Annotated in this window: 111 protein-coding genes, 1 tRNA gene and 1 pseudogene (2 of these 113 cut by a window edge); 12 read left to right on the top strand and 101 right to left on the bottom strand. The window is 51.2% G+C overall.

The window, feature by feature from the left end:
- The 6 genes from GJ688_RS00855 to GJ688_RS00830 form a co-directional block, all read right to left on the bottom strand.
- Positions 1-27: the start of an ATP-binding protein gene (locus tag GJ688_RS00855; protein ID WP_155474642.1), read on the bottom strand. The gene continues 1,596 nt to the left of window position 1, outside the view; only the first 27 of its 1,623 coding nucleotides appear in the window; the start codon lies at positions 25-27; its stop codon lies beyond the left edge, outside the window.
- Positions 20-658 (bottom strand): chemotaxis protein CheC, encoded by a 639-nt coding sequence (locus GJ688_RS00850; protein ID WP_170291526.1) that lies wholly within the window; start codon positions 656-658, stop codon positions 20-22. The genes GJ688_RS00855 and GJ688_RS00850 overlap by 8 nt, the downstream gene beginning before the upstream one ends.
- A gap of 2 nt (positions 659-660) precedes the next feature.
- Positions 661-1,026: a response regulator transcription factor gene (locus tag GJ688_RS00845; protein ID WP_155474640.1), complete on the bottom strand. Its 366-nt coding sequence runs from the start codon at positions 1,024-1,026 to the stop codon at positions 661-663.
- A gap of 136 nt (positions 1,027-1,162) precedes the next feature.
- On the bottom strand, positions 1,163-1,567 hold the full coding sequence (locus tag GJ688_RS00840) for a secondary thiamine-phosphate synthase enzyme YjbQ (RefSeq protein ID WP_155474639.1): 405 nt from the start codon (positions 1,565-1,567) through the stop codon (positions 1,163-1,165).
- Between the two features lie 13 nt (positions 1,568-1,580).
- On the bottom strand, positions 1,581-2,507 hold the full coding sequence (locus GJ688_RS00835; protein WP_155474638.1) for an MBL fold metallo-hydrolase: 927 nt from the start codon (positions 2,505-2,507) through the stop codon (positions 1,581-1,583).
- Between the two features lie 12 nt (positions 2,508-2,519).
- On the bottom strand, positions 2,520-3,146 hold the full coding sequence (locus GJ688_RS00830; protein WP_170291525.1) for a nitroreductase family protein: 627 nt from the start codon (positions 3,144-3,146) through the stop codon (positions 2,520-2,522).
- Positions 3,147-3,697: 551 nt separating this feature from the next.
- Between GJ688_RS00830 and GJ688_RS00820 the strand changes: the two genes are divergently transcribed.
- Positions 3,698-5,101 (top strand): DUF2225 domain-containing protein, encoded by a 1,404-nt coding sequence (locus tag GJ688_RS00820; protein WP_155474635.1) that lies wholly within the window; start codon positions 3,698-3,700, stop codon positions 5,099-5,101.
- Between the two features lie 101 nt (positions 5,102-5,202).
- Here the strand turns inward: GJ688_RS00820 and GJ688_RS00815 are convergent, their stop codons facing one another.
- From GJ688_RS00815 to mobA, 12 genes are all read right to left on the bottom strand, one after another.
- Positions 5,203-6,075, bottom strand: a complete 873-nt coding sequence (locus GJ688_RS00815) for an FAD/NAD(P)-binding protein (RefSeq protein WP_155474634.1) — start codon at positions 6,073-6,075, stop codon at positions 5,203-5,205.
- Positions 6,068-7,078, bottom strand: a complete 1,011-nt coding sequence (locus tag GJ688_RS00810; RefSeq protein ID WP_170291524.1) for a 4Fe-4S dicluster domain-containing protein — start codon at positions 7,076-7,078, stop codon at positions 6,068-6,070. The genes GJ688_RS00815 and GJ688_RS00810 overlap by 8 nt, the downstream gene beginning before the upstream one ends.
- Positions 7,079-7,111: 33 nt before the next feature.
- Positions 7,112-8,056 carry a 4Fe-4S dicluster domain-containing protein gene (locus GJ688_RS00805; RefSeq protein ID WP_155474632.1) on the bottom strand — a complete coding sequence of 315 codons (945 nt, stop codon included), beginning with the start codon at positions 8,054-8,056 and terminating at the stop codon, positions 7,112-7,114.
- Positions 8,053-8,502 carry a hydrogenase iron-sulfur subunit gene (locus GJ688_RS00800; protein WP_170291587.1) on the bottom strand — a complete coding sequence of 150 codons (450 nt, stop codon included), beginning with the start codon at positions 8,500-8,502 and terminating at the stop codon, positions 8,053-8,055. The genes GJ688_RS00805 and GJ688_RS00800 overlap by 4 nt, the downstream gene beginning before the upstream one ends.
- Positions 8,490-10,472 (bottom strand): CoB--CoM heterodisulfide reductase iron-sulfur subunit A family protein, encoded by a 1,983-nt coding sequence (locus GJ688_RS00795; RefSeq protein WP_155474631.1) that lies wholly within the window; start codon positions 10,470-10,472, stop codon positions 8,490-8,492. Before GJ688_RS00795 ends, GJ688_RS00800 begins: the two co-directional genes overlap by 13 nt.
- Before the next feature lie 13 nt (positions 10,473-10,485).
- Positions 10,486-11,355 carry a CoB--CoM heterodisulfide reductase iron-sulfur subunit B family protein gene (locus GJ688_RS00790; RefSeq protein WP_155474630.1) on the bottom strand — a complete coding sequence of 290 codons (870 nt, stop codon included), beginning with the start codon at positions 11,353-11,355 and terminating at the stop codon, positions 10,486-10,488.
- Positions 11,352-11,924, bottom strand: a complete 573-nt coding sequence (locus GJ688_RS00785; protein WP_155474629.1) for a 4Fe-4S dicluster domain-containing protein — start codon at positions 11,922-11,924, stop codon at positions 11,352-11,354. Before GJ688_RS00785 ends, GJ688_RS00790 begins: the two co-directional genes overlap by 4 nt.
- Positions 11,925-12,350: 426 nt before the next feature.
- Positions 12,351-13,919: an L-lactate permease gene (locus GJ688_RS00780; protein ID WP_155474628.1), complete on the bottom strand. Its 1,569-nt coding sequence runs from the start codon at positions 13,917-13,919 to the stop codon at positions 12,351-12,353.
- Between the two features lie 120 nt (positions 13,920-14,039).
- Complete coding sequence (locus GJ688_RS00775; protein ID WP_207708721.1) at positions 14,040-14,861, bottom strand: polysaccharide deacetylase family protein; 822 nt, start codon at positions 14,859-14,861, stop codon at positions 14,040-14,042.
- Between the two features lie 58 nt (positions 14,862-14,919).
- Entirely contained in the window at positions 14,920-15,435 is a 516-nt protein-coding gene (gene mobB / locus GJ688_RS00770; protein ID WP_155474627.1) for a molybdopterin-guanine dinucleotide biosynthesis protein B, read from the bottom strand.
- 17 nt (positions 15,436-15,452) lie between these two features.
- Positions 15,453-16,253, bottom strand: coding sequence for a formate dehydrogenase accessory sulfurtransferase FdhD (gene fdhD, locus GJ688_RS00765; protein WP_170291523.1), 801 nt, complete (start codon positions 16,251-16,253; stop codon positions 15,453-15,455).
- A complete protein-coding gene (gene mobA / locus GJ688_RS00760; RefSeq protein WP_170291522.1) occupies positions 16,254-16,862 on the bottom strand; it encodes a molybdenum cofactor guanylyltransferase in 609 nt (202 codons plus the stop codon). It lies immediately after the preceding gene.
- Positions 16,863-16,980: 118 nt separating this feature from the next.
- On the opposite strand from mobA, the gene GJ688_RS00755 reads away from it, so the two are divergent.
- Positions 16,981-17,154 (top strand): small, acid-soluble spore protein, alpha/beta type, encoded by a 174-nt coding sequence (locus GJ688_RS00755; protein WP_155474625.1) that lies wholly within the window; start codon positions 16,981-16,983, stop codon positions 17,152-17,154.
- A 163-nt stretch (positions 17,155-17,317) separates the two neighbouring features.
- A pseudogene (locus tag GJ688_RS20475) lies at positions 17,318-17,812 on the top strand (TVP38/TMEM64 family protein); the annotation flags it as partial.
- Positions 17,813-17,853: 41 nt separating this feature from the next.
- Here GJ688_RS20475 and GJ688_RS20470 read toward each other — a convergent pair.
- The 20 genes from GJ688_RS20470 to ilvB form a co-directional block, all read right to left on the bottom strand.
- Positions 17,854-18,534 (bottom strand): DUF1405 domain-containing protein, encoded by a 681-nt coding sequence (locus GJ688_RS20470; protein ID WP_235910641.1) that lies wholly within the window; start codon positions 18,532-18,534, stop codon positions 17,854-17,856.
- A 76-nt stretch (positions 18,535-18,610) separates the two neighbouring features.
- Complete coding sequence (locus GJ688_RS00740) at positions 18,611-19,222, bottom strand: metallophosphoesterase family protein (RefSeq protein WP_155474622.1); 612 nt, start codon at positions 19,220-19,222, stop codon at positions 18,611-18,613.
- 47 nt (positions 19,223-19,269) lie between these two features.
- Positions 19,270-20,391 carry a Nif3-like dinuclear metal center hexameric protein gene (locus GJ688_RS00735; protein WP_155474621.1) on the bottom strand — a complete coding sequence of 374 codons (1,122 nt, stop codon included), beginning with the start codon at positions 20,389-20,391 and terminating at the stop codon, positions 19,270-19,272.
- Positions 20,364-21,143, bottom strand: coding sequence for a tRNA (adenine(22)-N(1))-methyltransferase (locus tag GJ688_RS00730; RefSeq protein WP_155474620.1), 780 nt, complete (start codon positions 21,141-21,143; stop codon positions 20,364-20,366). Before GJ688_RS00730 ends, GJ688_RS00735 begins: the two co-directional genes overlap by 28 nt.
- Positions 21,144-21,248: 105 nt before the next feature.
- Positions 21,249-21,323 (bottom strand) — tRNA-Ile (locus GJ688_RS00725).
- Between the two features lie 77 nt (positions 21,324-21,400).
- A complete protein-coding gene (gene rpoD, locus GJ688_RS00720; RefSeq protein WP_155474619.1) occupies positions 21,401-22,528 on the bottom strand; it encodes an RNA polymerase sigma factor RpoD in 1,128 nt (375 codons plus the stop codon).
- Positions 22,525-24,456 carry a DNA primase gene (gene dnaG / locus GJ688_RS00715; protein ID WP_155474618.1) on the bottom strand — a complete coding sequence of 644 codons (1,932 nt, stop codon included), beginning with the start codon at positions 24,454-24,456 and terminating at the stop codon, positions 22,525-22,527. The genes rpoD and dnaG overlap by 4 nt, the downstream gene beginning before the upstream one ends.
- A gap of 165 nt (positions 24,457-24,621) precedes the next feature.
- Positions 24,622-25,629 carry a deoxyguanosinetriphosphate triphosphohydrolase gene (locus tag GJ688_RS00710; protein ID WP_155474617.1) on the bottom strand — a complete coding sequence of 336 codons (1,008 nt, stop codon included), beginning with the start codon at positions 25,627-25,629 and terminating at the stop codon, positions 24,622-24,624.
- A gap of 117 nt (positions 25,630-25,746) precedes the next feature.
- Positions 25,747-26,349: a flavodoxin family protein gene (locus GJ688_RS00705; RefSeq protein WP_170291586.1), complete on the bottom strand. Its 603-nt coding sequence runs from the start codon at positions 26,347-26,349 to the stop codon at positions 25,747-25,749.
- A 115-nt stretch (positions 26,350-26,464) separates the two neighbouring features.
- Positions 26,465-27,943 carry a stage IV sporulation protein A gene (gene spoIVA, locus GJ688_RS00700; protein ID WP_155474615.1) on the bottom strand — a complete coding sequence of 493 codons (1,479 nt, stop codon included), beginning with the start codon at positions 27,941-27,943 and terminating at the stop codon, positions 26,465-26,467.
- A gap of 291 nt (positions 27,944-28,234) precedes the next feature.
- Positions 28,235-29,248, bottom strand: coding sequence for a 3-deoxy-7-phosphoheptulonate synthase (aroF, locus tag GJ688_RS00695; protein ID WP_155474614.1), 1,014 nt, complete (start codon positions 29,246-29,248; stop codon positions 28,235-28,237).
- 575 nt (positions 29,249-29,823) lie between these two features.
- Positions 29,824-30,855, bottom strand: coding sequence for an NAD(P)H-dependent glycerol-3-phosphate dehydrogenase (locus GJ688_RS00690; RefSeq protein WP_155474613.1), 1,032 nt, complete (start codon positions 30,853-30,855; stop codon positions 29,824-29,826).
- 124 nt (positions 30,856-30,979) lie between these two features.
- Complete coding sequence (gene plsY / locus GJ688_RS00685; protein ID WP_235910684.1) at positions 30,980-31,594, bottom strand: glycerol-3-phosphate 1-O-acyltransferase PlsY; 615 nt, start codon at positions 31,592-31,594, stop codon at positions 30,980-30,982.
- Positions 31,595-31,612: 18 nt separating this feature from the next.
- On the bottom strand, positions 31,613-32,941 hold the full coding sequence (der, locus tag GJ688_RS00680; RefSeq protein ID WP_155474612.1) for a ribosome biogenesis GTPase Der: 1,329 nt from the start codon (positions 32,939-32,941) through the stop codon (positions 31,613-31,615).
- A 17-nt stretch (positions 32,942-32,958) separates the two neighbouring features.
- Positions 32,959-34,344 (bottom strand): DUF512 domain-containing protein, encoded by a 1,386-nt coding sequence (locus tag GJ688_RS21240; RefSeq protein WP_155474611.1) that lies wholly within the window; start codon positions 34,342-34,344, stop codon positions 32,959-32,961.
- On the bottom strand, positions 34,341-35,255 hold the full coding sequence (locus GJ688_RS00670; RefSeq protein ID WP_155474610.1) for a hypothetical protein: 915 nt from the start codon (positions 35,253-35,255) through the stop codon (positions 34,341-34,343). Before GJ688_RS00670 ends, GJ688_RS21240 begins: the two co-directional genes overlap by 4 nt.
- The gene (locus GJ688_RS00665; protein ID WP_155474609.1) at positions 35,230-35,943 is read right to left on the bottom strand and encodes a hypothetical protein; all 714 of its coding nucleotides are present in this window, start codon (positions 35,941-35,943) and stop codon (positions 35,230-35,232) included. The genes GJ688_RS00670 and GJ688_RS00665 overlap by 26 nt, the downstream gene beginning before the upstream one ends.
- Before the next feature lie 106 nt (positions 35,944-36,049).
- Positions 36,050-37,153, bottom strand: coding sequence for a type 2 isopentenyl-diphosphate Delta-isomerase (gene fni / locus GJ688_RS00660; RefSeq protein ID WP_155474608.1), 1,104 nt, complete (start codon positions 37,151-37,153; stop codon positions 36,050-36,052).
- 34 nt (positions 37,154-37,187) lie between these two features.
- Positions 37,188-37,685 carry an acetolactate synthase small subunit gene (ilvN, locus tag GJ688_RS00655; protein ID WP_155474607.1) on the bottom strand — a complete coding sequence of 166 codons (498 nt, stop codon included), beginning with the start codon at positions 37,683-37,685 and terminating at the stop codon, positions 37,188-37,190.
- 1 nt (position 37,686) lies between these two features.
- A complete protein-coding gene (ilvB, locus tag GJ688_RS00650; protein ID WP_155474606.1) occupies positions 37,687-39,378 on the bottom strand; it encodes a biosynthetic-type acetolactate synthase large subunit in 1,692 nt (563 codons plus the stop codon).
- 143 nt (positions 39,379-39,521) lie between these two features.
- Here ilvB and GJ688_RS00645 point away from each other — a divergent pair, with 143 nt between their 5' ends.
- Complete coding sequence (locus GJ688_RS00645) at positions 39,522-39,716, top strand: hypothetical protein (RefSeq protein WP_170291521.1); 195 nt, start codon at positions 39,522-39,524, stop codon at positions 39,714-39,716.
- Positions 39,717-39,890: 174 nt separating this feature from the next.
- Positions 39,891-40,547, top strand: a complete 657-nt coding sequence (locus GJ688_RS00640) for a DedA family protein (protein WP_155474604.1) — start codon at positions 39,891-39,893, stop codon at positions 40,545-40,547.
- Position 40,548: 1 nt separating this feature from the next.
- On the opposite strand, the gene GJ688_RS00635 is transcribed toward GJ688_RS00640, so the two are convergent.
- The 17 genes from GJ688_RS00635 to GJ688_RS00555 all read right to left on the bottom strand — a co-directional run bounded on the left by GJ688_RS00635 (position 40,549) and on the right by GJ688_RS00555 (position 56,994).
- Positions 40,549-41,397 (bottom strand): DMT family transporter, encoded by an 849-nt coding sequence (locus GJ688_RS00635; RefSeq protein ID WP_155474603.1) that lies wholly within the window; start codon positions 41,395-41,397, stop codon positions 40,549-40,551.
- Positions 41,398-41,591: 194 nt separating this feature from the next.
- Positions 41,592-42,899 carry a glutamate-1-semialdehyde 2,1-aminomutase gene (gene hemL, locus GJ688_RS00630; protein WP_155474602.1) on the bottom strand — a complete coding sequence of 436 codons (1,308 nt, stop codon included), beginning with the start codon at positions 42,897-42,899 and terminating at the stop codon, positions 41,592-41,594.
- A gap of 11 nt (positions 42,900-42,910) precedes the next feature.
- Positions 42,911-43,384, bottom strand: a complete 474-nt coding sequence (ahbB, locus tag GJ688_RS00625; RefSeq protein ID WP_155474601.1) for a siroheme decarboxylase subunit beta — start codon at positions 43,382-43,384, stop codon at positions 42,911-42,913.
- A gap of 25 nt (positions 43,385-43,409) precedes the next feature.
- Positions 43,410-43,895, bottom strand: a complete 486-nt coding sequence (gene ahbA / locus GJ688_RS00620; protein ID WP_155474600.1) for a siroheme decarboxylase subunit alpha — start codon at positions 43,893-43,895, stop codon at positions 43,410-43,412.
- 3 nt (positions 43,896-43,898) lie between these two features.
- Positions 43,899-44,894 carry a putative heme d1 biosynthesis radical SAM protein NirJ2 gene (gene nirJ2, locus GJ688_RS00615; protein ID WP_155474599.1) on the bottom strand — a complete coding sequence of 332 codons (996 nt, stop codon included), beginning with the start codon at positions 44,892-44,894 and terminating at the stop codon, positions 43,899-43,901.
- Between the two features lie 319 nt (positions 44,895-45,213).
- On the bottom strand, positions 45,214-46,203 hold the full coding sequence (gene hemB, locus GJ688_RS00610) for a porphobilinogen synthase (protein ID WP_155474598.1): 990 nt from the start codon (positions 46,201-46,203) through the stop codon (positions 45,214-45,216).
- A 54-nt stretch (positions 46,204-46,257) separates the two neighbouring features.
- Positions 46,258-47,433, bottom strand: coding sequence for a putative heme d1 biosynthesis radical SAM protein NirJ1 (nirJ1, locus tag GJ688_RS00605; protein ID WP_155474597.1), 1,176 nt, complete (start codon positions 47,431-47,433; stop codon positions 46,258-46,260).
- Positions 47,434-47,577: 144 nt separating this feature from the next.
- Positions 47,578-49,125 (bottom strand): uroporphyrinogen-III C-methyltransferase, encoded by a 1,548-nt coding sequence (cobA, locus tag GJ688_RS00600; protein WP_155474596.1) that lies wholly within the window; start codon positions 49,123-49,125, stop codon positions 47,578-47,580.
- Positions 49,122-50,066, bottom strand: a complete 945-nt coding sequence (gene hemC, locus GJ688_RS00595; RefSeq protein ID WP_155474595.1) for a hydroxymethylbilane synthase — start codon at positions 50,064-50,066, stop codon at positions 49,122-49,124. The genes cobA and hemC overlap by 4 nt, the downstream gene beginning before the upstream one ends.
- Positions 50,067-50,078: 12 nt before the next feature.
- Positions 50,079-51,386, bottom strand: coding sequence for a glutamyl-tRNA reductase (hemA, locus tag GJ688_RS00590; RefSeq protein WP_170291520.1), 1,308 nt, complete (start codon positions 51,384-51,386; stop codon positions 50,079-50,081).
- The gene (locus tag GJ688_RS00585) at positions 51,368-52,000 is read right to left on the bottom strand and encodes a precorrin-2 dehydrogenase/sirohydrochlorin ferrochelatase family protein (RefSeq protein WP_170291519.1); all 633 of its coding nucleotides are present in this window, start codon (positions 51,998-52,000) and stop codon (positions 51,368-51,370) included. The genes hemA and GJ688_RS00585 overlap by 19 nt, the downstream gene beginning before the upstream one ends.
- Before the next feature lie 38 nt (positions 52,001-52,038).
- A complete protein-coding gene (gene ccsB, locus GJ688_RS00580) occupies positions 52,039-52,878 on the bottom strand; it encodes a c-type cytochrome biogenesis protein CcsB (protein WP_155474916.1) in 840 nt (279 codons plus the stop codon).
- A gap of 31 nt (positions 52,879-52,909) precedes the next feature.
- Entirely contained in the window at positions 52,910-54,301 is a 1,392-nt protein-coding gene (gene resB, locus GJ688_RS00575; protein ID WP_155474593.1) for a cytochrome c biogenesis protein ResB, read from the bottom strand.
- A 78-nt stretch (positions 54,302-54,379) separates the two neighbouring features.
- Complete coding sequence (locus GJ688_RS00570; RefSeq protein WP_155474592.1) at positions 54,380-55,342, bottom strand: polyprenyl synthetase family protein; 963 nt, start codon at positions 55,340-55,342, stop codon at positions 54,380-54,382.
- A gap of 97 nt (positions 55,343-55,439) precedes the next feature.
- Positions 55,440-55,673 (bottom strand): twin-arginine translocase TatA/TatE family subunit, encoded by a 234-nt coding sequence (tatA, locus tag GJ688_RS00565; RefSeq protein ID WP_155474591.1) that lies wholly within the window; start codon positions 55,671-55,673, stop codon positions 55,440-55,442.
- A 20-nt stretch (positions 55,674-55,693) separates the two neighbouring features.
- Positions 55,694-56,521, bottom strand: coding sequence for a formate dehydrogenase accessory protein FdhE (locus GJ688_RS00560; RefSeq protein ID WP_155474590.1), 828 nt, complete (start codon positions 56,519-56,521; stop codon positions 55,694-55,696).
- Between the two features lie 245 nt (positions 56,522-56,766).
- A complete protein-coding gene (locus GJ688_RS00555; RefSeq protein ID WP_155474589.1) occupies positions 56,767-56,994 on the bottom strand; it encodes a transcription initiation factor TFIIIB in 228 nt (75 codons plus the stop codon).
- A 177-nt stretch (positions 56,995-57,171) separates the two neighbouring features.
- Here GJ688_RS00555 and GJ688_RS00550 point away from each other — a divergent pair, with 177 nt between their 5' ends.
- Positions 57,172-57,825 (top strand): superoxide dismutase, encoded by a 654-nt coding sequence (locus tag GJ688_RS00550; RefSeq protein ID WP_155474588.1) that lies wholly within the window; start codon positions 57,172-57,174, stop codon positions 57,823-57,825.
- 55 nt (positions 57,826-57,880) lie between these two features.
- On the opposite strand, the gene GJ688_RS00545 is transcribed toward GJ688_RS00550, so the two are convergent.
- The 12 genes from GJ688_RS00545 to GJ688_RS00490 form a co-directional block, all read right to left on the bottom strand.
- On the bottom strand, positions 57,881-58,273 hold the full coding sequence (locus tag GJ688_RS00545; protein WP_155474587.1) for a hypothetical protein: 393 nt from the start codon (positions 58,271-58,273) through the stop codon (positions 57,881-57,883).
- 334 nt (positions 58,274-58,607) lie between these two features.
- Positions 58,608-61,220, bottom strand: coding sequence for a PAS domain S-box protein (locus GJ688_RS00540; protein ID WP_155474586.1), 2,613 nt, complete (start codon positions 61,218-61,220; stop codon positions 58,608-58,610).
- Between the two features lie 164 nt (positions 61,221-61,384).
- On the bottom strand, positions 61,385-62,008 hold the full coding sequence (locus GJ688_RS00535) for an acetate uptake transporter (RefSeq protein ID WP_155474585.1): 624 nt from the start codon (positions 62,006-62,008) through the stop codon (positions 61,385-61,387).
- A gap of 194 nt (positions 62,009-62,202) precedes the next feature.
- A complete protein-coding gene (locus GJ688_RS00530) occupies positions 62,203-62,688 on the bottom strand; it encodes a chemotaxis protein CheD (protein ID WP_155474584.1) in 486 nt (161 codons plus the stop codon).
- Positions 62,675-63,367 (bottom strand): chemotaxis protein CheC, encoded by a 693-nt coding sequence (locus GJ688_RS00525; RefSeq protein ID WP_155474583.1) that lies wholly within the window; start codon positions 63,365-63,367, stop codon positions 62,675-62,677. The genes GJ688_RS00530 and GJ688_RS00525 overlap by 14 nt, the downstream gene beginning before the upstream one ends.
- 12 nt (positions 63,368-63,379) lie before the next feature.
- Complete coding sequence (locus tag GJ688_RS00520; protein ID WP_170291518.1) at positions 63,380-63,772, bottom strand: bacteriohemerythrin; 393 nt, start codon at positions 63,770-63,772, stop codon at positions 63,380-63,382.
- A gap of 246 nt (positions 63,773-64,018) precedes the next feature.
- Positions 64,019-64,768, bottom strand: coding sequence for a twin-arginine translocase subunit TatC (tatC, locus tag GJ688_RS00515; protein ID WP_155474581.1), 750 nt, complete (start codon positions 64,766-64,768; stop codon positions 64,019-64,021).
- A 15-nt stretch (positions 64,769-64,783) separates the two neighbouring features.
- The gene (mqnC, locus tag GJ688_RS00510) at positions 64,784-65,857 is read right to left on the bottom strand and encodes a cyclic dehypoxanthinyl futalosine synthase (RefSeq protein ID WP_235910677.1); all 1,074 of its coding nucleotides are present in this window, start codon (positions 65,855-65,857) and stop codon (positions 64,784-64,786) included.
- 7 nt (positions 65,858-65,864) lie between these two features.
- Positions 65,865-66,713: a menaquinone biosynthetic enzyme MqnA/MqnD family protein gene (locus GJ688_RS00505; protein WP_155474579.1), complete on the bottom strand. Its 849-nt coding sequence runs from the start codon at positions 66,711-66,713 to the stop codon at positions 65,865-65,867.
- A 1-nt stretch (position 66,714) separates the two neighbouring features.
- Positions 66,715-67,818: an aminofutalosine synthase MqnE gene (mqnE, locus tag GJ688_RS00500; RefSeq protein ID WP_155474578.1), complete on the bottom strand. Its 1,104-nt coding sequence runs from the start codon at positions 67,816-67,818 to the stop codon at positions 66,715-66,717.
- Between the two features lie 72 nt (positions 67,819-67,890).
- Positions 67,891-68,763, bottom strand: coding sequence for a UbiA-like polyprenyltransferase (locus GJ688_RS00495; RefSeq protein ID WP_328597280.1), 873 nt, complete (start codon positions 68,761-68,763; stop codon positions 67,891-67,893).
- A 200-nt stretch (positions 68,764-68,963) separates the two neighbouring features.
- Positions 68,964-69,728: a demethylmenaquinone methyltransferase gene (locus tag GJ688_RS00490; protein ID WP_155474577.1), complete on the bottom strand. Its 765-nt coding sequence runs from the start codon at positions 69,726-69,728 to the stop codon at positions 68,964-68,966.
- A gap of 143 nt (positions 69,729-69,871) precedes the next feature.
- Here GJ688_RS00490 and GJ688_RS00485 point away from each other — a divergent pair, with 143 nt between their 5' ends.
- A complete protein-coding gene (locus GJ688_RS00485) occupies positions 69,872-70,027 on the top strand; it encodes a hypothetical protein (protein ID WP_155474576.1) in 156 nt (51 codons plus the stop codon).
- Between the two features lie 287 nt (positions 70,028-70,314).
- Here the strand turns inward: GJ688_RS00485 and GJ688_RS00480 are convergent, their stop codons facing one another.
- From GJ688_RS00480 to GJ688_RS00420, 13 genes are all read right to left on the bottom strand, one after another.
- On the bottom strand, positions 70,315-71,004 hold the full coding sequence (locus GJ688_RS00480; RefSeq protein ID WP_235910675.1) for a polyprenyl synthetase family protein: 690 nt from the start codon (positions 71,002-71,004) through the stop codon (positions 70,315-70,317).
- 332 nt (positions 71,005-71,336) lie between these two features.
- The gene (locus GJ688_RS00475) at positions 71,337-71,795 is read right to left on the bottom strand and encodes a type II toxin-antitoxin system RatA family toxin (RefSeq protein WP_155474574.1); all 459 of its coding nucleotides are present in this window, start codon (positions 71,793-71,795) and stop codon (positions 71,337-71,339) included.
- Positions 71,796-71,902: 107 nt separating this feature from the next.
- Positions 71,903-73,144, bottom strand: coding sequence for an aminotransferase class III-fold pyridoxal phosphate-dependent enzyme (locus GJ688_RS00470; protein WP_155474573.1), 1,242 nt, complete (start codon positions 73,142-73,144; stop codon positions 71,903-71,905).
- Between the two features lie 127 nt (positions 73,145-73,271).
- Entirely contained in the window at positions 73,272-73,985 is a 714-nt protein-coding gene (locus GJ688_RS00465) for a spore coat protein (RefSeq protein WP_235910637.1), read from the bottom strand.
- A 139-nt stretch (positions 73,986-74,124) separates the two neighbouring features.
- A complete protein-coding gene (locus tag GJ688_RS00460; RefSeq protein WP_155474572.1) occupies positions 74,125-75,558 on the bottom strand; it encodes a polymer-forming cytoskeletal protein in 1,434 nt (477 codons plus the stop codon).
- Positions 75,559-75,616: 58 nt separating this feature from the next.
- Complete coding sequence (locus tag GJ688_RS00455) at positions 75,617-76,270, bottom strand: zf-HC2 domain-containing protein (RefSeq protein ID WP_155474571.1); 654 nt, start codon at positions 76,268-76,270, stop codon at positions 75,617-75,619.
- Positions 76,267-76,848, bottom strand: a complete 582-nt coding sequence (locus GJ688_RS00450; protein ID WP_170291516.1) for an RNA polymerase sigma factor — start codon at positions 76,846-76,848, stop codon at positions 76,267-76,269. Before GJ688_RS00450 ends, GJ688_RS00455 begins: the two co-directional genes overlap by 4 nt.
- 225 nt (positions 76,849-77,073) lie before the next feature.
- Positions 77,074-78,324 carry an aspartate kinase gene (locus GJ688_RS00445; protein WP_155474569.1) on the bottom strand — a complete coding sequence of 417 codons (1,251 nt, stop codon included), beginning with the start codon at positions 78,322-78,324 and terminating at the stop codon, positions 77,074-77,076.
- 41 nt (positions 78,325-78,365) lie between these two features.
- A complete protein-coding gene (gene thrB / locus GJ688_RS00440; RefSeq protein ID WP_155474568.1) occupies positions 78,366-79,292 on the bottom strand; it encodes a homoserine kinase in 927 nt (308 codons plus the stop codon).
- 1 nt (position 79,293) lies between these two features.
- Positions 79,294-80,343: a threonine synthase gene (gene thrC, locus GJ688_RS00435; protein ID WP_170291515.1), complete on the bottom strand. Its 1,050-nt coding sequence runs from the start codon at positions 80,341-80,343 to the stop codon at positions 79,294-79,296.
- Positions 80,344-80,398: 55 nt separating this feature from the next.
- A complete protein-coding gene (locus GJ688_RS00430; protein ID WP_155474566.1) occupies positions 80,399-81,688 on the bottom strand; it encodes a homoserine dehydrogenase in 1,290 nt (429 codons plus the stop codon).
- A 10-nt stretch (positions 81,689-81,698) separates the two neighbouring features.
- A complete protein-coding gene (locus tag GJ688_RS00425) occupies positions 81,699-82,154 on the bottom strand; it encodes an ACT domain-containing protein (RefSeq protein ID WP_155474913.1) in 456 nt (151 codons plus the stop codon).
- Between the two features lie 95 nt (positions 82,155-82,249).
- The gene (locus tag GJ688_RS00420) at positions 82,250-82,951 is read right to left on the bottom strand and encodes a hypothetical protein (RefSeq protein ID WP_155474565.1); all 702 of its coding nucleotides are present in this window, start codon (positions 82,949-82,951) and stop codon (positions 82,250-82,252) included.
- An 89-nt stretch (positions 82,952-83,040) separates the two neighbouring features.
- On the opposite strand from GJ688_RS00420, the gene GJ688_RS00415 reads away from it, so the two are divergent.
- A complete protein-coding gene (locus tag GJ688_RS00415; RefSeq protein WP_155474564.1) occupies positions 83,041-84,204 on the top strand; it encodes a hypothetical protein in 1,164 nt (387 codons plus the stop codon).
- A 24-nt stretch (positions 84,205-84,228) separates the two neighbouring features.
- Here the strand turns inward: GJ688_RS00415 and GJ688_RS00410 are convergent, their stop codons facing one another.
- The 15 genes from GJ688_RS00410 to trpE all read right to left on the bottom strand — a co-directional run bounded on the left by GJ688_RS00410 (position 84,229) and on the right by trpE (position 102,263).
- Positions 84,229-86,394: a type IA DNA topoisomerase gene (locus tag GJ688_RS00410; protein WP_170291514.1), complete on the bottom strand. Its 2,166-nt coding sequence runs from the start codon at positions 86,392-86,394 to the stop codon at positions 84,229-84,231.
- Positions 86,395-86,474: 80 nt separating this feature from the next.
- Positions 86,475-88,472 (bottom strand): bifunctional 4-hydroxy-3-methylbut-2-enyl diphosphate reductase/30S ribosomal protein S1, encoded by a 1,998-nt coding sequence (locus GJ688_RS00405; RefSeq protein ID WP_155474562.1) that lies wholly within the window; start codon positions 88,470-88,472, stop codon positions 86,475-86,477.
- A 292-nt stretch (positions 88,473-88,764) separates the two neighbouring features.
- Entirely contained in the window at positions 88,765-89,415 is a 651-nt protein-coding gene (locus GJ688_RS00400; protein ID WP_155474561.1) for a lysophospholipid acyltransferase family protein, read from the bottom strand.
- Positions 89,416-89,422: 7 nt separating this feature from the next.
- Entirely contained in the window at positions 89,423-90,100 is a 678-nt protein-coding gene (cmk, locus tag GJ688_RS00395; RefSeq protein ID WP_170291513.1) for a (d)CMP kinase, read from the bottom strand.
- 126 nt (positions 90,101-90,226) lie between these two features.
- Positions 90,227-91,540: a 3-phosphoshikimate 1-carboxyvinyltransferase gene (aroA, locus tag GJ688_RS00390; RefSeq protein WP_155474560.1), complete on the bottom strand. Its 1,314-nt coding sequence runs from the start codon at positions 91,538-91,540 to the stop codon at positions 90,227-90,229.
- Between the two features lie 37 nt (positions 91,541-91,577).
- Positions 91,578-92,717 carry a prephenate dehydrogenase gene (locus GJ688_RS00385; RefSeq protein ID WP_155474559.1) on the bottom strand — a complete coding sequence of 380 codons (1,140 nt, stop codon included), beginning with the start codon at positions 92,715-92,717 and terminating at the stop codon, positions 91,578-91,580.
- A 10-nt stretch (positions 92,718-92,727) separates the two neighbouring features.
- Positions 92,728-93,594 carry a prephenate dehydratase gene (gene pheA, locus GJ688_RS00380; protein ID WP_155474558.1) on the bottom strand — a complete coding sequence of 289 codons (867 nt, stop codon included), beginning with the start codon at positions 93,592-93,594 and terminating at the stop codon, positions 92,728-92,730.
- Between the two features lie 187 nt (positions 93,595-93,781).
- Entirely contained in the window at positions 93,782-94,795 is a 1,014-nt protein-coding gene (gene aroF, locus GJ688_RS00375; protein WP_155474557.1) for a 3-deoxy-7-phosphoheptulonate synthase, read from the bottom strand.
- 306 nt (positions 94,796-95,101) lie between these two features.
- Positions 95,102-95,917 (bottom strand): tryptophan synthase subunit alpha, encoded by an 816-nt coding sequence (gene trpA / locus GJ688_RS00370; RefSeq protein WP_155474556.1) that lies wholly within the window; start codon positions 95,915-95,917, stop codon positions 95,102-95,104.
- A gap of 1 nt (position 95,918) precedes the next feature.
- The gene (gene trpB, locus GJ688_RS00365) at positions 95,919-97,103 is read right to left on the bottom strand and encodes a tryptophan synthase subunit beta (protein ID WP_407928925.1); all 1,185 of its coding nucleotides are present in this window, start codon (positions 97,101-97,103) and stop codon (positions 95,919-95,921) included.
- A gap of 33 nt (positions 97,104-97,136) precedes the next feature.
- Positions 97,137-97,880: a phosphoribosylanthranilate isomerase gene (locus GJ688_RS00360; protein ID WP_155474555.1), complete on the bottom strand. Its 744-nt coding sequence runs from the start codon at positions 97,878-97,880 to the stop codon at positions 97,137-97,139.
- Between the two features lie 361 nt (positions 97,881-98,241).
- Entirely contained in the window at positions 98,242-99,096 is an 855-nt protein-coding gene (locus tag GJ688_RS00355) for an indole-3-glycerol phosphate synthase TrpC (RefSeq protein ID WP_155474554.1), read from the bottom strand.
- On the bottom strand, positions 99,093-100,181 hold the full coding sequence (trpD, locus tag GJ688_RS00350; protein ID WP_155474553.1) for an anthranilate phosphoribosyltransferase: 1,089 nt from the start codon (positions 100,179-100,181) through the stop codon (positions 99,093-99,095). The genes GJ688_RS00355 and trpD overlap by 4 nt, the downstream gene beginning before the upstream one ends.
- A 34-nt stretch (positions 100,182-100,215) precedes the next feature.
- Complete coding sequence (gene pabA / locus GJ688_RS00345; RefSeq protein WP_155474552.1) at positions 100,216-100,785, bottom strand: aminodeoxychorismate/anthranilate synthase component II; 570 nt, start codon at positions 100,783-100,785, stop codon at positions 100,216-100,218.
- The gene (gene trpE / locus GJ688_RS00340) at positions 100,782-102,263 is read right to left on the bottom strand and encodes an anthranilate synthase component I (protein ID WP_155474551.1); all 1,482 of its coding nucleotides are present in this window, start codon (positions 102,261-102,263) and stop codon (positions 100,782-100,784) included. The genes pabA and trpE overlap by 4 nt, the downstream gene beginning before the upstream one ends.
- Positions 102,264-102,673: 410 nt before the next feature.
- On the opposite strand from trpE, the gene GJ688_RS00335 reads away from it, so the two are divergent.
- Complete coding sequence (locus GJ688_RS00335) at positions 102,674-104,050, top strand: S41 family peptidase (protein ID WP_155474550.1); 1,377 nt, start codon at positions 102,674-102,676, stop codon at positions 104,048-104,050.
- Between the two features lie 112 nt (positions 104,051-104,162).
- Here GJ688_RS00335 and GJ688_RS00330 read toward each other — a convergent pair whose 3' ends face one another.
- Positions 104,163-105,269 carry a Gfo/Idh/MocA family protein gene (locus GJ688_RS00330; protein ID WP_155474549.1) on the bottom strand — a complete coding sequence of 369 codons (1,107 nt, stop codon included), beginning with the start codon at positions 105,267-105,269 and terminating at the stop codon, positions 104,163-104,165.
- Positions 105,270-105,605: 336 nt separating this feature from the next.
- Between GJ688_RS00330 and GJ688_RS00325 the strand changes: the two genes are divergently transcribed.
- The 3 genes from GJ688_RS00325 (at position 105,606) to GJ688_RS00315 (ending at position 108,999) form a co-directional block, all read left to right on the top strand.
- Complete coding sequence (locus tag GJ688_RS00325) at positions 105,606-106,412, top strand: DUF2935 domain-containing protein (RefSeq protein WP_170291512.1); 807 nt, start codon at positions 105,606-105,608, stop codon at positions 106,410-106,412.
- 159 nt (positions 106,413-106,571) lie between these two features.
- Positions 106,572-107,672, top strand: a complete 1,101-nt coding sequence (locus tag GJ688_RS00320; protein WP_170291511.1) for a glycosyl hydrolase family 18 protein — start codon at positions 106,572-106,574, stop codon at positions 107,670-107,672.
- A gap of 211 nt (positions 107,673-107,883) precedes the next feature.
- Positions 107,884-108,999, top strand: a complete 1,116-nt coding sequence (locus GJ688_RS00315) for a glycosyl hydrolase family 18 protein (protein ID WP_155474546.1) — start codon at positions 107,884-107,886, stop codon at positions 108,997-108,999.
- A gap of 46 nt (positions 109,000-109,045) precedes the next feature.
- Here the strand turns inward: GJ688_RS00315 and GJ688_RS00310 are convergent, their stop codons facing one another.
- The 5 genes from GJ688_RS00310 to GJ688_RS00290 all read right to left on the bottom strand — a co-directional run.
- Complete coding sequence (locus GJ688_RS00310; RefSeq protein ID WP_155474545.1) at positions 109,046-111,088, bottom strand: PAS domain-containing hybrid sensor histidine kinase/response regulator; 2,043 nt, start codon at positions 111,086-111,088, stop codon at positions 109,046-109,048.
- Between the two features lie 38 nt (positions 111,089-111,126).
- Positions 111,127-112,188, bottom strand: a complete 1,062-nt coding sequence (locus GJ688_RS00305) for a cobalamin B12-binding domain-containing protein (protein WP_155474544.1) — start codon at positions 112,186-112,188, stop codon at positions 111,127-111,129.
- Positions 112,189-112,366: 178 nt separating this feature from the next.
- Positions 112,367-114,376: an ATP-binding protein gene (locus GJ688_RS00300; protein WP_155474543.1), complete on the bottom strand. Its 2,010-nt coding sequence runs from the start codon at positions 114,374-114,376 to the stop codon at positions 112,367-112,369.
- A 220-nt stretch (positions 114,377-114,596) separates the two neighbouring features.
- Positions 114,597-114,977: a chorismate mutase gene (gene aroH / locus GJ688_RS00295; RefSeq protein ID WP_155474542.1), complete on the bottom strand. Its 381-nt coding sequence runs from the start codon at positions 114,975-114,977 to the stop codon at positions 114,597-114,599.
- A gap of 28 nt (positions 114,978-115,005) precedes the next feature.
- On the bottom strand, positions 115,006-115,343 hold the 3' portion of the coding sequence (locus tag GJ688_RS00290; protein ID WP_155474541.1) for a HutP family protein. The gene runs 82 nt beyond the window's last position; 338 of the gene's 420 nt are visible here — the last part of the coding sequence; the start codon falls outside the window, past its right edge; its stop codon occupies positions 115,006-115,008.

Here is a 115,343-nt window from a genome sequence, read left to right as displayed (position 1 = left end):
TTGTAATTCGCCAAGATGATTAACCATACAAGTCCACCAGCATTTCGTCAATTTTATGCAGCAGTTGAACAGCTGAATCCATACACAACATGACAAAAATGGCACCTTCGATGCGGTTTTCCCCTACGAGAAAGGTGTTGTGGATGACCAAGGTGTAATAGCCACCACAGAACATGCTTCGGTGCTGATTCTCAGTGAGGTATAAGAACTCCACTTCCGGCAGGGAGTATTCAATCGGCGTCTCCAGAAGATTGCCGAGGCAACCGATGATTACATTTAACAGTACGTTGCCGATCTCTTTCATAGCGTCTGTGTCTGTTTCAGAAAAACCGTCGTCTATTTTTTCAACTTCGAGAAACAGATCATCGCCTAAGAGGAGATCGACAAGCTGCTTTCCTTTGGTAACGGGGAAAAGAAGCCGAGCTTGTCCGGAACAGACTACGCCAAAACGCAGAGAAGAGGAAACGACGTGACCCGTCAAAAACTGAATCTTTTTTAAATATCTTTGATCTGCCTCGGTTTGGTTCTGCAGGAGATACACTTCAGGAACTTCCAAATGGACCTTTTGATTCACCATCTCTGAAAGAACATGGCCTGCTTGCCCAATGGATACGTTCATGAACTCCTTGAGCGCATCTTGCTGTAAGGGCGTTAACATGGTCACGACGCTCCTTTGATGATTTCTGCCAGTGCGATCACCTTTTCTCGAGTGATCGGTTTATGTACAAAAAACCACGCCCCCAGGTCACGAACTTCTTTCTCCGTGAATTTTTGGATGTCAGCGGTTAAAATGATGACCTTGGCTGCGGGGTCCGTTTCTTTGATCTTTTTTAATACCTCTTGCCCGGTCATCCCCGGCATGAGCAGATCGAGCAGCGTGTAATTCGGTCGTTCCCGCAAGTAGGTTGCTAAACCTTCGATGCCGTCACCGGCAGTAAAACAGTCGGCCTCAGGAAGGTTATCCTTTAGCAACCGTACGATCGCGGTCCGGTAAACTAATGAGTCATCTACGACTAGAATTTTCATTTTTAACCTCCGGGCTATTGTTGGAAATTATATTCTGCCTAAAGCAACAAGTTCCTGCCCTTGTCCCCTTATGTTGTGAAAGAATTCTACATTCCCAATTTTAACATAAAAGACCCGGCTTTTCGCCGGGTTTCGTTCAATCTTCTTGTATGCGAAGGATCACTTTTCGAGAGCGCGGCCCGTCGAATTCGGTTAGGTATAGGCCTTGCCATGTTCCGAGAAGCAGACGCCCCTTGTGAATGATGACTGTCTCGGAGGAGCCTACAAGGCTTGCCATCATATGGGCCGCCGAATTCCCTTCGCCGTGCTTATACGGTCCCACCCAGGGGACAAGTTGTTGCAGGATTCCTTTTAGGTCATGGATCACGTCGGGATCGGCGTTTTCATTGATCGTTACAGCAGCTGTCGTATGGGGGACGAAAACGATAATGGACCCCTCTTGCACCCCAGACTCCCGAACCGCCGCTTCTACCTGCGACGTGATTTCGATAAAGGACAACCTTCCTGGCGTCTGCAGAGAAATTTCCTTAAGACGAGTCATCCCCTATCCCTCCTTAGCGATGACCGACCTGGCTCCAATATAGCCGGCAATTTACCATTTTCGTCTCTACTCTTCCCTGTCCATGAAGATAGGACAAATAGGCCAAGATCGCTGTGCGATATAAAAAGAAACTACCTATCGAAGCGATGGTCTTGCCTTCCTGCTCACATAGATGGGCTACGACCGTTTCCAGTTCCAATGGCTCTTCTAGGAGTTCATAGACGTTCTCGATGAGTTCTCTGATTTTGGTCGCGTTGACCTGTAAGACCGACGGTAGTTCGGAACGCTCTAAGGGTTCTCCATGGCTCGGCAGAACGGTCGAATATGTAGTCAAAAGAATTTGATCCAATGTGTTTAGAAATCGTTCCACATCGATGTTGAAGGGAATTCCATGGGCAGCCAATAGGTCCGGTCCTAAAAAGGCGTCACCACAAAACAGAACATCGCCGCAGCCGACGCCGATTTGATCAGGACTGTGTCCAGGCAGGGAGAGAATCTGCAGATTCGGTCCTTTTTCCCTGCCTGGCCATGATAAGCTTCCTGCCTTCAATCCGGCAGTTACGGGAGTGGGCGGCGCCACGAGAAACTTGTTGGTCACATCCTGCCAAGGGGCAGCCCCGCCGATCAGAAAAGCCGGTTCATAGAGTGTATGACGGGCAAAGTCCTGTTCGAGATCGGGTGTAAAGACTTTGGCCGCAAATTGGTCAACAATGGCTTGATTCCCGCCGATATGGTCGGCATGAGTATGGGTATTGATCAGGGCCACTATCTGCCAACCGGCCTCGCGGGCCAACCGGCAGACCCGTTTTCCGGCCTGGGCTTCCAGGCCGGAATCGATGATCACCGCTTCCTTTTGAAAGACTACGGCACCGATGTTCACTCGGGCCGGCAAGTAAAAAGTTTCCGCGGCGAAAGTGTTTCTCAAGGGTCGAAAATTCATCGTTGCACTTCCTTATCGAAGGGGCGTACCGTAAGACTCGCCATAAACGATATCATCAAAGGGGAGTCTGTCGTGTTCTTCAACAGCCACTTCTGCGGCGTAACCCAAAGTAAGCAAGGATACTACGTGAACGCCGCTAGGTATATTCAGCAGTTTCTTCACTTCAGCCTCATCGTAGCCCGTCATCCAACAGGTATCCAAGCCGAGTTCTTTCGCAGCCAGCGTGAGATAGGCGATGGCGATATAGCTGTTCGAACCGGCTAACACCTTTCGGATGTCAGCGTTATTTTTGATGGGCTCACTCCGTTTCCGGAAACTCTCGCGCATCGGTGTCGGTATATTGGGGTTCTCAGCATATACTTCCATCTTCGCGGCCATACGATCACATCCAGCTTCATCAGCGAGGCAGACGAGGACGACAGGCGCTTGGCTCACTTGACTCTGTCCACCGGCGGCCGCTTTCAACTTTTCTCGCATAACCTGGTCGGTGACGGCAATAAACTTCCATGGTTGCATATTTACAGCGCTCGGCGCGCGGCGGGCGCATTCGAGCAGTTGCTTCATTAGATCAGTAGAGATCGGATCGGGTTTGTAGGCCCTTACGGCGTGGCGTTGCTGGATCGCTTCCATAACGTTCATGAGAGATTCTCCTTTCATGACCTTGTGAACCCATTATACGATAATTAGAGCAAAAACCAAAATTCCAGAGAGATAACTCCACCCGGTACCGTTCGATGGAGCAAGCCCAAAGCCTTTCGATCTTGCTCGGCGAACTGTCTTTACGACATGGAAAATTCAAAGACCCACGGAAATTCTATTGTGGCGGTGTAGCCAACCGTAGCGGCAGCCTCTCATTAAGCCGCCAGGCTACAACTGCATACAGGATGTAAATGAAATTATAAAAAAGACTGGGAAGCTATTCCGATATATCCTTCGGAACCGATGACAGCGATGTTAAAAGGTGAAACGAAAGCCTTCTGGCATTCTTTCTTACATCGTAACTAAAAAATATTTTTTTGCTATATGGTATATAAAGATTAATGAAATAACAGAACAATGAAACTGCGTTGGATTCTCATCCCGAAAGCGAAAACGAGCGCAGGAACTTTCCATCTTTTGTAGAATTTCTTTCCCCATGGACACAAGTACTTACCGTCTCCGGGACTATCCCCATTTGAGGAGGGAGCCCTATGATCGCCATCGGCCAGTTGGCTCAGTCAGGTACACTGAAGAATTATGAAGCGGATGATATCATCGTTCACGAAGGTGAGCCGGGAAACGAGATGTATATCATCCTCTCCGGTAAAGTGGAAGTATATATTCAATCTATCGACGGTTTCCCCATCATCATCACGGAACTGCAAGCGGGAGATTTTTTTGGGGAAATGTCTCTGCTCGAAGGACTGCCCCGGAGCGCCTCTGTTCGTGCGATCGAGAATACCATATTGCTCAGTATCAGCGAAAGCAATTTTGAATCCATCATGTCTCGCCAACCGCGGCTAGCTTTTAAGGTCATGAAGGGGCTGAGTGCGCGGCTGCGCCAATTAAATGAGGAGCTTCGGAGTCTTAAAGAGGGACGGCGCCCGCAGGTGAAGGAAATTTCAAAATTGTTGGCTTCCCGCATGGCGGCGGCTGGTTTTTCCGTTCCCGCGATTAAAAGTGCCGACCCATCCTTAGAGAATACGTCTCCGCCCTCAAGTCGTCCCGCCGTTGCGCCTGTTTCATCTTTTTCGTCAGCAAAATCAACCGGCTCCCCGTCTCTTACTTCAGACCCAAGGACACAAGCAACGGCGACGGAAGCTTCATTTTTGGCTTACGCACCCGGTCATAAATCATATGGCAAGACAGCCCCAGCCGGCGACGATGACTATCTATATGATAAAAAGGTAACCTGCCCTGTTTGCGACGGGAATTTTGAGACAAAGGCGGTTCGTTCGTCCAAACCAAAGCTGCATCGAGTCGACCCCGATTTTCGCCAGCACTTTCACGATTTTGAGCCTCTTTGGTATACGATCTGGGTATGCCCCCATTGCTTTTTTGCGACCTTCAATTTCGAATTTACTACCAATTTACCCGGGGTGATCATTAAGCAGCTCAAAACTGAACTCGCAAAGTTGCCCAAGCCCTTTTCTTTTCAATACGATCATCCCCGGAAAATCGATCAAGTCTTCATGGCCTATTATCTGGCCTTGTATACAGCCAAGGCGGGAAAACCGGATCCATCGAAAACGGCAAAACTATGGATGCGTCTCTGCTGGCTCTACGATGATATGGGCGATAAAGAGATCGCCAACTACGCCTCATACCAGGCCTTAGAGCAGTTCAAAGATACTTATTTCAACAGCAGCCGGAATACATCCATCGACCAGGAACAACGGCTGTCTATCCTGCTCGGCGAACTGTCCCTCCGCCACCATGAATATAAGGAAGCGATGAAATTCTTCCGAGGCGGTATCGCCCGTCGTGGAGGGAGTCCTTCTTTAAACAGGCAGGCGTCAAATCGATTTCAGGATATGAAGGAGATTATAGAGAAGGAAAAGGAAAGCGAATCAACAGAAGCCGTTGAGACTGAAAAAAGTCCTGTTACCTCGTAGGCCATAAAAGGCATTTTGAGATATCCAATGTTAAGTGAAAATCTAAAAAAGCACGACATAAAAGTAGGAGGCCACTGAAAAAATTCAGTGGCCTCCTACTTTTAATACTCGTTAGGCAGCGTTTTCAACTGGGCTAAGCTGAATACCGGCCCGTCTAGGCAGACGAAACAGCTGCCGATGTTGCAACGGCCGCATTTTCCGATGCCGCATTTCATGCGCATCTCCAAGGTAGTGATCACGTTCTCGGGAGTAAAACCCAATTTATCGAGAATACATAAGGTGAATTTGATCATGATAGGCGGACCACAGAGGATACAGACCGTGTTTTCCGGATCCGGGCGCAGTTGCTCGATGAAGGCGGGGACAAATCCTACATTCCCCTTCCACTCATCATCTCCCCGGTCAACGGTGACGGAAACTTTAAAGTCCCGAACGGCAGGCCAGGTATCGAAGAGGTCATACTTGAAGACCAAGTCGGCTGGAGAGCGGGAACCGTAGATCAAGTGTAATTGCCCAAAGTCGTCTCGGTGATCGACACAGTAGCGCACTACCGACCGAACCGGTGCGAGGCCGATGCCGCCGCCGATGAAGAGGATGTTTTTCCCCTTGTATTCATCCATAGGGAAGCCGTTGCCGTAAGGCCCGCGGATGCCGACCGTCTGGCCGGGGCAGATTTCATGGAGCGCATCGGTGAGGAGGCCGACTTTTTTGATCGATAGCTGCAGGTGATCAGGGGCATCGGTAGCGGAGAACATCGCTTCTCCTACGCCGGGCAGGGACAGCATGGCCAATTGGCCGGGAGCCGTCCGAAAGGGCGCCGTAAGGCGGCCTGCTTCTTCTTTGGCAATACAGAAGGTCTTCACATCGGCCGTTTCATCGATGATACGCGTCACTTTCGCTTTCATCGGTATCAAGGGATTGATCCGTTTCACATCAGCCAGGGTGGCAACTGGATTGATCTTTTGTTCAACCATCCTTCTTTGCCTCCCCTGCTAGTTTGATCACATCGGTGATCTCCAGGTTGACAGGACACTTAGCGATGCAGCGCCCACAACCGGTACATTGCAGTTTGCCGTATCGTTCTGGGAAATAGCGCAGTTTGTGCATGAAGCGCTGGCGAACCCGTTCTTTTTTGGAGGGACGAGGGTTATGACCTCCAGCCATCAGGGCATATTCGGAGAACATACATGTATCCCAGCATTTGATCTTCACGCCGCAGTGCTGGTTGCGTTTCTTCTCAGAGATATCGAAGCAATGGCAGGTCGGGCATAGATAGGCGCAGGTTCCGCAGTTTAAGCACTTACGGGACAGCTCATCCCAAAGGGGATGGTCGAACATCTGCTGCAGTTTCTCTGTGATGCCTTCGCTGTCGACCTTCAGGACGAAGTCGGACGTCGGCCCTTGGCTCTTGTCTGTGTCGCTCAGCAATCCCGTTGCCATCAGGTCCTTGACCAGGGTCTCTCCTTTGTCCGTGCGGGCGATGATTCCATAGGCGTCTCCCAGATCGTACATCTGGGCGTCGGAGCCATCATGCTCGACTGGATTTACGCCCATAGAGGCACAAAAACAATCGGCACCGGGAGTGACACAGCCCAGGGTGATCAGGGTCGTCGCTTCCCGTTTGCTCCCGTAAAAGTCATCGACATAACCTCGGGTGAGGAAGACATCGTCGAGACAAAGGATCCCCTGCATGTCGCAGGAGCGCAGGCCGAAAAGGATCTGCAGTCCTACAGAGGGATCGACGGGTTCAAATTCTCCATCGATGCCGTAGGCGCTGAACGTATATATCTTTTCTGTAGACGGAAAGAGGGCTTCTTTTGGGCTAATGGCCGTGTTCGTTCCCATCTGTATATCGATTTCAGGTCTATAAGGAGCAAAGCGGGAGACACCAGCGATCATCGACGGTACCCAGACCGTCGCTTTTTGGCTCATCGTCTCCAGCACTGCCGTCAGTTTAGCTTTTGGAAAGGCTTTCAACCTCTGCACCTGCCTTCCGTATTCAAAGAGTGATTACATGAACTCTTCTGGATCATCGTTTTTGAACAGGCCTAGCGGCATTTTGCCATCCAGATCGGTACCGGCATCGCTTTCTCCGAAGAGTTCGTTGATGTCCTGGATGACTTTCCGGTTTAGCGCCATGATGGGGATGTCCATCGGGCAAACCCGCTCACACTCACCGCATTCAACACAGCGGCCAGCGACATGCATCGCCCGGGTGACGGCGAAAAAGGCGTTGTCCGTCGGCGTGGCCGACTTGTTGACCCATCCTTTTTTGTCCGATTCAAAGATGCATTCCCGACAGTTGCAGGCCGGGCAAATGTTGCGGCAGGCGTAACAGCGGAAGCATTTCTCATGCTGGGCCTGCCAGAAGGCGTATTTCTCATCGGCACTCATCGCCTCGATGGCCTTCACTTGGGCAAAACGATCCGCTTGCTTGCTGCCGACGCCGCGCTTGGCCGCTTCCGACGCCGTCAGGCCCTTCGGTTCAGAGGGTTCTCCAGAGACAAGGGCCCCGCTGATAAGGCGATCAGCGATGACTGGATTGGGATAGCGGCATTCGAGACACTTGTCCAAAAGAGGCAGCTCCGCAGGCTGCCGGGGATCGGTGACAGCTTTTTTGTCGCTCATCCCCATGCAGGGGACTCCGATGACAAGTACGTTGTCTCGCTTGATCTGGTGATCTTGCAGCAGCCGTACAATGCCTCGACTGTCACAACCTTTGACAAAGAGGGCGATTTTATCGTCACCGTACCGGTAATCTAAGAGTAATCCCGTCAAGTTGTTGACGGCGAATTGATCAAAATAGAGTTGCTCCGCCTCTTCGGGCTGGGTGATGACGACGGGTGGCGTCAGGTACCATCGGCTGCCCTTTGTCCAGCCGATAAGGCCCTTCACTTCTCCCGAGGCGAGCAGTTCCCGGGCCAGGTCGCGCATTTCCTTCGTGATTTGATTCATATCTCTTCCCTCAGCTTCCGGTTTGGCCCCAGGGCCTTGATCTCTTCGGTCATCTGGGTCACCACGTCGCGGAACTTAGGCGCTTCGGAACCGGAGATCCAGCGGGCTTGGAAGCGGCGCGGATCGATGCCCATGAATTCGAGCATGCGTTGCATGAGCAGGTAGCGCCGGCGGGTGAAGTAGTTGCCCGTTGCGTAGTGGCAGTCTCCCGGATGACAGCCCGCGACCAGGACCGCATCGGCGCCTTTTTGGAAGGCCCGCAGCACGAATTGAGGGTTCGTCCGGCCGGAGCAAGGCACCCGGACGAGCTTCACATTGGGGGGATATTGCATCCGCGAAAGGCCGGCCAGGTCAGCACCGGCATAGGTGCACCAGTTGCAGGCAAAGCCGACGATGTTCGGCTCCCACTCTTTCGCCGGTTGCTTTGGGTTGTCTACCGCTGACACAGGGCATCCACCTCCGCCAGAATTTGATCGTTCGTAAAGCCTTTTAAGTTCATCGCACCGGATGGGCAAGCGACGGTACAAGCGCCGCAACCTTGGCAGAGGCCTTGGTTGACGTTGGATACGCGGCGCTGGCGCATCTGGCCGTGATAACGCTCATTGACGGATTTGATCTCGATCGACTTGTAGGGGCAGATCGATTGACACAAGCCGCAACCGGAACAGATCGCTTCGTCACAGAGGGCCGTCATCGCTTCCGACGTCAATTCCGGTTTGGAGAGGAGGCCGGCCGCTTTGACGGCGGCAGCCGATGCTTGGGCCACTGAATCGGGAATGTCTTTCGGCCCTTGACAGGCACCGGCCAGGTAGATGCCGGCGGTGTGGGTTTCGACGGGCTGCAGTTTGGGGTGGGCTTCCGTGAACCAGCCATGCTGGTCGTAGGAAATGCCTAAGGTCCGGGCTAGATCCTTGGCGTCACTGCGGGGATCCATGCCGGCCGCTAAGACGACCAGATCGGCTTCGATCTCCACGGGACGGCCCAGGAGCGAATCTTCACCGCGAACAATGAGCTTGTCCCCCACTTGGAAGATCTTAGACACGCGGCCACGGATATACTGGGCGTCGTATTCGTTCTGGGTGCGAGCGTAAAACTCTTCGTAGTTCTTACCAGGCGTCCGTACGTCCATATAGAAAATATAAGACTTGGAGTTGGGCATCTTTTCCTTCAGTAGCGTGGCGTGTTTAGCCACGTACATGCAACAAGCTTTTGAGCAATAGGGGCGGCCTTTCGCTTCGTCACGGGATCCGACGCACTTGACGAAGACGATTTTCTCGGGCACTTTGCCATCAGAAGGCCGCTTGATCTTCCCTGCCGTCGGTCCGGAGGCGTTCATGAGGCGTTCTAAGTGCAAGCCGGTGATCACGTCGGGTATTTTCCCGGCGCCGTATTCTTCGTAGGCAGAGATGTCGAATTGTTCAAAACCGGTGGCGACGACGATAGCGCCAAAGCGCTCCATGATCAGTTCGTCTTTCTGTTCGTAATCGACCGCTCCGGTGGGGCAAACTTTTTTACAGATTCCGCATTTGCCGTCGAGCAAGTAACGGCAATGGTTCGCATCGATGATCGGCTTGTTGGGCACCGCTTGTGGAAAAGGAGTGTAGATGGCTTTACGCACGCCTAGTTCCATCTCGAATTCGGAAGGAACTTTTTTGGGACACTTTTCCGTACAAGCGCCACAACCGGTGCATTTGTCAAAGTCCACATAGCGGGCTTTTTTGCGGATCGTCACATCAAAATTGCCGACAAATCCGTCGACAGCTTCCACTTCGGCATAGGTCATCAACTCGATGTTGGGATGCTGAGCCGCTTCGACCATCTTCGGTGTCAGGATACAAGCGGAGCAGTCCAAGGTGGGGAATGTCTTGTCGACCTGAGCCATGCGGCCACCGATGGTGTGCTCCCGATCGAGCAGGGTCACCGGGTAGCCGGCGTTGGCGATGTCGAGGGCCGCTTGAATTCCGGCGATGCCGCCGCCGATGACCAGAGAACGCTTCGTGACCGGAATCGTCGTCGAATAGAGCGGTTCATTTTTGACGACCTTGGCTACACCCATGCGCAGCAGGTCGATCGATTTTTCCGTTCCCTTTTCTTTGTCCGCATGGACCCAGGAACACTGCTCCCGGATGTTGACTTGTTCCACCATGTAAGGGTTCATGCCCGCCCGGGCGGCGCATTTGCGGAAGGTCGGTTCGTGCATCCGCGGGGAGCAGGCGGCAACGACGTAACCGTCCAGATTGTGTTCCCGGATGGCCTCTTGGATCATCACTTGGCCTGGTTCGGAACACATATATTTGTAATCGGTCGATAAGACGACGCCAGGGAAGTCTTTAGCGACTTGAGCCACCTTTTCACAGTGGACCGTATTGGCGATGTTGCTGCCACAATGACAGACGAAGACCCCGATTCGTTTCAATCCGTTTCCCTCCTCACTGGGCTGCCGGGGAGTTCTTTAGCAGTGACGTAGCTTCGACAAAGTGTTTCGTTAGGCCCAATTGAGACATCTCTAAGCCCAGCGCTACACCCATGAGTTCGGTAAAGTAATAGATCGGCAAGCCGAGTTCCATGCCGAGCAGCCCTTCCGCTGCTTTCTGGCGCATGTCCAAGTTGGAGGTACACAAGGGACAAGGGGTGACGATACAGTCGGCGCCTGCCAGTTTGGCGTATTTTAAGACGTTCGCCGTCATCCCCAGAGATGCTTCCGGGCGGGTGATGGCCAAGCTGCCGCCGCAGCATTCTGTCTTGTATGACCATTCGACGGGAGTGGCGCCGAGGGCAGCCATAAGCTTGTCCATGATCATGGGATTTTCGGGGCTATCGATGGCCACCTGGGCCGGTTTGACGAGGAGACAACCGTAATAGCTGGCAACTTTCAGACCACTTAGAGGTCTGACCACCACAGACGAAAGGAAATCGGCGTCCAGATCATTGGCGAAGACCTCGACCAATGCTCGAGTTCGGCTTTTCCCTTCCACGTTCATTTCGATCACTTCGCCCACTTCTTGGCGAGTCGCTTCATCGCGAAGGGCCACTTCGGCGGCTTTCATCCGCTGATAGCAGGCGGCGCAAGGAACGGCGATCTGGTCGATGCCATGCTGCTCCGCCAAGGCTAGGTTTCGGGCAGGCAAGGCGACGCTGAGTAAATGATTCCGGTTATGGGCTGATGAGGCCCCACAGCAGTTCCAGTCGGGGATTTCGACAAAGTCGATCCCCAGCTTTTGAGCGACAGCCTTCGTGGATAAGCCATATTCGATGCCGGTACCGTTGAGGGAGCAACCCGGATAGAGGCCGTATTTCAAGATTTGCCACCTCGTTTCTTCTGAACGTTGGCAAAGATTTTAGCCATGGCTTCTGTGTTTTTGATCTTATGGGGCAAGATGCTCAATTTACCCTGTGTGAAAAGACCGGGAGCATGTTCGGCATCTTTGAACAGTTGACCGGAGAGGATGTTGAACCGGGCTATCATACCCACTTCGTGCAGGCGCCCTGTGTCTTTTACAGAGTTCAGGAACAGGTCGTTAAAGAGGTCTGCATTTTTATCGGCTACCAGGCCGGCTTTTTTCGCCTCGATACGGAGCGCTTCCATAAATTTAGCCGGGTCTACCTGGCGGGGGCAGCGGGTAGAGCAGGTTTCACAACCGGCACAGGACCAGATGCTGTAGGAGCTGAGCGATTCCTGCACAAGGCCAGACTGGACCATCCGCAGCATCTGGCGGACGGTATGCTCCATCGCAAAAGCAGCGGGACATCCGGCAGAACACTTGCCGCATTGGTAGCACAGGGAAACATCGACGCCATACTCTTTTTTTAGGCGGTCACGGAAGTCCTGACTCGAAGCCACCGTCATGGACAGTTGGATCGGTCCCATGAAGTTACGACCTCCTCATTAAGTGAGAATAAGCGGAAACTCGTTCTGGATATTGTGTTTGGTATACAAAATACATCGATAAAGTGAATCTAAGGTCGTGATGAGGGTTTTCTCAACCATGCAGTGCCGCTGTGTCGAATTTTGTTATAATTATTCGATTAGCAAAACTGATTTCCCTGTGTCTTGAAAATAATCATTTTCACAATGTTTCAGTCTATTTTGCAGTGATTCCCTTTGGAATGATCTCTGTTTGTCATTCTAATGGGTTACGTTGATGATCACAAGAGAAAATGTATAAAACTAGCTGTAATTTTGTGTAATTATCATATTTAGAATCGGCCGCAAGACCATTGTAGAAAAGTTAAAAAGGCTGAGTGATTCTACTCAGCCTTCCGGTTGCCTTTTGAAATTTCTATTTTTGTTACGTCATATGTACGCAAACAACAGCGATAACATCGCAGTCACCAGTGTCAACAAAAAGGATAAGACAAAAGCTGTTTTAATCACTTCGCTCTCGATGCCCAAAGCGTCGATCGTGGCGGCCGCGTTTTGCAATTTCGCTGGCGAGATGACACTAGCGAGACCACCGCCGATAGCTGTAGCCGCGATGACGATCAGGGGATCGACATGGAGCAATTTTGATGTGAGCATGTGGTATTTCGTAAACATGGCGATCGTCGAGGCTTCACTGCCACTGACAAATCCCCCGAAAAGACCTAAATAACCGCTGATAAAGGGATAGAGATTGCCAAAGGCACTTGCCGAAGCTTGAGCCAGGATGGATATCATGTTCGATGCCGGGTCAACGATTTTCCAGGTGCCGTCGACTGGCTGCATGCCCGAGTTGTTCATGACAAAGGCGATGGCGAAAAAGATCGCTGCAGAAAAGGTAGGACGAGGCGCCCGCTTCAACCATTTCGAGAAGGTATCCCCTACTGCTTTGGCAGACGGTTTCAACCAGATGGAGGCTAGAAGGGTGCTGACGAGTACCCAAGTATAGGCGTTCCATACCATGCGGGTTTTAATCACTTGGCCTGGAATGATGGACAGCGGCATATCGAGCTTTTTGAAGAGATAGTCGAAGATCGGAGGGTAAAAATTGGTCACAATCAAGATGGTACAAAGGATCAACCAGGGTGATAGGGCTTTCGTCAAGGACATTTCTTTTTCAATGGCTTGGTCTTCTCGGCTGAGGACAGAGGGATCGATGATCGGCTTACCCGTCAATTTGAGGTAGAGCAACATCATTAAAATCGTACAGAATCCAGCGATGACACCAGTCAACACAACACCCGTAGAAAAAGCGGGGATATAACTGATAGCTAAGGCCACACCACCGTTGGTCAAGCCGGCGATGATGCAAGGGATGAATCCCTCTTTAATCAAGGCCATACGGCCTACAATCCATAACATAGCGAAGCCGATCATGGTCGAGATAATCGGCAGAAACTTGGAGAAGACCTGGGCCGACTGAACGAGCGGCGTACCTGTCAGATCAGCGAAAACCACCAGTGGAGCGCCGAGTAAAGCGTATGTACACAAGGCATCGAAACCGATGGCTGGCAGTGCCACAGCCACAAAGGTGGAATAGCCAAGAGAGATCAAAATCGGCGGAAGAATGGATACCGGTGTCGCCCCGATCGATACGAGCAGCGTACCGGCACCCACATTCAATAACATGATCTGCACAGCTTTGTCTTGTGGGGCTAGGGTTTTTACGAACACCGCAATCCGGCGTAAGGCCCCTGTTGTTTCCATAAAAGTGATCTGTAGAATCGATGCGAGTACCATGAGCGATACTGGGAAAGAGGATACCACCCCGGCCAAACTGGCTCGAAGGCTGGCTTCTACATTGGTGTTGAAATACAATACGGCAACAAGGACCACCAACACCCAACCTACCATACCACTGAGGTCTGCCGCTATCCGCTTCCAAGTCATCAACAACACAATGACTAGAATCGGTAGCAGCGTCAAAGAGATCGCTACTGCCAAAACTCCTACCGTCCTTTCGTACTACAACTATGCAATTTTGGGTCATATGTGACGAATTATACCATATATCGTTTACCTGTCTACAGTACTCACCGGAATATTACTTGTTCAATAAGTTGATTATTCCAATAGTGCCGAAACGGTCACAAACTGGTAGCCTTTCGCTCGGAGACGGTCGATGATCTGCGGTAATGCTTTCACGGTTCCCTCTAACTCGCCGGGACGTCCTGCCATGCAATGCTGAAGGATAATTCCTCCCGGCGATATCTCTTTATTGACCAGCGCGAGGATCTTTTTATCGGACTCGCCTTTCCAGTCGGTCGTATCGACAGACCAGTCGATCACCCGGTAACCTAGGCTCTTCAATTCATCCAATTCCCGGGCTGTCATCAGACCGTAAGGGGGCCGGAATAAGTCGGACCGCTTACCGGTGATCCTTTCGATTTCTGCTTCCGTCGATTGAACCTCTTCGATCACCTGGGCCGAACTGAGCGACGGCAGCCGGGGATGATCCCATGAATGATTGCCGATGGCGTGACCTTCATCGACGATGCGTTTAAGCACATTGGGATGGGCTCGGGCTTGTACACCTACGATAAAAAAAGTGGCTTTTATACCCTTTGCCCGTAAAATGTCAAGAATTCTAGGCGTATAGACGTTGTCTGGGCCATCATCGAAGGTCAAGGCCGTTTGCTTTTTGGTCTCATTACCTTTGTAAAAAAGCACCCCTTTATACTGTTGAGCCAACGATTGCACCTGATTATGGTGCTCTGGCGGCTGTTCTCGATTAGCCTCTTCGTTCCACTCTTTTAAACTTTCTTCTTTTGATGGATCACGACCATCAGGTGGTTGAGCTGTTTGTCGGGTGATGACCAGGCCGATGCCGATGATCATCACCACGGCTGTCACAAGAAGCAAAGGCCGCCACCAAAGTCTTTTCAATCTTCCTGCCCTCTTCTTTTGTAAATTCTCCAAAAAAATTCCCCCTGAAGGATGCTCTTCAGGAGGTAGTATCTCTTTCTCGGGTCGTTAAATATTTGTCCTCGATAAGATCAACCAAGCTGACGGCGTCATTGATATCCACGCAAGGTACGCCGATATCGAAAGGGGTATCTGAGGCCACAGCGATAAGCTCTTCTGGAGAACAGAGCAGTTCAGGGCGGTGACCAGCCCGGTAAACTTCGATCTTGGGCTTATCTCCCCGCTTAAACCCTTCCGTCAAGATCAGATCGACCCCTTGGATTTTGGCAACGATCTCATCTAGGCTAAGCTCCTTTTGAAGTTTTTCAATCATCGCCACTTTCGTCGGCGATGAGATGACGACGATATCCGAGCCGGCTTGGGCATGTCGCCAGGTATCTTTTCCCGGCTGATCGATGTCAAAACCGTGGACATCATGCTTGATCGTCGCTACCCGGTAACCCCGTTTTTTTAGTTCCGGCAAGAGCTTTTCCAGCAGGGTTGTTTTTCCCGAATCAGACGTACCGACGACGGAAATTACAGGTATGGCTCCCATAGGTGTACCTCTCCTTTTCAACCGGCGACGCGCCAGGGATGGCTATAAAGGTTCATGCGCTGCCCTCGAACAAAGCCGACGATGGTCATGCCCAGTTCTTGTCCCAACCGAACAGCCAGATCTGTAGGAGCTGAACGGGAGACGATGATAGCGATACCCATTTTAGCCACTTTCAGTAGGATTTCTGACGAGATTCGTCCGGATGTCAACAGCAATTTGTCCTTTAAAGAGATCCCTTCCCGAAAGCACTTTCCCATGATCTTATCGGTAGCATTGTGACGACCGATATCTTCCCGGTAGATCACTACTTTTTCGCCATCACACAAGGCTGCTGAATGAACGCCGCCAGTCTGTTGGTACAGTTGGGACATTCCCTGCATGTCTCTCATCAGACGCAGTATCTGAGATGGCGATACCTTCAGCTTATTTTCCTCTAGGTTACGGCTCATCCGGGCGTCGGTCACATCGTAAAAGGTGGTACCTTTGCCACAACCGGTAGTGATATAGCGCTTCATAAATGTCTTTTCGGCGATGGACGACAAGGTCGACTCGACGAAGACCTGTCCCTTGCTATAGTCTCCCCTCAGATCAGTGATCTGTCCGGGGTCTTGGATAAATCCTTCCGCCGAAAGGAAACCGACGGCTAAGTCTTCAATGTGTTCCGGACTGGTCAACAGTGTCACGATCTCCTGACCGTTTACGTAAATGGTCAAGGGCCATTCTTTGACCAGAACATCATCTCGCTCTTCCCATCCTGCATCCGTCACTCGGATGATGGCTAACGGCTTGACGCGACTGTCGATTGACGAATTGTCCACTTAGGAGCCTCCCTTTCGGTCTCTCTTTTGGCAGAACTTCATCGCTTTCGAAAGCTCGTCAGGTGTGTTTATATTGTAAAAAATCTTTTCCAAGTCGCCCCACTGCCCCAAGATCTTTTCGCTGGCATAACGGAGGCGAACCTTATGATAAAAGGCGATCACTTTCCGAATGTCCTCGCGCAGGCACTGCTCGATCGGCAAAAGACAGTTTTTACTGTATATCGCGTAGAGAGGTTGCAAGTAATCGCCAACCTGTGGAACGACGACATCATAGCCGGGAGCCATCTCCAACATCGCCTGTACTAAGTGCCTGTCCACGAAAGGCATGTCACAGGCTACGATGAAATTATGATGGTGGCGGGACGCCCTTAAGCCTGCATGGATACCGCTCAAGGGGCCTTGACCGGGAAAGATGTCACCTACCAGCGGAACCCCAAGGTAACGATACTTTTCCGGTTCGTTGCTAACAACCAAGATATCGGTCATCAAAGGCTCAAGCTCTGCGATGGTCTGCTCGATGATCGCTTTTCCGCCCACAGGCAAAAAGGCTTTGTTTTTTCCCATCCGTGAATTACGGCCACCGGAGAGAATGATCGCAGTCGCTTCCACGGCAAAACTCCCTCCCATCCGCCTTAACCCAACATACCCACTTGACCTTGGCATATATCCTTGAAAAATCACTTAAACTAGAAGTAGGTGCGACAGCATTGGCAAAGGAGGCTGAAATATGACTCGTCGCAAGCCCGTCATGTCTGACCGGCTCAAGTATGAACTGGCTCAGGAACTGGGGTTTGCTGATGTGGTGGAACGTGATGGCTGGGGTGGGATTACCACTCGTGATGCGGGCCGATTGGTTCGTGCCGCCATTGAACGTGCCGAGCGGAACTTGGCGAGTCAATAGTCTTCCATACCAACGCACCCGCCAGAGCAGTGATCCTGCTCTGGCTTTCGATTGCCTATGATTCACCGTAAAAACATTCCGTCGCAGAGGGGGTTTTGCATTGCGTTGGTCCAGGAGAAACCTACATTGGTTCATCTTAGGAACGGTTGTCCTTGCCTTCGCCATGGTGCCCACTTTGCGCGGATACTTGTTCACCGCCATCCGGTTGATGACCGATGGCGATTTGGCAGGTCTACGGGCCTTTATTCTCTCTTTTGGGTTTGCCGCGCCCCTGGTTTCCTTTTCACTGATGATCGTGCAAGCTTTTTTATCGCCAATTCCGTCAGTCGTCCTCTTTTTGCTGAACGCAGCCGTGTTCGGCTCTTGGGGTGGGTTGCTTCTATCTTGGACTAGTTCCCTGGTGTCCTCTCTGATCTGTTTCGGCCTAGCCCGTCGGCTGGGGCAAACCTTCGTATCCAAAGTGGTGAAGGAGGGACTGCTCGCCCGCATCGATGATTATCTCTATGATTACGGATCATCGGCAGTCCTCTTTTCCCGCTTATTGCCCTTTATGCCCTTCGATGTTACCTCCTACGCCTTCGGTATCACCCGGGTCACCTGGTGGGATTTCACCTGGGGGACTGCCGTCGGTCAAACACCGGCGATCATCTTCTATACGTTCTTAGGCCACCGTATGTTAGACCTTTGGCAGTATATTCTTTACTTCGGGCTTTGGATTTTCGGGCTCGTTATATTGATGCCATTTTTCGGCAATTGGTTGATCCGTTGCCGCTCACCGCTGAACGATGATGAACTGGCAAAATACCCTCCCAGCCCGATGACGACGACCGATAAAACGAGTGCGCTGATCCAGGCCAAATCATATTGGCGGGGATCAAAGAGATAAGGATAGATGTCCCACTGGTAATCGGCAAAATCGTTAAAGAGAATCCATAGGCTGACAGCGATCCATGTCTTCCGGGAATAATGCATTCGGGGCCAGAAGAGGAGCGCCTGCAGAGCCATACCCAGATGGGATAGGGCTAGCATCCAGTTTTCAATAGAAGCGCCTCCAGACAAATAGGCAGCGTGAATATTGATGATGACGGCCCAAATGCCGTATTTGAACAAAACGGCCGGCGCCAAGCATTCGAACCAGGAAAAGGAAAGGCCCAGCCAAAGCAAGACGAGCAGGAGCGTAAAATCACCGGAAGCCAGTGGACTGTCTGGGATCAATGGCCAAAAGATCGGCTCTGAAGCGGCCAGTTGATGGCGGTACCACCAAAAACCGTAGAGCGTTCCCGGCAAGTTAATGACAAAGAGCAAAGCCATACCAAATGGAGTGTAAACCCAAGATATCCAGGGGTGATCGCTCCAAGATTTCAGACGATAGTTCTTCATTTCGTCATCCCCAATCGACATTCCAAAAGTTGTACAAAGCCCCGTAAAGGCGGGGCTTCATCCTTTTTAAAACTAATTAATCTCGCGTAAACCGCCTGACAAGGACTTCCCCTTTCAGGGAATCGTATAGGACCATACTGCCTTTTGGATCATCCTTCGGCATGCCGACAGAACCGACGCCGATGATGTATCGAGTAGAGGGGTCCAGGACGAAGGGCACGTTATCTTGTAATTCAATCATAGTGACATCATCATCGCGATAAGCAAAACAGGACACCCGGTGTTGATGTCCGTGAAAACAAACCTTAAAGTCATGGGCTCTGAAATTTTTCCAAGCCCTTTCTTCGTCACCGATCCGTTCGTTCAGGGGATCCCGAGGACCTCCGTGTACGAAGAGCAATTCCCCATCGCGGTATTCTTTCGGCCACGCCACATAATCATTCCATATTTGGGCAGTGAGTTCTGATGGACGTGTATATTGCATGACTACATATTCATCACAGTTCCCCTGTACTCCCTGGGCGTCTTCTGCATGAAGCGCCTCGAGGCATTCCACAAATCCATCACCGTTTCGGTAATTAGGGACGTCTCCCAGAAAGATCATCCGATCCACGTCATTTAGTAAATGGAGTGCCTTTTCTAGAGCCTTATGGTGACCGTGAGCATCCGCCAGAATTCCGTATCGCAACGTCTAAGACCCTCCTTCAACTTTCCATACAAGAGCTCTTTGAGTCTCTACAGATAGGCTATTGGGTCTTGGTTTTCCCTATGAAATAAAAAGGTGACATCGGCCTTTTCCCCTTTTGCCGTTTCCTGGAGTCGCAGAGCTAACTCTGCCACGACCGGTTGTTCCGTCGCAAAATGACCTGCATCGAAGATGTCCAAGCCAAGGGATAGAGCGCTCTGGGCCTCATGATATTTAATATCGCCTGTTAAGTATGCCTGGGCACCTTTAAAATGGGCTTTGGATATAGCTGAAGCACCAGAACCGCCGCAAAGAGCGATCTTTTGTACCCGTTTATGTTTGTCTCGGCCCACCCAACGCAGATGATCTATCCCTAATGATTTCTTGATCCGTTTCGCTAATTCCTCTATCGTAACCGCTTCCGGCAGGCGTCCAATCCGACCTAATCCGTTCACAGGGCCTTGGTTTAACAGTGGATAAAGGTCATAGGCCACCTCTTCATAGGGATGGGCTTTGAGCATCGCTTTGAGGACGCGATTCAACCTCTTCTTCGGGACGATCGTTTCTACGCGGACTTCCGCCACTTCTTCCAGTTTGCCAACTTTGCCGATATAGGGATTTGTCCCTTCTAAGGGGAGAAAAGTCCCCTGCCCTAGGGTGCGGAAGGTACAGTGAGAGTAATTTCCGATATGCCCTGCACCGGCATTACCCATCGCTTGACGGACCGCTCCCTCCTGATCGGCAGGAACAAAGACGGCAAGCTTCACCAATTCTTCTCGTTTATCCTCGTAGAGAGGTTGCACATCTTCCAAACCCAATTTGGCTGCTAAAACGTCATTGACCCCGCCGGGCGCTGTATCTAGATTGGTATGAGCAGCGTAGATATTCAGCCTCTGGTCGATAATAGACCTAAGCAACCTTCCTTGTGGCAAATCCCAGCGAAGGGAACTGATCGGTTTGAAGATGAGCGGGTGGTGGCTGACGATCATCTGACAGTTCTGCGCCACTGCCGCTTGAACGACATCTTCATCGACATCGAGAGCGACATAGACTTTTTCCACAGTCGCTGACGGATCACCCACTTGTAGTCCAACCGAATCCCAATCTTCGGCTAAGCTTTTGGGGGCAAACCGTTCGATCCACTCTATGATCCTAGCACAGGCGACAGCCATACTCTCACCCTTTCCAGCTCTTCTACTCGCATTCTTTTCTTCTCTACCATAGATTCGTCGCGATTTCTGGCCCGTTGCAAGCCCTCCAGTGCTCTTCGCTCACGCTCTAAGAGTCGCACGACGACCTGAATGAGCAAAGGATGCCGGTTCAGTAACAACAGCGGTCCCAGTTCCCAGATGACGTCTTCGGAAAAGGAGATTCCCAATGACGATGTTTCCGGTGACGCTGTTCCTGATAGGATTGTCATCGTCATTGGTTCGCTCTTTATGTTCTTATCTACGACAATCACTTCATAGATTCGGTGACCTTCCGCTACCAGATCCTCCTCAACGAAAGACCATCCATGGCCAGACAGCCATTGACGTAACTCTTTGGCCCCTTCCAATGGCTGCAGGACGAGCCGGCTTACACCAGTCAACTTACCGGTCTTCTCGCCTGCTTCTAAGATGGACTGGATCGTCCCTCCGCCCATACCAGCGATAGTGATCGCCTGTACTTCTTCTGGCTGCAGCGGCGCTAAGCCGTCACCGGGCCGGATGTCTATTTGCTCACTCACCCGAAAAGCTATCACATGCTGCTTCGCAGCCTCTAATGGCCCCGGATGAACCTCGACGCCGATGGCTCGAGGGATGATTCCTTTCTTGACCAGGTAGACAGGCAAATAGGCATGATCCGTTCCGATGTCGGCAAGAACACTTCCTTGAGGCACTGCTTCAGCGAGGCGTTGTAATCGAGGACTAAGTTCTGGCATTAGAACCTCCACAATAACATTCTTTGATTCTTGGTACTTTATGATTATGAGGTAAAACAATAGCCCGCTTGCCAGATAAGGCAAACGGGCTGAATGTACATAAGGTGGTGGGCCCACCTGGGATCGAACCAGGGACCAACCGGTTATGAGCCGGCCGCTCTACCGCTGAGCTATAGGCCCGCTGTGACATCCCCGAAGGAATGTCGCAAGAACGTTTTATATTATACGCTGTATACACTCTTAGGTCAAGAGCGACTTTAATCCAAATAATCCTTTAACTTCTTGCTTCGGCTAGGATGGCGAAGCTTCCGCAGCGCCTTGGCCTCAATCTGACGAATCCGCTCCCGGGTTACGCCAAACTCTTGACCGACCTCTTCTAAGGTTCGAGAACGTCCATCGTCTAAACCAAAGCGAAGCCGCAGGACTTTCATCTCCCGGGCCGTCAACGTTTCCAGCACCTCTTCCAATTGCTCCTTTAAGAGAATGAAGGAAGCTGCTTCTGCTGGCGCCGGCGCGTCTTGGTCTTCGATGAAGTCTCCCAGATGAGAATCTTCCTCTTCACCGATCGGGGTCTCAAGAGACACAGGCTCTTGAGCGATCTTCATGATTTCCCGGACCCGCTCCACGGGAATGTCCATTTCTTTGGCGATCTCCTCGGGGTTCGGTTCCCGTCCGAACTCCTGCAGCAGTTGCCGAGACACACGGATCAATTTATTGATCGTCTCCACCATGTGTACGGGAATACGGATAGTCCGAGCCTGATCGGCGATGGCTCGGGTGATCGCCTGCCGGATCCACCAAGTCGCATAAGTAGAGAACTTGTATCCTTTGGTATAATCGAATTTCTCAACTGCTTTGATCAAACCCAGGTTGCCTTCCTGGATGAGATCTAAAAAGAGCATCCCCCGGCCTACATACCGCTTGGCGATAGACACAACAAGACGGAGGTTCGCTTCTGCCAGGCGGCGTTTGGCTTCCTCATCGCCGTCTTCCATACGCTTGGCCAGTTCGATTTCCTCTTCAGCAGACAACAAAGGAACCCGTCCGATTTCCTTTAGGTACATCCGAACCGGGTCGTCAATCCCTACACCTTCCGGTACAGAGAGGTCGACTTCGATTTCTTCTTCTTCCTCTTCTGATTCCCGGATTATGGGCTCTTCGGCTTTTTCCATGGATTCTGCTTCTGCAGGCTCCGAAACCACGTCAATACCCATGTTCCCAAGTTGCTCATAGACATCATCGACCTGGTCTGCCGTCATTTCTACACCTTGCAGAGAGTCCATGATCTCCTGGTAGGTGAGGACCCCTTTTTTCTTGCCTTTTGCAATCAGGTCTTTAACTTTTTGCAGTTGTTGTACCTGCTCGACTTTTAGTTCTTCTTTCATTCTGTGGTTCCCCCCTTATACCAGGGCCGTTGTTCCCACCGACCACCTAAAGGCATGGCTCCAAATCTGCGAGCCGCGCGGCTCCTAGCCTGTTGTAAATTGGACAGTTGTGGCAGAAGCCGCTGCAGCGCTTCCATGTCCCCACTCCGGCTTAGCGCTTCCACCTGGATTTCCAGGCGAGCGATTTCTTCCACCAGCCAACCGTATCGAAGTGTGTTTACACAGTCCTCGAGAACCGATTCCTGCAGGGCACCTTCCAGGTCCTCAACCAAAAGAGCGCTGAAATAGGCTTTCGTCTCTTCCGCTACCAAACCTTCCGCAACTCGCCCGACGAGGACTCCTTGTCCTTCCCGGCTGACTGCGACCAGCGCCTCCAAAATCTCCTGCAGTGGTCCCTGGACTTGGGGAATCTCATTCCCCAACCGTTCAAAAACCCATCGAACCCTTTCCGGTGTGCCAACCATCCAGTAGATCAGATAGCGCCAGGCTTGCTCCTGTCTGTCCCCATTCGTCCTGTCAGGCAGGCCCTTCACCACAGTAGAGGCAGATGACTCCGTTTCGTTTTTCTGGGCAGAGGTATAGTTAGTATTCCTGGGATTTTCCTTTCTATCCCCTCGAAGGTATGACTTGGTATTACGAGAAAGACCTCGTAACTCTTCCATGATGGCCGCTTCGGAGAGGCGTATTTCCCGGGCGAGCCATTGTATGTTCGCTTCTTGCTCTATCGCGCTGGGGATGATCAGCAGTTGAGGAGCCAACTCCCGGACAGCCGCTACCTTGCCGGCGACAGTTGTCAAATCATATTGCGACGCGACTCGGGAATAACAAAAGGAAAAAAAAGCGGGCGCATTATCGGCCATTTGCCAAAAGCTGCTGGCACCATGCTTTTGCAAAAACTCGTCGGGGTCTTTGCCGTCGGGAAGTGTCAACACTTGAATCTGAGCACCGAGCCGGGTCAAGATCTCTCCGGCTTTGACTGTCGCTTCAATACCCGCCCTGTCAGCGTCATAGCAGATGAGGACTCGTGGAGCGTACCGCAGGAGCAACCGGCCTTGTTCCGGCGTCATAGCTGTACCCAGACTGGCCACAGCTTGAGGAATGTCATGCTGGTGACAGGCGATGACATCCATATATCCCTCGACGAGAATGGCAATCCCTTTCTCTCGAATCGCCGGTCCGGCTTTATGCAAACCGTAGAGGTGCTGACCCTTTTTATAGAGAGGAGTTTCCGGGGAATTCAGGTATTTCGGAATCTCGTCGTCAAGTACCCGGCCGCCAAAAGCGACCGGACGCCCTTGGGCATCAAAGATGGGGAACATAATGCGGTTGCGAAAGCGATCATAGTACCCATCTGCTCCTTGACGAGGGACGATGAGACCGAACTGTTCCAGTTCTTCCGGTGCATAGCCTTCCCGTACCAGTCGTTCCGTCAGGAAATCCCAACCTGGAGGACTATAACCTAAACCGAAAGCCACGGTGACCGTATCACTCAAGCCGCGCCGGGAAAGATATTCCCGGGCTTGCCGAGCTCGTGTGTCTTCCCTCAGACATCGAAAAAACAGTTCAGCCGCCCGGCGATGAAGCGCCCGCCCCTGCTCTACCGCCGTCCGCAGCGCTTGCTGCGTCGGCGTCAACTTTTGTTCGGGAAGGGTGACGCCAGCCCGTTCGGCAAGTTTTTTTAACGCTTCTGGGAAGGTCAAGTTTTCTCGGAGCATGACAAAGGTGAAAACGTCGCCGCCTGTCCCGCAACCAAAGCAATGAAAATACTGCTTCTCTCGGGAAACGGTGAAGGACGGTGTCTTCTCCGAGTGGAAAGGACAAAGTCCCGTGTACCGTCCGCCCTGACGCTTGAGGGATACATAGTCGGCTACGATTTCGACGATATCAATTCGATAGCGAATCTCTTCGACAATTTGGGGATCCTTCAATTAAAATCACCCCATCATGCATTCGCCATCATGCGCCTAATTTCCTTCTTCCCTACTGCCCGAAACACTCTCTTGTTATTCGCGCTTTAATTGACATTTCCTCCACATTATCGACACTTTTTTCCCTCCTGCAATCTTCTATATTATGTCTGCCCTGCAAGTTCTCTAATCCCGAAAACTCATCCATGGCGATGGTAAAAAGAGATTTTCGTAAACTTTTACGGCAAAACGGTCCGTCATGCCCGAAATATAGTCTACAACGGTCCTTTCGAGGCTGTAACGAGGTATCATCGCTTGGAACTCTGCAGGCATGCGATACGGGTGATGGATAAAGACGCGATAGAGGGAGAAAATCAATTCCTTGGCTTTGCTCTCTTCCGCCTTGGCCTGGGAACCGATATAGACGTGCCGGAACATGAACTGGCGCAGTTTTAATGTGGCTTCCTCCACTTCCGGACTCATCCGGATCTCCGGCTGTTGCCATGACGCCTGTACCATGTCCATGACCATACTGTTGATCCGGGACCGGTGACCGTTCCCTAAGAGGCGAATACAGTCTTGAGGAAGATCCTCTTCGGCAATGATGCCTCCTCGAAGGGCGTCATCGATGTCATGGTTGATATAGGCGAACCGGTCGGCCCAGCGGACGATCTGCCCTTCCAGAGTAGAAGGTTTGCCGCTGCTGGAATGGTTGACGATGCCGTCACGGACCTCCCATGTCAAATTCAGCCCTTCCCCTTGTTCCAGCACCTCGACAACCCGTAAGCTCTGCCGGGCATGGGAAAAACCCTCCTTAAAAACCCGGTCGAGAGCCTCTTCCCCGGCATGACCGAAGGGCGTATGACCCAAGTCATGACCTAGGGCGATCGCTTCGGCTAGATCTTCGTTCAACGCCAAGGCTCTGGCGATCGTCCGGGCAATCTGGGAGACTTCTAATGTATGGGTTAGGCGGGTGCGAAAATGGTCCCCTTCTGGCGAGATGAAGACCTGTGTTTTATGTTTTAGACGACGAAAGGCTTTCGAATGAATAATTCGATCCCGGTCCCGTTGGAAGGCGGTCCGCATAGAACACTCCTGCTCTGACCGCTCTCGACCACGGTTCCGTCCGCTCTTGGCTGCGTATGGAGATAGCAAGGTCTCTTCTCGCCGTTCCAACTCTTCTCGCAGGATCATTCGGTTCTCCCTCCGTCAAGATTCCTTCTTCTAAAGGTCTTTCAGGAATACGACTTTTAACAATCGAGCTTATGCGTCGCCAGTAACCTTTGCATTGTAACGACGGTGTGCTGCAGCTTATTTACTCTTCTTGCCTGCTTGAAGCAATCGAGCTGCTTCCACGAGCCGTTTGCCGAGAATCCGCGCCCGCTTCAGTCCATCCTGATCCTGCTGAGCTGGTTTCTGTGCCGATGCGCCGAAATGGCCGCAGTCATGATCAACGTGTCCGTCGCCGACTAAGGTCATTCCTTGAACGAGCATCATGTCATGGATGGCCCTCGTCGTCGTTTCTTGGCCGCCGTATTTCGAAGCTCCCGTCGTGACGGTGCCTCCGGGAATTCCGTACCAGGCTTTATCTCCGCGCACTTTGCGTGTTTTATCAAAAAAAGCTTTCAATTGGGCGCTTACGGTGCCGAAATAAACAGGGCTGCCGATGATGACCCCGTCAGCGTCAGCGATATCGGCAAAAGCTTGTTCCAGCTCGGTTCCCTTATAGCAAAGGGTCGAACAAGGGTTGGAACAGGCGGTGCAGAAAGGGTGTTTGGCCTTGGCAAGCACTGATGGCACCTGTACCCATTGGACTTGCAAACCCGCTTGAACGATTTCATCGGCTGCTGCTTGAAGCAGTTGGGCGGTGTTGCCTTCTGGATTTGGGCTTCCGTTAATCAGGACGATTTTCACGTCGTTGAAATCTCCCTTCCTTTGATAAGCTTTATTATTAATACCACCTTCGGTCATAAAAACCCTTCCTGCCGGGATAAGGAAAAAAGCCGGGTTCTCGTTCCCGGCTTCGTGCTTAAATAATGATGCAGATGAGTCCGCCATTTCCTTCATTGACGATGCGCTGCAATGTTTCCTGGAGTTTACCTTGAACGTTTTCTGGCATGCGCTGGAGTTTGTTTTGCACCCCTTCACGAACTAAATCATGAAGGGATTTACCAAAGATATTGGACTCCCAGATTTTTTGCGGATTTTCTTCAAACTCTTCGAGGATGTAACGGACCAGTTCTTCGCACTGTTTCTCCGTGCCGATGATCGGAGTAATTTCTGTGGTGATATCGGCACGGATGATGTGCAAGGAAGGTGCGCTCGCTTTTAATTTCACACCGAAACGGTTCCCCTGCTTGATCAGTTCCGGTTCTTCCAGGAACATCTCATCGAGGCTGGGGTTGACGACACCATAGCCCACTTCCCTCACATCATCCAAGGCAGTGGCCACTTTGTCATACTCCCGTTTCGCCTTAGCCAATTCTTTCATCAGGCGAAGCAGGTCATGTTCGCCGGTGATGGTAAAGCCGCTCTCTTCCTGCAGGACTTGATAGAACATGCCTTCCGGCGCGGTCATCTCAATAGCGGCCACACCAGTACCTAGATTCATTTCCTGCAGGTACACATCTTCGATGAAGTCGTATTCGGCCAGCGTCTCCACAGCCAGATCGATATCGCGCAAGCGCTTCACCTGGGAAATGGTGTCACGCACAGCCCCTTCGAACTTCTGGCGCAGAGGATGTTTGTTTTCAAGCTCTTCAATCCAAAGAGGAAGATTGATGTTGACTTCGGTGACAGGGAATTCATAGAGGGCCTCTTCGAGAATCTTCAAGATGTCCTCTTGACTCAGTTCGGTTACGTTTAATGGAAGCACAGGAACCTGGTACAATCCTTCCAGGTTATAAGCCAATTCGGCCGTTTCCCTCGAATGGGGACGAAGTGAGTTAAGCACGACGACAAAGGGTTTTCGCAGTTCTTTTAACTCGTCGACGACCCGTTCTTCTGCTTCTACATATCCGTCACGGGGCAAATCAGTGATGCTGCCGTCGGTGGTAATGACGAGACCGATGGTCGAGTGATCAGCGATAACCTTTCGTGTCCCCATCTCAGCTGCATCTTGAAAGGGCATCTCTGTCTCTGACCAGGGAGTCATCACCATCCGAGCCCCGTCTTCTTCTTCATAACCCAAAGCTCCTTCGACAGAATAGCCGACGCAGTCGACCATGCGCACCCGCATCTTGACGCCGTTTTTGACGCCAATCTCTACGGCTTCGTTCGGAATAAATTTGGGTTCTGTCGTCATGATCGTCCGGCCGGCGCCGGATTGAGGCAGTTCATCCCGGGCCCGCTCTTTATCATGGATATTCTTGATATTCGGCAATACTAACAGTTCCATGAACCGTTTAATGAAGGTGGACTTACCCGTGCGGACCGGGCCTACCACCCCGATATAGATGTCTCCTCCTGTGCGGTCACTGATATCACGGAAAATATCCATTTTCTCCATCGCGGTTTTCCCTCCTTATCGGTTGTCTGCCCTGGCCGCTCGGTTGGGTTCCCACCCCAAATATTTCCGCTGACAGGCCTAACGCTAGAATGTATATGAGCGCAGCCTGTTCTCTATGACAGGCTAGGGCCGATAAAGACGGTTAAAATCGCAACAAGTCGCTCTATCAGTGGTACCTGGGCCCCGTTGCAATGGATATGCCCTGGCTAGCTCTTTTATAACTTCACCTTACCAGAGTAACATCACAGTAAATCGGGGGTGTAATGATTTAGTTTCAAAGGTGTTCTGACTTTATATCTCTCGTCCCACCGCTGCGGCAATCGGGCGAAGGGACTCGACCATGCGGGTGAAATCCTCCGGCTCTAGGGACTGCGGTCCGTCACAAAGGGCTTTGCACGGTTCTGGATGAACTTCCACCAGCAAACCGTCTGCGCCAGCGGCAACAGCGGCACGAGACATGGAAGCTACTAGCCGAGAAGCGCCGGTCGAGTGGCTGGGGTCCACCAGAATCGGTAAATGGGACAGTTCTTTGACGAGGGGTACGGCACTCAAGTCGAGAGTGTTGCGAGTGGCTGTTTCAAAAGTCCGAATTCCCCGCTCACAGAGAATGATCTGGCTGTTGCCTTGAGCCATGATATACTCCGCTGCCATCAACCATTCTTCGATCGTTGCCGATAAGCCCCGTTTCAAAATTACGGGCAGGCGTGTTTGGCCGACAGCCTGGAGCAGACGGAAATTCTGCATGTTGCGAGCACCGATCTGAAGTATGTCTACATATCGGGAGGCTATCTCCAAACTGGGAAGGTCAATCACTTCCGTTACGGTGGGCAATCCGGCGAAACGACCGGCAGTGTTCAAAATCTTTAACCCTTCTTCCTCAAGCCCTTGGAAGGCGTAGGGAGAGGTTCGAGGTTTATAAGTGCCGCCTCGCAGGATTTTGGCTCCAGCTAAGCGCACTTTCTCAGCAGCCAGCATCATCTGATCGATGCTCTCCACCGCACAGGGACCTGCGATCAAAGTCACCGACTCTCCACCGATTGCCACATCCTTGACGGTGATGACCGTATCCTCTCTTTTCGCTTCCCGACTGACCAGTTTGTAAGGACGGCGAATAGGAACCACTTTTTCTACTCCCGCCATGGCTTCTAGACCTAAAGAGGCGATCGCTTGGCGGTCGCCGACAGCACCGATGACGATGCGGTTCACACCGTGAATCGAGTGTCCAGTGAAACCGTATTCGGTCAAGGTTTTGTTGATGTTGTCGATTTGGCTTGCCGTAGCGTTAGGATTCATAACGATAATCATCGGGGATCCCTCCAAATTTTTATTGATTAAAATTAAAAACCCCGCAGCTGTCCCTGGATTAGGGACGAACGCTGCGAGGCATCCGTGGTACCACCCTGATTGATCGACTTCTGAAAGCGATACTTTCGCATCAGGAGCGATCCGCTCATTGATAGAGTGCGGGAAGCGAGATTTAACCATTCCTGCGCAAAGTGGAAGAAAATAAAAAAAGCTTTTCATCCTCTCAGGGACGAAAAGCTTTTACTTATCGCGGTACCACCCTGGTTAAATCCATAACGACACAGCGTAATAGATCCACCTCATGCGCAGAGTACGGGAATTCAGTTCCGATACTCCCTTCCTGGTAACGTCGGAAGTCTACGGCCTCACCTACACACCGGATGAAATTCCGGCTTCAGCGGGCAGCTCCAGAGGGAACTTCGGACAGTCATACACTTGGAAACGCTCTCAATCGACGACGTTTCCTCCCTGTAAGGCTGGGTCTGACCTACTTTTCTCTGTCATCGCTGTTTATCATGTGGAGTTGTTATTTAAAATAACATGGGCTCATCGAAAAAACAAGAGCTTTTTATCGGTTACTTCCAGTCGTCGACGCCTTCTTCCACTTCATGGGTCTTGATCCGGCTCATGAGGTCGCCCACGGCTTCGTCGGGAGGATGATTTTCGAAGAGCACTTTGTAACATTCAGCGGTAATGGGCATTTCAACGCTCATTTCCTTGGCCAATTTGAAAGCAGCCTGGGTAGTTCGAACTCCTTCGACGGTCTGTCCGACCAGGTTTAAGGACTCTTCCACCGATTTCCCCTTGCCCAGAAAAGCACCAAAACGCATATTCCGAGAATGTTTGCTCGTACAGGTGACGACGAGGTCACCGAGTCCGGCCAGTCCAGAGAAAGTAGCCACGTTTGCACCCATGGCGCCACCGAGGCGGATGATTTCAGCCAGACCGCGTGTGACGAGGGCCGCTTTCGTATTGTCGCCGAAACCTAATCCTTCTGCGACGCCGCAAGCAAGAGCGATGATATTTTTCAAAGCGCCGCCCAATTCCACGCCGAGCAGATCAGGGTTGGTATATACCCGAAAATAGGAGTTCATGAACAAGTCCTGAGCTTGTTCCGCCATGGCCCGGGAGACGGAAGAGACAACGACGGTCGTCGGAATATCGCGAGCCACCTCTTCGGCATGGCTGGGGCCTGACAAGATGACCACCCGTTCTGCCAGATGCTTCGGAAGTACCTCCTGTAAAATCTGGGAGGGACGCTTTCCCGTCTCCGGATCTATGCCTTTCGCCGTGCTGACGATGAGCACATCGTCAGACAGTTTTTCCTGTATGGAGGCGACCGTTTCTCGCAGCGCAGAGGAGGGTACCGTCAGGACGACGACTTTGGCCCCTTCAATGACTTCATCGAGTTTCGAATAGGCACGAAGACGAGCTGGCAACAAGACTCCAGGGAGATAGCGGCGGTTTTCTCGATAACTGTTTATGTCCTTAGCCAGGTCGACGCGACGTGCCCAAAGGAATACTTGCTTGCCCTGTTGGGCCAACAGACGGCCGAGAGCAGTTCCCCAGCTCCCCGCACCAAGGACGGCTACTTTTTCTAACTGCATGGATCCACAACCTCCCACTTTTAAATAGGCCAACTTTAACTAGTCAACGAAGCATTCGGACGCATGTACTCGGTTCACAACGAAAAATCCTTATGACGGTACATGATGGAAACATTAATGTCAATTATGTTGTTTTCCGCCGGATGGGATTCTCTGTGCCTTCCATCAACCGTTTGATGTTAGAGCGATGGCGGTAGATGACAAAAAGAGAAACAGCCAAAGCAAAGACCTGATAGGCTACAGGTTTGCCTAGAAAATACATGAGCACCGGCAAAAGCACCGCCGCCAAAATGGAACCGACCGAAACGTAACTGGTCAAATAAACAGCCAGTGCGAATGCAGCGAGACAGATCAAGGCGATCAACGGTGCGATCGTAAGTACCACACCGGCAGCGCTGGCGACGCCTTTTCCCCCTTTGAACTTCATAAAAGGCGAAAAGGTATGTCCGAGGATGGCCGCCAAGCCAGCTAAGACCGCCATCGTCCCCCCGTAAGGTTGTCCCAGCCAGGTGGCTAAGGCCGCTTTTCCAGCATCAAGAAGCAGCACTGCAGCGCCCATGGTGGCACCGAGCACTCGGAAGGCATTGGTCGCACCGATATTGCCGCTCCCGTGTTTGCGAATGTCTATGCCCTTAGCCTTGCCGGCTAGATAGGCGAAGGGAATCGATCCGAGAAAGAATGACAGCAGGATTAACCCCAGCGATGACCAATCCATTGTCAAGCTCATTGCTGTTGTCATAAGCAATCGGCTACCCTTCTATTCTTTTTCTTTTTCACGCTGCCGGATGATAAAGCGGACCGGTGTTCCTTCGAAGCCGAAGGTTTCCCGAAACCGGTTCATGATATGTCGCTGATAGGAGAAGTGAAAGAGTTCCTCATCGTTGACAAAAAAGACAAAGGTAGGCGGTTTCACAGAAGTCTGCGTGACATATAGGATCTTCAAACGACGGCCTCGATCAGAGGGCGCTGGTGTGACACGGATAATATCGGTCATCAACTCGTTGATCACCGATGTGGGGATACGGCGGTTGGCCTGTTCTGTTACAAAGTCAACCAGTTCTAAGATTTTAGGCAGTCGCTGACCCGTCAGTGCGGATACGTAAATCGTCGGGGCGTAATTCAAAAAGCCCAATTCCGAACGAACCACTTTATCAAAGCGATTCATCGTCTTATCGTCCTTGGGAACCAGATCCCACTTATTCAACACGAGCACGCAGGCCTTACCGGCTTCGTGGGCATAACCGGCAATCTTCTTATCTTGCTCGGTGACGCCTTGGGAAGCGTCGATGACCATGAGCACCACATCGCTGCGGTCCACAGCCCGCAACGAGCGCATTACGCTGTACCGTTCGACAGATTCATCAATCTTTCCTTTGCGGCGCATACCGGCTGTATCGATGAGCACATAGTGCTTGCCTTCTCGTTCGAAGGGCGTATCGATGGCGTCGCGGGTCGTGCCGGGGATATTCGAGACGATGACCCGCTCTTCTCCCAAAATGGCATTGACCATGGACGATTTACCCACATTAGGCTTTCCGATGACAGCGATTTTGATTGTGTCGGGATCATCTTCTTCGTCGCCTTCCGGCGGCAGAGCTTCGATCACTGCATCCAAAAGATCGCCTGTATTCATGCCATGGGTAGCCGAAATGGGAATCGGATCGCCAAGGCCTAAGGCAAAAAACTCATAATACTTATCCCGTTGGGAAAAATCCTCAATTTTATTGACTACGAGAAAGACTGGTTTCTTCGTTCTACGCAGCACAGCTGCGACTGTTTCGTCATCAGCAGTGATCCCTGCTTTTCCGTCCACCATAAAGAGGATCACATCTGCTTCGGCAATCGCTGCTTCTGCCTGTTTATAGATTACTTCTGAAAAAGGGTTTCCGTCGGCACCAAATTCCAGTCCGCCTGTATCGACAAGAGTAAATTCCCGGTTGAGCCATTTGGCGTTCCGGTATAAGCGGTCCCGGGTGACGCCGGGCCGGTCTTCTACAATCGCGACTCTTCCGCCAGTGAGCCGATTAAAAAGTGTTGATTTGCCCACGTTTGGGCGCCCTACGACGGCTACGATCGGTTTGGCCATAGGCTTCACCTTCCTTTCTAAGGTTCCTCGTTCTTGATCAAGCTTATAAACAATGCATCGCCGCTCGTTTTGACAAGCTCTACCGTCGCCCCACCGAGGGCTGCAGAAATGTTTTCTGGCGTCAGATCGTCCAAGGTAACATCGCCTTCACTCCGGAACATCACCGTGGGCAGCAGGATCCGGTCTGATTTCTTAGGGGGATTGTCCAATCCCCGCAGAGTGTGAATCACATCTTTGCCTGTCACCAGCCCCGCCACGGTCACCGTAGAGCCAAAACATCGGTTCTCGACTGCAACGATCTGGACAGCCTGTTCTGACCATGATATACCGTAATCCCGTGCTGTCTGGTCCAACAGTCGTGATAGAAATCGCCCACCAGACAGGCCTGTGATCAGATATGTTTGTCCATTGCTCAAAGCGCCGACGCTCAAGCTGTTCTTGTTTTTCGCTTCTGTTAAAAACTCCTCGACGGCTCCATTCCAGTCTTCCATAAACAGCCGACAGAGGCCGACTCCGTTTTCCAGTTGAGAGTAGTCCTCATACCGTTCTGATTCAGGAAAATCGTCGCCGGAAAGCAAGTAAAACTCGTCGGCCGCAAAGAAGACCGTCTCGCCACGCTCCTTTAGGGCCTCTTGCTGCCACCTTTCCATGAGTTCAATCACTTTCTTCGCCTCATCGGGCTGAAAGGTGCGCAAGGGGAAAAGTCCTTGACGATGGCTCGTCAATCCGACAGGCACGACGGACACGCTTGCCAGGGAATAGCCAAGGGACCAGAGATCCGCCAAAGACTTCTCCAGCACGACACCATCATTGAGTCCCGGACAACAGACGATTTGGGTATGCAGTTGGATCCGGGAGTCGGCCAATTGACGCAATCGATCCATGATCTCGCCAGCGCGGCGGTGGCGGAGCAGTTTTTGGCGAACCTCTGGGTCTGTCGCCTGTACCGAAATATAGAGCGGGCTCAGACGTAGAGACAAGAGACGTTGAAAAGCCCCTTCATCGAGGTTTGTCAAGGTGATAAAATTCCCATGCCAGAAGGAATGGCGGTAATCGTCATCTTTGGCATATAAGGAGGGACGCATGCCCGAAGGCATTTGATCGACAAAACAAAAAAGGCAACGGTTTTGGCAACGGCGCAATCCATCGAAGGTTGCGTCGGCAAAGTGAATGCCTAAGTCGTCATCCTCTTCTTTTTCAATCTCAAACCACCGGGTCTCCCCGGTGGTACTTTCCAATACTTCTAGTTTTACCTTACTTTCACGGATATAAAATCCGTAATCAAGCACATCGCGAACCTGCTGGCCATTAATCGACACTAGGCGGTCTCCGCTCTGAAGACCGATTCGGGCGGCCAAACTGGCTGGTTCTACGTCACTGATGGTGCCGCCTGCGGGCTTCACGGCCCAGGCCTCCTTATGTCCCCAATTCTTCTACTCATTATGAAGGAGCGATTCCATTTCGTCAAGGAATCGGGATCCAGCGCTTCCATTAGCCCATCTGCCAGCTTTTCCAATTCTTTGGGTTGCAATCCCTTCGGGATTGTCACATCAACCATCCGGGGATGAAGATGCTGTCTTAGACAGGGTTTGCTCACGGTGATAATTGGCCTGACCTCGACGGGCAAGTGATTCGCCCAACGCAGGGCAAAAGCAAAGTTAGAGGGATGACGAGGCTGCCCACGTTCCACACTAAACTCTATTCGGCTCTCTGCGTTGCCGTCAAGCCAATGATCCGTCCCTTCTCGAAGGATGATCATGGCAGTGGTCCCGTCGACACTGTGACGGTATAGGGCTCGTTTTGTCAGGTTCTGCTTCCCCGAGCGAAGCGTGACGTTCATGCCTCTTTCTCGAATGGCATCGACAAAATGCTGAGCCGTCCTTTCTGCTTGTGCTTCGGCCATAACAACAACGTTTCCATCGGCACCATCGGCCGAGGGAGCCAAGCGAGTTGGGAGAAAGCTTCTTGAAACCACCGGATCGGATTCACTGCAAAGGACTGCATCGTCTTGCCCCACATAGACAGTCTCATCGTCAATCTCTTCAACCTTCCAAGGTTGTCCCCTCTCGTCGATGAGCCCTTCGCCGATTCTCCAATCTCGATCCGTTTTGGCAACCATCCTACCTTGGTGGCCAATGACGCTTCGAAGGGATCCTTTCACAGACCTGTCGTCGAACTGGTCCCAATCAGATAGACGATACACAACAGCAAATAGGCAGGCGATCGCTAAAAAGAACAGCAGACCTGTCGCCAGCGAACTGATCGTATAGACCAGCGAAAAAGTATGCTTATTCCGATGATTTCTTTTCTGCATCGATGACAATTTCTTGTTCCTCTAGGGTTTCCTTCGTCAACTTCCGGTCGATCTGCTTGGGGATCAGATTCACCCGGACAGCCTTGGCGACACTAAGATGCTCAATGATAAAGCTTAAGGGGAAAACTAGCAGCGATGATACAACGATCCGGTCAAAAACAATACCGGCTCCTAAGTCAGTGATTCGCCCCGGCGCCAGATGCCAGTAAAAATTCACAAAGGGGCCTATCGTCTCAGCTAACGCTCCCCCCAAAAGAACAGCCGCCAATGCACCGCGCATCTCTACTGCGACGGTTGCTGCCGCCAATGCACCGAGAAATGTAAAGATCCAGTGGCCGTCCCAGAGGAAATGATCCTGTTCAAATCCAAGAACTTCCTGTCCAAGCAGGCCCGAAACCATGACAGACAGAACAGCCATCCAAAGTCTGACGTCGGCCAGTTTCGTTTTACCCGTCAAAAGCAGACCCAAACAAAGCGGTGCCACGATGCCGCCAAGGTTCACAAACATAGCCGGTTTTATCGCTAGGATTGGCACATCGATAAAAGAAGCTGCCCACCATGCCAAGAGAAAGAACAGCAATCTCCTCGACGGTGTTCGTAACCGCTGAGCTAGCCCCCGACCCATACCAAAAAGAATGAAGATCATGCTGACCAACAGAATGATGGCTCCAATCGGATATCTCGGCACCTTCCCCACCTCCATTGCTAGGTTACCCTAGGAAAGCAGGGAAAAACCAAAAAGAGTAGCCTTTCCGTCTGCAAAGTGAATGGCAGCGAAAATAGGAAAAACCCGGTTAGCGACTAACCGGGTTTTTCCTATTTCGTTGAGACCAAAATGCTATAGGGATACCTCGCTGTTCAAGCCACTCTTTCACTTCCCCGAGGATCAGACAGGGCTGCTGGGCAAAGGTGTCCAAGTTAGAGCTATTGGTCAAGGTAAAGCTCACGATAAGTTCCTGCCGGAATTCTTCAATATATTTCACGACAGACTGTTCCCCATCGCTGGAACTAAGCAGATGTTTGAGCACCGAACCGGCAACAGCTGCCACTTTTGCACCTAAAGCAAAAGATTTCGCTGCTTCCCATCCGTTGCGTATGCCGCCGCTAGCGATGATCGTTAACTTTTCATCGCTCCTCAAACAATCGGAGGCTGACCAGGCTACCTCGGCCAGAGTGACCGCGGAAGAGATACCCCAGGCCTCAAATTCTTGCAACTCAAGGCCACGCCGACGCATTTCAATGGCGATGAAATTGGTGCCTCCGGCACCTCCTACATCGATATAGCGGACTCCCAGCTCCATAAGCCGTTCAGCTGTTTCGAAAGAAACACCATTTCCGACTTCTTTCGCGATCACTGGTACGGGACAGTGCCGGATGAGTTCAGCGAGGTTTTCCGGCCAATGGCGAAAATCCCGGTCACCTTCTGCCATCGCCATTTCTTGAGCCACATTGAGGTGCACCTGCAAAGCGTCAGCTTGGATCATCTCGATCGCTTTAATCGCCTGATCTACAGGTGTGTTTGGGTTGACGTTGGCAATGACGATGCCGTCGGGATTCTCCTCCCGGACCACCTGATAGGATTCCCTCATCGCCGGATCCCGTAAAGCGGCCGCCTGCGATCCGACGGCGATCCCGATACCGGCTTTGGCGGCAATGCGAGCCAAGCGACGGTTGATATCGGTCACCTGGGGAGTACCTCCGGTGATGGCGTTGATCAGCAACGGCATCGTCAATGTTTTCCCGAGAAAAGAAACAGAAATGTCGATATCTCGGCTGTCAAGGTTGGGCAAGGCCTCGTGGATGAGCCGAACGTCTTTAAAGCCGTTGGGGATCGGACCGTCTTCCAGCGAGAGTGCCTGACGGATGTGATCGAGTTTTCGTTGTTGGCGAATGTCCACGCGTGTCCTCCTCGGACCTGTTCTTATAAGGGAATTACTCCGTCTCTTTCGCCGCGCCCGGTCTCCGTGAAAGAGCTACTTTGCCGGTGCGAACCATTTCCACGATACCGTGGTCTTTAAGGACCTCACAGAGGGCGTCGATCTTCGTCTCTTCTCCGGTCAATTCGATGACCATCGTTTCACGATTGACATCGACGATCTTCGCGCGAAAGATTTCGACGATGTCCACGATATCTGAGCGGGTCTCCGGGTTGGCTTTTACTTTGATCAGGGCCAGTTCCCGTTCGATAGAAGGTTCCGAAGTAAGTTCAACGATCTTGATGACATCAACCAGCTTGGAAAGCTGATTGACGACCTGTTCCAAGCTGCGGTTATCTCCTTCAACCACAATGGTGATGCGGGTGATATCGGCTTCTTCCGTGTACCCGGCGGTGATGCTTTCAATATTAAAAGCTCGCCGTGCGATAAGACCGGAGATGTGCACGAGTACGCCGGGGCGATTTTCCACCAGTACAGCCAAGGTATGACGCATCTCAGTCCACCTCCTCAATGATCTGATCGAGAGGCGCGCCTGCCGGAACCATCGGCAGGACGTTTTCGTCGTCACTGACGCGGAAGTCCATAAACACAGGGCCTTCTGTTTCCAGGGCTTTAGCAATGATGGCGGGTACATCGGCAGGTGTTTCCGCTCGAAGTCCTGTAGCTCCGAACGCTTCAGCCAGTTTTACATAGTCTGTACCGCCGTTGGCAAAGCGGGTATGGGAATAACGCTGGTTAAAGAACATCTTCTGCCATTGCCGGACCATACCCAGAACATTGTTGTTCATGATGGCCACCTTGATCGGTAAACGATGTTCTACCGCTGTGGCAATTTCTTGGCAGTTCATCAGGATGGATCCGTCTCCGGTGACCAAAAGAACCAGTTCATCGGGCTGTCCCAGTTGGGCACCGATAGCCGCCGGTAATCCATAGCCCATCGTTCCCAGCCCTCCGGAGGTGATCAGTGTCCGGGGCTGGTGAAAGGGGAAAAATTGAGCCGTCCACATCTGGTGCTGTCCTACGTCGGTAGCAACGACCGCTTTGCCCCCTGTCAACCGAGCCAGCTCTTCAATGACAAACTGAGGTTTGATGATGTCATCGCTCTTTTGATAGGCTACGGGCGATTCCTCTTTCCAGCGGGTAACCTCTTGGATCCATGCGTCGGAGCGTTGATCTTCCGCACAAACTTCTTTCAAGGATGCTTCTAAAGCGGGCAAGCTCCATTGGAGATCACCGATGACTCGCAGATGGGTAAAGACGTTTTTGTTGACTTCGGCGGGGTCGATGTCCAGATGAGCCACTTTCGCTTTCGGTGCAAACCTGGCGATGAGCCCGGTCACACGGTCATCAAAACGGACGCCGATGCCGACGAGGAGGTCGCATTCCATAACGGCCTTGTTGGCTGCTACAGTTCCATGCATTCCGACCATCCCCAGGTGCATCGGATGGGTGGTCGCAATCGCCCCCAATCCCATGAGCGAACTGATCACTGGAATTTGATATTTTTCTACCAACCGAAGGAAATCCTGTGACACGCCTGCCGCTCCGACTCCGCCGCCAATAAAGAATAAAGGTTTTTTCGCTTCAGCGATCGCCCGGGCCACCGCGTCCACTTCTGAACTCTTTCCTTCAAAAACAGGCGCATAACCGCGCAGCCGAACTTCCTTAGGATAAGCAAAATCGATGGTCGTCGTAAAGATATCTTTGGGCACATCGACAACGACCGGTCCTGGACGGCCACTTCGAGCGATGTGAAACGCTTCTTTTATGATTCTCGGAAGATCACTTGCTTTTTTTACCAGATAGTTATGCTTGGTAATCGGCGCGGTGATACCTGTGATGTCAGCTTCCTGGAAGGAATCTTTTCCAATTACCGCTAGAGGAACCTGCCCAGTGATACACACCATCGGCACTGAGTCCATATAGGCATTCGCAATCCCTGTAATCAGGTTGGTCGCCCCTGGACCGGACGTAGCGATGCAGACGCCCACCTTCCCGGTGGCCCGCGCATAACCATCGGCGGCATGGGCCGCCCCCTGCTCGTGCCGGGTAAGAATATGCCGGAGGGAACTGTCATAAAGGGCATCGTAAAGCGGGATCACCTGACCGCCGGGATACCCAAAAATCAAGTCCACCCCTTCTTCCTGCAGACTGGCGACGACGGCTTGAGCTCCGGTCATCTTCATACCTGACACACCTCATCTTTCAGAACTTTTCTCATAGATAAATGAAAACCCTCGCCTCTATAAATCAAGAGGCGAGGGGAATTCGCGGTACCACCCTTGTTCGGCTGTCACGAATGGCAGCCCTCAACAGGACAAGTCGATGCTTGCCCGGTCTGCTAACGGTGACCGGCCGGCACGGCTTAATGGGGAATAATTTCCCTTTCAGCCTGCACCTTGGAGAGGATTTTCCTGTCGATGGTAGCAGTGCCGCCTTTCAGCCACGAGCGGCTCTCTGTCAACTGCCCTTCTCACAGTACTCTTTCTCCGCATTGGATTTGTACGCTTATGTCAACATGTGAACCTGAGATTATACACCTATGGATCTATACATACTATTCTATACATAGTGATAAATTCCTTGCAAGAGAAATTCTCAGATTTGCAGAAAATTTGTCTATTCGGAGTCGATTGTACCCTATCCATCAGTTTGTTAAAATAAAATAGGCTACTTTTGTTCCTTAGGGGGACACTGCATGCATGCATTGAAAGATACGGCTCATTGGATTGTCAGCACTTACGGCGACGTAGGCCTTTTTCTGGGCCTTTTTTTCGAGTTTTTGGGAGCTCCCTTTCCCGGAGAGATTTCTCAAGCTTTTGCCGGTTTTCTTATTTCTCAAGATCGCCTACAGCTTCACGTCACTTTACTTAGCTGTGTTGCCGGCAGCCATTTAGGTTCGATGGTCGCCCATGTGATCGGAACCCGTTATGGACAGCTTGTTCTATACAAATGGGCTCCCCGAATGGGATTGAAGCGGGAGTATATTGAAAGGACAGAGTCCTGGTTCCGCCGCAATCGTATTACGATGATCCTCTTTAGTCGCTGGATCATCGGCGTGCGTCATGTGACCCCCTATTTTACCGGTCTCGTTCGCATGGGTTTTTGGGAGGCCTTTTTCTGGAACTTGTTAGGTTCGATTCTTTGGTGTACGCCGATCATCTTTATTGGCATAGCCGCCGGCGAAGCTTATGAAGCGATGATGGGAGAGTTCCATCATTATGTGAACGTCTTAGTTTTCGCCGGCTTTTTAGTTATGGGCACCGCTTATCTGCTATATAGATACCGGAACTCTGCTACGAAAAAGTCTCCTGTGAAAGCGGCTTCAGAAAGAATCAGAGAGAACGAAGAATAGCTCAAGACTTGACCAGGATGAGACCCACAAAGGTAAGAGCTACCGCCAAAGTCTGCAAGGCGGTGAGGCGTTCTTTATAGACGCCAACCGATAATAGAACAATCACCAGTCCGTATAGAGAAAAAACAGGCGATATAATCGAAGCCGGTCCTTGAGATAAGGCATAGGCATAAAGTTGCATTCCTCCGAAAGAACCTAGCCCGCTCACTAAGCCCCAACCCAACTGAGGAAGGATTTCACCCGCTTTCAGTTCCATCAGTTCCGCCCGATACCGTACTAAAAAAAAGATCGTCGGTATGAGGTAGCTAAAAAAGAGTACGGCGCTGTTATCCATAGCCAGTTCTTGAGTGACTTTGAGTCCACCGTTGCGAACAGCGAAAAGCAAGGTACTCAGCATCACCATACTTAACCAGAAAGCCGAAGTGTTCATCCCTTTGCTCTTATCCGGTTTAATCGCGATTAAGATGATGGCGATTAGAAATAAGGTGACACCGATTGTCTTCGTCAGGTTCATGGTCTCACCATAGATCAAGACTGACAAGCCGATCACGAGCACTACGTTCATGTTGATGATCGGTGAAGTCAAACTAGCCGGCCCGCTTTCGATAGCCTTCATAAAGACATAATTTCCTCCGGCAGAGCCAATACCGATGATCAAGCCTGCTAAAATGACAGGCCATGAGGTGACAGCTCCGGCCATCGACCACGTTATTAGGAATCCCAGTGTACCCGATAAATATAGACCGATGAGCACCAAAGACGATGGGACCCCTCGCATTTGCCCCACTTTCATGCCAAAACCAGCTAAACCAAAAACGACAGCGCTCGATAGAGCTAAGACCAACCACATCGGCTTTGTTCACCTTTCTTCTGTCGAAATCGTTGCGAAAGGCCCTATAATATTCGGTATTATAGTATAACCCTAAAAGACGATTGCTTGGACGGTCAAGTGAGTCGTAATTGATACTCAAAACAAAAACCCCGCCTATGGCGGAGTTTTTATTTTGAACAAATGTTGCTTGTTTGTTCTGTTTTTCTTTTGTTCTATTTTTGTTTTGAATCGGCCACCATTTGGAACGCTTCTTCGGCGGCTGCGATGGTGAAATCCAGGTCTTCTTTCGTATGGGCCAAGGATACAAAAGCGGCTTCAAACTGGGAACAGGCCAGATAGACACCGCGGTCGAGCATAGCCCGAAAATAGGTCGCAAATGCCTCAGTATCTGATGTGCAGGCGGAGGCAAAATCGTCGACCAATTTGTCTGTGAAGAAGCCTGTCAACATGGAACCGACGCGGTTCGTTGAAAGAGGTACGCCGGCTTTTTGGGCCGCTTTCGCCAAGCCGTCAGCCAAATATGAGGCTTTTTCTTCCAGAGACTCATAGGTTCCCGGACGCTTCAGAATCTCCAAGGTGGCGATACCTGCGGTCATGGCTAAGGGGTTGCCTGAGAGGGTACCCGCTTGATAGATGGGACCTGCCGGGGCGACTTTTTCCATGATTTCGGCTTTACCGGCGTAAGCGCCGACAGGCAGGCCGCCGCCGATGATCTTACCGAGACAAGTGATGTCCGGTTCGATACCATAGAGACCTTGAGCGCCGCCAAAGGCGACACGGAAGCCGCTCATGACTTCATCTATGATCATCAAAGCGCCGTATTCGCGAGTCAACTCACGAACACCTTCCAGGTAGCCGGGCTTGGGCGGCACGACACCCATGTTGCCGGGCACCCCTTCAATGATGATGGCAGCGATGTCGTCTCCAGCCTGCTTGAAGACTTCCCGGAGTGTCTCCAGATCGTTGTAAGGTGCTGTAATTGTGTTCGAAGCGATATTACCGGGAACACCAGGGCTCGTAGGCACGCCCAAGGTCAGTGCGCCTGAACCGGCTTTGATCAGCAGGCTGTCGGCATGACCGTGATAGCAGCCTTCGAATTTGACAATTTTGCTTCGGCCCGTGTAACCACGAGCCAAGCGCAGGGCGCTCATGGTCGCTTCAGTACCGGAGTTGACCATGCGAACCATGTCAAAGTGAGGGAATGCTTCTAAGACCAGTCTTGCGAGACGCGTCTCCAGTTCTGTCGGCGCTCCGTAAGAAGTACCCTTATCAATCGAAGTTTTAATCGCTTTAGAAACTTCGGGATGCACATGTCCTAGAATCAGAGGGCCCCAGGAACCGACGTAATCCACATAACGATTGCCGTCCACATCGTAGAGATAGGCCCCTTCTCCACTCTCGATGAAGACGGGGTTGCGGCCCACCGATTTGAAGGCCCGTACTGGGCTGTTTACACCGCCGGGAATCACCTTCACGGCTTCTGCAAACAGTTCTTCCGACCGTTGGTAACCCTTCGTCAAGTTCTTTCCCCCTACTCTTCCATAAAGTAACGCATGCTGGTTTTCTTCAATTCCTCGGTAGAGAAAAGCAGCCGGTAATTGGTGATTCCCGTTGCTTCCGAAATCCGCTTAGCGATGGCTTCACATTCTTCCCGGGTTTCTCCGTGAATCATGGTGAAGTGGCTATAGGGCCAGCCTTCGAAGCGAGGGCGCTGGTAACAGTGGGAAGCTTCTCGGAAGGTGGCCATGGTTTTGCCCACCTCTTCGGCCCGTTCTTCCGGCACATCCCAACAACCCATGCCGTTGGCGGTGAACCCGACTTCCCGATGCCGCAGGGCTACGCCGAAGCGGCGCATATAGCCTTTTTCTTGATATTCCTTGGTGCGGGCGATGACTTCCTCTTCCGTCAAGCCAACTTGTTCAGCCAGTGCGGCAAAGGGCCGGGAAGTGACCGGCAGATCATCTTGCAGCAGGCGAATTAATTTTTTATCGACTTCTGTAAGCATACCGTCTCATTCCTTCACCAGCAAGTTATTGCGCCGCTTCGGCGGCCCCTTGCCGTTCCTTGTCCAATCTGAAATCGACTTTAATCTTGAAGAAACGAACTGCCGGCAGGTTATGTACTTCACAGCCAGTCCGCTCTCGGATCTCATCGAGCACCTTCTCCATATATTCTTCCGAAGGTGTGATCAGGGTAAACCAAACATTAAATTCGTGTTCCCGCAGGTAGTTATGAGTCACACCCGGGTATTCGTTGACGACGGCGATCGCCTTTTCTAACTTATCCTCAGGTGCTCTCATAGCGCACAAGGTCGACTTGTAGCCCAAGTTGCGGGAATCGAAGATGCCGCCAATGCGCCGAATGAGGCCTGTATCTTTGAAGCGTTGAACCCGGGAGAGGATGTCCTCTTCTGTGGTATTCAATTCTTCAGCCAGTTGTTTGTAAGGTTCGGCGGCAATGGGGAAAGATGACTGGATAATGGTCAACAATCGACGGTCCAGATCATCGAGACTCATGGCTTAATACCCCTTCCGACCGTGATAGAGGCACCAGGGCTCTTCGGCCATGAAGTCTTGATTGTGATAGTAGTAGGCACGAGCCCGGCATCCGCCGCAAGCGAACTTGTATTTGCAGTCGCCGCAGCCGCCGCCATATTTCAAGGTGCGCAGTTCTTTGAAGATAGGCGCTTCTTTCCAGATCTCGGAGAAAGGCGTTTCGCGAACATTGCCGGCAGAGATGTTCAGATAAGCGCAAGGCTGGACGATACCCATGGGAGAGATGATGCAATAGTGGGTTCCGGCAAGACAGCCGCGAGCATACTTCATATCCATGCCCATTTCTTTGGCGATGCGCATGAATTGAGGTGCACAGGTGGGCTTCAGCTCGATCTTGACTTCCTTCTGTTTTTCCATGATTTCCGTCAAGATTTGCTCATACTGTTCGGCTTTCAGTGATTCTTCTTCAATGTCGACAGCACGGCCGGTAGGAACCAAGAAGAAAGTATGGTGACCGACAGCGCCAATTTCTACAGCAAAATCGGTAATGGTAGATACTTCATGACGGTTCCATTCCATAACAGTCGTATGAATTTGGAAGCCTAGTCCTTCAGCACGGCAGTTTTCCATACCGCGAACGGCTTCGTCCCAAGCACCGGGATAGCGGCGGAATTCGTCATGTTTCTTTTTATCCATGGAATCGAGAGAGATGCCCATACCCATGGCTCCAGCTTTTTTCAGGTCCCGAGCCATTTCACGGGTGATCAGGGTACCGTTCGTGCCGAAGACAGAGCGAAGACCTTTCGATGTAGCATAGGCAACCAATTCGACGATGTCAGGACGCATGAGGGGCTCGCCACCGGAGAAGATCATGATTTTAAAACCGGCTTTTGCGATCTCATCGAGCAGTTGTTTTCCTTCTACCGTGGACAACTCCTGTTCGGCTTTGGCGCCGGCGTCACGATAGCAGTGGTCACAAAACATGTTGCACTGGTTCGTTGTGTTCCATGAAATAATCAAGGAATAACCCTCCTTTTGATGTCTATATCTCATTCGATTGAATTTATCTTTTCTATAAAGATTAGGGAGCAGCGAAATTCCAACACGGCCGTATTGCTATTCCGTGAAAAATAAAGGGTACAAGGGCTTTTGTCAGCGATTTGAGCCAGCGGCATCGGCAAAGGTGACTGGGGAATCGGTAGGGCGCCACCGGTACAAATAACCGGTTTAAAGGCGCCCCAACGATGCAGTCTAGCGAGTCCGTCGCGAAGCACAAAGCGAACGTGCCTATGCACCCCGCCATTCAAACAGAATTCCGATTAAAGGGTGTAGGAAAAGGCTATTCGTTCAGCCAGCGAACCGCATCCTTGGCATGGTAGGTGATGATCAGATCAGCCCCAGCGCGTTTCATGCTGAGCAACAGTTCCAGGGTAATGCGTTTTTCATCAATCCAGCCTTTTTCAGCGGCGGCTTTCACCATGGAATATTCACCGGACACATTATAGATGGCCACAGGCAGATCGAAAGTCTCTTTCAAGCGGCGGACGATGTCGAGATAGGCTAAACCTGGCTTTACCATGATCAGGTCACAGCCTTCTTGGATATCGAGAGCCGTCTCCCGCAACGCTTCGGTACTGTTACCGGGGTCCATCTGATAGGAGCGTCGGTCTCCCCACTTCGGCGATGACTCAGCCGCTTCCCGGAAAGGTCCGTAGAAAGCCGAGGCGTATTTGGCCGAGTAGGACATGATCGGTACGTTTTCAAAACCAGCTTCATCTAATCCCAACCGGATAGCTCCGACTCGGCCGTCCATCATATCGGAAGGAGCTACCATATCGGCACCGGCTTGGGCATGTGAGACAGCTGTCTTGGCCAAATAGTCCAAAGAGGGGTCGTTGAGGATGCGTCCATCTTCGACGATGCCGCAGTGACCATGGTTGGTGTACTGGCATAAGCAAACATCGGTGATAACGTACAATTCAGGACAAGCGTCCTTCACGGCTTTTACCGCTTCTTGGACGATGCCATTCGGATCGTAGGCGCCAGAGGCAACTTCATCCTTCTCTGGCGGGATACCAAAGAGCTCCACGGACCGAACGCCGGCTTTGTAGGCATCGACAGCTTCTTTGACGATGTTGTCCACCGAAAGCTGGCAAACGCCTGGCATGGAACTGACGGGATTGACGACGTCTTTGCCGGGCACGGCAAAGAGCGGATAAATCAGATCTTCTGGGCGCAGGTGGTATTCCCGTACCATATCTCGCAGCACCGGGTTTTCCCGGAGCCGACGAGGTCGTTGGATAGGAAATCCAGACAGGATGTGTTTCATCCCTTTTCTCCCTCCCAAATATTCAAGCCACTCTGGTTTTAAGTCGGGATCCTTTTACAGGCCGATTTCCTCATCGGTGAGGTAGCAAGCCGGATCAGACTCCCAGAAATCGCCGGTAACGGCTTCTGCACGGGCACGGAAGTTACCGTTGCAAACGTTGAGCCATTTACACTTGGCACAGCGTCCTTTGAGCAAGGGCTTCCGATCTTTCAGACCAGCCAAGATGGGGTTGCTGGAAGTGTCAGACCAGATCTCTTTGAAGGGACGTTCTTTGACGTTGCCAAAGGTATGGTTTTGAGTGAATTGGTCAGGGTGAACAAATCCTTGGGAGTCAACGTTGGCAAAGGCGATACCGGAGCGGTTGCCGCCGTTCAGTTGCATCAGCTTCCAGATTTTTTCAGCTAGAACGGGATCTTTATCTTTCATCTTCAGGTACAGGTAGACAATGTCGGCATGGTTGTCGACGGTGAGGATTTCACAATCAAAACCTTTTTTGTGGAATTCCACTGATTTGGCCATGATCAGGTCCATCGCTTCACGAGCTTCTTGACGGGTCATATCTTCTTCCATCATGCTGCCGCCTCGACCGGAGTAAACGAGGTGATAGAAGCAAACGCGGGGAATCTTTTCTTCTTCAATCAGATTGAAGATGTTTTCCAGGTCATTAAAGTTATGCTTGTTGATGGTGAAGCGCAGGCCGACCCGTTGGTCGATAGCCAGACAGTTGCGAATACCGTTTAAGGCTTCTTCGAAAGCGCCTTTTTTACCGCGGAATTTATCGTTGTTTTCGCCGATACCGTCAAGGCTGATGCCTACGTATCCGACGCCATATTTTTTAATTTCTTTGGCTACATCGGGGGTGATCAAGGTTCCGTTTGTAGAGAAGGTAACCCGGACGTTCCGCTTGCTGGCATGAGCGACGAGTTCAAAAATGTCGGGACGCATCAACGGTTCGCCACCGGAAAGCAGCAACACAGGAACATTGAAATCGGCTAGTTCGTCGATGAACTTGATGGCTTCCTGGGTTGTCAGTTCGCCGGGATAATCGATTTCATCGGAGTCGGAATAGCAATGAATGCAGTGCAGGTTACAGGTCCGGGATACGTTCCAAGCGACGACAGGGCCATATCCTTCAACGGCGCCGTTCCGCTGTCCATGGGATCCGCTGGCGTAACGCAACCGATCGCCATAGTTCTCGCTGCCGACAAGCAGTTTACTTACTCCGATCATGGTGATCCTTCCTCTCACGTCTTTCATTTCGCATGAAAAACTATAAAAATTTATAGCACATGGTGGATATAGGTCACCCCGAAGGCGAGATGTTACATTCCGTCGAGATACAATGTGCTTACGCCCTCGGGGCGAATGACAGTTTTACTCGGGAAGTTGTATGTTCCAATGAGCCATCAAGGCACGGGTCAACCCGGGAATGGTGTATTCGGTGGCTTCCACATCAACACGGAGGCCCAGTTCCTTCATCGTATCAGAGGTGATAGGACCGATCGATGCCAAGGTAACGCCATCGAGCAGACGCTCCCGTTCTGCAGCATCAACACCGAGCATTTCCACAAAGTTACGAGCTGTGGAGGAACTGGTGAAGGTTACGGCACTGATCATCTTCTCTTCCATCATCTGACGGAGCAGTGTCGCGTCGCCACCGCCGCGTACGGTCCGGTAGGCCACTACATCATCGACTTCAGCACCAAAGCTGGTGAGTGCTTCCGGCAGAATCTTACGGGCGATATCAGCGCGAGGCAGCAGGACTTTGCGACCCTTCCAGTCATCGAGGTTTTTCAGGCCTTCGACGATGGCTTCCGCACGATATTCTTCAGGCACGAAGTCGACTTTCAAGCCGAACTTCTGCAATTCCTTACGAGTTTGCGGCCCAATGGCGCAGAGGCGGACGTTGAAGAGTTCACGAATGTCATGACCGTTGGTGAAGAACCGCTCAAAGAAGCGCTGCACACCATTCGGCGATGTAAAGATGATCCACTCGTATTCATGAATCTTGCTGATGGCATTTTCCAGAGGAGCCAGGTCAGCTGGTTCTTGAATATCGATGGTGGGAAACTCCCAAGGCTCTGCTCCCAGCTCTTCGAGGCGGGAGGCAAAGGCCGACGCTTGTTGACGAGAACGGGTGACGACGATGCGTTTGCCAAAGAGGGGCTTATCTTCGAACCAAGCCAGTTTTTCCCGGAGGGTAACCACTTCGCCGACGATGATGATGGCCGGGTTTTGGAATCCAGCCGCTTTGGCTTTGTCGGCAATGTCGGCCAAGGTTCCTGTCATCGCCCGTTGTTCCGGGCGTGTACCCCAGCGAATCAGACCGACGGGAGTTTCAGGGCTGCGTCCATGTTCCATCAGCTTGCTGGCGATGTGCGGCAGGTTGCCCATCCCCATCAAGAAGACCAGAGTACCGATGCCAGTGCTGATCTTCGCCCAATCGATGGCCGAGTCTTCTTTATTCGGATCTTCATTACCGGTGATCACGGCGAAGTTCGATGTAAAATCGCGGTGGGTCACAGGGATCCCTGCATAGGCAGGGACGGAAATGGCTGAGGTGATACCGGGGACGATCTCAAAAGGAACGCCAGCTTCCCGCAGAACTTCAGCTTCTTCACCGCCACGGCCGAAGACGAAGGGATCTCCGCCTTTTAGACGGGTGACGATTTTGCCTTCCAGACCTTTGACCTTAAGGACTTCGTTGATCTCTTCTTGTTTATAGACATGCTTGTCCGGTCCTTTGCCAACGAAGATCAACTCGGCGTCAGGACGGGCGTAGGTCAGCAAACGGTGACCAGCCAAACGGTCATAGACAAGCACTTCAGCTTTTTGGATACACTGCAGACCTTTTACAGTGATGAGTCCGGGATCCCCGGGACCTGCACCGACGAGATAGACCTTTCCGACTTTCTGTTTCATTGCAACTCAGTCTCCTGTCTTACAACGTTTAATATCTCTCTGGCCCCTTGTTGCAAGAGCTGTTCGGCCAGACGGATACCCACTTCTTCCGGTTGTGACGGGTCACCTTCTTCCCGTCCTCGAGCGACATGTTTCCCATCGAGGGATGCTACGATCCCGTCTAGGACTAGGCGACCCTCTTGCAGGCGTCCCAGCGAGCCAATCGGCACCTGGCAACCGCCTTCGAGGGTTCGCATCAATGCCCGCTCGGCCCGGATGCTTACGGAAGTCTCATAATGGTTCAAAGCGCCGACGATTTTAGCGATTTCATCATCGCCTTCTCGGATTTCAATGCCGATGGAGCCTTGGCCCACGGCAGGAAGACACATGTCTACCGGTATGTATTGGCTGATTTTCTCGGCCCAACCGAGGCGAATCACTCCAGCAGCAGCGAGAATCAGGCCATCGAGGTTTTGTTCCTCCATCTTACGGAGGCGAGTTTGCAAGTTTCCACGAATATCCAGAAGTTCTAAATCAGGACGAACTTGCCAGATCTGGGCTTTTCGCCGCAAACTGGCTGTCCCTACACGGGCACCTTGAGGTAGTGCATCCAAACCGCCATGACGGGAGATGAGAATATCGCGGCAATCTTCACGGACACACATGGCACCGATGGTTAGACCTTCCGGCAAAACCGTCGGCAGGTCCTTCAATGAGTGGACCGCCATATCGATTTCACCTTCAAGCATGGAGACTTCCAGTTCTTTCGTGAAGAGGCCTTTATCCCCGATTTTGGCCAGTGCCACGTCGAGGATTTTGTCTCCCTTGGTTTTGATCGCTTTAACCTCGAAAGCTTGTTCCGGGAATAACTCTTTCAATCTGGCCATGACCCAATTGGTCTGCCAGAGCGCCAAAGCACTGTCCCGGGTTCCGATGACAACTGGTCGTTGAAGTACTGACATTACGGTGACTCCTTATCTCAGATTGTTATCGTCACAGCCTTTCGGCCGCTGTCCGGCGATATCTAGGGAAAAGAGATTTTGCAAAATCTCTGAATATAAGTGACCTTCCGGGCTTGCTGCATAATGGCGTATTTGAATCACTGGATCATGCAGCAATTGTTTGACGATGGAAGAGGCCATCGCCCCGAGGGTCTTCTTATCCTTTTCGGAAAGGCTTTTCAGCTTTCCCAGCACCCGTTCGAGTTCTTTTTCCTTGATCGCGTCCCCTTTATTTCGCAAAGCAACAATCGTCGGTACAACAAACAAGGAGTTGAGCCATTTGATGAACTCATGGATCTCTTCTTCAATGATGACTTCCGCCTGGGATGCTGCTTTCTGGCGTTCGGCCAAGTTCCGGTCGACAACGCTGTTTAGGTCGTCAATATCGAATAGATGCACAGACTGTACCGTGCCGACAGCCGGTTCGATATCCCGTGGGACAGCGATATCGATGAGAAAAAGAGGACGTTCTGGCCGTTTCGCCATGACCGTCTCTACGAGATTGCGGCGAATGACATAGTGGGTAGCTGCCGTACAAGAGATGACGATGTCTGCGACTTCCATATGTTGTTCCAGCTCTGCAAAGGAAACGGCTTTACCACCGCATTTGCGAGCTAGTTCATCGGCTCGTTCGCGGGTACGGTTGGCCACAAGGACTGTAGTCACCCCGTTGGCAATCAGGTGAGTCAGGGTAAGTTCGCTCATCTTACCGGCACCCAGGATTAAAGCGGTTCGTCCTTCTAAAGAGTCGAAGACCTGCCGGGCCAATTCCACCGCCGTATAGGAGATAGAAACAGCATGCTGATCGATACCCGTCTCCGTGCGAACCCGTTTGCCTACAGTAATTGCCTGCTGAAACCAGGTGTTGATGATCCCGTTTGAAGTTCCATAGTCACAGGCCGCTTGATAGGCGCGGCGCACTTGACCAAGGATCTGCGTCTCCCCTAACACCATAGAATCCAGACCAGCAGACACCCGGAAAAGATGACGTATCGCATCATAAAGGGTGTGAGTGTAAATGCTATTGGCAAAGTCGTCTACCTGCAAGGGGCCCGAGTTGGAAAAGAATCGCTTCACAGCAGCTTGACCTTTTTCCAGATCCGTCGTCGCCGCGTAGATCTCTGTACGGTTACAGGTAGATAGAATAGCACAGCCCTCTATGCCAGGTTCCGATTTCAGTCGATGTAAAGAACTCTCCAGGATGTGTTCCGGAAAGGACAATTGTTCTCGAATTTCTACGGGTGCTGATTTATGGTTCAGCCCTACGACGAAGATAAACACTGGGCGATTCGCTCCTTCAGTCCCTGTTCGTCACCGGCCTTGATGCAATCTAACAATCCGACATCAGCCAGACGCTCGAAAATATCTTTACGCATTTCCGGATCAGAAACCTCACGAAGTACCTGTTCACGAAGGGACTTCATCACTTGAAGGTACTCGCCGTACTCCTCGCCAAATTCACGCTCCATTTTTTTACGGATGCGTTTGGCGACAGCCGGACTGGCACCGTTGGTGGAGATAGCGATGGTTAAGTCGCCTCGACGAACAACGGCAGGCACGTAGAAATTACAGAGCGGGGGAATGTCAACTGTGTTGATGAGAATATTCCGCTGGAAGCAATCGCGAGCGACCATCTCATTGACTTCAGAAACATCGGTAGCCGCGATGACAACAAAATGTCCTGCAGCATCTCCTTCCTGGTAACCCCGCAGGTAGCTGCGCAGCTTCCCTTCTTGAACCCATTCCTGAATAGCGGGAGTGACTTCGGGACTGATCACAGTCACCCGAGCCCCTACCTCAAGAAGAGATTCAATCTTCCGTTCGGCCACTTGGCCCCCACCGACGACGAGGCAAGGTTGTCCTTCCAGTCTTAACATCAATGGATACAACAGCACAGCCCCTTTCTATGCCACTAATTTATCTACTCCTTAGGCTATTTTGCATATGAATGCAATCCGCTTAAGAAGTAATTGACACCAAAAAAGGTGAACAACACAGCTAAAAATCCTATCACAGCCATCCAGGCAGCCCGATTGCCTTTCCAACCATAGGTGAAACGGGCATGGAGATAGGCTGCGTAAATCAGCCAGGTGATGAGCGACCAAGTCTCCTTCGGGTCCCAGCTCCAGTAGCGGCCCCAAGCATATTCAGCCCAAATAGCACCAGTGATGATACAAAGGGTGAGGAGCGGAAAACCAATTGCAATCAGTCGATAACCGATCTCATCCAGTTTTTCCGATGATGGCAGGAAAGCCACAACACCCCTTTGTTTTTCCCGGCTTTCCGCGCTCTTTTTCCAAAGGTACATGATGCCGACACCGAAAGAAAAAGCAAAAGCCCCGTACGAGAACATGGCTGTGATGACATGATAGGTCAGCCAGTTGGATTGCAGGGCCGGCATGAGGGGCCGGGCGGCTCTCGACGCCGGATCCATAAGCACAGCCACGTAGGCTAGAATCAACCAGGCAGTCGGAACAACAAAAGCTCCGGCAACAGGGATTTGATATTTTTTTTCGGCAAACAGATAGACTGAAGCGATACCCCAGGAAAATGCTAATAGAAATTCATAACCATTCGTTAAGGGAACATATCCAGCAACAATAGCGCGAAGGGCTAGAGCAGCCGTGTTGGCCAAGACACCGATAACGATTGAGTAATAACCGATGCGAGCAAGGGATTGGTTGCGGATCACCAAAAAGCCGATATAGAGGAAGGTTGCCAATCCATATGCTGCAAAAGTGATGTAAAACAGCAAGTTTTCTTGAGCTACCATGTCCGTCATGTCAAATCCCTCCCCTTTCCCTTCAGAGTTTATCTCTCAATTGAGTAAAATCTTGTTCAAAGGCGATTTTGTTTTTCTGGGCAAACCCTCCAAACGATAACGAGCTCTTTCCGTTATTGCCTTCTACAATGGCCCAGATGCGGCGGTGAGGCATGTAGAAGGATAATCCCAGACCGATGAGTAGGACGGCACAACCCAACCAAACGATAGCCACTCCGGGATCCCGACGGATGGTCAACCCTGTATACGGAGCATATCGTTGAAAGGTGATCTGGCCTTCACCACCGGCAAGCACTTCAGCTTTGCCTAATTCAGCAGCGCCGACGCCAATCTGTTCTTTTCCGCGGTATAGCACGTAAACCATGCGCGGGTTGTTGGGTTGGTCAGACTTCGACTGGAGGCCATATTGAGGGTCAAAATCGGGGACATACTTATAGGCCAAGACACCCAGATTTGTGCCGGGAACAGGGATGAAGTCACCTTCATTGATCGTAAAGTCATAACCTTGCGGGATTTCTTTCGATGTGACTTTCGTGGGGATGTTCGCGCCATAAAAAGACTGGTAGATCTTAAATCCTCGGAATTCAAGGGGATGGTTAACTTCGATATCCTTAGTCAGTATTTCTTGACCTTTGTCCAAGATCGTCAAACGACTGATCCAAGCCTGAATGGAGCCATCGGGACGATAGACCGTTTTGAAGTCATCGACTCGAACATCAAAATCTCCGTCTACCGTACCAAGCCCTTGCACATCTCGGATATGAAAGGTGCTGTGTACTTCAGCCGGCATCTGGCCTTCTTGGCCGGCATAGATGCCGATGACAGCACCGATGAGGATTACAAGCAAACCGATATGGGAAATCAGAGAACCCCAGATGCCAAAACGCCCCTTTTCGGCATATAGGAATGTTCTCCCCGGCTCTTGCTCTGTGAAAACGCGATAACCCTTATCCCGGCATGCATCCTTTACCTGTTGAACCACACCTTCTTCCGAAATCGCTTTGTCAGCATGAAAGGAGTGGTCCATCCGGGAGATTTCGCCGTCAGCCCTTTTAATCCGCGGATTGGAAAAAACGCGCCATAGTGAAGAAGCCCGGTTTACCGAGCAAATAAACAGATTCATCGCCAGAAGGAACAAAAGCGTTTGAAACCACCAACTGTGGTACATGTCAACGAGTCCCAAAGTGTTGTAAAGCGAATAAAGTGAACCGTATTCTTGAGGGGAACCGTTCTGAGGAATGATGGTGCCAGCGATAGAGGCTGCTGCGATGATGAGTAAGAGGAAAAGGCCCAGCTTCATAGAACTAAAAAAGTTCCATGCTTTATCGACAAATCCATCCTTATCGGGATCTTGCTGATTCAACTGTTCTTCTGGAGACTTTGAAGCCTTAAGGTCTGCATTTGATTGTACCAAGCTTCCTCACTCCTTCAACTTTCAACGTTACCTATTCTAGCATATCCCCTTACAAGGAAAAAGGATTTCCATCACGTTTTAGTACGTTCGTTTTTCAATAAATTCGGCAATAGAAGCTAAAGAATCCCGGGTTGGCACCGGCGGCAGGCGCTTTAACTCGTCTTTTGCTTTCTCAAGGTAGCGACGAGCAATTTTTTGGCTGCGATCGATCGCTCCAGAATTTTTTATGATCTCAATCGCTTGTCCGACTTCTTCTTGGGACTTGTCCCGCTTAGCTACTAACAGACGCAACAGGGGATCTTTCGTCTCCCAAAGGGCTTCCAGGATCGGTAAAGTGATGATGCCCTGTCGCAGGTCTGAACCGACAGGCTTGCCAAGTTCTGCTTCGTCGGCTGTCAAATCGAGAATGTCATCGGTTACCTGAAAGGCCATACCGAGATGATGACCATACATTTTCAGCGCCCGTACGATCGAAGGATCGGCTTTAACTGCCATTGCGCCTAACTGGCACGATGCAGAAATGAGAAGAGCTGTTTTCCGCTTGATACGGAACAGATAGTCCCGGAAGGTTTGGTTTACATCAAAGGTGCCAGACATCTGTTGGATCTCACCTTTACACATCTCCACAGAGACCTTGGCTAACACCTCTGAAATCTTATCATCGTTCAGTTCGGCGATGAGCAACAGGGAACGGGCAAAAAGATGATCGCCTGTATGGATTGAAATGCGGTTTCCCCAGCGCGCTTTTACCGTTGGGATTCCTCGCCGTGTCTTCGATTCATCGACCACATCGTCATGAACTAAGGAAGCCATGTGAATCATCTCCATGGCTACCGCCAATGGCAATAGGCGCTCAAGAGAGTAATTGTGAAACCTGCCAGCCAGCAATACAAAGGCCGGCCTCAGTCGTTTTCCTCCTGCATGAAGCAAGTGGCTGGACGCAGCGGTCAACGTCGGCAGCGAAGTATCGGCATATTTGGCCAGTTCGGCTTCCACTTTGGCCAAGTCGTTTTGAATATCTTGAAAAAGACGAGACTGCATGAAGTCACCTGCTTCAAAGTTGTGTTGTCATCAAAAGGATGATGAATCTTCGTCGAATGAATAAAGACACGCCCATGAGACGTGCCCTTACCAAAGGTCAGTTGTCCTTTGAAGGAGCATTCCCCTGATCTGGGGAGTCTCCCGATGCTGTTGGTTTTTCTGACACCTTTTCTTCTGCTTTGCTGGCGCTCGTGGCACTCTTAAATTCATTGATGCTTTTTCCTAGAGCCTTTCCTACGTCTGGAAGCTTTCCAGGTCCAAAGATCAACAGGGCTACGACGAGGATAAGTAGAAGTTCCGGTATGCCGATCGTAGACAAAAAACCAAACATGATGCTCCTCCTCGAGCGCCCTAGTTAAGAATAGGCCCGATTCTTTCATTAAGATAGCCCTTTTTTCGCGCGATTATGTCCAGCATGAGCGTATCAAACTCATCAAGAACGGAAAGGTTGATAAAAGCTTGACGACTATCAACAGTCTTAACGTATCCCTGGCATCGTTGGCAAATATGTATCTGCCATCCTGGGTACTCTTCGGTCGATAGATAATCTAATTTTTCTGGTTCCTTATTTCCACAGTGGGGACAAGCCAAGCGCTCATATTCCCACATACTCTGGCAATGAATACAAACGAGATGGCGGCCCTCTTCGTCCCCAGACAATCGTGATAAGTCGGAAAAGCGACCACAGATCGGACAATAGGGCCTTTGCCAATGGGTCAAGTCTAGACGAGAAGCATATTCCCGGGCAAAAGCGACGAGAAACGGACGAACAGCTTGATTGACCAAAAAATGGTACAATTCCTGACTCACAGCAGCATCTTGAGCGAGTGAACGAAAGTAAACGTTTTCATCGATAGCCCCTTTAAATGCTAAAACAGCTAGATCCACTTGCTTCAGATGAATCTTTATCCGGTCGATCTGCTTTTCTAACAATGGCCGTTGGACCCTTACGGTTGCCAACATCTCATCGAGTAGATCAGAAAATTGGTTTTCAGCGATAGTAAAGGCCACCAGATCCAACAAGGGTTGTCCTGTTACGACAGCCAATCGAATACTAGCGCAAGGAATGTCTACGGGAGTTATGCTCACGTGCCGGTACCGGTCACGAACTGCCCGAAGTTCCCGGACAAAGGTAACCAAGTCCTCCGGCAAACCGGTCATCAGGTGTTGCAACACCACCGCCACGCTCCTTTTACGATATTATCGCATAATGTGTCAGTGGTGTAAAGAAAGAGAAACCTCAACGAGTCGTCGGGAGCTTAAGCGAATACCGAGCCTGTCCATCTTCCTGACCACGGTTTATTATGATTTATATGTTCAAATGTAAAAAAAATGCACGAATTTCGAACAAAATTCAGCTAATAAAACCAGCTTATTTCTGGACGTCAGAATCTCTGACGTACTTGCTCAACCTGGCAAGGGTTTTAGTCAGCCGGTTCTAATTGCTCAAAATCAGAACAGTTAGATTTAAACTTGTGTGGCTTTACAACGCGAAGTCGAAGGATGAGTCCGCAGTTCGAACAGACATCGGCCACGACAGGAGAACCAAAGGAGAAAAAATTTTCGACAGGCATCAAACTGGCATACCCTTTGAAGATCCCCTGACCAATATCCGTCGAACCGCAATCAGGGCATCGGGTAAGATGCTTCATAAACACCCCTCCTTAAAAGCTCCCAAAAGTCTCTCTGCATTGTTCTTGCAATTTTTTGAGGTTACTATTCGTCACTTTGAGGGAGATTCCTCCAGAAGAAAAATTTAGTCCGTATACGTCTTAAGACCTGTTAATAGGTTGTAGCAGCGTACCCAAAAAGTCGGGAGGTTTGCTACCATGCAATATTTTACGGTTCCCCCCGGTCAACACCAGTTGCCGCCGCTCAGCTACCCATATAATGCCCTAGAGCCAGTCATTAGCGAGAATACATTGAGGATTCACCATGACCAACACCACAAATCCTACGTGGAAGGCTTGAACCGAGCAGAGTTGAAGCTCGTGGAAGCGAGGCAGAAAAAGGATTTTTCTTTAGTCAAACAGTGGGAACGTGAACTGGCCTTTCATGGTTCCGGTCATATCCTACATAGCGTCTATTGGACAATCATGACGTCACCCGGAAGGGGCGGCCAACCGGGGACGCACACACAAAATCAGATAAACAAGTATTTTGGCAGTTTTACCGCCTTTGTAGAGCAACTGACCCAAGGAACTGTCAATGTGGAAGCCTCAGGTTGGGGCATCCTTGTATGGCAGCCCGCTTGGCGGCGATTGGAGATTCTGACAGCGGAAAAACATCAAAACTTAACTCAATGGGGGGCTATCCCTATACTCGTTATCGATGTCTGGGAGCATGCTTATTACCTCGATTATCAGAATCGTCGAGCCGAATATGTAAAAGCCTTTTGGAATCTGATCAACTGGGCTGAAGTGGAAAGCCGTCTTCTCTACGCCATGCAAGGCCAGCTGCCCCTTCTCACTTCAACCTATTGATAAAGGCTCATGATAAAACAAACCCGCCCGGTATCATCATGATTCAGGCGGGTTTTTATTGATCTTTATAAGTCAGCTGACATTTTTGCGGTAGTTCCAAGGCCTCCAGAATGATCTCGTAGGCATAGCGACTTAATCCCCAATCTCGGCATATTTCGTCGTCGGAGTACTTTGTTCGCCACTTAGCCAGCAGTTCCCGCTGCCGGAGATAACCCATTCGGTCGAATTCATCAAAAGATACCAATTGATCGTATAAGGAGTAAACGATCAATGCCCCTGCTTGACGATATTGGCGTTTCTCCTTTGGAGATAGTCGGTCAGAGGGAAAGACCATGCGGCCGACTCGACCGAGTCGTGAAGCACGACCTCGCACTCCATTAGCAGCGACCTTTTTCTCCCGTTGATCTCGCATAAAGATTTTTTCAATGTCCCTTTCCAATGTGGACATGTTGATAACCCCTTTATACTATTGATATTAGTATATATATGCTACATTTACCGTTAATTGTCCCTTTTAAATTTCAATTTCATGGATTTGGGACTATATGCCCATTAGTCCGAATTATACATGGATTTTAAAAATTAAAACACCCTTTTCGCAACGGAAGAAAGGGTGTAAATATTTATGGAATTATATTACACACATATTCAAGATCTCAGCAAAAACAGTTTGTCATTTTCGCTAATAGTCTTGGCTTTTTAGCAAACAAGCTTCAACAGCTTCACTCTACCATATGAACAAGTTGTGAATACTGCAGAGAAAAAAGACAAATCATAATGTCTTAAACCCCCGGAGAAAACCTCACATAAAAGGTAGTCCCGTCACTTCCCGTTTCAAAATTTATCTTCGCCTTGTGCCTGTCGGCGATGCTGTAACTGACAGCTAATCCCAATCCAGTCCCATTATCTTTGTTCGTCACAAAAGGCGTTCCGATCTTATCTTGAATCTCTCGGGCGATTCCCCGGCCTTGATCTTTGACTTCAAGCACAACCTTTCCGTCGACATCAACATACGTCTGTAGGAACAATTTTTTTCGATCTTCCATCGCATCAAATCCGTTTTTCACTAGGTTGAGAAGTAATTGGGTAATTTCCTTCTCGTCTGCAAGAATCGTCGGAATTTGACCCAGTTTAATGTCAATCTCTTTATTTTCGTTTAAAGCTTGAGCCAGAAGCAGTGGAGATAATTTATTTAAAATCTTATTTAGGTCTTTTTCTATAAGATTATCAGACTGCTTCTTCGATAAGGAAAGGAATTCGGTAATAATGGAATTGGCTCGATCCAGTTCGGTGATCATCAATTCAAAATAGGGTTCATCGCGACTATATTCCTTTTTCCGCTGCATCAACTGGAGAAACCCGCGGACCGTCTGCATGGGATTGCGAACTTCGTGCCCAATACCGCTGGCCAACTGTCCAATCAAATTTAACCGATCTAAGCGTGAAAATTCTTGTTGGAATCGTTTTAGTTCTGACATATCGTTTGTCACCGTCAGAATGTGCTTTTTCCCATTTATAGTTATGATTTCGGTGGATACGAGCCCTGTAAAAATACCCGATTTGACAAAAAAGTTACATTCCCTGTTTTTCGCCAGGGTTTCTCCACGCATAAAAGCTTGAATCTCACTATTTTCTTCCCAGATTCCCAATTCTTCCGGTCTCAGACCCACTACCTCTGTTCTTGAAAAACCAGTGACTCGTTCAAAGGTACGGTTCACATCTACATATCTTCCGCTATCCAGTTCTCTAATTGACATCACACTCGGACTCATAGCAAAAGCCTTGGAAAAACGTTCTTCCGATAAGCGAAGTTCCGTCTCTGCTTTTTTTCGCTTAAGCACCTCCCACATGCCGCCTACTAAGACTGTTAAAAAATCGATGTCACTACTGTCATACTCCCCCGCCTTGTTGGCTACGACAACCTGCATAACAATCTTATCCTCTTCAAAGATCGGGACGGAAAGCACTCGTTTTAGACACACATGCCCTTGGGGTAACCTTTTTGTTGTTGAAAAAGCGTTATAGTCGTTGATGATCAAGGCTCTCCGCTTACGAATTACCTCAGTCCAAATACCGCCAGTTTCAATGGAATGCGTTTGAGCTTTCTTCGAAATAGCACAAGTCTTCGCAAAGATAGACCAGGAAAAGGTTTGCATCTTTGTGTCCCTTTCATTAGCAAAGCCAATATACCCGATTTCACTTCCTGTCAAGGTAAGTGCATCGTCGAGAACGCTTCTGCCGATATGCTCAATTTTCTCCTTACTCATTCGACTGATTTTTAATAGGGCTTGAAGACGAGCTTCATTTCTACGTATTTTCTGTTCATTGCGTACCCTTTCGGTGATGTCCCGAGAAAAAACGGTCAGCCCTTCTTTCGAGGGATAGGCAGTGATTTCAGACCATCTTCCGGTATGACCGTTTTGCTCCTCAAATCGAACTGCTTCGTTTTGTTGGAAAGCCTTTACGTACTCAGAGTAAGTCTTTTCATTGCAGGCATCGGGACAGGCTTCCCATAACCGTTTTTCGAGCAGTTTGGCTTTGGGGATCGACCACATTCGTTCCGTCTCTTTGTTTACATAGGTAAACTTCCACTCGCGATCGAGAGTAAAAAAACCCTCATTGATGCTGTTCAGGATTCGATCCAGTCGTTCGTGCGATTCGGTCAGTTCATCTCTAACCTTCTTCGTATCACTTATGTTTCTCCCCACTATATAGAGCAGCCTTTTGCTCCTATTCGGCATTGAATTCCATGAAAACCACAGGTATTCACCGGTGGAGGTTCGATAACGATTCTCAAAATTCGTGCTTGGAATTCCTACGATCATGAAATGATAGGCTTCTTTGGTCTTTTCAAAATCAGCGGGATGGAGCAGGAGAGCAAAATCCTTTATGTTCGAGAATCTTTTTTCTTCTACCCTGAGCAGCCTACTTAAAATCCCGTTGCTTTCTACGATGTTTCCCTCGAAGTCTAAAATCATAAAGACGTCCAAGGAAAGGTTGAAAAACTGATTGATGATCTCTTCTTTTTCTTTTCGGACGGAAATATCTCGGGCATAACTGACCACCGCTGTAATGGCTCTTTCCGGAGAGAAGACGGGTTGAAGAATATATTCATAGTATCTAGGGCCATTGACCGTAAAAAAGATCGTCTCGTCCTTGATCGCTTTTCCATTATCAAAAACGTTCCTCAGATTTTGGTCAAAAGGCTCCATAACGACCTCGGGAAACCTTAATTCTCTCCAGGATTTCCCGATGAAGTCATCCGGTTGTAAACCGCAGGCTTCTGCACCAGCAAGGTTGGCATAGAGATATTTCCCTTCCGAGTTATATGCAAAAATATGCTGCGGAGAATTATCTACCATCTGCTCGGCGGAGACAAAATGAAATTTGTCCATCTCTTCTATCCCTCAACAATAAAAGTGTCTATAGAAGCATTATATTATTAAATAAATGAAGATTCTGTCGATCGCTGTCAACAATCGATGATAATTTTTAAAAGACAAAAATGACCACACTGCAAATTTGTGCAAATGTGGCCTTTTAGATAATGCCCAATCGGTTAGCGGGCACCCTTTTTGATGAAACCCATAGGTCCACCGATGGGAAGAATGGTACGTCCGAAAAAGTTGTTCAAGAAGATGGCACCGCAACCATAGAAACCAAGCAAGGAGATGAAGAATTCCGACCAGCCGGCTACCGGATGGAGGTCGACAATCTTAAAGGATGTGAGAGCAAGCGAGAGAAGGAGCACATTGATCAAGACGAGAATCGCAGCAAAGACTTTGTTCGTTTCAAATGCGGCGACCATGATAAAGAGGGAAAAGATAAAGTACCCCAGAAAAGCCCAGCCGAGTTGGACTGTGCTAAAAGCGGCTTGAAACTCTGGACCGAGCCAGCCGAGGGTGATGGACCAGGACATGGCCACACCAAACCAGAATAATCCGTAGGTGGTTAAGACCGTCGCACCGAAATAGTTGTTCTTTTTGAAGTCAAAGATGCCGGCGATCACTTGCGCGATCGCCCCTAGGAAGACCGCCCAAGGTACAAGGCCGGAAACACCACTGGTCCAACCAAGTTTCTGGGTAGACGCCACAAAGGTGACCATGGCCAGACCAAAAACACCTAGCGCCGTAGGGTCGGCAACGGTGATTTTTGCTTCAACCTGTTTCAAATCGTTTGCCAAGTTACTTGCTCCTTCTTTCACAATTTCCACGTTAGATTGTAAAGGAAATGTGGTTTAAGCACAATGGTTATTTTCGTTTTTCCTTATGATAGTTTTTCAATCTAGCGATCCGTGAACTGCTTATTTCTCTCTTTCATTGAATCCTCCATAAAGAAAAGAAGGGACTCTCTCCAAACGGTGAGAATCCCCTCTTGTTAAATCTGTTTAGCAGGCTTTGATACGGCCCGGATTTCTAAAATACCTGTTTGGCTGAACAATTCGATCGTACGGCCATAATTCCCTCCCGTATCTTCTGCAATCAGAGGGATCCGCAACTTCATCAATTCCGCTTTGCAAGCTTCCACGTTTCTTGCACCGATGCTCAACGTATCCATCTTTCCTTCAAAGCTGAACATCTGAGCACCGCCGGCCATCTTCGCTTTTAATCGCGACCGGTTTGCCCCTGCCTTGATCAACATATCGACCAACTCAGGCACTCCGGTATCGGCGAACTTCGCTTTTTTGAAATCGCCTTTGCGTGCTACCTCTGAGGAGGGCAGCATCACGTGTACCATACCGGCGACCTTATTCGATTCATCATAGAGTGTGAGGCCGACACAAGATCCGAGTCCCAAGGTGGTGATGGAATCTGGGGCCTTGCAAATGTTCGAGTCGGCGATACCCACTTTAATTACTGCCATACCGATGAACTCCTAAGGCAATAAAAATTTTTTCAAAGGATTCCGGATCGGGCAACAGAAAGATATGACCCGACTTGCCCTTTCCACCTTTGTCCATATTTTCGCCCTTGTTTTTTTCCGTGTCAGCGGCGATATCGTCCGTTCCAGTCTCTTCTTCCGTATGTATTTCTGCATCAATCATAATCGCCCAATCGCCGCTGCGTCCGATCTCCATCAATCCAAAGCTGAGCATCGCGCCAGCCATATCGATAGCCAGAGATGGCACATTTGTCTGCAATTCAAAACCGGTAAAATCAGCCAAAGCAGTCAGATAGGAGCCTGCTAAGATATTGCCGATCTCCTGCAGCACCGATAGGGCCAGATCGGAAAGTTGACCATCACCAGTCTTGCCAGTCAGATCGTCAACCAGACCCTTAGCGTTATCTTCACCGATGACAAAGAGCATGTTGCCGGAGATATCCCCATCGATGCGTGAGAAAACCGTAGCCACGATGTTCTCCGCGCCGCCTACGTATTCGGTAATTTCATTGAACTGCATAGGGATGACGCGGGATACCTTCATATCCACTTTCTTTTGTAACAGTGTCGATAAGGCCGTCGCAGCGTTTCCGGCACCGATATTGCTGATTTCCCGAAGCACGTCGAGGTGAAAAGCATCCATGTCTTTCAGGTCGTTCATAAAGAACCCCCGTCAAATAATTTGCTCGCCGATGCGTTTGTCTTTGATTTTAATATGGTTGACGATCCATTGGAGAAAAAGCTCTTGCAACGCTTCCAGCTTCTCCTGCGTGAGTTCTTTCTTTTGCAAACTTTTGTTGGCATCATAGATGATGTTGATGAAAGAGGAGTGTTCCTCTCGATGGCTCTTAAACTCATCATAGCCGTTTCGGATCATGATCAGCTCCTCAGCACCGAAATGCTGAATCGTATAGCCGATCAAGTAATTGATGGTTTCCTCAATTTTCGCCATATCTCTTGATTCGACAGCTTTGGTAAAGCCTTTTACCCGTTCGACTAACTTCTTATGCTGGTCATCGATGATGCCGATCCCGATAAGCAGATCATCTGTCCATTCCACTTTCATCGGCAGGCCCCTCTCTGCTCTCACGTGTATTTCTGCAATGAAACGATCTATTTCTGATTATATCACAAAATTATCACGATTTAGATATAAAGACATTCGCTTCCGCTTATAAAATTACCTTCTCTTCAGATAGAACCGGCAGATATTAAAGCGATTAATATATTGAACAAAAAATATTCCCTTCCCTGGCTAGGAAGACAAAACGCAGAAAAAACCGCTCTCTATAGTGAAAGCGGCTTTGACCTTCTATTGCATATCTTGACTTTCTATGGACTGTTCTTCCGTTGTTTTTTTCGGTTGGATGAAACGAGCTACCCAAATACTAATCTCGTAGAGTAGGTACATAGGCCCTGCCATGAGCGTTTGAGAGACCACGTCAGGAGTCGGTGTAAACACGGCAGCGACCACGAACATGATCAACAGGGCATGTTTTCGATACTTTTTAAGGAAGTGATGGTCAATGATGCCGATACGGACAAGGAACATGATGACCAGGGGAAGCTGAAAAATAAGTCCGAAAGGCAGAATAAACCAGAGGGCGAAGGATAAGTATTCGCTGATGGAGATCATAGGGGTGAAATCGCCAAAGGTGATCAAAAAAGTAACCGCAATGGGATAGACCACATAAAAGGCGAAAAGGATCCCGGTCACCAGAAGAAACACCGAGAAGGGTAAGACGATGTATACCCATTTGCGTTCATTCGGGTATAAGGCAGGTACGATAAAAGACCAGATCTTCCAGAATATCAGCGGGGCAGCAACGATAAGACCCGCAAAAAAGGATATCTTGACGGACGTGAAAAAGCCTTCAGCCGGACGTAAAATGACTGGTTTAATCCCCAAGTCGGTTAAGGGTTTGGTGATGAGTGCAATGAGGTCTTGGTTCCAATAGTAGGTGATCATGGTCCCTGCCAATGCAAAAGCAAGAGACCAGATGAGCACTCCGCGCAATTCTTCCAGGTGCTCCATCAAAGGCATCGTTTTCTCATCCGTCATGCGACCTGCGCCTCCCTAGAACTCCCGAAGAATGCGATATAAAGTATCCCGTTGAACCGGTACTTTTCCCGTCTCACCGATGCACCGGACGATCTCGTCTAGGGGCACCCGGTTAACGACACCGGCAGCCCGGACAACGTTTTCTTCCAGCATAGTTCCCCCAAAATCGTTAGCCCCAAATTGTAGTGCCACCTGGGCCATTTTGGCGCCTTGGGTCACCCATGACGCTTGAATGTTAGGAACATTATCCAACATCAACCGGGAAAGGGCAAGGGTTTTTACGTATTCGACACCGGTCGAGGCACTCCCTCCCAAGGCCGTGTTGGCCGGTTGAAAGCTCCAAGGGATAAAAGCGGTAAACCCGCCTGTCTCATCTTGGGCTTCCCGGACCCGGATCATGTGCATGATTCGTTCCTCCGGTGTTTCCACGGAACCATACATCATGGTGGCTGTCGTTTTTAACCCTTGCCGGTGAGCCGCCTGCATCACGTCCATCCAGAGGCGCCAGCCGATTTTTCTCGGACTGATGTAATGGCGGACCCGATCATCGAGGATTTCGGCACCGCCGCCAGGGATCGAATCGAGACCAGCCTCATGGAGGCGGGCAATGACTCCGTCTATCGTCAGTCCACTTTTTTCGGCGATATGAGCGATCTCAGGCGGTGAAAAGGAATGGATATGGATATGGAACCTACCTTTGATGGCTTGTAGGAGGTCTTCGTAATACTCGATGCCCAGTTCAGGGTGAATGCCTCCCTGCATCAAGATCTGCGTACCGCCGACGGCAACCGTTTCTTCGATTTTTTGGAAAATCGCTTCTTTCGGCAGGACATAACCTTCCGGATGGCCTGGGGACCGGTAAAAGGCACAAAAGCGGCAACCGGTCGTACAGATGTTGGTGTAATTGATATTTCGGTCGATGACAAAGGTGACCCGATTCTCAGGATGCAGTCGGGTGCTGATTTCCCGCGCGACGGCTCCCAATGGAAGCAGTTCTGCCTCATGGAAAAGCACCAAGCCATCTTCCAGGGTCAACCGCTGACCTTGCAACGCTTTTTGAAGGGCTGCCTTCCAATTTGATGTCATCATTGTCACCTCAGACTTCACCCCAGACCTGCAGCTTGACGGGAGCCGGAAGAATCCCCAGGCGAGCCGCCTCGGCAAAATAGGTTTCAGCTGCTTTCCGGTACAAATCATCTAAGTCATAGCGGATCAGGTGGAAATAATCATCAAGCACAGGCAGAGGAAGGCTGTAGCGGCGAGAGGCTTCGGCGAGTACTTCTTGAGCATGACTATCGGCCCAGGCCCGGGCTTGACGAAAAGCTTGGGCCACTTGATCGATCTCCCGATCATAGCGCCGCACATAATCATCGCGGATCGCCCATAGAGCGTAGACCATGGGCAAGCCGGTCATTTCTTTCCAGACTTGGCCGAGATCGATGACATTTTCGATGGCCAGATGATTCAACAGACCCGATTTTGCATCCTCGGCAGCTTGGAGCGCGTCGTCACCGATCAGCAGCGCCGCCGGGTATTCCGTCAACATCGGTTCCAGTTCCGGTGCCGCCGGTCGTAAGGTGCACCGGATACCGTAATGTCGTTCCAACAGGATCTGTAGCAGCACCACAGATGTTGCCGACGATGTCGTCACCGCGATGGTTTCACCGTTGAGTTCTTTGACAGGTTTTCGGGTAAAAAGCAGTATTGAAGCGACGGGACCGTCAGCGCTGATCGACACATCGGGCAGCACCCAGCCGGCTTGGGGCTGACGGGCATAGGCGATAGAGGAAATGGGAGTGATGTCCAATTCACCGGCTATGAACTTTTGATTCAAAAGAGCCGGCACTCCCCGGATCGTTTCGGCTGCCAGCGGGACTGCTCCCGATTCGAAAGCATAATAGATCGGCAATACGTTTAAGTAATCGACTCGTCCCAACCGCAACATATTAAAACTCCCTGCGAACAACGTTATATAGGGTGTCTCGTTCCAGCGGTATCCGACCGGCTGCCCGGATCATAGAAACCAGCTCTTGGCGGGTCATAACCATGCCCGATTCAGCTCCGGCGGCATGGGTGATCTTTTCTTCCACCACAGTTCCATCGATATCATCGACACCGAAGGAGAGAGATACCTGCGAAAGTTTGGGGCCGACCATGATCCAGAATGCTTTGATATGATCAAAGTTGTCCAGCATCAAGCGGGCCATAGCGAGACATTTTAAGTCATCGTAGCCGGTCGTGCGAGACAATCCCTCCCCTTCCATTTCCGTATTCTTCGGGTGGAAGGCCAAAGGGATGAAGGCTTGGAAGCCTCCCGACTTATCTTGTTGTTCCCGAAGACCGATGAGGTGATCGACTCGCTCCTCAATCGTCTCGATATGGCCGTAAAGCATGGTGGCGTTCGTTTTCAGACCCGTTTTGTGAGCTTCTCCATGAATTTCAAGCCACCGTTCACCAGATATCTTTTTCGGACAAATCTTATCACGTACGCGAGCACTGAAGATCTCCGCGCCGCCTCCCGGCAGAGAACCGAGGCCGGCATTCATTAGGATTTCTAAGACTTCCCGAACCGGTTTTCCCGTCTGCTGGGTGAAATAGTCGATCTCCACCGCAGTGAACGCCTGGATATGGGTATCAGGATTGATTTCTCGGATCCGTTGTAACATCTCCACTTGAAATTCAAAAGGCACATCCGGATGGAGGCCGCCGACGATGTGGATTTCGGAAGGTTTGCTCGCCAAAGAGCCGCGGACTTTTTCCTCGATCTCTTTAAGCGTCATTAAATAGGCTTGTTCTGTCCCCTTGTCCACACCGAAGGCGCATAGTTTGCAGCGGTTGACACAGACGTTCGTGGGGTTGATGTGGCGGTTATTGATAAAGTACACATTGTCGCCGTTTTTCCGTTTACGCACCATATCGGCTAGATATCCGATCGTCAATAGATCCTGCGATTGGAAAAGACGGATTCCGTCTTCTCGAGAGAGCCGTTCCCCAGCCTGGACTTTAGGGATCAAGTCAGCCAAGGGGCTATGGGTGAAGAGTTCGTCCATGTTGGATTTCCCCCTTATGTTTTTTTGGTAATTACATCCTCCGGCTAAGAGCGAAAATAAAATATTGAGCGGTTACAAAATTATGTCTAATAAGGTAAAAACAAACATAACGACGGATATATAGCCGTTCATGGCGAAAAAGGCAGCGTCGAGCTTGCTCAGGTCTGTCGGGGACACGAGAGAATGCTCATAGATGAGGAGCCCTGCCGATACGATGACGCCGATGTAGTACCATAAGCCCATTCCTAAGAGATAGCCCGTTAAGACTAAAAAGACAGCGGCGAGGACATGCAAGAGTTTGGAGATATTCAGTGACTGGGTGATACCGAAACGGGCTGGAATGGAATTGAGGCCCTGGGAGCGGTCAAAATCCACATCCTGACAGGCGTAGATGATATCGAATCCGGCTGACCAGGTTAAGACAGCAAGACCGAGGACGATCACAGGCCAGTCGACAGTGCCATTGATGCCGATCCAAGCACCGATCGGCGCTGCCGCCAGGGACATGCCGAGGACGATATGGCAGGCCCAGGTAAAGCGCTTTGTATAAGAATAGAGCGTCAAGAGGAAAACCGCCAGCGGCGAAAGGTACAAGGCTAATTTGCTGAGCATGGCTGCCGAGAGAAGCAGCAAACCGAAACTGATCGCGATATAGACGGATGCTTCCGACGGTCTGATAATTCCTTTGGCCATAGCCCGATTCGCTGTACGAGGATTTTTGCGGTCGATATGGCGGTCGATCAGCCGGTTTAGCGTCATGGCTGCCGTGCGAGCGCCGACCATGGCCATGGTAATCCAGAACAAAGGACCCCAATCTGGTATCCGCACCTGTGCCAAAAATGCGCCGATATAAGCGAAGGGTAAGGCGAAGATGGTATGCTCAAACTTGATCATTTCCATGAAGGTGCCTACGCGGCCGATGGCGCCTGTCGATGATTTCGGCAAGGGATTCCCTCCTACGTACTGGCGAGGCCAAAGTCAGCCCGGCGCTGGGCCATACCCGCCTCTTGAATATGTGGTTCTCCTAGGGTTACATGCGGATGTCTCTTTCGCAAGGATATTGTGACTTATCTCGGTGACCATAGCTTCCCCGGTTTCTTTTTTCGGAACGCAAGAAAATCCGGAGAAATCGTCCCTAGAAACTATCAGGACGACTCTCCGGTATGGGATGGGGATATCGGATTGGCAGGTTTGTACCCTACGTGAATGGCGGCAGCACCGCCAAAAAGGTTGTAGTACCGTACATTGATGAGTCCGATATCTCGAAAAACCTGAGCCAGTTCTTCCTGGGACAAAAAGGCTTGCGTCGAACGAGCCAACCAGGCATACGGTCCTTGCCGCCCTGCCGCCATCTTGTCCAACATAGGGATAAAGTGGTCCACATAAAGACCATGGAGGAGACGAAGTCCCGTTGAAACCGGTTTGCTTGTTTCCAAACAGACAACAGTGCCACCGGGGCGAATGACCCGAGTCATCTCACGCAGAGCCTGACGATAATCGGGAACATTGCGCAGACCAAAACCGACAGTCGCCGCGTCAAAACGATTGTCCTCGAAGGGAAGTTCCATGGCATTTCCCTGGATAAACTCAATTTGAGGCTCTAACAAGCGCTGACGCTGTTTTTCCCGGGCCACTTCCAGCATGTCGTGATTAAAATCCAAGGCGACCACATGACCTCTGCGACCTACCCGTTCAGCCAGTGCTTGAGCTAGTTCACCGGTTCCACAGCAAACATCTAAGGCTGTACCCCCGATGCCTACTGCCGAGTAATAGGCTGTTTTTCTGCGCCAGCGGCGATCTGAATTGAACGTAAACACTTGATTGATCAAGTCATAACGGGAAGCAATCGTGGAAAAGGTTGATTGTATATATCGTTCCTTCTCCTCTGCGGAATGGAACTCATCGGGCATCTTGATGATAGCACCACCTTCTCTTCCGTTATTTTATCCGAGATTCCTTATTTATTCAATCATTTGACCTGTTCTTGCTAACATCCTGTCATCCACATCTATCCACAAGCGACTTGGACATACTAACCTAGGAGGTGATAAACATGCCTGACACACCCTATATCCCAGGAAAACAACAACCGCGCCCCGGTGGCGATAGGATTTCCGATTTCTTTCACGGCGGGGACTTAGATTCCGGTCGAAATGTTGACGCCTCCGAGTTTACCACGACAGCGGCCCCGCCAAAATCAAAGTCGTAATGATAAAGGAGATGGCAACTTGTCAGACGATAAAAAGAAAGCCACGTCCGTCAATCCGAAGTCTATAGGCACCGACACCAAGACGGACAAACACTCCACGACCACTGATACCGCTACAAAAGTTCGCAGCTAATCCAGACTAACCAAGCAGACTTCTGTTTAGACAGGAAGCTACTCCGACAGGGGGTAGCTTTTTCGTCAAAAAGACAGAAATTGAAATAGCCGCCCAGACAAACAAGTGATTGTCACTGGGCGGCCCACGAAGCCGGCATTTTCATATTGGATTATCATACGACGACAGCACGGGGACTCGGAGCGATCCCTATCGATTTCACATCGATAGACAAATTGAAGGACTCGTTCCGATTCTTCCCGTAGATTTGCGTCAACATCACTTTACATGCTTCTGACATGGCACCTTGGGGAAGCTGCTCTAGAGCGTCCAAGGCTTCTTCCATCCACACTTTCATCTGTTCCGCAGAAGCAGGTACCATGCGGCTTCCCGTCAACATGCCGACAGCTCGTCCCAACTGTTCCAAAGCCATCAATTGGGACGTAGAAGCGCCACAAAGCTCCCCGGCGATGCGGCAGGACATCGATGGCAGGCTCGCGAATTCCAATTCGCGAGTCGCCAGGATATGCTCTTCCGTAGCAAAACCGGTTTCGACAAATTCCTTTCGGATCACACCGCCTTCATGAATTTGGCAGATCGTGCGAGACAAGGGAGTCAAATATGCCAACAAGCCTCCTTGACTGAGAAGGCTGAATACATGGGCATAGAAAAGGTCCCCTACCAGTACCGAAAAGGGAATCGTAGTTTTCTCCAGCGATAATTGGTTTTTTCCTTCATCCGGTATCAAACGGTGAATATCTGTGGCCGCTTGGATAAACTGGACGATACCCGCCAGATAGTTTACTTGCCGATTTGTTCCCCCGAGCATACGAGCTGTAAGCAGAACCAGGATGGCCGGAAACATTTTATGCACGTTATAAGTCCCCCAACCTACATAGCGTAGGTGCTGTTTGGACGTAAGCGGCATTTTCTCTTCTAAAAGTGCCCGAACTCGACAGAGTTCAGGTAAGATAGATTCCCACATTCTCCAGGACATCATGAAAACACCCCTTTCCGGCCGGCAGCGTTATTATAATTCTAGCACACCTCTCAAATTCCTGCTCTAGTGAATGTCTGGGTATAAAAAAAAAAGAAAGCCTAATATTTTCTTAAGCTTTGTAAGGCTTTCGTCGATACTTTTTTCCACGACAAAAGGGATTTGGTGTAAAAATAAAAAACTCTATCGGAGATTTTCCGTTAATATCGTCGTTTCTGGGAACTGCCGGATTCCACTTTTTCCTTAATCGCAGCCAACATGGCCTGGCTGTTTTCCCGGACTTTCTTCTTTAGCACTGGATGTAGAATAGGCGCCAGCATCGGCATGCCTAAGTCGAAATCGACGGTGAGCACTGCTTGACAGCCACCTCTTTCGCGGCGAAAGAACCATTCCCCTTCAAAGCGTTTCACATCTCCGGCGATCTGTCGATAGCGGATCTTCCCTTCCGCGGGATAGAATTCGTCCCGCTCCTTCCAGCAAAAAGATTTTCCATCCACTTCGGTCACCCAATCGGTCACCGTGTATCCGTCGCCTTGCTCGATCACCTTGACGGAGCGAACATCCTCCATAAACCGGGGATACTCTTCCATTCGGCTCGCCAGCTCAAATACTTCTTCCGGGCTGCCATCGATCCAAAGGCTCACTTCCACCGAAGGCATGGCTCCCCCTCCTCTGCTTCAAAGACTCCACAGGACGCCCACAAATCTAAAAAAGTCGAGCCGCTAACCTTATCCGCTATGTAATCAGCTATGAAGCTCATCAGTGTTTACAGTTCTTCAATGATCTCATTCGCCTCGGCAACGGCAGCTTCCAATACATCAAGTACCCGATCGATATCTTCATCGGCCACATTCAAGGGTGGTTCCAGGCGGACGACCCGGGGATTGTTCAAGGCATAGCCGACGATGATCTGATTTTCCACCATACGGCCGATCACTACCCCTCCAACGCCCTCCTTCACAAATTCAATGCCGATGAGCAGGCCTCGCCCGCGAACATCGGCGATGACCTGGGGGTACCTTTCGGCCAGTTTTTGCAGACGCTGCATGATCCGCAGGCCTTTTTCCCGAGCCTGCCCGGCCAAATTCTCTTCCATCATCACTTCAATCGCCGCGATCGCCGCGGCGCAAGCCAAGGGACTGCCTCCGAATGTACTTGTATGGATCCAGGGGTTCTCCAGCATGGGCTGCCAGACAGAGGGCCGGCTAAGGATTGCACCGATGGGCATGATACCGCCACCGAGGGCTTTCGCCAGGCAAAGAATATCTGGAACTACCTCTTCCTCTTGACAGGCAAACCATTTTCCCGTTCGACCCATGCCGGTTTGTACTTCATCTAAGATCAAGAGTACGCCGTAATCGTCGCAAATTTCTCTCACTTCGCTCAAGTAACCTGCCGGTGGTACCACAACGCCCCCTTCGCCTTGCAGCGGCTCCAGGATAAAGGCGGCCACATCTCGGTCCTCTTCCAGAATATGTACTAAGGCCGTTACTTCTCCATAAGGGATATGTTTGACTCGCGGTAAAAGAGGTTCAAAAGGTTCCCGAAAGGGTTCCCGTCCCGATAGGCTCAACGAACCTAATGTTTTACCGTGAAAACCGTTTATCGTCCCGACGAGCCCGCTTTTCCCCGTCGACAGCCGGGCCACTTTCATGGCGGCTTCCACCGCCTCAGTGCCGGAGTTACAGAAAAAACAGTACTGCAGATCACCCGGCGTCAGTTGGGCCAGCATCTGAGCGAGTCGTGCCGTCGGTTCATCGAGCAGGTACCGTGCAGTCTGCCCCATTACACCCAGTTGGGAGATGACGGCGTCGACGACCCGACGATGGCGGTGACCTAAACTGACCGTTCCGAAGTTGCCCAGAAAGTCGAGGAAGGTTCGCCCTTGATCATCCATCACATAGGATCCTTCCGCTTTACGGGCCGTCGAGGCCATCCCCATCAGACGATACAAACGAGCTATAGACGGATTGATGTGCTCTTCATACAACTCCACCACAGACTTCATCGCTCACTCCCCCTCGCAAGTCCCTTTATTTTACTGAATTAAACTGGCGCTCACAAGGAGAGAAAGGTCGAATAAAAAGAGCCTGGATTCCCCTGTAAAGGGTTCCAGGCTCTTCGGCTCGGTAAGCTTATTGCATTTGCATGCCGCCCTGAGGGGCTTGATAGGTGTTGACCATCGTTTGGGTGGTGTTGTCTGCCAGGGTGGGTACTTGGTACATACCCCGTTGGTTCATATATTGGAACATCTCGTAGGCTTGGTTGATGCTCGACTGGCTGCAGCTGACCATCATATTGCGCAGGGTAGGATCGGCGCATTCCAAGGCAGCTTGCGTGCACATAATGGCACTGGATTTGGCGCAACCAAGCATACAGGAAGCCACGTCGCGATCATCCATTTGGTTCATCGACGTGTTCGGCATTTGCGGCGAAGGATTACGCAGGCCATAAGCGGGGCTTCCGCTGCGAGGCGCCCGGTAGGGAACGGCATGGGCTGTACCGCGGTTGTGCATGAAGTTCACGATGTTCTGATAGCCGCTTTGCATATGCTGTAGTTGATTGTCGAGGATGTTAGCCAGTTGCGAATCTTTTACATGTTGACGATACAATTCAAAATTGTTGATCGTATCGATCGTATGAGTCAGCACCTCATGAACCATCAAGATCTCATGGGCACCTTGCTTTTGATTTTGGTTTTGTCCGCCTGTTCTCATCGCAGTCGCCATCGTGTTCATTCCTCCCATACCCATCATACCAGCCTGCCCGCCAAAATTACGACCATACGGGGTCAGCGGAGAGCCGTACATCGATTGATTTTGTCCACCAAAATTCTGCATTTGCGGCATTTTTGCATTACCTCCTCTGGGATTCCCGAATATAAGAATCCCCCGAGCGTTGTGAAGTCATGCAAAATACTTAGCCCTTTTCAAAACTTTTGTCGCTGTCCCCTTTCTCTGGGAGAACCTCGGATTTGTCCTCATACCTTTACGGGGAGCCGTCGGACGATGAATCGATGGGATGGTTTTGCGGTGAATCTGTTGTGGTGCTTGACGGCGTTACCTCTTCGTTCGTCGATTTTCGATCCCGACGCTTTTGCCGCCATTCCCGCCATTGATCTCGAAAGCGTGGGTACCAGAGGCGGGTTACCGCGCCAAAGCCCATCAAGCCCGAAAGGAATAAAATGAACCAACCGATTAGGGGGACCCAACCCAGGTGGGCCAGCAAGAAGGCGCCGATCAGTACTTCTCCTAAAACGCCCAGCCCCTGCCAAGGGCCAAGGTGTTGAGATACCTTGCGTCCGATGACGAGCGACGCCGCCGTCCAACCGGCGATCGCCGCGGCCACAGCCGATAGGGTGAAGCCGATGGCGATAGGAATGCCGAGAATGGTGATGCCTGTTAGAAATACAAGCGGGCCTAAGGCGATAACCGTTAAAAAGCCAATCCAGAGGTTACGAAGGGGCTGCATGAGTATGGAGTCAGCCGCTTGTTCCGTATCCCGGAAAAGAAAGCTGTAGCTGATAAAGGATAACGCCAGCAGACCGATGAGCACAGGAATCCAAAAAAGTATTCCGTAAGCTAAGCCCCCACGTTCTTGGACAACGACAGATGAACTCGGATTGTTGTTTCGTACAGGCGGTATTGGCGCACTATTGTGCTCAGGCTCAAACTTGTCTTTTTTCTGGCTTTGATCAGTGATGATACGTATGCCACGACCGTCTGTGCCGGAGATGGTTCCTGATACTTGGGCGCCCGGTTCCATGACGATGTGATCAGAACTGCTTTGGATATTCCCTTTGACGACCGCAGTAGAACGTAGGACGATATTCTTCGCGGTCACATCACCGACTGTGCCGGCCAAATCGGCTTTCCCATCAGCTACGACGGTACCCGCGATTTGAGTACCTTCAGCAACGGTTATGTTAAAAGCTTTTACGGCACCGCCGATTGCCGCCGGATCTTTCGTCGAGAAGTCACGGTAGTTACCCGAATTCCTTTCTTGATCATTCTCTTGATAGAGTCGGACTTCTCTCGCAGTAACATTCGAACGGACATGCCCTCCCGTGATGATCACGTTGTAATCGGCGTTTACATTTCCGGCGACGATACCGCGTTCTTCCACCCGAATTTCCTTAGCTGTTACATCACCGAGAACCTGCCCTCCTTGAACGATGACACGGGAGCCCGCTTCCTGGATGCTAGCCCGTTGTTCGCCCGAGCGAACATAAACAGTATCTATGCCTCGCGGATCCCTTTCCGCCGTTCGGGGTTCCACTCCCATCGAGTGCTCGTCATAAAAAGGGGGGCTATTGATTTGACTCTTCGAATGCATAAAAAACAATCCTGTTCCGGCTGCGCCGACACCTATCAAAAGCACCGACAGGAGAAACCATTTTAATATAATTCCTACACGTTTCATCTCAATACACTTCCTTACATTCCTGATGCACTTTAGGGTCGTGGTTCAGTTTCATAAATCAATCGGTGATCTGACGCCGCCAGAGCCAGGCAGCTATAATACTCCAGGCGGCCATGCCTGTCCAAAGCCATGTCTGCTTGGGTATAGTGAACAGATAGAAGTCAGACAGATGTTGAACGATATTTCGTACGTTGCTGCCATGTCTGACGATGGCCTCGGTCAGGCGGAGTTTGCTTTCCACAAAATAAGTGACTACAAAACCTCCTGGATTCTGGACAAAGTGGTTTATGGCCGGATGGTGCTCAAGCCAATTCAATGCTATTTGAGGCCAGAAAAACCCGATCAGGAAAGCAGCAATCACGACGAGTCCTGCCCACCCTGCGGCGATCACCCCTTGTCGCTGCAACAGGTCTATCCAAGACAGGTCTGGTTCTTCCTTCACTGCTAAAACCTGCTGAACCAGTTGTTCCGTCCCTGAGAAAATCGATTCCGACTCTAGCGAAGTCCAAATTGAATCGAATAACCCTTCCGGAGGTTCCTCCAGCACCATGGCTTCTTGCAAAAAAAGATCAAACTCAGTTAGCTCGGCAAGTACCTTTTCGCATTCAGGACAATCTTGCAGATGGCTCTGTACAAAATCCCGGTCAGGGCAACTTAACTGCCCATCAGCATAAGCGGACAGCATCCATCGAATTTTTTCGCAGCGGCTCAAGGCAGAGGTTCTCCTTTCTCAGACAAATCTCGTAGGGACTCTCTAAGCATAACTTTCGCTCGATACAAGCGCGTTTCCACTGTCTTTTTCGGTAAATTCAAAACGTCGGCAATTTCTGAATAGGTCAAATCATCAAGGTGATAGAGGGCCACGACCGTTCGGTAATGTTCAGGCAGCGCTGCAATCGCTTCCCGAACCTTCTTCCCCGTCTCTTTGCGGATAACTTCCCCTTCAGGCCCATTGCCCCGCCAAGGGATCGCCCCTTCAGAATGAACCTCTGCATGCGGTTCGAGCGGCACTGTCGTCCATTTCCGTTTTCGCATCCTGTCGATACAGTGGTTAGTAGCCAACCGGTAGGCCCAGGTGGAGAATTTAGAGTGGCCTCGGAACTGGGGTATGGCCCTGCAGATAAGGAGCAGAGACTCTTGCGCTGCGTCCCTGGCATCTTCCCGGTGTTGCAACAAGCGAAGGCACAGGTTATACACCGGTTTCTGAATCGTTGCCAGTAGCGTAGACAGCGCTTCTTTGTCTCCCGACTTGCAGCGTTCAATGAAAGCCTCGTTCAATAGGTCATCCATGACCGGTGGCATCCCTCCCCTCGCATCGAATTGCTATCGGTTCTTGATCTTGGCTTCTGTAAGATTAGACGAAGGGGCCCTTCGAAACCCTTCAAGAATAAATAAAAAAGTCCTTCCCCAATATTTTCATCAGGGAAGGACTTATAAAACAAACCGATTCTATTTTCGGAGCCCTTAGCGAACGGAGTCATTACACCCCGATTTACCATGATGTACCTCTACTAATTAGCTCGCAAACCCTTCACTGTTGACCGGGGCGTCCCCTTCCAACTCGAAAGACTTGTGAATCGCCTGTACCGCCCGCTTAGCGTCGTCAGCCCGAACGACACAAGAGACTTTGATCTCCGAGGTAGCGATCATTTCGATGTTGATGCCTTCTTCAGCCATGGTTTCAAACATCATCGCTGCTACACCGGGACGGCTGACCATGCCGGCCCCAACGATGGACACCTTGGCTAAGTTGGCATCATAGCTCAGTCCGCCGGCTCCGATAGCCTCTTTCACTGCTTCGACGACAGCGACTGCCGTGTCCAGATCATCTTTGACGACCGTGAAAGCGATGTCGTTGCGATCATTTCGCATAGCGCTCTGGATGATCATATCCACGTTGATCCGCTTTTCGGCGAGGGCTTTAAAGAGCATTTTCGCGACGCCCGGCTTATCGGGAACATCAAACAGTCCGATTTTGGCGACGTTGAGGTCATAAGCGACACCGCTGACCATGAGTTCTTTTTCCATTGAATCTACTGCCTCCTGCACCAAGGTTCCTGGATTATGGTTGAAGCTCGAACGGACGTGAATGGGAACACCATATTCCTTGCCCAGTTCAACCGAACGAGGATGGAGAACTTGGGCACCCAAACTAGCCAATTCCAGCATTTCATCGTAAGTGATCCTTTGCAGTTTATGAGCTTTGGGGACAATCCGCGGGTCCGCTGTATAGACACCGTCCACATCGGTGAAGATTTCACAGACATCGGCTTTTAAGGCAGCCGCAATAGCTACCGCCGTCGTATCAGAACCACCGCGGCCGAGCGTCGTGATCTCTCCGTCTTCGGTCGCCCCTTGGAACCCGGCGACGATGATGATGTTGCCGTTATCGAGTTCCTGCTGAAGTCGCTCAGGGTTGACGTCGAGGATTTTCGCCTTCCCGTGAACATGTTCCGTCAGGATCCCCACCTGGGGACCGGTCAAGGAGAGCACGGGGTATCCCAATTTATCAATCGCCATGGCTAACAAAGCGATGGAGACTTGTTCTCCTGTCGCCAGGAGCATATCCATTTCCCGGGCTTTCGGTTTGTCCGTAATCTCTTTGGCCAAGTCGATCAGGTCATCGGTGCTGTCACCCATGGCCGATACGATCACTACAACTTGGTTACCTGCTTGCTGGGTTTCTACGACCCGTCGGGCGACCCGCTTGATGCGTTCGGCGTTAGCTACGGAAGAACCGCCGAACTTCTGGACAACGATGGCCAAGTCGGTTCACATCCTTTTGAAACACAATGTTGTAATTATATTTATATGACCTTAGCTCCCATGGGGCAAGGTTTCAATTCTTTGGTGATACATTTGACGCCGTGAGCGGCGAAAGCATCTTCCATGGCTTGGGCGATACCGCCGGTATTTTCGCGGGAAAAGGCAATCAATGTGGGACCAGCACCGCTGAGGACAGCAGCCAGTGCCCCGGCTTTGCGAGCTGCCTCAAATACATCGGCCATACCCGGGATGAGCGACATCCGGTAGGGCTGATGGAGACGGTCTTCCATCACTTTGCCGAGAAGGTCCCAATCGTTATGAATGATCGCCATAATGACCATACTGGTTCGGGACACATTAAAGACAGCATCTCGATGGGGCACTTCTTTTGGCAAGGCTCCGCGAGCTTTCTTCGTTGCCAGATGGAATTCAGGAATCGCCACGATCGCCCTCATGCCATAGGGCGGCGGAATTTTACGGCTGACCACTTCTTTACCCTTGGACGTGGTCACTTGAGCCGAAACGACAACACCGCCAAACAAAGCCGGTGCGACGTTGTCCGGATGGCCTTCAAATTCTGTGACGATTTCCAGGATCTCCTGATCGCTCAAAAAGTTACCGCATAATTCGTTGGCGGCTACGGCACCGCCGACGAGAGCAGCCGCTGACGATCCTAACCCGCGAGCCACAGGGATTTCATTGATGAGTTTAAGGTGTAAGCCTGTCGGGTTTTTTCCCGCCTGTTGATAGACCTGGCGGACCACTTTGAGCACGATGTTGCTCTCGTTGCGGGGAATGCTTGAAGCCCCTTCCCCTTCGACTTCGACAGTGACCCCTTGACTAGTCTCCGAAAGTTCAACGAAGTTGTAGATGTCTAAGGCCATACCTAGCGTATCGAAGCCGGGACCTAAGTTGGCCGTCGTTCCCGGCACTTTTACTCGAACGGAGGGAATGGGGGCTTCCGTCATATCAGAAAACCTCCCGTAAAACTGCCTCTTCCGTCGCCGGTACCATGATGGGGCCGCCAGCCACCGTTTTAATCGCATTATCAGGGTCTTTTAAACCGTTACCGGTGAGAACGCAGACGATCTTCGCACCTTCCGGCAGATAGCCGGCTTTGCGTTTTTTGATCACGCCGGCTAAAGAAGCGGCCGAAGCAGGTTCACAGAAGATCCCTTCTTGTGAGGCCAGCATGCGGTAGGCAGCCAGGATCTCTTCATCAGTCACATAATCAATGCAGCCGCCGGAATCGCGAGCCGCGGCGACAGCGCTTTGCCAGGAAGCCGGGTTACCGATGCGAATCGCCGTAGCGACCGTTTCCGGTTTTTCAATGACCCGATCAAAGACGATGGCTGCAGCGCCTTCGGCTTCAAAGCCGATCATCTTCGGTGTCTTATCAACCTTGCCAGCTTGTTTCCACTCGACAAAGCCTTTCCAATAGGCAGTGATGTTGCCAGCGTTGCCGACAGGAATGGCCAGGTAATCGGGCACATCGCCCAACTGCTCACAAACCTCAAAAGCTGCCGTCTTCTGGCCTTCGATACGGTAGGGATTGACTGAGTTCACCAAGGTGACAGGATGTTTGGCACAGATATCGCGGACAATGCGTAGCGCCTCGTCGAAGTTACCTTCGATGGCGATCACCTTGGCACCATAAATCAGCGCTTGGGCCAGTTTGCCCAGAGCGATCTTCCCTTCGGGAATCAAGACGATGCACTTAATTCCGCAACGGGCGGCATAGGCGGCAGCCGCAGCGGACGTATTGCCGGTGGAGGCGCACATGATGGCTTGTGAACCCTCTTCGACGGCTTTCGCAACAGCCATGACCATGCCACGGTCCTTGAAAGAGCCTGTCGGGTTCATGCCTTCAAACTTGAAGTATAATTCGGCACCGATCTGTTCTGACAGGCGCGGTGCCGCGATAAGCGGGGTGTTACCTTCTTTTAAAGTCAACATGGGGGTTTTTTCGGTCACCGGTAAAAATTCTTTAAACGCAGGTATGATTCCTGGCCAGTTCACAATATTTGCTCCTCTCAATCTCCCCCCGGTGCTCGATCACACCGGCTGGTTTGTGCTACCCCTGCTCGACACGAATAACATTGCCGATCTTCTCTACAATAGGCATTTCCGAAAGGATATTCAAGGCTTTTTGCAAGTTTTCTTCCTGAACTTTATGTGTAACCAGGACGATCTCGGCTTCATTACCGAATTGTTCCTGTTGAATGAGCGTTTGGATGCTGACCCCTTCGTCACCAAAAACGCCGGCGATGGAAGCGAGTACCCCTGGTTTCTCAGTCACAAGCAGACGGATGTAGTATTTGCCTTCGACTTCACCGATGGATTTGATCGGCTTTTGATGATAGCAGGTGCAGCTAAGACGTCCTGTATGGCCGTTGATGATGTTGCGGGCCACATCGATGATATCACCGACGACAGCGCTGCCTGTCGGCATGTCGCCAGCTCCCCGTCCGTAGAACATAGTCTCGCCGACAGCATCGCCTTTGACGAAAATAGCGTTAAAAGCATCATTGACAGAGGCAAGAGGATGGCTGTTGGGGATCATGGCTGGATGAACCCGGGCTTCCACTTTCCCGTGAGTCTCTTTGGCGATGCCGAGAAGCTTGATCGTATATCCCATCTGGCTGGCATACTGGATATCGCGAGCCGATATTTTCGTGATCCCTTCCACGTGGACATCATTTAAGGTGATTCGCGTATTAAAGGCGATTGAGGCCAAAATGGCGAGTTTGCGGGCCGCATCCAGGCCTTCCACGTCGGCCGTCGGATCGGCTTCCGCATAGCCCAGCGCCTGGGCTTCTTTGAGCACCTCAGAAAAGTCGCTGCCTTCCTGAGTCATCTTCGTCAGGATGAAGTTGGTCGTCCCGTTGATGATGCCTTTGATATCTTCAATTTGGTTGCCGGCCAGGCATACTTTGAGGGGACGAATGATGGGAATGCCGCCAGCGACAGAAGCTTCGAACTCCAGGTCAAGACCATTCGCCTCGGCCAGAGCGAAGAGTTCTCGCCCATGAATCGCCATCAGGTCTTTGTTGGCGGTGACCACGTTTTTACCGGAGCTCAAAGCTGCCTTGATATATTCCAAGGCGGGATGGATCCCACCCATAAGCTCTACGATGATAGAAATCTCGGGATCCTCCAGGATTTCTGCCGGGTTGTCCGTCAACAAGACCGGATCGATCGGAAGGGCCCGCGGTTTCGTCACGTCCCGGACAAGCACTTTTTTAACTTTTACGGGCCGGCCTAAACGCCGGGCGATATCTTCCAAGCGATTTTCCAAGATACGCAATGTGCCGCTGCCGACGGTTCCGAAACCGAGCAATCCGATCCATATAGGTTGGTTCATAGAGTGCACCTCACTTTTTTTCACTATCCCCGACTAACTGGGCCGTCCGGACGCCAGTGAGTTGTCTCAACTCACTGAGCAATCGAGGCACGTCCACTGACATTTGGCTCGTATCCATGACTAGGGATACGGGAGCCAAACCTTTTTCCGGTACGGACTGATTGATGGTAAGAATATTGCCGTCGACGGCAGCTACCGTGTTCAACACCCGCGATAAAATGCCCGGATGATGTTCGAGCATGAGACTCACTGAGATAATGCTCGTACGGCCCGATTCCCGAAAGGGAAGAACTCCGTCTTTGTATTTGTAATAAGCGCTCCGGCTCAAACCGACAATTTCCACGGCTTCGCTGACTTTAGCGACCTCACCTTTCGCCAGCATTTCATTGACCATGGCTGTCTTTAAGATAGCTTCCGGGAGAATCTCGCCATCGACGAGATAGAAACGTTTTCCCCCTGGGTTCATGGCTTCACCTCTGTCCATCTGGGGAGGAATGTTTCCCTGTATGGTAGACATTATATCGATCTTTTACCCACGTCGGCAACCCCTAAATCGAATTTTTATTTCTTTTGTCGTTTGGCTATCCATCCTATAAAAAATAACCCCATCGCCATTGCCACAAATGCCATGACCACCAGCAGTTGGGTAGGATTATACCAAGCCCGGACTTGCAGCACCTGAACCGGATGCTTTACGGCTCGAGCAATGCTCCGTTCCTCTGGAACACCGACTTGCAGCGAGTATTTTCCGGGCTTTCCTTCTTTGTCAAATACGGCCAGGTAGTAGTCGGCGTCGCTGGGTAGACGGAATTGAAAGACTTGTGTGATCCAGTAATCACACCTAGTCATCGGATCGGTAACTTCCCGTTCTCTCAGGGACGGTTCGACGATATGAGCCCCCAGTCCATTCGGTATGACACAATAGGAAGGATCTAAGGATACCATAGGCAAGCCTGGTCCAATGACGGCCACAGAGGGTCGAAAAGTCTCCAGGCCTCCCCGTCGAGGTATCGCCATTTCAAAAAGAAGCAGATCGCCTTTTTTGCCTTGTACTCGATAATAGTCCGTTTGACCGGCATAAAACAGTTTTCCGTAGATGATTTGGCTTTGTTCGAGGGACAAGGGTGCCGCTTTTTGCAAAACCGTATACCGCTGTCCCGAAAAGAGGGGCTCGTCGGCATAGGCTGGCAGGGTGCAGACCAGGACGAAGATGCAAAGAGCCATAAGCGAACCATGTATCCAGGTCAGGAATTTCCCTCTCATTTTAAATCCTCCTAACCTTTTCCCCCTCACGTTCATAGTATGGTAGCGGAAAAAATGACCGCCGTGAACTTGGAGGGGGATTCATTTCGATGGCTGTTTACCCGCATTGTCCTTACGGCATGGAGACATACCGGCAGCCCGGTTTGATGGGAACCGGACCGGGTTACTGCAGGCATAGGTGCCCTCAAGAACCGCATTTGCTCTGCATGATGCAGCAGATGGTGTCCCAGGCCGTGCAGTCGCGCTGCGATGAGATGTACTTTCACCTCTACCACCATATGCAATGCAGGTTGTTGGACATGATGGAAATGCAGGAACCCCATCGGGTACTACCGGAAGAGCGAGTGCCCAGTGGTTCACTTCCGCAGCCGATGCCCCAACCGATGCCGCAAACAAGCCCTGTCAACGAACCGGCTGTACCGACCGATCCGCCGCCTTATCCCTATGCCTATCCTTACAGAGAGTTGCTCCCTCAGCCCTGTCCCTCCACACCTAAGCCGATGCCTGGAGCCTCGCCTACTCCTACTCCTACTCCTACTCCGCTGCCCGGTCCGGAGGCTTCCCCGTCTCCCGCACCTGTGCCGTTACCGGGAGTTTCTCCAACCCCTACCCCACTCCCTTCACCTGGAGTATCTCCGTCTCCCGGACCAACCCCCGGTCAACCACCGTTCCCGACACCCTATGGGCTACCTCAACCAGCGCCAGGGACAATTCCATTCCCGTCCGTTCCTGAATCGCCACCAGACGCATATCTCTCACCAGGTCAAGGCGAACTCCTTCCGGTGCGTCCCATCGCACCGCCTACGGTACGTCCTCTTCCCCGTCCGGCTAGAAGGCCCACCATCGTCATCCCCTTATCGAAAAAAGAAAATGACGAAGTACCGACTTTAACGTCTGAAGACATCGTTGAAACCGATGCCGAGAGACCATCATCTACGGAAATTCTCTCTGATTCAGCTACGACAGAGACGATGGCAGTGAGTGCCGACGAGACAGTCTCTGCGGCGAACTCCCGCGAAGATTCGTTCATCTCATCCGATGACGAGCTGGCTTTGTCTACGGGACCTCAATCTCTCGAAGAACAAGAGAGCAGCGTAGCGGCAGAAGCCGTGGTGACTGCGCAATCAGAAGCGGAAACAAGTGAGAACGTCGTCACTGAGACGGTCATCAGTGAGTCCAGAGATACTACAAGCAACGCAACAGAAGACGAAATGGTACAAAGCAAGTCCAAAAATTCTCCCAAAAAGGTATGAATGTTGAAACCCCCCGTCTGCTTCTTACGATGCAGGTGCGGGGGGTTTTTTTTGACTCCTCGGGCGACTTGTCTGCGTACTGCCGGTTTTGGGACTGCTTGCTTTGGGACTGGATTCATATTGAAGATCCATCTGTCCGGTCTCACGATCAAAAGTGATGATTGCCGGGTAAGGCTTCTTTTCCTTACTGTAAAAGCGGAGACGGGGCGACTTGCCTTTCTGCAGCAGGGCAAGGGCTGTTTTTTCGGAGATTTTCTTTCCCCGGAATGTCTTCCAAATGGTGATGGGGCAATTTAGGTTTTTCCAGTTGGAACAAGCATAGGCTTTGCGATTTTCAACGATCTGCCCGCCGCAGCGGGGGCAGACACCGAGTGACTTGGCGCAAGCGCTCTTGTCATACCATGTTTTATCAGCCTGAGCTAGCTGACGAATCACATGGACCGTTAGATCGACCACTTTGCGGTTGAATTCCTGGGACTGGCCATTAGCCCGGGCAATTTCATTTAAGTATTTTTCCCACCGTCCTGTCATCTCTGCCGAGAGCAGGACAGGGATATTGGCACGTTCCACCAGTTCAATCAATGCCATGCCTTTAGCGGTCGGCTCAATATGTTTGCCCTCAAGCTCTATGTAACCGACATCTTTTAGCCGTTCAATGATCGACGCCCGGGTCGCCGGCGTACCTAACCCGGCATCTTTGAGCACTTCCCTCAGTTCCTCGTCGTCGAGCTTCTTACCGGCCGTCTCCATCGCTCCCAGCAGGCTGCCTTCCGTATAGGGCTTCGGCGGTTCCGTCTGCTTTTCCGTGGCTTCACTATGAACGCAGCGAACAGGTACACCAGGCTGTTGCGGGAGCAGCAGCTTTTCTTCGGGAGGTTTCCATCCTCCGTCCACCACTTTCCAGCCTGGATCGATGATCACCTTTTCATCGGTGCGAAAAAGATGCTTATCGATCCGGGTGATGACGCGGGTCTCCTTAAAGCGAGCCGGCAGGAAGTAATGAGCTAATAAACGCCGCACGATTCGATCATATACCTTTAGGGCATCACCGGTGAGCTTGTCCGGCACAAAGGTGGTCGGCAATATGGCGTGATGCTCCTCTACCGCTTCCGGACGGCAAAGGTTGCGGTTGCGCTCCTGCACCAGTTGAGGATTGCCTTTTTGGACCCATTCGCCATAGACGGGGTGGCCGCCGAGGCGGCGGGCAACCGCGCGAATCAGCCCGATGCCATGGGTATCGACATACCGGCTATTGGTACGAGGGTAGGTGATGAATTTCCGGTCATACAGCTCCTGAGCGATCTTCAACGTCTTGCTGGCGGCAAATCCGAAGAGACGGTTGCAGTCCCGCTGCAGGGTAGTCAGGTCGTATAGCTTGGGAGGAAGTTCTCTCGATTCTTTCTGTTCAAGCGTTTCCACCGTTCCCGGCCGGTTTTGGACTTCCTGAGCGATCGATTGGGCTTGCTCCCGCTTATCGAACCTTGTCTCTTCGCCTTGAAACCATCTGCCTTGATAGTTGCAGCCTTCGCCTTGAAAGTTTGCCCATACTTCCCAGTAGTTCTGGCGGACAAAGTCATCCCGCAACCGGCGGTTTGCACAGATCATGGCGAGGACAGGCGTCTGTACCCGGCCAAGGGAAAGGAGTTCTCCAAAACGAGTCGTAAAAGCTCGTGTCGCATTGATGCCGATGAGCCAATCGCCTTCGCTCCGGCAGCGGGCCGATGCAAAGAGGTTATCATACATGGTGATCGGCTTCATTTCCCTCATGGCCTCCCGGATCGCTTCAGGGGTTAGGGAAGCCGTCCAGAGACGCCACGTGGGCAGATGGTGCAATCCGAGAAAAGCGACAATATAGCGAAAGATGAGTTCCCCTTCCCGGGCGGCATCACAGGCGTTGATCAAGCTTTTGCTTTTTTTTGCCAAGGCGGCAATCGCTTTAAGTTGGGCTTCCGTGTTGGCCACAGGGCGCAACTGAAACTCCGGTAAGAGGGGCAGGTCTTCGAAACGCCAGCGCTTTAAGCTGGACCGGTAATCTTCCGGTTCGGCCAGTTGTACCAGGTGTCCGATGGCCCAACTGATGTAATAGTCCTTGCTTTCCAGATAATTTCGTTTTTTGACGAAGGGCTCTGTCAAGGCTTCCGCAATCGCTTCAGCGGCGCTCGGTTTTTCAGCGATAATCAAGGTTTTCACAGGCGGCCTCCCAAGGGGACAGGAAAAGCGGGACAGCACCTGTCCCGCTTCTACGATCCGTCCGGTCGATGGTATGGAGATTATTGATTGTCTTGATTGGCCAGGTATTCCTGGACCTCGGCGTTGGCTTCGTCGTCTTTGACGGCACGCATGCTCAATGAGATGCGCCGTTCGGCCTCTTTGATATCGAGGACTTTGACTTTGACCTGATCGCCTACGGAAACGACCTCATCGGGCTTATTGATCCGGCGGTCAGCCAGTTGGGAGATATGAATCAATCCGTCTACGCCCGGCTCCAATTCGGCAAAAGCGCCAAAGGGAGTGAGCCGTACGATGGTGACGGTGATGATGCTGTCGATGGGGTATTTTTCGGTGATTTTATCCCAGGGGTTTGGAAGCACCTGCTTGAGGCCAAGGGAAACTTTTTCTTTCTCCCGGTCTACTTTCAGCACGAAAACATTGATGACGTCGCCTTCTTTGACGATTTCATTAGGATGCTTGATGCGTCCCCAGGACATCTCCGAGATATGGAGCAGACCGTCTACACCACCAAGATCGACAAAGGCGCCAAAGTCGGAGAGACGGCGGACAGTACCCCGGCGGGTTTGTCCTTCCGATAGTTCTTCCCAGGTCTTACCGCGAGCTTGTTTGTATTCTTCTTCCAGCACTGCTTTCGCCGACAGGACGCAGTTGTTCCGGCGAGTGTCGATTTCCATCACTTTCATGCGCAGCGTCTGGCCGATGTATTTGTTCAGGTTCTCAACATAGCCTCGATCGACTTGGGAAGCCGGCACGAAACCGGTCACGCCCACATCAACGCGGAGACCGCCTTTGACGACGGCGATGACTTCACCGGTGACGATTTCGTCTTTCTCTTTCGCTTCTTGAATGTGAACGATCTTTTCCCGTTCGATAGCCCGACGGCGGGAGAGGATCATGTTTCCGTCTTCCGACTCGGCCTTAACGATGACCACTTTCACTTCGTCGCCCACTTTAACGATGCCTTCGGCCGAATCAGGGGTGCGAGTGGCCAACTCTCGCAGGGGAATAACGCCTTCCGACTTACCGCCTACGTCTACGAGGACTTCATCTTGTCTAACCTTAACAACGGTACCTGTGACAAGACCGCCTTCTTTCGGTGCCCCTTCTTCGAAAATCCGCAAGGATTCGGCAAAGCTCTCGCCCATATCCTCAAATTCTGCGGCAGATTCCTGAGTTTGTGCTTGAAATTCTGTTTCCTTTTCCTGGTTCAGTTCGGTCATTCTTTGAATTACCTCCTCGATGATCCAACGGGGAGTTGAAGCCCCCGCCGTTACCCCCGCTTTTTGCTTGCCCGTAAACCATTCGGGCTCAAGTTCGGCAGCCTCTTCTATGTGATAGGTGGGAACCCCTGTGTCCCGGCAAATTTGCGCTAATTTTACCGTGTTTGAACTGTTGCGGCCTCCTATAACCACCATGACGTCAACCTCGTTTACCAGTTGACGGGCTGCTTTTTGACGGTTGCCGGTAGCAGCGCAGATGGTATTACGCAGTTCCAGTTCTACGGGCTGAGCGCGCAAGGCCTGTTCGATCTCCCGCAAGGTGGCCTCTTTGAGGGTAGTTTGTGCGATTAACGCCACCTTACCCTGAAGCTTTAGGGTGGCTGCTTCTTCCCCGTTCGCCACGACAAAAGCTTTGCCGTCGCTCCAGGCCAGGATCCCTTGTACTTCAGGATGATTTCGGTCTCCGGCAATCACCACTTGGTACCCCTTTTGGGTAAACCGTTGGGCAAGGGTTTGTACCTTTTTGACAAAGGGGCAAGTGGCGTCGATGACGGGGAAGTCTCTTTCTTTGGCCTCTTGATAGACTTCTGGTCCTACGCCATGGGAACGAATGACGAGACGAGCCGGTGTACGGTCCTGCAAATCATCGTAAACCTTTACCCCCTGCCGGGCTAGTCGCTCAACGACTTGAGGGTTGTGGATGAGGGGCCCATAGGTGGCCACGCATTGTTTCTGTTTTACTTCATCTTCAACCAGATCAAGAGCTCGCTGAACTCCAAAACAAAACCCAGCGTGATCCGCCAGGAGTACTTGCAATCCCATCACTCCCCGAGTTAGTCTGGTTTTATTTTCGTGATAAATCTAAGAAATCCTGCTTTTAGATCCAAATAACTCATAGTTTTCACCGCTCTCCTGGGCATCTATCAACAGTATTTAATCTCCCTTCTTTTTTCATGTCTTCAATGGTTGGAGGAATTTTTCTGATTCGTAGCCTCTTTGAAAAAGGTATACCTGTCCTTGGACAAAAAAGTTGCCCTTGAGGGCTTTATTTACCATTAAATAAAGTCCTCAAGGGCAACTTCATAATTTTTATGGACTACAGAACTTTTTATAACATTTTTTTAGCATCCTGAACCAAGGCAGCGATCGTCGTCATCAATTGTTCGGACAGTTCATGCATGTCTTTGGACGTCAGCTTTCCCCCATCCGAATTCAAATAGATGGGCGAGCCAAAACAGACTGAAACGGGACGAAACCAACCGCCAGAAAAGACGTTTTGACTGTTATACAAGCCCACGGGGACGATCGGTGCTCCGGCTTTGGCGGCGATCATGACGGTACCCGCCTTCGCTTCACCCATTTCGCCGGTCTTGCTTCGGGTCCCCTCTGGGAAGATGCCGATCACCTTACCCTGATTGAGGATGTCGATCGACATCTTTAAGGCTTGACGGCCCATTTTACTCCGATCGACCGGATATGAGCCGGCTAAATTCACGATGTAACTTACGAAAGGAACCTCGAACAATTCTTTCTTGGCCATAAAGTGAACTTTTCGCGGGGAGGCGCAGACGAGAATCATCGGATCCCAGTTTGAGGCATGATTAAAAGCCATGATGATAGGGCCATCTTTCGGGACATTTTCAAGTCCCTGCAGGCGCCATCGACAAATCCGTGCAAAAAAGAAGATCAGCATTCCTCGAATGAAGCGGTACATAAAAGACGAAGTGACAAATTCCCGGTGTTGCGTCAACTCACTCATCGCCTGATCAGCCCCCCGCCTTATGTACCATCTGCAAAACCTGTTGAACCACTGCTTCCCGATCCATACCCGTCGTGTCTAATAGTTGGGCATCTTCCGCTTTGACCAAGGGGGCTACATCACGGCATTCATCCTCTTTGTCCCGCTGAGCAATGTCTGCTTGCAACTGTTCCAAGGTGATGTCGACGCCTTTTGCCGACATTTCGAGGTAGCGCCGGCGGGCCCGCTCTTCAATGGAAGCGGTCAGAAATATCTTAACCTCCGCCCTTGGAAGGACATAGGAACAGATATCCCGTCCATCCATGACGACACCGCATTCCTCGGCGAGGCGCTGCTGCAAGCGCACCATCGGTACCCGGACACCGGCAACAGCAGCCACTTGGGATACATGGCGCGATACTTCAGGAAGGCGAATCGCATCGGTCACATCTTGACCGTTGATGAGCACCTTCAGCCCTTCGAGGGTAGGCAACAGGCGGATGTCCGTTGCTTCGGCAAGGAGGGATAAGGCGGACTCATCGTTTAAATCAATATCCTTTTGCAGGGCCAACCATGTCAGTGCCCGGTACATGGCTCCCGTATCGATATAGAGATAATCGAGTCGACGGGCTACCTCCCGGGCGACAGTGCTCTTTCCTGCACCTGCGGGACCGTCGATGGCCACTTGGATTCCGGCTTTCGTCACGTACCATACTCCTTTAGTCTGGGTCTACCGCCCACATCGCTAGGGGTTTAGCGAATATGAGCTTGTAGATCGGGCAGAGAAATTCTTCTTCTTGCCGGATATTTTACCATAAATGACCTGAAAGTCCTAGTTTCGAAGGGATTGCAGGGTGGCAGCGAAGCCAGGAAAGGACACATCGATGGAAGCAGCATCACGGATAACCGTCTCGTCGGCGGCGAGGAGACCGGCGATGGCTAAAGACATGGCGATACGGTGATCACCGTGGCTGTCTACAGTGCCGCCTTTGACTTGTTGGTTGCCAGGGATGATCATCCCATCGGGAGTTTCTTCAACGGTCACCCCAAGTTTGCGCAGTTCTTCCGCTAAAACGGCGATGCGATCCGTTTCTTTAACCCGAAGCTCAGCAGCGTCTTTAATAATCGTCGTGCCTTCTGCAAACAGAGCGGCCACGGCGATGATGGGGAGTTCATCGATCAACCGGGGAATAATAGCGCCTTCGATCGTCGTCCCTTTCAGCGATGCACTTTGGACGGTGATATCAGCGACCGGCTCACCAGCGACCAGGCGCTCGTTTTCTACATGGAGATTGGCACCCATCTCGCGAAGAACGTCGAGAATGCCGTCGCGAGTGGGGTTGATGCCGATATTGCGCAAGGTGACTTCCGAACCGGGGACGATGCTGGCGGCGACGAGCAAAAAAGCGGCCGATGAGATGTCGCCGGGAACTTCAATCTCTTGACCATGTAAGCTAGGGAAGCTTTCGATCTCTGCCGTCAATCCTCGATCCAGCCGGTTTAACTTGGCACCGAAGGACGAGAGCATCCGCTCCGTATGATCCCGGGAAAGCAACGGTTCTGTCACTCGGGTTTTGCCGTCAGCGAACAACCCTGCCAGCAAAATCGCCGATTTGACCTGGGCGCTCGCCACGGGACTTTGATAATGGATCGCTTTGAGGGGCTGCTCGGTTCCGTAGATAGCTAATGGCGCTTTATTCGCTCCTTCACGCCCTCGAATGGAAGCGCCCATTTCGATCAGCGGCTCGGTCACTCGGGCCATGGGTCGCCGCCGGATCGAGCCGTCGCCGGTGAGGACGGAGAAAAAGGACTGGCCGCTCAATATGCCGGTAATCAGCCGCATGGTCGTTCCCGAGTTACCTACATCAAGAACATCGGCCGGTTCTTGCAATCCTTCCAAGCCTTTACCATGAACGAGGACTTCTGTCGGTCCTGGCATCTCGATGGAAACGCCTAGTTTGCGAAAACAGTCGATGGTGGAAAGGCAATCTTGACCGGGAAGAAAGCGATGGACTCGCGTCGTTCCCTTCGCCAAGGCGCCAAACATGACCGCCCGGTGAGAGATCGATTTGTCACCAGGAACTTCTGTTTCCCCGCGAAGGGAGCCGCCGGGAGTGATGCTTAGTATCTGGTGGGATTCATGCATGGCAAAGAATCTCCTCTTTTATTCACAAGTATTGTACTTAGAGCCGCTTGACGATAACCGCCGAGGCAGCGAGCACTTCCACGGCCCGATCGGCTTCTTCCGCTTCATAAAAACCGATCCGGATCGTGCCGCCGTCTCGCTCACGAACCCGAAGGATTTCGATGTCGGCGATATTGATCCCCGCTTCACCGAGAATTCGAGCCATGTTGCCGATGACGCCCGGTTTGTCCGGAACGGTGACGACCACTTCGTGAATGCCCGGCAGCACCCCTTTCGCTTTACCGGGAATCGCCAGGCGCACATCCCGGGCATGGCTCAAGGTGTTTTGCAGCGATGCTACTTGGTCGGTGCCATCGGAGCTGCAGCCACCGATTTCCGATTCGAGCCGGTCCAGCGCCCGGCGAAATAGACCAATCGTATGTAGAAGCGGTTCCCGGTTTGTCTTGGCGATATCGACCCACATGCGAGGATCTCCCGCAGCGACGCGGGTCGTATCCCGAAAGCCGCCAGCGGCCAACATGGGCGCCTGGGTATAACTCTTGGCGACTTCGCTCAATGTCTCCACCAGCGCCACCGCCACCATATGGGGGAGATGGCTCACCACAGCGACCATCTGGTCGTGTTCCAAGGGGGAAAGTTTGAGTACCCGGGCACCGACCGCACACATGATCGCTTTAACCGCGTCGATAGCTTCAGGAACCGTATCCCTATCGGGCGTGAGCACATAGACGGCATTTTCGAGCAGATAGCGATCGGCTCCGCGGATGCCTTTTTTCTCCGAACCGGCCATGGGGTGACCGCCTACAAAGGCGATTCCCTCCGGAAGCAACCGTTTCATTTGGTCCATAACCCAAGATTTCGTGGAACCCACATCAGTCACGATGGTTCCCGGGCGAAGGGAGGTCTTGATGGCTGCCACGATCGATGGGTAGGTGCACACCGGAGTGGCCATGATCACCAGATCGGCATTTTGGACGGCCTCAGCCATGTTTCTTTCTACTCGGTGAACGGTTTGTGTGGACAATGCTAAGGAGAGGGCTTCTTCATCCTGATCAAAGCCGATGACTTCTTCGACGATACGACCTTGCGTCAAGGCCATCCCCAAAGAACCGCCGATCAGGCCCAGTCCGATGATGGCCACCCGTTTAATTGGCGAAAGGGCGAAAGGCTGCTTCATTTCTAGGAGTTCACCCCCGGACATAACTTCCCAATACTCTCGTCAAAATGGTGAAACGGCCGATCGCGTTCAGTGCTTCCGATACTTTCCGATCGCGCTGATGGCCGGCACAGTCGATGAAAAAGAGGTATTGACCGAGTTCATACTTGGTCGGTCTCGATTCGATGCGGCTCAAATTGATCTCCCGTTCAGCAAACTCCCTGAGAATCTCATAAAGTCCGCCCGGTCTATCGCTGGGAAGGGCGCAGACGATGGACGTTTTGTCATTGCCTGTCGGCTCTGTAAGCTGCCGACCAACAACGACAAAGCGGGTCTTGTTGTTCGGACGGCTCTGCACATCGCGAACAGCAATCTCCAGTCCATATGTCTTCGCCACAAACTCAGAAGCGATGGCCCCTTTCGGCGATTCTGCCGTTGAAACCTGCAGCGCTTTTTTGGCCCCTTCGGCCGTCGAGTTCGTCGCTGTCGCCTGGGCGTTGGGAAGACGGTTTTCCAGGAAGTGACGGCATTGGGCTAACGGTTGCGGGTGGGAATAGACTTCGGTAACTTCCGTCCAGTCTACATCAGGCGGAACGAGGAAGTGATGGCACACCGGAAGGATGATCTCGCCGACGATAAAGAGCCCTGGGTTTTCAATCAATGCATCGAGGGTTTGATTGACGGCGCCTTCAATGGAGTTTTCGATGGGCAGTACAGCGGCATCGATTTCCCAGCGGTTTAAGCCCTCATAGACCATGGGTATGGTGCTATAAGGTCTCCGTGGCGTTTCCGGTAAAAAAAAAGCCTGAGCCGCTTCATCGCTGAACGTTCCCTCAGGCCCAAGGTAACCGACAGGCCCCTGGACGGAGCCTGCCAGTTTCGATTTTACATCAGTCATAGAATCTCCCTATCCTATATGTTCAAAATCCTATGCTAATACTTTACCTCAAAGTAAGAATTCAGACAAATAGTTTATCGACAGGTCTATTAAATCAGATGCCAAGGACTATCTTCTCAGCTAATGCCAAGTACCGATCATCTCAGGATTCAGCATATAGGTTACCATGAATAAGCCATAGCCACTGTTAAATGGTTCTACCCATTAATCCAGCCACTCCTCGTAGTTCATCCATCAAGGAGACGAACTTATGAGGCTTGAGCGATTGGGGACCGTCACAGAGCGCTTCTGCCGGGTTGGGATGGACCTCGATCATAAGGCCGTCAGCACCGGCGGCCAGTGCGGCCATAGACATGGGACGGACTAGCTGCCATTTTCCACAGCCGTGGCTCGGATCGACGATGATCGGCAGGTGGCTCAAGCTCTTGATGACGGGAATGGCACTCAAATCTAAGGTGTTCCGGGTAGCCGTCTCAAAAGTCCGAATCCCTCGTTCGCAGAGAATGACGTCGTAGTTGCCGCCGGACATGATGTATTCGGCAGCCATCAGCCACTCTTCGATCGTCGCCGACAGGCCCCGTTTTAAGAGGATCGGCTTATTGATCTTGGACAGTTCCCGGAGCAGGTGAAAGTTTTGCATGTTCCGGGCGCCGACCTGCAGGATATCGCTGTACTCAGCGATCAGATCGATGCTGCGGGGATCCATGACTTCCGTCACGATTAACAGGCCCGTCTCCTCGCGAGCCCGAGCCAAGAGCTTCAACCCTTGCTCTTCGAGACCCTGGAAGGCGTATGGGGACGAACGAGGTTTGAAGGCGCCGCCCCGGAGGATACGAGCGCCCGCCTTTTTGACAGCGAGGGCCGCCTCGAGCAGTTGTTCCCAACTCTCCACCGCACAAGGACCGGAGAAGACCTGGATCTGACCGCCGCCGATCTCCACATCACCGATTCGAATCACTGTATCTTCTTGCCGGAAGTCGCGGCCAGCGAGTTTGTAGGGCTGCAACACCGGTACGATTTTTTCCACACCGTCTAGACCTTCCAAGTTGGAGATGACTACCCGGGATTTATCACCGACAGCACCGATGATTGTTTTTTCAACGCCTTCGGACATGTGAATCGAAAATCCTTCCTTTTGCAGGCGCTGGCAGACCGATTCAATTTCTTGGGCCGACGCTCCCCGCTTCATCACAATAATCATGATTTTCCTCCCTTAATCCTTTACATAATTTGTCCGGTAGGAAGGTCGGGCAAACGCAGCAAAAGGGCTGATAAGAAGACAAAAAGGTACCCCAGCTGGTGGAGTACCTTCTAAAAGCCTACATTAACTCCTGCCATACTTCCGTGCTACACCCTTTAACTTTCCTACAAGCGAATCCGTCAAGCGGATTCATCATCACAAGACCATGAAAACCCATTCTACATACCCATTCCCTGGGAATGGATCGTCCTACATTTATAAATATAGCACAGCCTCCACCGGGCTGCAACCCTTCCGCCTATTGAATTATGCCAGCGCTGCCGTAATCTCTTTGGTAAACTGCCGAACTTCGGCGATGGCCTGATCCTTATCGTCTGGATGTTGGGCGATGCGCTTGACGATGGCGCTGCCTACGATGACTCCGTCTGCTTTCGGAGCCACAGCCGATGCGTGAGCGGCCGTAGAGATGCCGAATCCGAGTCCTAAGGGCAAGTCGGTCTGCTCCCGGACCCGGTTCAACAAAAGATCGACATCAGGTGGCAATTCGGTCCGGTCGCCAGTCACACCCAAGAGGGAAACGCAATAAATGAATCCCCGGGCTTTTTCGGCGATCAATTGGATCCGTTCCGGCGGCGTTGTCGGCGCTACAAGAGGGATGAGAGCGATGCCGACTTCATCGAGATAGCTTCGTAATTCGTCTCCTTCTTCCACAGGAAGGTCGGCGATGATCACCCCGTCGACTCCTGCCGCATAGGCTTCCTGGGCAAACCGTTTCAATCCCATGCGCATCAGCAGGTTGTAATAGGTCATTAAGACGATCGGCACTTGGCTGCGGTTTCGCAGTTCCTCTACCATTTTTAACACTTTCATCAAGGTGACCCCGCCGGCTAAGGCACGACAGGCTGCCTCTTGAATCACAGGACCGTCGGCGACAGGGTCGCTGAAGGGCACCCCTAGCTCGACGATGGAGGCACCGCTTGCTTCGAGTGCCAGCACCAGTTCGGCTGTCGTATTTAAATCAGGATCACCGGCGGTGATGTAGGGGATGAAGGCTGTTCGTCCCTCCGCCTTGAGCTGCTGAAAGGTATGTTCAATCCGTTCGGTACCGCCTTTTGTCGACATATCAGCCTACCTCCCCGGCAAGTGTATGAACATCTTTGTCACCGCGTCCTGACAAGTTGACGATCAACAGGTTGTCCTTGGTCATCCTTTTCGCCATTTTCACAGCATGAGCGACAGCATGGGCGCTCTCCAGCGCCGGCAGGATCCCTTCTGTCCGAGCCAGCAGGCGGAAGGCTTCCAGCGTTTCTTTGTCTGTAGCAGCCACGAATTCAGCTCGGCCCATATCTTTTAGGTAAGAGAGCTGCGGCCCTACCGAGGGGTAATCAAGACCTGCTGAGATGGAATGGGTTCCCAGGACTTGTCCGTTCTCATCTTGCAATAGATAAGACACCGCCCCATGGAGTACGCCTACCGTTCCTGCATTCAAGGAAGCTGCGTGGCGTCCCGTTTCAACGCCGTCGCCGCCAGCTTCCACCCCGATCAGGCGGACGGAAGTGTCCTTCAGAAAACCGGAGAAAATACCGATGGCGTTGCTGCCGCCGCCGACGCAAGCCAGCACCGCGTCAGGCAGCCGCCCTTCGATTTCGAGGATTTGTTCCCGAGCCTCCCGGCCGACGATAGACTGAAAATGGCGGACGATGCTCGGATAGGGATGAGGACCAGCGGCCGTACCGAAACAATAGAAGGTTTCCTGCACATTAGCCACCCAGTCTCGCATCGCTTCGTTGATAGCATCTTTCAGAGTCTGAGTGCCCGAGGAGACGGCGATCACTTTGGCGCCGAGCAGTTGCATCCGGAGAACGTTCAGGTATTGCCGTTCCACATCTTCGGCGCCCATGTATACTTCACAGGGGATGTCAAAGAAGGCGCAGGCGGTGGCAGTGGCCACACCGTGTTGACCAGCGCCCGTCTCGGCGATGACCCGTTTTTTCCCCATCCGCTTTGCCATCAGCACTTGTCCAAGGACGTTGTTGATCTTATGGGATCCGGTATGGTTCAAATCTTCCCGTTTCAGATAGATGCGAGCTCCGCCGAGGTGTTCTGTCAGCCGCTGTGCATAATAGAGCCGGCTGGGACGACCGGCATAATCGCGGAGCAGATCCTCATATTCCCGTTGAAAATCCTCATCGTCGATAAATCGCCGAAAGGCCGAATCCAGTTCTTCCAAAGCCGGCTTCAACGTCTCGGGGACAAAAGCTCCGCCGTAGACGCCAAAGCGGCCGAATTTATCTGCTTGTTCCATCATGAAGAACACCTTCTTTACGTTCTTTTTCCGCAATTAATCGATGCGACAACGAGCAGCTTCAACGAAGGCTGCCGACTTTTCCCAATCTTTTTTTCCATCTTTCTCTACCCCGGAGGCCACGTCTACGCCGTATGGGCGAATTCGCATAATGGCTTCCCGGACGTTTTCAGGGTTCAATCCCCCCGCGAGAATCATTGGGCGGTGTAAAGAGCCCTCAATTTTCGACCAGTCAAAGGCTTTTCCCATTCCCCCCAAAGCGGTCGGGCAATAGGCATCGACCAGAAAGGCGCTTACCTCATAGCTAAGGGCTGCTTGAGATAGCTGCTCCCAGTTGTCAAAGACAGTTGTCACCTTTTCGACTTGACTGTTGGAGTTACCGTTGACACTTTTTTCTCCAAGGGGATGCTCCTGAATACTGTTTTCATTCTGACTTTCCCTTGTAAGAACTTCATCGCGGAAACGGAACGCTTTGATGATCGGGTAGGACCAGCGCCGGCAATATTCCGGTGACTCACCACCGTGAAATTGCAGAACATGGAGGCGGCAGAGGGAAGCGATTTCCTCGACGCTGTATCGCGGCTCATCGGCAAAGACGCCGACGATGGAGATGAATGGCGGCAGAGCGAGGGCAATTTCCCGGGCCAGTTCGGGGTCGATATAGCGCCGGGAACCGCGGACGAAGTTAAAGGCGATGGCATGGGTGCCGGCGGCGACGGTCACTTGGGCGTCTTCATGGCTTCGTATGCCGCAGATTTTGACGCGAGGGTAGGAAGGCATTAGGAGGCCTCCTCCTGTGTTTTTGACAATTTAATATTACGAACAGAATTTAGTGGTACATTGTGGTAAATCGGGGTGTAATGACTCCGATCGCTAAGGGCTCCGCGGCTACTCGCTTGCCTGTTCCGCTAGGGCGCCAAACCTCCGGGCTTTTCTGCATGTGAACCACGGCGCCCTTAACGCTCCACAAGCTGCGCTCGCTTAACGCCGCTGCGCCCAAAACGCTCACTCCGTCATTACACCCCAGATTTTTCCCCAAATCACAATAGCCCTGTATTAAAGAATGCTTTCGATAACAATAGTCCTGTTACGAAGATAGTACCAAGGGTTGCACTGACGGTATTCATAATCAGCTGTTTGTTTACCCGACAGCCTTCCCCGTCAACTGCCGAATCGCTTCTCCCGGGTCAGCGGCGGTGACGAGAGCCTCGCCGACGAGGATGGTATCGTATCCTGCAGCGGCAGCTCGTTCCACGTCTTCACGAGTCTTGATGCCGCTTTCGGCGACTTTGACTGTGTCCTTCGGCAGTGCGGCGCCGAGCCGAAGAACCTGCTCTTTATCGACGGTCAAGGTGCTTAAGTTGCGGGCGTTGATGCCGAGGACAGGGGTCCATTGGGGATGGTTCTTCCGGTTTTGTTCGACCGCTTGAAGAGTCCACTGTAGGTCCTCTACCCCGTGAATCTCGATCAAGGGCTGCAGTTCGTATTGTAAGGCAGCGGCGCACATCTCAGCCAAGCGGGTCGGACCCAGGAAGGCGGCGATGAGCAGGCAGGCGTCCGCTCCGTAACAGCGCGCCTCTAAGATTTGATAGGGATCGATGAGAAAATCCTTGCGCATCACCGGTATGGTGACGCGACTAGATACTTCCCGCAAGTCTTCCAGGCAGCCGAGAAAATATTTTTCTTCTGTCAGCACGGAAATCGCCGAGGCACCGGCTTTTTCGTAACGGACGGCCAGTTCCCCTGCCTTGGCTTCAGGAAAAAGAGGGCCTTTGGAAGGGGATGCCCGCTTCACTTCAGCGATGATGGTGACCAGAGAGTTCTCATTTTCTTGTAAGGAACGGGAGAATTTTCGCGGGGCTGGAAGGCTGGCAATCTCCTGTTCCAATTCGGCATAAGAGACTTTTCGACGTCCCTCTTGCACCCGTTTCGCTTGAATCTCCCACATGGTCTGTAAAAACCCGGTCAGAGCTATCTCCGGCTGCAGGTCTTTCATGCACTCACCTCTTGGCTCTTTCGAGCCGCTTCTGTAGTCAACGCACTGACTCTGTTCAACAGGGCCATCGCTTTTCCGCTGTCGACAGCCTCTTGGGCGAGGTGAATAGCCGCTTGCAGGGAATCGACTTTACCGGCCACTTGTAACGCAGCGGCTGCGTTTAGCAGGACGATATCGCGGCGGGGGCCCTTTTCCCCTTTTAAGACCTCCAAGACGATTCGAGCGTTCTCCTCTTTGTCGCCGCCCTTCAGGTCGTCCATCGTACAGTAGGCAAAACCGAAATCCCGGGGATCGAGCATATCGACGGTCACCCGGCCTTCGTCCAGGGAAGCGAAATGGGTCTTTCCGGTGAGGGTGATCTCATCGAGCCCGTCCTGGCCGTGAACGATCATCGCTTTCTTCGTTCCTAACCGGTTGAGTACATCGGCGATGGTCTTCACCCGCTCGGCGCTATTGACGCCAAGCAGTTGCTGGGGGGCACCGGCCGGGTTGGTCAAGGGCCCCAACAGGTTAAAGACCGTCGGTACACCTAGTTCCCGTCGGGTTGGTGCTGCATGAGCCAAGGCCCGGTGGCACTGGGGCGCAAAGAAAAAGCCGAAACCGGTCTCCCTTAGACTCTCATACGCATAAGCTGGCGACAAATTCACAACGACACCCAAGGCTTCAAGCACATCAGCCGATCCAACTCGTCCTGAGGCGGCCCGGTTGCCATGTTTCGCTACAGGGACACCAGCGGAAGCGACGACGAGGGCTGCCGCTGTCGATATGTTAAAGGTTCCCGCTCCATCTCCCCCGGTTCCGCAGGTATCAACCATGCGCGAACGGGTCGTCTCAAAATCGGCAGGAACATATTCTTGCAATTCACTGTAAACACGCTGGCGCATCGCTCGAGCGAAGCCGGCGATTTCCTCTTCTCCTTCACCAGTCAACCGCAACGCTACCAGGATAGCCGCCAGTTGAACCGAAGGCACTTGGCCTTCCATCACCGCTTCCATGATCATCTGGGCACGCTGCTCACCGAGCCGCTCTCCACCGAGCAGGCAGTGCAGACTTTGACGGGCAATCTCCAATCCTGTTTCACTCATCTCGGCTCACCTCATCAGTTTTTTCTAAAATCGATCACTGTTTCATGGAAAGAAAATTTTTCAGTAGCCCTTTTCCCTCTGACGTCAATATAGACTCGGGATGAAACTGGACGCCTTCGACGCAAAACTCTTTATGCCGTACGCCCATGATCTCTCCCCGGTCACTGCGAGCGGTGATTTCCAGGCAATCAGGCATGGTTTCTTCTTCGATGATCAGGGAGTGATATCGAGTCGCCGTAAAGGGATTCGGCAATCCCCGGAAGACACCTTTGCCGTCATGGTGAATCGGCGATGTTTTTCCATGCATCAACCGGGGCGCTCGGATGACGCGACCACCAAAAACTTGCCCGATCGACTGATGGCCTAAGCAGACACCCAAGATCGGCACTTTTCCAGCGAACTGCTCAATTACAGCCATCGAAATGCCTGCCTCGTTCGGGGTACAAGGACCCGGGGAGATGACGATATGATCGGGAGCCAGCGCTTTTATTTCCTGCAATGTCAAGGCGTCATTGCGAAAGACGCGAATGTCCTCTTCCATTTCCCCCAAGTACTGCACGAGGTTATAGGTAAAAGAATCATAGTTATCGATCATCAGGATCAACGGAATCTCTCCTCCGCTTTGGCCAAAGCCTCAAAAAGAGCTTTCGCTTTATTTACGGTTTCCTGATACTCCATCTCTGGAACGGAATCGGCGACAATCCCGGCGCCGACCTGGATCTCCGCCTTCCCGTCCCGCATAAGGACCGTCCGGATGGTGATACAGGTATCCAAATTACCGTCAAAACTTAAGTATCCCACAGCTCCCCCGTAGGGTCCCCGGCGTACCGGCTCCAACTCGTCGATGATTTCCATGGCCCGGATTTTCGGGGCGCCGCTCAACGTCCCCGCCGGCATGACTCGAGCTAACGCTTCCAGGGCGCTTGCCGATGCTTTTAATTCTCCGGCGACGCGGCTGACGATGTGCATCACATGGGAGTAATGTTCCACTTCCATGAACCGCTCCACCCGCACAGAACCGATCTCACAGACCCGGCCGAGATCGTTACGGCCGAGGTCGACGAGCATGAGGTGTTCGGCCCGTTCTTTTTCATCTTGTAGCAATTCCTCAGCGAGGCGCTGATCCTCTTCCGCATCTTTTCCCCGGGGCCGTGTACCGGCGATAGGATGAGTTTCAACGCGCCGGCCTTCCACCCGGATGAGCGCCTCCGGCGAAGAACCGGCCATCTGCATTCCAGGCAAGTTCAGATAGAAGAGATACGGTGACGGATTCAGCGACCGCAGCGAACGGTACACATTTAAGGGATCCGTCTTCAGCGGCATGGAAAAACGCTGAGACAAGACGATCTGAAAAGCGTCACCGGCGGCAATATACTCTTTGCAACGCTCCACAGCCTGGCAAAAACTCGGCAGATCAAAGGTGGATGTAGGCTGCACTTTCCCACTTGCATCATCTGCCTTCGACTCAGTGCCGACAGAAGCCGGGAGTTCGGTAGAGCGGCGGAGCTTCTCCAACAGTTTCGCCATCTGGGATTGACCATACTGATAAGCTTCCCCATCGCCCGCTTCGGCTAGATAGACCAGCGTTCCTTGATGGCGCAGGTGATCGATGATCAAGGTGCATCGGGTGACCATCTGCACCATCTCCGGCAGTTGGCGGTCATCGACACTGTTTTCGGGGAGCTCTTCGTAATAGCGAATCAGATCATAGGAGTAATAGCCGACAGCACCGCCATAAAAGCGAGGTAGCCGGGCTGACTCTGGAATCGGTGCCACCTGAAGACCGTCGAGCCACTTCTGTAGTTCCGCTAAGGGCTCTCTACCGGCACCCCCTCGAGCACCTTCTTCCGACTGGACTAAAGGCCATGTGAAAAAGGCCATTGGCTCCGCCCCGACAAAAGAATAACGCCCGAGTACCGTACCCCGCTCCACACTCTCCAAGAGATACCCCAACCCGTCACCGACCAGCTTGCGGTACAAGGTGATAGGAGTATCTTCATCAGCGTGAAAAGATGTCCACAACGGGACATAGCGGTACTCACGGCTCAGACGTAAAAACTCATCTAGATTCATTTTATCCATTGTATGATTCACCCTCCTCCCAGCGGAGAGTGAAGCGAACTGAAAAAAGGCGCAAAAAAGACCGGCCTACCGAAGTAGACCGGTCTTTCCATACTTCAACATGAAAAAACCGCCTATGCTCCGCTCGACTCCACTCAAACTCCGCTCAACTACACTAATTCTCAACTCATTGACACCTTATCACGGCTGTATGTTTCTGTCAACCCGTTAATTTACCTGTTCAAAGGAATCTTCCACTTGCATTGTGATTGGCTTTAAATTAGTGTTAGCTTAGGGATGAATCCATTTGAGGTTCCACTGCAAAGGAGTGACTTTTCCTGAAAACTTGTAGGCCCTTATACACTATCTCTCTGTTGCTCTCGCTGACCCTTTTTCCACTTTCAGCGCAAGCAGCATCGGACAGTTCCGTTGTGCCAGAAATACGGCAGCTCTTATCGGCCTATTATGTAGATGAACCGTCCACTTCGGTGCTGCAACAGCAGACCATCGATAAAATGATCGAGAATCTCCATGACCCCCATACGATTTACCTCAGCCCAGAGAAATACAAATCCCTGATCGAAGACTTGAACCTCAATTACGCTGGGTTAGGCATGGTGATTAAAGAGACAAAAGATTATCCTATCGTCGATCACACCTTCCCTGGATCGCCCGCCGAAAAAGCCAGCTTAAAATCTGGCGACGTCATCATCAAAGTAAACAATGAGTCAACGAAGGGAATGAAGACAGAGGACGTGGCCAAAAAAGTTCGCGGCCCTGTCGGCACCACCGTCGGTCTCGTTGTTCAAAGGGTTGGAGGCAGTACGGAAGAGGCCCTGCAGCTAAAACGTCAATTGATCAATATTCCTCAAGTCGGAGGCCGGATGCTAGGCGACCAGATCGGCTACATATCCATCGACAGTTTCGGTGACCGGGCCGCCGAAGAATTTAATAGTGCCTACAAAAAACTACAAGCTTCCGGAATGAGCAAACTGATCATCGACTTGCGAGGTAACGGCGGCGGTGAAGTGCAAGCCGCCGAAGCCATCGGCGACGACATACTGCCGGAAGGGCCTCTCTATCACATCGCCGGCCGCAAGGTCGAGAAGGCCACCTACTATACAGAAGGATCCGAAAAACCTCTTCCCATGGTCGTCCTCGTCGATGACAACACGGCCAGCGCCTCAGAACTGCTGGCCGGTGCCCTTCGGGATCGGGCTCATGCCCTTCTCGTCGGTACAAAAACTTACGGCAAAGGCTCTGTACAGACGATCCTCCCCTTAGATTCGGGCGGATATTTGAAAATGACCATCGCACGCTACACCACCGCTCTCGACCACCCGGTGGACAAGATCGGTCTGCAACCGGATCAACCTGTTACATACCACCCACTACAACTGATCCGAGCAAAAGAGCTCCTCCTTTCATCTCACCAGCAAACGCTAAAACTATCGCTGGCCCAACCGACAGCCTGGCTTGACGACGAAGAAATCCCCCTGCTTAAGCCGCCTCAAATCGTCGACGACCGTGCTTATGTACCCTTACAATTTCTTGGAGAGGCGCTCGGCGGATCGGTGGACTACAGGGAAAAAGAAAAACGAGCCATCGTCACCATGGGCGGAAATCAGTTGATCATCCCCATCGCCGGAGGCGAGGTACTGCTCAATGACCGCCCTATCAAAACGATTCAGCCCTTAATCGTCCAAGATGAACAACCACAGATCCCATTGCGTCTATTGAGCGAGTCTTTAGGTTTCCGAGTGGAATACGACGGCACCAAGGGGGAGATTAGGGTCCGCAAAGTATAAGATGGCTATCGCAGAAAGACCGGATCCCTGCCCCAACGAACCCTGCGGTAGTTCAACCGCACTTGAAGTAAAGAGAAAGCCGTCCACCTCCGAAAAAGGTGGGCGGCTTTTTTTACATGATCGTCGTCGGTTGCTGTTCCTGCAAATGACCGGCACCGTAGACCGGGGAATAGTCGCTTGTCTCATCGACAGTCACCACATTCCCTTCCCGAGCTGAACGGAGGATATCGAGGATGGTCTTTGTATCACCATACTCCATTTCCGGTGGAACCGATATAGGCTCTTCGCCAGTCATGAATTTGTGGAAATTGAGCAATTCATTGTAATAGCCTCGTTGGGGACGGTACATGATCTTCTCGGCACGGCCATCGTTGTAGGTTACATTGATGGTCCCGCAGTCGCGCTCTTCCAGATAGATCATGCCCTTCGTCCCAAAGATGCGCAGTCCGATGAGAGGGCGCTGCATCTCTTTTCCCGACGAGAAGAAGGAAAATTGGCCTGTAACGCCGTTCTTAAAGAGCATATTCACACAGACCACAGAGTACGGGGAATAATCGGACTCCAAGGGAACCCCGAAGGCATGGAGCTTATCGACGGCACCGAAGATGTGCCGGAGCGCTGCCATATCGTGGACACCGGTGTCCATGATCGCACCGCCCGGGTAGTCCGGGTGCTGGCGCCATTCCGCATTGGGGAATTTATTCGGTTGGTTCAGTTCACAAGGAAAACAAGCGACTCGGTTCTGCATGAAATAGACCACGTCACCGATGCGCTTTGTCCTGACCAAATCCCGAATTTTATCAATCTCTTCGTTATAGCGATAGTTTTCGGCGATGAGCACGGGAACATTGTATTTTCGAGGAAGCTCGGCATGAGCGACAGCCTGATCCAGGGTAGGTGCCAAGGGTTTTTCACAGATGATGCCTTTTGCGGTTCCTGAAATCGCCTTGGCCACATCTTCGGTGACCTTGTAGTTCAAGCTGATCGGAACCATGATATCGATCACATCCAGATCGTCCCGCAACACCATCGGGCGATAATCGGTGTAGACATCCTGCTCACTCAAGCCTAAACGCCGGGCCCAAGACTGCGCTTTATCTTTGACCGTATCACAGAGCGCTTTGATCTCATAACGATCCTTCAGCTCTTGAAAGGCTGGATAATGAAGTTGTTCGAAAGCCATGCCGACTCCGATGATCCCAACACGCAGTTTTTTCATTTTCTTTCCTCTCACCTATTACCCTTAAGTAGTCCTTGCGTAATGAGACAATATGATTCTTCTCACCTTCGGCCCCGTTGTTGCCTTTGCCTCCTTATTGAGCTTGGTCCGGTTCCTGAAAGCTCGGTGCATGGGGATGATAGACATCGAAGTGCTTGCCTCCAGCGGAAAGAGCAAGTTGCTTTTCATGTCTAAACAGTATTCCCATACCCTTTCTTCTCTTTAAGATTCTCTCCAGCCCCCTCCTCTATGCGAGAAGTTATTCTTTTTATCGGGCAACGACATAGTATTTTATCGGCAAAAGAATGATTGACTCATTCACAAGGAGGGGTATCTGTGGAGACTGTTAGTTTTGAACAAAGTGCCCTCTTTGAACATCGTTTTTGGCTGCAGATCCTGGGAGACCACAGCCGCTTTATCTTCAACGCCCTTTCGCCGAAGGAGGCTGCCGAAATCCAGCGAGCCGAATTCTTCATCATTGAATTCGATCGACTGCTGGAAGAAGCCCGTCGGGCGGGACCAGAGACAGACCTGATGGCACTCGGTCAACAGGCTTACAACCAAGCCCGGGAACTCCGCAATTTCAAGCTTCACCTCCTGCGCCGGCACATCATCGATAAGATCGATCTGAACCTTCCGCCGACGATGCTGAACCACATGGTCAACGAGGTGGAAGAGTACTTGCGCATCCTCTGCTTCCTGCTGGCTAAACAATGCCCTACCGTCCAGGTCTCCCACCTGCACCTCCTCTGGCTCTCTGACGCGTCGGGACACGCCGCCTTCCTCGCCTCCGGACTGGATGAAGTGGAAAAGCCATTGATAGACACGAACTTGATATTTGAACGACAGTTCGACAACCTCTATAAAAAAGCCGTCAACCTGGCTGGTTACATGCGAGCAGGCGTCAAAGAGTTTCCTGCTCTGCAGTACCTCAACCGTCAAGTGGAACGAGAGATCAACTCCTTCAGCGCCTTTCTTACACAATTGGAAGCGTCAAGAAAAACGAAAGCCGTGCTTGGCATTTTTCCACCATTGACGCCGGATCACATGATTCGGGAAGAATGCTATTACTTAATCAAACTGGCTCAAGTTTCGACGATCAAGCCACCAGAATGCGACCCGACTCAACCTCGTTCCGAATGAAAAAACCACCCAATGCTGGGTGGTTTTTTCACTATCTTCATCGATTTGCTTCATGATACGATAGACGAGCAAAATACTAAACCATCTCCATGGCCGCCAATGCTACATAATGCTTCGATTTCGCACTACTTTTATCAACCAAAGGAAGTGGACGGACCAGTGAAACGGAAACTACCTCTTGTGATGCTTTCCCTGCTTCTTCTCCTCTTCATGCATCCGTCTTCATCTTGGGCCTATTTTTTTGACGTTTCTCAAGCCCTCGGTATCTACAACACAAACAATCACCAATTGCAGGAATATAGGAACGAAAAAGTCATCCTCGGCTATTACCCGGTCTATTATGACGGTGACAAAGCGGCTTATAATTCACTCGCCACGTACGGCGATTCCTTTAATGCCATCTCCACCTTTACTTACAGCGTGGACAAGCAAGGCAACCTAAGCGGAGAAGCGCCTGCCGACGGTCTTGCATTAGCGAAAGTCAAAGGGGTCAAGACCTATGCGCTGATCCATAACCTCGATGAAAGCGGAAATTTCGATCAGCAGTTAGCCTCCATATTCCTCGGCAGTTCTCAGGCTCGCGAAAATGCGATCGACCAATTGATAAACATTTTACAATCGAATGGATATGACGGCGTCACCGTAGACATAGAGAGCGTGAAAGCCTCCGAGCGGGCCAACTACAGCCAATTCATCCAAGAACTGAAGAACGCCCTATCCCCTAGAGGATATAAAGTCATCGTTTCCGTACCGGCAAAGCTCTTTGACGACCGAACCTCTGCTTGGGGCGGCGCTTTTGACTACACCGCCTTGGCGAATTCCGCTGACTATGTACAGATCATGACCTATGACGAACACTGGCCCGGCGGACAGGCAGGCCCGATCGCTTCTATCGATTACGTAAACCATGCGATCCGGTACACATTGACCGCCGTCCCAAAAGAGAAAATCCTCTTAGGCATCGCCACCTATGGTTATGACTGGAGCAGTAAGACGACAAAAGCAGTAGATTACTACTCCGTTCCCCAGATCCTATCCACCTTCGGCATCACCTCATGGTGGGATGAATCATCCAAAACACCCTGGTTCACTTACTGGGACGGGTCAGGCCAAAAACATGACGTATGGTATGAAAATGCCCGTTCCACCGGTTATAAACTTGATTTAGTCAACCAATACGATTTGGCCGGGGTGGCCGTTTGGCGCTTAGGTTTTGAAGATAAGAGCTTTTGGGATATGGTCGACGCCAAGCTGAAATAAACAACAGCCGACTTGAAATTTGTCATTCTTTTTAAACAAAATACCGGTACTTTATTAAAAAAACCACTCTGTCCAGAGTGGTTTTTTATTGATAATTAATTTTTTAGGACCTTTGACCGATGTAAGAAAATTTTATCTATGCTAAAATAAATGTGCAGACAGGCACAAGCATCCGTAGCACTATAACACATCATCAAAGGAGAAATTGACTATGTCAAAAAAGCTTCGTCTGTTTCTGGCCCTGCTGCTCATGTCCCTCTTCATCTTGCCTCTTCCTGTTCTAGCGGCCAAAAAAGTCACTACGAAGCCAACTTCGACGACCGGCACCACGACCCCATCAGGAACGACAACAACGACCTCCCCGACGACCGTCACCGGCAAGACGATTCTCGGTTACTATCCTGTCGATTACAGCGGCGATAAGACGGCTTACAACTCTGTCGCCAACTATGGCAGCTACTTTAACGCCATTTCGACTTTTACCTACCGAGTCGATGGACAAGGGAATTTGACAGGAACGGCACCGGCAGACGGAATTTCCTTGGCCAAATCCAAGTCGATGAAGGCATACGCCCTGATTCACAACTATATCAACGGAGCCTTTGACCAGACAACAGCATCAACGCTGCTGGGAAGCGCCACAGCTCGACAAAACGTCATCAATCGCCTGAAAACCATCCTTCCGGCCAACGGATACAACGGTGTCAACGTGGATTTGGAAAACGTAAAGGGGACTGACCGGGCCAACTACAGCCAGTTCATCAAGGAAATGAAAGGTGCCCTCGGTCCGCTTGGGTACACGGTCATCGTCTCCGTCCCCGGTAAAACCTACAATGACACTACCTCCTCCTGGGGCGGCGCCTTTGACTTTACCGCCCTCGGACAAAGCGCAGACTTCGTACAAATCATGACCTATGATGAGCACTGGTTTGGAGGAACACCAGGTCCGATCGCCTCGATCGGCTACGTGACGAAAGCCGTACAATACGCCACCTCGGTCATTCCGAAAGAAAAGATCCTGCTCGGAATCGCCACCTACGGATACGACTGGTATGGATCCAGCACGAAGACGGTTACATATTTGACGGTACCGAAACTGCTCAGCCAATACAACGTCACTCCCCAATGGGATGACACGGCCAAATGTCCCTGGTTTACATACACCGACAGTTATGGTCAAAGCCATCAAGTCTGGTACGAAAACGCCCAATCGACAGCCTACAAGTTAGACTTAGTCAATCAATACGGGCTGGGCGGTATCGGCATCTGGCGTCTAGGCTTCGAGGATCAGAGTTTTTGGGACATCGTCAACAGTAAGCTAAAATAAGATGATATGAAATAGAAGGCCCTCTTTCCGCATGGAAGGGGGCCTTCTATGATGTACGATCCGATTGCATCGTTGAAAACCACTGATCTAATACCCGGCGAAGGTCTTCCATCTTGATCGGCTTGCTGATGTAGTCATCCATACCACAAGCGAGGCATTCCTCCCGGTCACCCTGCATAGCCCGGGCTGTCATAGCCACGATAGGCGTATGCACCCCCTGCTCAGACTCCATCTTCCGGATGGCCCCTGTCGCTTCAAAGCCATCCATCTCCGGCATCTGACAGTCCATCAGCACCAATGTATAAGCTTTCTGCTTGATCGCTTCGACGGCTTCCCGCCCGTTGGTGACAGCATGGATCGGAATGCCGAATTTTTTTAACTGCAACAAGGCCAGTCGCTGGTTGACTGGATTGTCCTCGACAAGCAAAATCATCTTCTCTGCCGGTGTTCGTGCAGGCAGGTTCTTAAGAATCGTGGAGGGCTCCTCATTTTTCTTGACTGTGAGAGAGGCTTCCAAAGGGACCGTAAACCAGAAGGTCGAACCTTGCCCAGGTTTGCTGTCAAAGCCGATCTGGCCTTCCATCAATTCCACGAGACGTTTCGAGATCGCTAACCCCAAACCGGTCCCTCCGTATTTACGGGTTGTCGAACTATCTGCTTGGGTAAAGGGCTGAAACAAGCGTGGCTGAACCTCTTCGGGAATCCCAATTCCCGTATCTATCACCTCAAACCGTATGATCGGTTTATCTGCCGTCACTTTGGTGATTCGCAAAGTTACCTTCCCCGATTCGGTGAACTTGACGGCATTGCTGACGAGATTCGTTAAGACCTGACGCAGACGCACATCGTCGCCTCGCACGGTAGAAGGAACATCTGCAGCGATATCAACGACAAACTGAAAGCGTTGTGAATCCAGCTTACACCGAGAAAGATTGACGATTTCAGCGACTACCAGAGGGACTTGAAATTCGGTGATATTTAAGTCGATTTTACCGGCTTCAATTTTTGAAAAATCTAAAATGTCGTTGATGATCGCCGATAACTGCTGGGACAGGTCGCTGATCGTCTTGGTATATTCCTGCTGTTCTGCATTTAATGGCGTCTCCATGAGCAGGTCTGTCATCCCGATGATCCCGTGCATCGGTGTCCGGATCTCATGACTGACCGTAGCTAAAAAAGCGCTTTTAGCCGAGTTGGCCGCCTCGGCTGCTTCCTTCGCCGTCTGCAGTTCCACTTCTTCCCGCTTTCGTTCCGTAATATCGCGGGATACAGCGATGATCTCCTGCACCTTTTCACCATCGAACACAGGGCGGCTTTTCGTCTCAAACCATATGTACTGGCCGTCTTTGCGATGGATTTGATAGCGAAGGGTCAAAGGCTCTGATGCATGAGCGAGTCGCTTATACGCGTCGATCACCTTTTCTGTGTCATCTGGATGTATAAACTCGTAGCCGGAGCGTCCGATCAGCTCTTCCGGCTCGTATCCCAGCAAGTGCCGGCATACGGGCGAAGCATACAGGATGACATTTTCCGGTGTAAGGCGGGTGATCAAGTCGGAAGAGTTATCCGCCAGCAGGCGGTGGCGCTCTTCGCTCTTCTCCAACTTTTTGACGAGCATACGCTGCAAATTTACCAGTTCGTTGTTCAGCCGGGTCACTTCATCATACAGTTCCCGATCCCAATCGGCCTGGTTCCCTGCCTGACTGGCTAGTTCCTTCATCGTCGTTCGCAAGACCGGTGTCTGTTTCGTCTTTTCAAGGATCTCCTCGTAGAGTTGGGTCATGGCCGTTCGTGAACGGGCTCCAACGATATATAACTGCCCATCATGGGCAAAACCAGCGAAGAAAAGCAAAAACAGTTGATCGCCGACAGGGACATTCAGTTCCCAATTGAATACATTCTCTTGCGTTCGCAAGGCAGTGATAAAATTCATCGCCTTATCGATACACTTAGGATCAATGATTCCGGGAAAAGGCTGTCCAGCCCGTGTACGGGTAGAAGCACCTAACTCATTGCTGATCACCCGTCGAATGATGCCTTGCCAGTCACAGATCACGGCAAGGCCCGTTGTCAACTCAGAAGAATTCATTTCCGGCCACTCCCTCTACCAAGGAGGACAATTCTTGTTTACGCTGTTACCAAGCCTTTGGCGACGCTAACCGCCTCTTTCGCATCCCGGGCAAAGGCATCGGCGCCTACCTTTTGCCACAACTCCGGTTCCACATTAAAGGGGTATCCACCGACCATAATTTTCAGCGTTTTACCCAATTCGGAGGAACGAACCTTTTGAATCAATTCGGCGACCATCCGAACGTGGAACGTCATCGTTGCAGACACAGCGAGCACATGGGCCGCCTGTTCCTCCAATGCCTGCAGGATGTTGTCTGCTGGTGTGCTGGCACCGAGGAAATAAGTATCCCATCCGTCCATCTCTAACAAATCCGTAATCATGCGGATACCGATTTCATGCAGCTCACCGCTCACACAGGTTGCCACCAGCCGATAGCCGTTCTTTTTTCCCGAAAAAATGTAGGGATACAACTGGGCCATGATCGTCTGCGTTGCCGCCGAACAGTAGTGCTCCTGGGCCACGTTGATGCGATTCATCTGCCAAAGACGGCCGATCTCATATTGGGAACGTTGAAAGACATGCAAATAAATATCCCGGACAGCGATGCCTGATTGAACAGCGTCCATGATCAAGCGACTCGCCTCATGTCTCTCGGCCCGTAAGAGCGCTTCGAGATATTGACGGCTCAAGTCCGCCAAAGGCGCTTGAACATGCAAAAATGTGGGCGGCTCTTCCGGCGAGCCATCGAGGATGTGAATGCCCATATCCACATAGGCACAAGCGACGCTGTGGATTTCGGGAGGAAGCATATTCTGAAGTACTTCTCGGTTATAAGTGAGGTTATTCACCACATCGGATATGGGTATACCTCTTTCCAGAAGCATCGTCTTGAGCCACGCCACATAATCGGTAAATAAAGAGGGCCTCTCCGTAGCGACTGCTTCCGCTAAGAAAGACAACTGCGCTTGCATATCTTGGAGCGCTCGAGAGCGTCCGATCGACTGAAACCGGTTAGTCAACTCTGTCTGGTCCTTACATTGACGCCCAAAAACAGCTTCCGATAGTGCTGCAATTTGATCTTCCATTTTCCGGCTGACTTGATAATAGTCGTTTCCCATGAACTTCTCCTTTCATTGACCCATCAAATCGCCGAGTTCGAAGCAAAGCCATCATGCGCACTCGTTTTCTTTTGATCAATATTCCTCGTTCTAACAGGGAATCCTGCAAACCCTGATAAAAGCAGTACATTTTTTACGAATATCTTCCACAATATATTAAATGTAAATATGATTTCGATTATTTTTGAGGGAACGCATTCGTACTTATCTTTTCTAAAGCTTTCCTCGCCTTGATATATTCCGCCTCTATACGAGCAACCTTCTCATGGGCACCGTCCAATTGCCCCTGACGTCCCATGAGTTCCAGCTCTTTACTGCAGGCAGAGAGTCCAACAGCGCCGATACCAGCGCTGCTCGATTTGATACTGTGGGCCAAGTTGGTCAGGACCCGTATATCTTGCTGTTGAGCCGCTTCATGCAAAGCTTGAATTTTTTCAGGGGTATCCCGTAAAAAGATATCGATGACATCGGCCACGATATCCGGTTCTCCTTCCTCCTGCAGATCGCGGAGGCTTTCCAACAACCCTGTATCAATCACACCGGATTCTTCGTCACGCTTCATCGGTAACCACCGTTCCAACACTTCACGAAGTGTTTGAATCACAAAAGGTTTACTTAAATAGTCATCCATACCGGCCTTGAGGCACCGTTCCCGATCGCCTTGCATGGCATAGGCAGTCATGGCGATGATCGGGATATGACCGCCTTTTCTCGCTTCGGACCGACGAATCGCCTGTGTTGCTTCGTAGCCATCCATGACAGGCATCTGGCAGTCCATCAAGATCAGGCTGAAAGGCTGATGATGAAAAGCCTCAACAGCTTCCCATCCGTTGACGATAGCATGGGCGGTAAGGCCTAGCTTTTTTAGCTGTAACAACACCAGTTTCCGGTTGACCGAATTATCTTCGACCAGGAGAATCGGTTTTTCCGTTTTGACAGCAGGCAGGGCTTCATCGGCAGCAACCCGATCTGATTCTGAGGGATTAATAGAGGTCACAGCGTATTCGGTACCCTCTACGGGGGCAAGGGATCGAGCAAAGGGCACGATAAACCAGAAAATCGAACCGTCTCCTTCTTGACTGATCACTCCCATTTGTCCGCCCATCATTTCGATCAGCGCTTTGGAGATAGACAAGCCCAATCCGGTTCCGCCATACTTGCGGGTCGTCGAGTTGTCAGCCTGTTCGAAGGGTTCGAACAATCGCCGGCATGCTTCCTCAGACATGCCGATCCCCGTATCAGACACTTCAAAACGAATCATGACCCTATCGTCCTCTTCCCTCTCCACGAGAACGCGGATGATGACTTTTCCTTTTTCCGTAAATTTGACAGCGTTGCTGACCAAGTTAAACAATACCTGGCGCAGTCGGACCGGATCACCGCGCATGAGGCGGTTGACTTTATCGTCTAGACTTACCTGAAGGGAAAGTCCTTTATCTTTCGCTTTGGCTTCAAAAAAACGAACCATTTCTTCGACTATAGGAGCCAGGAGCATATCGCTGGTTTCCAATTGCATTTTTCCCGCCTCGATTTTTGAAAAATCTAATACGTCATTGATGATGTTCAGCAACAAATAGGCGGATTCACAGACGGTTTTAGCATATTCCCGCTGTTCTGGGGGAAGCTCCGATTCTAACAGCAGCTCGGTCATACCCAAAATCCCGTTGATAGGCGTACGTATCTCGTGGCTGATGGTAGCGAGAAACTCACTTTTGGCACGGTTTGCCGCTTCTTTTGCTTCTTGAAGTTCCACCTCGAAGGCATTGCTCTCTTCCACTGCGATCCCTGCTTCGACTTGCCCATCGGCGGTCATATCGTGCCCGACGGCATAAATGTGACCCTTTTCAGTGACCAGTGCCGAGTTCCACAGTATATGCTTAAAAGTGCCGTTTTTGCAGCGCAGCCGGTTTTTAAAAGATACCGTCTTGACACCAGGGACAAGCGATGCCATCGCCTGCTCGGTCCGTTCCAAATCTTCTGGGTGAATGAACGTTACATAAGGAGCTGCAAAGAGTTCCTCTTTGGAAAACCCGAATATCCTCTCCCAGGCGGAGTTAAGATAGGCAAAATAACCGTCAAAACCGGTGATGCAAAACAGTTCCGGCGAAATATCGAAGAAAGGCAGTATTTCATCGATGCCGAATGGAAAACCGGTGTGATTTTCTTTTCCCCCGCCTTGTAGATTCATCACAAGGGCCTCCCTGTAATCAACAAATCCTATTCTAAGGCTCAATATTCCTTTTATTCGTTGAGGGTACTCTTCGCTACGGGAGGTAGGAGATCCTTTTTCAAAGCATGATTTTTGTTGTAATTATCGACAAATGACAAAGAACAAAATAAAACCGCCAGTCATCAAGGACATAGCGGCTTTACTATAGCTTCATTACGTTGCTTATGTTCTGTTTATCCTAACCGTCTTTCCGGTTGAGATCGGGACGCAGTTTGGCCGCTCCCCCCAGATAGACATGGACCATATCTTCTTGCCCTTTCGACGTGTTGATATGCAGCAGCACACGAACACAGCGCGGGAGAGCACCGGGAACGTCGATTTCCCGTGCGCACATCAAAGGCACCTGGTGCCAACCCATCTCGCGAGCTGTATAGGCGGGAAAGCCCTCATTCAAATCCGGAGTCACCGTAAAAAACGCTGAAGCGATATCATCCAACTGCAGTTCATTCGCATCGAGCAACTCCGTCAACAATTCCCGTGTCGCCTGACCGATGGCTTCACGGTTGTTCTCTTCCACCGTAACGGCGCCACGCAACCCCCGTACATAGTTCACCGTCAAATGGCCCTACCTCCCTACTATTCTACACTTATAAAGCTGCCCGGTGACCCATACCTACGGCCACTTCATCAAGATGGAGCAAACCGATACCGAAGAAAATAGCCACACTGATATGGTCCTGGTAGCGAGCGATGCCCACTTTCCCGCCGATATTCAGTCCTACCGCTTTCGGCATGATCTGCATCATGGCTTCATGGGTAGCGCCGGCTACGGCGCCCTCTTCCGGATGGCTCTCCCGGATGACCCCTTCCCGCTTGGCAGCCACGACAGCCCGCTCGATGATCTTCTTCACGGCTGGAACGAATTCCCCGCCGTAGTCTACAGCAGCGGTCCGGATCCCTTCTTGTAAAAACATCCGGCGTAGTT

Origin of the sequence: Heliobacterium mobile (assembly GCF_009720735.1) — a bacterium.
In the GTDB taxonomy this organism is placed as follows: Bacteria; Bacillota; Desulfitobacteriia; order Heliobacteriales; family Heliobacteriaceae; genus Heliobacterium; species Heliobacterium mobile.
This window is presented reverse-complemented; position numbering and strand designations above follow the sequence as displayed.

Bases quoted from the DNA above. Each gene is read 5' to 3' on its own strand.
- GJ688_RS00850 (WP_170291526.1), bottom strand. From the start codon at position 658: ATGTTAACGCCCTTACAGCAAGATGCGCTCAAGGAGTTCATGAACGTA.
- GJ688_RS00845 (WP_155474640.1), bottom strand. From the start codon at position 1,026: ATGAAAATTCTAGTCGTAGATGACTCATTAGTTTACCGGACCGCGATC.
- GJ688_RS00840 (WP_155474639.1), bottom strand. From the start codon at position 1,567: ATGACTCGTCTTAAGGAAATTTCTCTGCAGACGCCAGGAAGGTTGTCC.
- GJ688_RS00835 (WP_155474638.1), bottom strand. From the start codon at position 2,507: ATGAATTTTCGACCCTTGAGAAACACTTTCGCCGCGGAAACTTTTTAC.
- GJ688_RS00830 (WP_170291525.1), bottom strand. From the start codon at position 3,146: ATGAACGTTATGGAAGCGATCCAGCAACGCCACGCCGTAAGGGCCTAC.
- GJ688_RS00820 (WP_155474635.1), top strand. From the start codon at position 3,698: ATGATCGCCATCGGCCAGTTGGCTCAGTCAGGTACACTGAAGAATTAT.
- GJ688_RS00815 (WP_155474634.1), bottom strand. From the start codon at position 6,075: ATGGTTGAACAAAAGATCAATCCAGTTGCCACCCTGGCTGATGTGAAA.
- GJ688_RS00805 (WP_155474632.1), bottom strand. From the start codon at position 8,056: ATGAATCAAATCACGAAGGAAATGCGCGACCTGGCCCGGGAACTGCTC.
- GJ688_RS00785 (WP_155474629.1), bottom strand. From the start codon at position 11,924: ATGGGACCGATCCAACTGTCCATGACGGTGGCTTCGAGTCAGGACTTC.
- mobB (WP_155474627.1), bottom strand. From the start codon at position 15,435: ATGGGAGCCATACCTGTAATTTCCGTCGTCGGTACGTCTGATTCGGGA.
- GJ688_RS00755 (WP_155474625.1), top strand. From the start codon at position 16,981: ATGACTCGTCGCAAGCCCGTCATGTCTGACCGGCTCAAGTATGAACTG.
- GJ688_RS20470 (WP_235910641.1), bottom strand. From the start codon at position 18,534: ATGAAGAACTATCGTCTGAAATCTTGGAGCGATCACCCCTGGATATCT.
- GJ688_RS00735 (WP_155474621.1), bottom strand. From the start codon at position 20,391: ATGGCTGTCGCCTGTGCTAGGATCATAGAGTGGATCGAACGGTTTGCC.
- GJ688_RS00730 (WP_155474620.1), bottom strand. From the start codon at position 21,143: ATGCCAGAACTTAGTCCTCGATTACAACGCCTCGCTGAAGCAGTGCCT.
- rpoD (WP_155474619.1), bottom strand. From the start codon at position 22,528: ATGAAAGAAGAACTAAAAGTCGAGCAGGTACAACAACTGCAAAAAGTT.
- GJ688_RS00710 (WP_155474617.1), bottom strand. From the start codon at position 25,629: ATGATCCTGCGAGAAGAGTTGGAACGGCGAGAAGAGACCTTGCTATCT.
- spoIVA (WP_155474615.1), bottom strand. From the start codon at position 27,943: ATGGAGAAAATGGATATTTTCCGTGATATCAGTGACCGCACAGGAGGA.
- aroF (WP_155474614.1), bottom strand. From the start codon at position 29,248: ATGATTATCGTTATGAATCCTAACGCTACGGCAAGCCAAATCGACAAC.
- GJ688_RS00690 (WP_155474613.1), bottom strand. From the start codon at position 30,855: ATGCAGTTAGAAAAAGTAGCCGTCCTTGGTGCGGGGAGCTGGGGAACT.
- plsY (WP_235910684.1), bottom strand. From the start codon at position 31,594: ATGACAACAGCAATGAGCTTGACAATGGATTGGTCATCGCTGGGGTTA.
- der (WP_155474612.1), bottom strand. From the start codon at position 32,941: ATGGCCAAACCGATCGTAGCCGTCGTAGGGCGCCCAAACGTGGGCAAA.
- GJ688_RS00670 (WP_155474610.1), bottom strand. From the start codon at position 35,255: ATGCAGAAAAGAAATCATCGGAATAAGCATACTTTTTCGCTGGTCTAT.
- ilvN (WP_155474607.1), bottom strand. From the start codon at position 37,685: ATGCGTCATACCTTGGCTGTACTGGTGGAAAATCGCCCCGGCGTACTC.
- ilvB (WP_155474606.1), bottom strand. From the start codon at position 39,378: ATGAAGATGACCGGAGCTCAAGCCGTCGTCGCCAGTCTGCAGGAAGAA.
- GJ688_RS00640 (WP_155474604.1), top strand. From the start codon at position 39,891: ATGCATGCATTGAAAGATACGGCTCATTGGATTGTCAGCACTTACGGC.
- GJ688_RS00635 (WP_155474603.1), bottom strand. From the start codon at position 41,397: ATGTGGTTGGTCTTAGCTCTATCGAGCGCTGTCGTTTTTGGTTTAGCT.
- ahbB (WP_155474601.1), bottom strand. From the start codon at position 43,384: ATGCTTACAGAAGTCGATAAAAAATTAATTCGCCTGCTGCAAGATGAT.
- ahbA (WP_155474600.1), bottom strand. From the start codon at position 43,895: ATGAGTCTCGATGATCTGGACCGTCGATTGTTGACCATTATCCAGTCA.
- hemB (WP_155474598.1), bottom strand. From the start codon at position 46,203: ATGAAACACATCCTGTCTGGATTTCCTATCCAACGACCTCGTCGGCTC.
- nirJ1 (WP_155474597.1), bottom strand. From the start codon at position 47,433: ATGATCGGAGTAAGTAAACTGCTTGTCGGCAGCGAGAACTATGGCGAT.
- cobA (WP_155474596.1), bottom strand. From the start codon at position 49,125: ATGAAACAGAAAGTCGGAAAGGTCTATCTCGTCGGTGCAGGTCCCGGG.
- hemC (WP_155474595.1), bottom strand. From the start codon at position 50,066: ATGTCAGTACTTCAACGACCAGTTGTCATCGGAACCCGGGACAGTGCT.
- ccsB (WP_155474916.1), bottom strand. From the start codon at position 52,878: ATGGTAGCTCAAGAAAACTTGCTGTTTTACATCACTTTTGCAGCATAT.
- GJ688_RS00570 (WP_155474592.1), bottom strand. From the start codon at position 55,342: ATGCAGTCTCGTCTTTTTCAAGATATTCAAAACGACTTGGCCAAAGTG.
- tatA (WP_155474591.1), bottom strand. From the start codon at position 55,673: ATGTTTGGTTTTTTGTCTACGATCGGCATACCGGAACTTCTACTTATC.
- GJ688_RS00555 (WP_155474589.1), bottom strand. From the start codon at position 56,994: ATGAAGCATCTTACCCGATGCCCTGATTGCGGTTCGACGGATATTGGT.
- GJ688_RS00550 (WP_155474588.1), top strand. From the start codon at position 57,172: ATGCAATATTTTACGGTTCCCCCCGGTCAACACCAGTTGCCGCCGCTC.
- GJ688_RS00545 (WP_155474587.1), bottom strand. From the start codon at position 58,273: ATGTCCACATTGGAAAGGGACATTGAAAAAATCTTTATGCGAGATCAA.
- GJ688_RS00540 (WP_155474586.1), bottom strand. From the start codon at position 61,220: ATGGACAAATTTCATTTTGTCTCCGCCGAGCAGATGGTAGATAATTCT.
- GJ688_RS00530 (WP_155474584.1), bottom strand. From the start codon at position 62,688: ATGGCAGTAATTAAAGTGGGTATCGCCGACTCGAACATTTGCAAGGCC.
- GJ688_RS00525 (WP_155474583.1), bottom strand. From the start codon at position 63,367: ATGAACGACCTGAAAGACATGGATGCTTTTCACCTCGACGTGCTTCGG.
- GJ688_RS00520 (WP_170291518.1), bottom strand. From the start codon at position 63,772: ATGAAAGTGGAATGGACAGATGATCTGCTTATCGGGATCGGCATCATC.
- tatC (WP_155474581.1), bottom strand. From the start codon at position 64,768: ATGACGGATGAGAAAACGATGCCTTTGATGGAGCACCTGGAAGAATTG.
- mqnC (WP_235910677.1), bottom strand. From the start codon at position 65,857: ATGATGACATCAAATTGGAAGGCAGCCCTTCAAAAAGCGTTGCAAGGT.
- GJ688_RS00505 (WP_155474579.1), bottom strand. From the start codon at position 66,713: ATGTTGCGGTTGGGACGAGTCGATTACTTAAACGTATTGCCGATCTAT.
- mqnE (WP_155474578.1), bottom strand. From the start codon at position 67,818: ATGGACGAACTCTTCACCCATAGCCCCTTGGCTGACTTGATCCCTAAA.
- GJ688_RS00490 (WP_155474577.1), bottom strand. From the start codon at position 69,728: ATGCCCGATGAGTTCCATTCCGCAGAGGAGAAGGAACGATATATACAA.
- GJ688_RS00485 (WP_155474576.1), top strand. From the start codon at position 69,872: ATGCCTGACACACCCTATATCCCAGGAAAACAACAACCGCGCCCCGGT.
- GJ688_RS00480 (WP_235910675.1), bottom strand. From the start codon at position 71,004: ATGTTTCCGGCCATCCTGGTTCTGCTTACAGCTCGTATGCTCGGGGGA.
- GJ688_RS00475 (WP_155474574.1), bottom strand. From the start codon at position 71,795: ATGCCTTCGGTGGAAGTGAGCCTTTGGATCGATGGCAGCCCGGAAGAA.
- GJ688_RS00470 (WP_155474573.1), bottom strand. From the start codon at position 73,144: ATGAAGTCTGTGGTGGAGTTGTATGAAGAGCACATCAATCCGTCTATA.
- GJ688_RS00465 (WP_235910637.1), bottom strand. From the start codon at position 73,985: ATGCCGCAAATGCAGAATTTTGGTGGACAAAATCAATCGATGTACGGC.
- GJ688_RS00460 (WP_155474572.1), bottom strand. From the start codon at position 75,558: ATGAAACGTGTAGGAATTATATTAAAATGGTTTCTCCTGTCGGTGCTT.
- GJ688_RS00450 (WP_170291516.1), bottom strand. From the start codon at position 76,848: ATGGATGACCTATTGAACGAGGCTTTCATTGAACGCTGCAAGTCGGGA.
- thrB (WP_155474568.1), bottom strand. From the start codon at position 79,292: ATGACGGAAGCCCCCATTCCCTCCGTTCGAGTAAAAGTGCCGGGAACG.
- GJ688_RS00430 (WP_155474566.1), bottom strand. From the start codon at position 81,688: ATGAACCAACCTATATGGATCGGATTGCTCGGTTTCGGAACCGTCGGC.
- GJ688_RS00425 (WP_155474913.1), bottom strand. From the start codon at position 82,154: ATGAACCCAGGGGGAAAACGTTTCTATCTCGTCGATGGCGAGATTCTC.
- GJ688_RS00420 (WP_155474565.1), bottom strand. From the start codon at position 82,951: ATGAGAGGGAAATTCCTGACCTGGATACATGGTTCGCTTATGGCTCTT.
- GJ688_RS00415 (WP_155474564.1), top strand. From the start codon at position 83,041: ATGGCTGTTTACCCGCATTGTCCTTACGGCATGGAGACATACCGGCAG.
- GJ688_RS00400 (WP_155474561.1), bottom strand. From the start codon at position 89,415: ATGAGTGAGTTGACGCAACACCGGGAATTTGTCACTTCGTCTTTTATG.
- aroA (WP_155474560.1), bottom strand. From the start codon at position 91,540: ATGCATGAATCCCACCAGATACTAAGCATCACTCCCGGCGGCTCCCTT.
- GJ688_RS00385 (WP_155474559.1), bottom strand. From the start codon at position 92,717: ATGAAGCAGCCTTTCGCCCTTTCGCCAATTAAACGGGTGGCCATCATC.
- pheA (WP_155474558.1), bottom strand. From the start codon at position 93,594: ATGACTGATGTAAAATCGAAACTGGCAGGCTCCGTCCAGGGGCCTGTC.
- aroF (WP_155474557.1), bottom strand. From the start codon at position 94,795: ATGATTATTGTGATGAAGCGGGGAGCGTCGGCCCAAGAAATTGAATCG.
- trpA (WP_155474556.1), bottom strand. From the start codon at position 95,917: ATGTCGACAAAAGGCGGTACCGAACGGATTGAACATACCTTTCAGCAG.
- trpB (WP_407928925.1), bottom strand. From the start codon at position 97,103: ATGATGGAACAAGCAGATAAATTCGGCCGCTTTGGCGTCTACGGCGGA.
- GJ688_RS00360 (WP_155474555.1), bottom strand. From the start codon at position 97,880: ATGCCTTCCTACCCTCGCGTCAAAATCTGCGGCATACGAAGCCATGAA.
- GJ688_RS00355 (WP_155474554.1), bottom strand. From the start codon at position 99,096: ATGAAAGACCTGCAGCCGGAGATAGCTCTGACCGGGTTTTTACAGACC.
- trpD (WP_155474553.1), bottom strand. From the start codon at position 100,181: ATGAGTGAAACAGGATTGGAGATTGCCCGTCAAAGTCTGCACTGCCTG.
- trpE (WP_155474551.1), bottom strand. From the start codon at position 102,263: ATGGATAAAATGAATCTAGATGAGTTTTTACGTCTGAGCCGTGAGTAC.
- GJ688_RS00330 (WP_155474549.1), bottom strand. From the start codon at position 105,269: ATGAAAAAACTGCGTGTTGGGATCATCGGAGTCGGCATGGCTTTCGAA.
- GJ688_RS00315 (WP_155474546.1), top strand. From the start codon at position 107,884: ATGTCAAAAAAGCTTCGTCTGTTTCTGGCCCTGCTGCTCATGTCCCTC.
- GJ688_RS00310 (WP_155474545.1), bottom strand. From the start codon at position 111,088: ATGAATTCTTCTGAGTTGACAACGGGCCTTGCCGTGATCTGTGACTGG.
- GJ688_RS00305 (WP_155474544.1), bottom strand. From the start codon at position 112,188: ATGGGAAACGACTATTATCAAGTCAGCCGGAAAATGGAAGATCAAATT.
- GJ688_RS00300 (WP_155474543.1), bottom strand. From the start codon at position 114,376: ATGAATCTACAAGGCGGGGGAAAAGAAAATCACACCGGTTTTCCATTC.